The organism is Leptospira jelokensis, from assembly GCF_004769635.1.
Taxonomy (GTDB): domain Bacteria; phylum Spirochaetota; class Leptospiria; order Leptospirales; family Leptospiraceae; genus Leptospira_A; species Leptospira_A jelokensis.
The window spans coordinates 1-115,343 of sequence record NZ_RQGH01000023.1 but is presented as its reverse complement, the minus strand read 5'-3'; the positions used below and the strand labels follow the sequence as shown (position 1 = coordinate 115,343).

The window sequence follows — 115,343 nt, the reverse complement described above, 5'->3', positions numbered from 1 at the left end:
TTTATCGTCGCATTCGTGTTAGTTGTGATGATGGGGCTACGTATGGGAATTCTTTCCGCAATGATAGTGCCTGTGATTGCCATAATCAGCCTAGGTATTTACGGAATGTTTGGTGGGGTTTTACATCAAATTTCCATTGCAGCATTTGTTATGGCATTAGGTCTTTTAATTGATAATGTCATTGTCATTTTAGAAAGTATTCAGGAAAAGATTGACGAAGGCCAAGAAATTCTAAATTCAACCATTGAAACAATCCAACACTTGAGTTTCCCATTATTGAGTGCAACAGGAACAACATTGGCTTCCTTTATCCCTTTACTTGGGTCTAGTGGAAATTCTGCAGATTTTACAAGAGCAATTCCAATCATCAATATGATCACACTCACTGTTAGTTTTTTCTTTGCTTTACTCGTGACTCCAATATTGGGAATGCAGGTATTACGAAAGAATAAACCAGCTAAACTCAGTTTATACGAAAGGGTTTCTGAAAAGATTGGAATTTTTATCCCTTTCCATGCAAAAAAGATTCTTTTTTTTGTAAGTATTCTATTTTTAATTTCGATTATCGGTTTTTTATACCTTCCCAAAAAATTTTTTCCTGATGCAGATAGAGACCAACTCATCCTTGATGTACGAATGCCTGAAGGTACAGATATTTTAGAAACAAACCGATTGGCATATCAAATTGAATCTTGGTTAAGTGCTGACAAACGGTTAAAATCTGTAATTGTTTTTGTAGGTCGTTCTGTTCCATTATTTTATTATAACCTTAACCAATCACCAAACAGTCCGAATGTAGCTCAATTTATTTTAAATTTTAATGACATCCGTGAAAAAGATTCATTCAAAAAAGACTTTCAAAACATTTTGGACCAGAAACTGCACATGGGAAATGCAGTGTTATTGGAACTCAAACAAGGGCCACCAGTAAAGGCTCCAATCGAAATTCGATTTTTTAGTGAAGATCATACCGATTTGGAAATGGCCAATCAAAGAATTTTAAAAACTTTATATGAAATCCCTGGAATTAAAGATGTTCGGGCAGATTTGAGTATCGGAATACCGGTGTTACATTGGCAAAATGATGATGCCACCTTGACGAGATACAAAACTTCTAGGTCGGAAGTGACACTCTCCATCCTTGCGCAAACAAATGGAATCCCATTGGGATATTACCGAGCAGGTGAAAAACCAATTCCAATTAAGATACGAACTTCTGATACATCCAATCTTAGTTCTGACTCAATTGACAAAAATTATATTTTTTCCACTCGTACGGAGAATGTAAAGTTAGAATCGGTCTCTCATTTAGCAGTAGTATGGGAACCTGCTTATCTATATAAAAAAAATCGACAAACAGGCGCTAGCATTTACGCAGAATTGGAAAACGGATATTCTGCAATCGAAGTCACGAAGCTCATCAATCAAAAACTAAAATTTGTATCATTACCTCATTCGGTTCAGTGGGAATTTGGTGGGGAAGAAGCAGAATCTGGAAATGCGAATCAATCATTGGTTGCAGTAGCGCCACTTGGAATGATGATACTGATTTCATTTTTACTATTTGAGTTTGGGAGTTGGAAAAAAGTAGGGGTGATCCTTTTAACTGTCCCACTTACCATGATTGGAGTTGTTCCCGGACTATTACTCTCAGGGAAACCATTTGGATTTTTATCATTACTCGGGATCTTTGCACTGGTTGGTATCGTTGTGAATAACGGGATTTTACTCTTAGATTATATGAGTAATGCGATAAGAGAAGGGATGCCTCTGAGTGAAGCCATACAGTATTCGATTTCGAAACGGATCAGGCCAATTTTACTCACCACTCTAACTACTGTTGCCGGACTGTTTCCGTTAACCATCACGGATGCAACGTTATGGCCACCATTTGCTTGGACCATGATTTCTGGCCTACTCGGTTCCACATTTTTAACTTTATTTGTGATACCTTCGGCTACTTATCTTTTGTTTCAAACGAAGACCCAAACAAAAGAAAAAAGTAAAAAACCAAAGATGATAAAAAAACTTTTCCCATTTTTCTTATTTATCATCCTACTGTTCTCAAACTTACATCAACTATCCGCAGAGCCGTTGGTGCTTTCTTGGAAAGATACGGTAAAATTAGCAGAGGAATCACCGCGTGTGAAACTTGCTTGGGAAGAGTGGAAACGAAAAAATCTTGAAAAGGAAAAATTAAATAGAGCTGTATATTATCCGAAACTTGGTTTATCGATAGAACATGTAGATAGAAACAAAACTTTATTTCCAAATGCTGCTATTCCCATTGTCGCAGGTGTGAATCCAAGTTATTGGTATTCCGGGATAGAAGTGCAACAAACCTTATTTGATCCAGCAAACTGGTTTGCAGTTTCAAAGGCTCTAGATTATTCTGAAGAATCCCAGAAATTATTATCGTTTCGTGCCAAAGAAACATCTCAAGCGGAAGCTTTACTTTCTTTTTTGACAGTACATCGTGTCAAAGTCAAAAGACAAAATCTAACTGAATTAAAACAAAATTTTTCAGTAAGGTTAGGCGAATTACGTAGGTTATACGCATTAGGCCAAGTAACAGAAAGTGAAATTTTCCGAATTGAGCAGGCAATAACCCAAGCAAAACTCTCTTTAGATGAGCTAAGTGAAAAAGAAAAAATTTCTATTTTATCATTGCGTAGGAATTTGGGAATCGATGAGGAAATAACCATTGGACCTCTCCCGGCGTATGAAGAGATATCTATATCCGAGGATGAATCTGAAATACCAGAACGATTGGAGTTAACCGCAATAAGAAAAAAACTTTTGGCATTACAAGAAAAGAAAAAATCAATTGAGTACGAAGCGTTACCGAAAGTAATCGCAAAAGGAAATTATATTTATCTAAACAATAACCAGTTTAGTACAGATAATTGGGCACAAGTGTCATTGGGGATCACAATGAATCCATTTGATGGTGGATTACGAAAAGTAAAAGAAGAAGAAACAGAATCCGAAATACGTTCAACAAAAGAGGAGTTCTTGGATTTAATCAGGGCACTTCAAATTGAAAAAGAAGACTCATTGGCCATGATGAAACTGAAAAAACAAGAGGTTTTAACTCGGCAAACAAATGTTAATAAATCAAAATTTGCATCCAAGAAAGAATACGAACGTGTAAAATTTGGAAAAACAAACATCAATTCATGGATCGATGCAGAGATCCTTTATTCAGAAGAAAAAGATAGGTTTGAGATGAGTCAATTGGATTTATTGGAACGCATCATTCGATTCCGGAGTGTGATGGGAATCTCTTACTAAGAAAGAAATTAAAATAATAGTTTGACAATAGATTCATTTGTATGCAAAAGTAGTCAATGTCTATATTGTAGACAGTGACTATAAAAGGGAGTGTTGGAATGGAAGGTTTAAAAAAATATTTATGGTTCGTGCTTTTGCTGCCAGTTTTATCAGTGCATGCTTTGGATTTAGAAGTGGAAATTCTGAATCGTAAATCAAAACAATCTGTGATTCGTTGTGGAATCTTTATTTCACAGGATGGATTTCCGTCGGAAGAGAAAAAAGCTGTCATGAGAGTGTTAGGTGTCGAATCAAACGAGCAAAAAACCATCTGCAATTTTAAGGGTCTTCAATCAAAATTGTATGCTGTTTCTGTTTTGGAGGATTTAAATGCAAACGGGAAAATGGAAACTACCTTTGTTGGATTTCCAAAAGAACCTTGGGGTGTTTCAAAGGATGCACCAATGCATCCCTTCGGCCCACCTACCTTTGATGAATCTGCATTTTTTCTAAAATCAAATTTAAATATTCAAATCAAACTGAATCAATAGGCAATCATATGAAAGGAATTAGAAAATATAAATCATCTGCTCTTATAACAGGCGCTAGTAGTGGAATCGGAAAAGATTTTGCATATGAATTGGCAAAACATGGATATTCTTTAACCTTAATCGCACGTGATCTTCGACGTTTGAATGAGATCAAAAGTGATCTTGAATCAAAGTATAAAGTTCAAGTGGAGGTAAATTCAAAAGACTTAAGTAAAAATTCGGACATAAAAGATTTGGTTGAAGGTTTGAAAACGAAAGACTATGGTTTGGTAGTTTTAGCAGCAGGGTATGGTACTGGTGGCCAATTTCATACCTTGGATTTAGAATCAGAACTAAGGATGGTTGATGTCAATTGCAGGTCGGTTGTTCAAATTTGTCACCAATTCATTCAAAATCGAAAAGATAATACTCCAAGAGGATTAGTATTGTTTGGCTCCTTGGTTGGTTTTCAGGGAGTCCCTTGGACATCTACTTATGCCGCAACCAAAGCATTTATTCAAAGTTTTGCGGAGGCAATATCAGGAGAATATAAAAATAAAGGAATCGATGTAATCTCTGTAGCTCCAGGTCCTGTAAAAACGAATTTTGCAGATCGAGCTGGGATGACCATGGGAAATGCACAATCACCAGACGGAATTGCAAAGGAAGTGCTGAGCCAATTAGGAAAAACTGTGACAGTTCGGCCTGGTTTTTTATCAAAATTCCTTGGTTATTCTCTAATCACTTTACCAAGAAACCTTAGGACTTTTGTTTTAAAACAAATCATGGGACAGATGGTTTTTGGGGGCAAAGGATGAAAATTGGATATTTGATCATGATTACATTTTTGAATTGGTTTTCATATTGTACGATTGCAACACCTTTCCAAAAAAATATAAATCCGAAGAATGCAATGCTTTCAAATGATTCCTCAGTTGTCATTGCGATCACCGAAGTTGAAATTGAAGGTTCGTATTCGATACGGTCTATCTTCTGGGACCGGGTATCGTCTGTTAGATCAAAATTAGACCAGAATGAAGGGTATTTGGGTGGTGCCATCCGTCGGGAAATTTTTGGGAATCGAGCATGGACAATGACAGTTTGGAAAAACGAATCTGCCTTGGATCAGTTTGTGTATTCCTTGGAACATGAAAGGGCAATGAAAGAAGGTGGTCCCGCTGTTAAAAAAAGTAAATTTTATCGTGGGTTCAGAACGTGGAATGAGATCGCTCTTTCATGGAAGGTTGCAGAGACTTTGCTTGCTGAAGAAGGAAGGGTTGAGTGATGGATTTTTATCAATCAACCAGTGTTATGTGTTAGATGAAGTCATTTAAATCATGAGTTGGTTGAAACTGGTAAAATGATTGTAAAAATTGTATTTCCTGGTTTTGAAAAAACTTCAATTTTCCCATCATGTTTCTGTACGACTCGGCGAACGATATCCAAACCGAGTCCACTTCCTTCCCCTAACTCCTTTGTTGTAAAAAAAGGTTCAAAGATTCGATCTTTAATTGAATCTGGAATTCCAGATCCTGTATCAGCGATATTAATTTTTGCCCAGTTTCGTTTTGTAATAGGATCAGTTTCCGATAGAATGGAAATCGTTAATGTACCTTTGTAGGACATTGCTTGGATTGCATTAAAAATTAAATTTGTCCAAACTTGAATCAAATCATCTGGAAAACAATCGATGAACAGACGTGAGTCCGGATAGTCACGAATAATCTTGATTCCATTTTTCATTTGGCTATTATATAAAATTAAAACTGTTTCAATATTCGCGATCAAATCAGTATTGATTTTGTTTCCTTTTTTGTCGAAATGTGAAAAGTTTTTTAACGCATAAAGAATCTTGGATACTCTTTGGATCGATTCTAAAATAGAGTTTAAGTTTTGTGAAGTATGAATGTACTGGATTCCGTAATTGAAAAAATCTAAAAAATCCTCTTCATGGCAAAGATGTTCAATGATCGGAAGTCCAAGTTGCACACCAGCATCCACAACTTCTTCCGAAACGAATTCAGGATCTCTACAACCCAAGGATTCCAATTTTTCTTGGATCAGTTTTTTTTGTTTTCTTGCTTCTGAACCATGTAATTGGTTTCTTTTTTCAAATGACTCAGACATCCATTTAAAAAACAATTTCCTTTTTTCAAAAGGTTTATTTGCGAGCAGTTGGATGATTTTTTCTTGATTTAAGATTTGGTTTTTAATATTTTCTAAGATGAGTTGGCTTGATGCTTTGATAGCTCCCATTGGATTATTGATTTCATGAGCAATGCCTGCGATCAATTGTCCTAAGGAAGCCATTTTTTCGTTTAGAATTAATTGTGATTGAGTTAACTTTAATTCTTCGATTGTCTTCTCTAATTCCATTTTTTGGGTAATGATTAAATTGTTTTTTTCTTGAATTTCTTTTAGTGCTTGCTTAATTGATTCAGCTTCATTAATCAAAGTTAAGTCAATAAAAGAAATAATGAACTTACCTTCCTCTATTTCTTTTTTGTTCACTTGGATAGGAATTAAAGTTCCGTCTTTTTTGATTCCTTCTAGTGAAAAAATTTTGTCTTTGTTATCGATTCCATTCCACAATGGATCGGCAATAATTTCTTTTACGGATAAATGGTGTATAAAATCGTAACCGAATAATTTTTTGAATGCGAGGTTCGCATCTAAAATCATATCTCCATCTGTGATGATGATGGCTTCACTTGCAAAATTATAAAAATTACGGAATCGTTCTTCTTTACTTTGTAATTTTAATTCGAATTCATATTTTGCAGATACATTTTCTAAAACACCCACTTGTCGATTGGAACCTGTAATATCATTGCTAATAAAAGTTCCCCTGTCTTCGATCGGAATGTATGAATTGTCTTTTTTTCGAAGTCGATAGAAGGCATGGTAAGGACTTCTCGTTCCAATGGCATCTGCCAGTAATTCCTTTGTAAACATTCTATCGTCGGGGTGAATCAAATTTAGCCAACCTTCGATATCTAAGTGATTAAATTCTTCGATTTCATAACCGAGTACTGATTTGATGGCACCATCCCATTCTATTTGATTGAGATTGATATCATAATCGTAGATGATAAGCCCCGTTTGGTTTGCTACTTTGTGGAAACGAGCTTCATTTTCTAAAAGTGCTATTCTTTTTTTTCGTGAATCATCTATATCTTCAATACTTCCGATGATAACGATTCCGTTTGTTTCTGATTGGATTGCTTTGCCTTGCACTCTCACCCAAAAATTAGGTTCACTCAGAATTTCTAGTTCTAAGTCGAATGGTATCTTCTCTTTTTCTGCATTGACTAACGAATCCACCAACTTTTCCTTACAGCCATTTGCAAAAAAATTAATTAAGGATTGAATGTTTGGTTTAAATTGGTTTGGTTCAACTTTCAATAAGTAGTATAGGTCCGGTGTCCAATACATTTGGTTTGTTTCAACATTCCATTCCCATACACCTGATTTTGAAATCCTTCGAATTTCTTCACTCAGTTCATTTTGTTTTTTTAATTGTAACTCTATTGTTTTGGATGCTGTGATGTCCTGTGCTACACCTAACACTTCTGTTGGGATTCCATCAACATTAAATGAAAAATTGGTTTCCCAAACACGAAACCAATGGACATTCCCATTTTGATGGAAAACACGAAAGTCTAATACATAAATTTCTGTATTTTTTTCTTCTACCATTTTTTTTGCGTGAGCATCGATGAGGTGAAGGTCATCAGGGTGAAGTATGTTTTTGATTAAGTAGTCATAAGTAAGAATGGGTTCGACTTCAAAACCCAAAAAACTTTCAATGCTATTGTTTAAGTATAAAAACTCGTCAGTGGCTAGGTCTTGGATATAAATGATTGCGGGTAATGTTTTGGTTACCTTTTCTAATAATTTTTCTTTTTGGTTTAGTTTGTTTCTGAGTTCAACAAGTGTGTCTTTTTTTTGTAGCACACCTTTGGCAAAACGTTTTCCATCTTTTCCGACGTAATTATGAAGTTTGACCTCGCAAGGGATTTCTTCACCTTCTCGATTCAAATGGATCCAATCAAACTTTACGTTTCCAAATTTAAAACCATCTTCTATGTATTTTACGGCTAAGGTTTCGGAAGGTTGTCCATTTGGTTGGTATTTTGGACTGATATCAAAAACGGAAAGCTTTTGTAACTCGGTTTTTGTAAATCCTAAGAGGGAAGTGAGTTTGACATTACAATCAATGAAAAGTTGAGTTTCCAAATCAAGGATTACAACGGCATCTTCATCTTCTTCAAAAAAGGTTCTGTAGGTGTTCTCTTCTTTTTCCCTCAGAAGAGACTCTAGATACTTAATTTTTGCCTTTGCCTCCTCTAAAGTGATGCCACTGTCTGTTTCCATAGCCTACGGTTCATAAGTATTCCAAGAAAAGCCAAAGCTTCAACTTAAAAATTCTTATGAATGCATTTTTGGCTCTTGATTTTTGCCGATTCCGAAGCGGGTTTGCATTCATATCCATTTGAAATTGATCCGTTTAGCAATGCGTGGTAGGAATCTATTTCCTCTTCACTCATACTTGTTTCTTTTTTTAAGTTGAGGAGTAAAAATTCAGGAAAATTGTTTTGTTTCAAATTATAATAAAAATAATGAACAAGAAAATCTTTTCGCACACAAATCACTTGTTTTTCTATTAAATCGAGTGTAAACCCTCCAGATAAAACTTCACTAGTAGTGACAATCAAGTTGGATTGAAAGTTTGTTAATTCAGTTTTTAGTTTTTTCAATTCTTTACTGGAAAAATAAAATACAATGAGAATTAAAATCGAACATAGTGCGGTCCAAGCCATTACAGAATAGTATTTTAGTTTTTGGTTTTGGATGTCTTTGAATACCTCATTCAATAGGTAAGTGAGTGGGAATACCATACTCGCAAGATAACGTCCATTTAACGTTAATCCATCGTTAGGTGATGTGGTTCCAACAAAAAATAGAAAAATGATGGAGGAAAGCAAATGGAATCGAAGTGAAGGTTTGTTTTTAAAATCCATTTTCTTCATATGGAGAATTGCCATCAAATAAATTGGACTTTGAAGGAAAAAACCTAAAGTCCAAATTTCTTTTTTTGGGAATGTGAAAACGATTGATAAAAAAATTTGGAATTGATCCAGAATGGTTTTTTCAAACCGGCCAAAGTTCGTTAGGTGCCTTGTTCCAAGAGGATCCGAATAACGGTAGGCATTCCAAAGGAAAAAAGAAAAAAGTAATAAGCTGAAAATGGAGTATCGGATTGGGTGGAGGATTTTCCAAACCGATTTTTTATTGGTTACAACTTCGATGGAAAAAATTGCCAAATGAACAGCAATGAATAAAAGGATTCCTTCCAATCGTAACCAAAGTGACAATCCAAATAAAATGTTCCCAAATACCCAATATTTTGATCTTTCAGTCTCAAATGCTTTGAAGAGAAAGTAATACCCGTAAGCTGATAAAAGGATGAATAAACCGTTTTCGCTAAAATCAATCAAAAGTGGAAAAATCACGGTTCCCAATATGGCAAATAATATGACTGGAATTTGGAATTTATTTTTTGTCATCAAAAGGATGAGAAGTGCTAAATAAATAAAATTTAAGTAGGGGAGGTATTGGTGTTGGATAAGACCAAGGAGAGAATAGAGAAACGTAAAACCAATGGGGTATTGTCCGATGAGTTGTTCCTTGTGAAGGAAAACAAAATTTTCATTTAAGGGGCTCATCAAAAACAAAGGATCCATATCCTTTGCAGGGAAAAGTATACTTTCTGTTGTCCAGTTTTGATTCCAGAGTGAGACCACTTGGATCCATTTGATGAGAGGGTCGGAAATATAAAATAGATCTACACGTATCAAAAATTGTATCAGTAATAATAGGGCAGAAATCGAAATGATCAAAGAAAGGGACTGATTTTTTGAGGAAATCATAGACAAATTCTGCATAGGTTTTCCACCTATCAATCACAAATTGAAAACTAGTTTTGATAAAAATTTAGGATTGGAAAAACAAAACTTCCTTTGTGATTATCCCTTTTTTTGGTACAAACTTTTTTACCAAAAAAGACTTTTAGATTTCTTAACAGCTATTTTGTGGGCAGAATTCACAAGGCCTACATGGCTATAGGTTTGTGGAAAATTTCCCCATTGGTTCCCAGAACTTGATTCTATGTCTTCACTGAATAAGCCGAGATGATTTGCATGTCCACAAACATACTCAAATAAATGGATGGCTTCATCAAGGCGGTCCATGCAGGCTAAGGCTTCTATGTACCAAAATGTACATACTAAAAATGTAGTTTCTGGTTTTCCAAAGTCATCTTTATGAAGGTATCGATAGATAAATCCTTCTTTCGTTTTTAATTGACTTTCAATGGCTTTGATATGTGATTTTGCTTTCTCTGAATGAGGTTCTAAATAACCGAGAGTGATGAGTTGTAATAAACTAGCGTCTAAGTCTTTTTTGCCCTGTGCTTGTGTATAACATCCGAGTTCACTGTCATAACAAGATTCGATATTCAATTCAGCTTCTCGCATCAAACGTTCTGATTTTTCTAACAATTCTTGTTTTTCTAGTTTTAATGCAATTTCTTTTGCTGTTTTTGCCCCAATCCAGTGGAACAAATACGTATAACAATGTTTTTGTGAAAAATTACGAAACTCCCATAGTCCTGCATCTGGTTCGTCCATGGTGAGTTCAATTTGATCCAAAAGTTTCTGGATAAGGTTTAAGTTGTGAAAACGATTTTTCTCAGGAATCCTTTCGTCTGAATACAGGGGCAATAATGATAAAAGGATTTGTCCATACGCATCATTTTGTTTGTGTGTGTAGGCAGAATTCCCAATTCGGACTGGCTGATTGCCTTGATACCCATCTAAGGATAATATTTTTTCTTCAAGTAGATGTTCTCCAAATATACTGTATAAAGGTTGGTAACGACCATCATTTGTTGGAGTTAGATTGCTAATGTATTGCGAATAATTTTCTAACTCTTCAAACTGACCAAGATTGGTTAAGGCTAACAATGTATAAAATCCATCTCGTAACCAACAATAACGATAGTCCCAGTTCCTACCTGAGTTAGGTGATTCTGGCAAACTTGTGGTAGAGGCAGCAATGATGGCACCAGTTTCTTGGAATTGGTGGAGCTTCAAACAAAGAGCAGAACGAATTTGTTGTTTCTGTGCAAAGTTAGGAATGGTGCAATGTTTTACCCAGTTTTGCCAATATTGTTTTGTTTTACTTAGTTCGTCCTCTACAAATTCCGAAATTGGAATTTCGATTTTCTCGGATTCATGAAGCACTAAGTAAATTGATTGGTTCAGATGGAATTCGTTTTCTTTCAAAATTTGATTCACTGATACGTTTGATTGGACATGAAACTGAAACTGATTTGTTTCGTATTGGATCTGCTCGGCGAAAATTTTTGGAATTAGTTTCGTTTCTCCATAATCATAAGTAGGATTTAGCTCAACTTTGATTTTTATATCCCCAGAGAGCGGAACTATTTTGCGGTAAAGATTTCTTTTATAACGTAAGTTCCCATTTTGATAGTATCTGGGAGCAAAATCAATTACAGCAAATGAACCAGTTTCTGTAATGATCTCTGTCTTTAAGATATTAGTGTTTTCCAAATACGATTGGCTAACAGATTGAATCTTTGTTGTCGGAGAAATTCTGAAATTTCCACAGTTTTGATCCATTAGTTTTCCAAATATGGGGGAACTATCAAAATTTGGCCAACACAACCACACAATATCAGAAAAAGTATTTATATGAGCAATGAAACTACCGTTTCCGATAATTCCTGTATTGTATTTATGATGCATGATGAGTTACATTTGTTATGTGGTTGATTAAATGTTTGATCCAGATATGTACATCATCTGTGTTTTGAAATCGATACTTTGCGATTGTTTCGGATTTTCCAATTTTGACGGTAATCGCTTCTTCTGGTAGTTCGCGAAACATATCTTCATCTGTTGTATCATCCCCGAATACGAATGTTTGCAATGGAGCATCTGGAAGGATTTTGACTGTTGCTTTGCCTTTCCCTGTTCCATATTCTCTCACTTCGATGATTTTATTCCCTCTTTGGACAAAAAATCCGCTATTTGATGATATCTGTGATAATTCGTCTAACATCTCTCTTGCGGCATTGAGCCCAATATCGGGGTCTGCATTCCGAAAATGCCATACCAATGAAAATTCTTTTTCTTCTGCAAAGGAACCAGGAACACGTTTGGTAAATTCTTCTAAACGTGATTTGATTTCTTTTTTCCAATCTGCGTTTGAGTGGAATAGGGAATTCCATTCCTTTTTGTTAGGTGGTCTGTGCCAAGCTCCATGTTCGGCGACTAAATGTAATGGTAAACCAGTGAAAATTGTTTCTAAGAATTTTCGATCCCTACCACTAATGATCGCAATGGAAACATTCGGTAACTGTGATAGTTTTGAAATGGAATCCACAAGTTCTTGTGTAGGTACTGCTAAATGAGGGAGGGATTGGAATGGAACAAGTGTTCCATCATAATCAAATATAATAAAGATTGGTTCATTTGTTTTCGGAAGTAATGCTTCAGAGTTTGGTGGAATGGACTTTGTTTGGAAGTTTTGATTTCGATTTGCAGTGTCTTCTGTATCGGTGTATATTTTTTTTGCCCATTCCATTACCGAATTTTCTTTTAATCGAGTAACCATTACTTCGTTTCGATTTTTGATTTCTGTTTCTTCCATTTCAATGGCTTCTTTGATTGCAGATGCCATACCATTTAAGTCATTGGGATTTACAAGGATTGCTTCAGGCAATTCTGCGGATGCCCCAGCCATCTCACTTAATACTAACATCCCATTTTTTTGAGAAACCAAAAATTCTTTGGCAACTAAATTCATTCCATCTCGATAGGGAGTGACTAACATGACATGTGTATTTTTGTACAATGGGACTAGTTCTTCAAATGGAAATCCTTTGTATTGGTATAAGATAGGAGTCCAATCTAAAGTTCCGAAACTACCGTTAATCGCCCCCACTTTTTCATCAATCGCTCGTTTCATGGATTGGTAAGAGGGAACATCAGTTCGGGATGGAACTAAAACTAATACTAACTTACATCGTTTGATCCAATTAGGATTTTGTTTCAGAAATAATTCAAAAGCATTTAATCTCTGTAAAACTCCTTTTGTATAGTCAAGTCGATCTACTGATAAAATTTGTTTTAATTTTTTATGGTTGGTATTGATTTGATCTGCGATTGCATCACATTCTGCCGAACTTGCATATTTGGAGAACTGTTCCACGTTGATTCCCATGGGGAAGGCGGCGGTTTTTGTGAAATGATTTTGAAAATAAATGATCCCACGTTCATTTTCAATCCCTAAACAACGTAGTAGGGATCTTAAAAAGTATTGTGTATAACTTTGAGTATGGAATCCGATAAGATCCGCACCTAACATCCCTTTTAGAATTTTACTATGGATTCGTTCTGGTAATAAACGAAAGATTTCGAATGTAGGAAAGGGGATGTGCAAAAAAAATGAAAGTAGTATGTTTGGAAATTCACTTCGTAAAATCCCCGGAAGTAAAAACAAGTGGTAGTCATGAACCCATACCCAATCACCTGGTTGGTAAATGCCTCTGATTGTTTTCGCAAATTCTTCATTTGCTTCTTCATAGGAAGAGAAAGTACCATCAGAAAACTCACAGTTGGAGGTGAAATAGTGGAACAAGGGCCAAATTGTTTTATTGCAAAAGCCATTGTAAAACGAATCAGCTAATTTTTGTTTGAGAAACACAGGTATGGTTCCGTGTTCTTCCAACATTTTTTTTGCATATTGGTTTTGTTCTTTTTCGGGAATGGATTTTCCAGGCCAACCTACCCATAACACTTCATTTCCTAATGATTTCCAATGGGAAAGAAAACTAGAAAGGCCTGTTGCAAGTCCACCGACATTGGGTGTTCCATCCCACTGGACTGGTAACCTGTTGGATACGAGTATCAGTCTCATAAACTCTATCCAATCAGACAAAAAGTTTATGGCAAGGGCTTTCTATAAAAAAATCCCAAAAGTAAATTTAGATTTTGATGTATATAAACTTATTAGACTATATTTGGATTCAAATGTTCTAAAAAAATGTATGTGAAAGTTGTATCACTAAACATTCGATGGCAATCGAATTAGTTTCTTTCGTCACTCAATTCGTTTAACAATTCGAATGCCAAAAATTTTTTCGCATAATAGACCATTCGATTGAAGTTTTCTGGTTCTGTGTGAATTTTATCTTTTGATTCCTTGGAATTGATTAGTTTTGATAGTGACTCTTTGTACTTTTTAATGCAAATGGCGGGACCAGTATCATTTTGTTTGAGAGTGCAATCTGTTTTTTCCTTACAAATAGAATCCAATCCAAAATTGTCAATTGGGCATGACTTATAAATTGATGTATCTGACGTTAGTCGGCAGTAACATCCGAAATTTGTTGTTTTGATTTTTTGTTTTACATTTTTTTGGAAAGAAGTTTTGAAACTTTCGGAACTTTGGATTTCGGATTTGGAAATCCGGTTTTTGACTTCACTTACGTAGTTCGGGTCAGTGGCACATTCATAAGGAAACTCCAAACAATATTCGATCAAACGTGAATCGGGAATGGAACGTAATTCTGATTTTGGTTTTGATTCCCAGATTTGGTAATTGGAAAATGGATCTCGGTGATCCGGTGCAGTTGAATATTTTGTATGGAATGATACGTTTATGGGATCTGCTTTTTGTTTTTTCTTCAGTGTTTCGGAATCTGCGAGTTCGTATTCACGTACGAGCATTATAGGTAGTTCGATTGGATTATCCTTTCGTTTTTTATCTAAGTAAGTTGCCAATTTTTGTTTGGTGTTGGAATCAAAGTATAATAAATATCCTGTAATGTGGTATTCATTGCAATTGTAACGTGAGAAAAATGGAATGAAACTCAATTCCCAAAAATATTCATGTGATTGGTAGATGCGTAAGTCTTCGATGGCATCAAATGGTTCATTCCCTAAAATTTGTTTTCTAAATTGCCCATCTTCCCATATCGAAACTAATTCTAATGGTGAGAACTTTTCTTTATGTAAGGCATGGCTTGGATAACAAGTCGTGGCAAGAAACGGTAAACGTTTTGTGTATGGGAATTCGTTTTTCGGAGGGTCTATTGAGCGTAAAACCATTCCGTTTGAACAATGGAAGTTTGTGATAATACAAATGCTCGTGAGTAAGATTAGTAATATTCGATGCATATAAATCCTGAAGATTCGTAAACTGCAACTACTGTTCGTTCTTCGATCAAAGTAAAGGTTTTGGTTAAATCAGTTTCCGTTGTTTCACAAATTCTTTTTTTCTTTTGATTGGAATTGATCGAGTTAGGTGGTTCGATAACAACTGTGCCCAGTTTGGTAATATGACCCCTAAAATAAGGATTCGTTTCAAAATTACCCGATTTGGGATCGTAGTACACCCGATCATTTTCAATAGCGGATCTTAGATTGCGGAATCCATCCCAATTTGGACCAAAGATACAGGATTGAAAACAAAACAGGAATAAGGTGAAGTGGAGTGGCTTCATCGGCATACAATTCTAAGTGTCATTCTTTCTTTGGCAAGAATTTAATTTGGTGTTAGTTGCCAGAAAATGAGGACTAGTTTTATTGAGCGAATCGATATTATTTGTCTACGCATTGCGATCGAATGTCGAAAGGAAGTAAAATCAGAATAACAAATGCCTATATCCAAACCAATTGGTCCCATCGAAACGATAACGGAAAATTTCCTGGAATTTTACCGCCAAACAAACATCTTGTTGTGATGGATTCACTGAAAACAAAAAATCTAAGAAGGGATGAGAGAGTTGCCAAACGTTTTCTGGTTCTCAATGAAAAAAGGATATGGATCATATCGGGGAAGACGTCAGAAACTGCCACAATGAGACCCCCGCGGCAGGGATCGCAGTGGAAATCGAAGATTGGAACGGAGAGCCCGGTCCTTATGGGTCGGAACCGAAGAACCAAAAGGGATGGGAGCCGCCATGACCTGGAGGGGAAACATTCTGCCTCCCCTTTGGTCTGATGGGGACCGCGGAGTTCTAAATCCAAAGCCGTACAATCCCTTTCCCCTTGACAATCTGCCCAAATTCCAAATCCTGACAGGAAAGCTTGAGAAAGGTGCTTTTGGATGAACAAAACCCAGATGGGGAACCTGCTTTTGGTGCTTTTTTTGGGACTGATGGCGGGAGCTGTGGCTGGAGTGGTCTTAGATAGGCTCTTTGGCACAACAACGCTCTCTAAGTTTTTGTTCGAGTCACCAGTATCTTTCGAGCTTTATATAATTAAGGTCGAGTTCCAGCTAACCCCTGCAAGTATCATTGGTCTTGTAGCGTCTGGATATCTCGCACTAAAAAAGGGGTAACTATGTCAGTAATTTCCATGAAAAGTCTGCTAGAAGCAGGCGTACATTTCGGTCACCAAACGCGTCGTTGGAATCCAAAAATGAGCCCGTATGTTTATACAGCTCGTAACGGTATTCACATCATCGACCTCCAAAAGACAGTTCAAAAAACAAAAGAAGCATATGATGCTTTGAAAAAGTTAACTGGCCAAGGAAAAAAAGTTCTTTTCGTTGGAACGAAAAAACAAGCTCGCGGTGCGATTGAAAGAGCAGCACAAGCCTGCGGTATGTACTATGTTTCTAACCGTTGGTTAGGTGGACTTCTCACAAACTGGAACACAGTAAAGAAGTCAATTGCTCGTTTGAAACGACTTGAGCAAATGGAAGAGAACAACTCTTTCGAACAAGAAGCTAGAACTAAAAAAGAAGCACTATCCCTCAAACGTGAGTTAGAGAAACTCCGCCAAACACTTGGTGGGATTAAAGATATGGCTGTTGTGCCTGAGATCCTTTTTGTGATCGATCCTAAAAAAGAAGAAATTGCAGTAAACGAAGCAAAAAAACTTGGTTTGAAAGTATTTGCTGTGATTGATACAAACTGTGATCCAGAACCAATCGATTACCCAATTCCTGGTAACGATGATGCGATCCGCGCGATTTCTTTATTCCTTGATACAATGGCAAATGCAGTGCTTGAAGGAACAGGTGGCGAAGTCATCCAAACGAATTTTGCTGAAGATATGGACGCAGAACAACTTGCCCTTGAATACCAAGGTGAGTATGATGAGTCCGGAAAATTCATTATGGACGATGAACTCCCTCCAGTAGCAAAAGACATCCCAGTGGATGCAGAAGCGGCTAAAAAAGCTGCTGAAGTAGTCACAGAAGAAAAACCAGCAGAAGGTAAAGAGTAATGGCTGTTAGCTCCGAACAAATCAAAGACCTCCGCGAACGTACGGGCGCGGGCATGATGGACTGCAAAAAAGCCCTTGAAGAAAAGGGTGGCGATATTGAAAAAGCAGTTACTTATTTAAGAGAAAAAGGTTTAGCGAAAGCGGCAAAACGTGCTGGTCGCGAAACTGGTGAAGGGAAGGTGATCGCTTACGTTCACGGAACAGGGAAAACGGGAGTTCTTGTCGAACTCAACTGCGAAACTGATTTTGTGGCAAACAACGAAGCGTTTGAGGCACTTGGAAAAGAAATTGCACTACAAATCACTGCAATGAGCCCACTGTATGTGAGTGAAGAATCCATTCCTAAGTCTGAAATAGAGAACGAAATGAACGTACAAAAAGCCCTGCTCGAAAAAGAAGGCAAAAAAGCGGATCAAATCGAAAAAATCCTTCCTGGTAAAATGAAAAAATACTACGAAGAGATTTGTCTCATCCACCAAAAATCAATCCGTGACAACTCCAAAACCATCAATGACCTCCTCCAAGAAGCCATTGCGAAATTTGGAGAGAACATTACTGTTGGTAGGTTCTCGAGGTTCCAAGTAGGTGGGAACTAGTCCGCGTTTCAAACGCATCCTCATTAAAATCTCCGGCGAGGCTCTCGCCGGTGAGGGTGAACTTGGTATTGATACCAACAAAACATTCTCACTAGCCGGACAAATCAAAGAAGTTCATGACTTAGGTCTCGAAGTGGCTGTGGTAGTTGGCGGTGGGAATATGATCCGCGGCGAAACTTTAGCAAAATCGGGAATGGACCGTGCCACTGCCGATTATATGGGTATGCTTGGAACCATCATGAATGGACTCGCGTTACAAGATGCATGTGAAAAACAGGGGATGTTTACCCGTGTTCTATCCGCCATCGAAATGAAATCTGTTGCGGAACCTTACATTCGTAGGCGAGCCGTGCGACACTTAGAAAAAAATCGTGTGATTATATTTGCCGGTGGGACTGGAAACCCATACTTCACAACTGACACAACAGCATCGTTACGAGCCGTTGAAGTTGGATGCGAAGTGATCCTTAAGGCAACCAAAGTGGACGGAGTGTACACTGCCGATCCAAAAAAGGATCCAAACGCGCAAAGGTATTTACAAGTTTCTTTTATGGAGTCCATCAAACACCGTTTAAAGGTGATGGATTCAACAGCACTCAGTCTATGTATGGATAATAATATGCCCATCATAGTGTTTGATATTTTTAAAGCTGGTAATTTAAGAAAATTAATCGATGGAGAACCAATTGGTACATTGATCTCCAATACAGAGGAAGTGATTCTAGATGGTAGATGAAATTATAAAATCCATGCAGTCCAAAATGGACAAAACGGTTGAAGCTCTAAAAAAAGATTTTGGTACGATTCGTACGGGAAAAGCAAATCCGATGATGGTGGAGGATGTAAGAGTTGATTATTATGGAACGCTTACTCCGCTCAACCAACTTGGAAAAATTGCATGCCCCGAACCACGTGTGATTCTCATCACTCCTTTTGAAAAAGGAATGTTAAAAGACATCGAAAAAGCAATTTTTGCCGCAAGTCTTGGTCTTACTCCAAATAATGATGGTTCCAGCATTCGGATCAATATCCCTGAACTAACAGGGGAAAGACGAAAAGAATTGGCGAAAGTGGTAAAACAAAAAGCGGAAGAGAAAAAAGTTGCGATCCGTAACATCCGCCGTGATGCCAATGACGAATTAAAAAAACACCAATCCGAAATGTCCCAAGACGAAATGAAAGGCCACCAAGATAAAATCCAAAAAATTACGGATTCTTACATTGCCAAATTGGGAGATTTAGAAAAGGAAAAAGAAAAAGAGATCACTACTCTTTAATTTCCTATGAAATTGAATACCATCCCTGCCCACATTGCTGTCATTATGGACGGAAATGGTAGGTGGGCGGAAAACCAAGGGAAAAAAAGAACCGAAGGCCATAGAGAAGGGGCAAACGCCATTGACCGCCTCTTGGATGTGGCCTTAGAATATAAAATTCCCAACATTTCCCTTTATGCATTTTCCACGGAAAACTGGAAACGCCCGATCACTGAAATCCAAGCCATCTTTGGTCTGTTAGTTGAATTTATCGAAACTCGTTTGGATACCATCCATGAAAAAGGGATTCGGATCCACCACAGTGGGGCACGGAATAAACTTTCAAAAACCGTTCTCTCCAAAATTGACCATGCTATGGCAGTGACCAAAAAGAATAAAAAACTCACGGCTAACTTTTGTTTGAACTATGGTGGGCATGAAGAAATTTTAAGTAGTTTTTCGCGTTTGATGGCGGCACGTAAGGCCAAAAAAGAAACATTGGATAAAGCCATTTCGGCGAAAGAATTTGAAAAATATTTGTATACATCCCCTTTGCCACCCGTAGATTTATTGATCAGAACTGCGGGCGAACAAAGGATTTCTAACTTTCTATTATGGCAGAGTGCGTATGCAGAAATGTATTTTACGAGTACACTTTGGCCGGAATTTGGAAGGACTTCACTTGAGGAAGCTCTTCTTTTTTTTGATTCCCGAAAACGAAAATTTGGTGGTTTGTTATGAGTGAGACAACACTCCGTATCCTTTCTGCAATTGTATTGACTTTTGTTTATGTATTTATGATTTTCCACAGTTCCTGGTATTATTTGGAATTTTATACCTTTGGGGTAGTGATGATTTACCTTGGATTAAAAGAATTATACGCTTTCTGTAAAACAGAGGAATCCAAACCATTTTTTGGAACTGGATTACTGTTTTCACTTTTGATTTTTACGGTTTATTACATCCAATTTTTGGGATTACAATTTGAAGTGACCCCTCCTGGGTTTGTTTTAGAACTTTCCAAAATTTTAAGAGAAGGATTCCACCCGGTTCCATTTTTACTCGTGGCACTTTCGATCACAGTTTGGATTTTACAAATTCTAAAACGTCCGTTAGATGGAGCCTTGTTTTCAGTGGGTGGTACGATGCTTGGTCCCATTTACATCGCCATTCCAATTGGTCATTTTTTATTATTACTTGCCCTTCCATTCGGAACCTACTACATCTTTTTAGTATCCGTGATCACGTTTATGAGTGATGCAGGTGCTTATTTTGGCGGTCGTTGGTTTGGAAAACACCCAGCTGGCCTTAAAATCTCTCCGAAAAAAACTTGGGAAGGGTATGTTACCGGAAATCTAACGGCCGTTATCGGAGCTCAAATTCTCAATTTGGCTTGGGAACATTTTAGTGGAGTGAAATTGCCTGTTGGAATTTTGGAAACCATCATTTTATCCTTTGTTGTCTCTGTGATTTCCGTGATGGGTGATTTGGCTGAGTCAGCCATGAAACGTGATGCCAAAATTAAGGACTCAGGTAGCCTTATCCCTGGGCATGGTGGGATTCTCGATTTGGCAGATGCACTATTATTTACTGTGCCTGTAATTTATTATTACTTTGTTTTCAAAGGTTTCCTTGGGTTCCCAGTTTAACCACTTTGGTTCGGACAGTCTAAAGCATATATGGTAGGTGTTTCGGTATTAGGCATTTCCGGTTCTGTTGGGTCTTCCACGGTAAAAGTCTTACGCCAATTCCCTGACCATTTTTCTTTACGTAGTTTTTCCGTTCATTCCAACTGGGATGTTGCGAAATCTTTGGTTGAAGAGTTTTCCCCAGAATTGATTTGTATCACTGATCCAAAGTTAGTGGGGCAATTTGGTGATTCCTTTGGGTCGACTAAAATTGTATATGGTGATGAGAACCTTACCGAATTGGTAAAACTGCCAACCGTTTCCGTGGTTGTGACCGCCGTCGTAGGTGCTAGGGGAGTGTTACCCACCATTGCAGCGATCGAAGCTGGTAAAAAAATTGCGATCGCAAACAAGGAAACACTTGTTACCTTCGGACCACTGATCAATCGTTTGGTGGCAAAACACAATACATTGATGGTTCCTGTAGACTCTGAACACAATGCACTTTACCAACTGATTGAAAGAGAAAAAAGATCAAATATTCGAGCGATCACACTCACGGCTTCGGGTGGGAGTTTTCGTAATCTCCCTATTGAAGAATTGGAACATGTTTCCGTAAAACAGGCATTAAATCATCCGACATGGTCAATGGGTCCAAAAATCACTGTGGATTCAGCAGGCCTTATCAACAAAGGTTTAGAGGTGATCGAAGCTCATTATCTTTTTGGGTTTTCGTATGACGAAATAGAGGTGGTGATCCACCCACAGTCACTGACCCATGGGATCATTGAAACCTTGGATGGTGCCTGTTTGCAATACACAAGTCACCCCGATATGGTGTATCCCATTGCCCATTCACTATTTTACCCAAGTCCAACACCGCATATGCTTATCGAAAGAAAACCATCCACTTGGAAGACGTTAGAATTTTTTCCACCTGATACCAAACGGTATCCAGGATTGGATTTGGCTTACCAAGCAGGAAGGGCTGGTGGTGTGGCACCTTGTATTTTTAATGCAGCAAACGAAGAGGCAGTGGCACTTTTTTTAGAGGAAAAAATTTCTTTTACCTCGATACCAAGGCTCATTGAATCCGCATTAAATCAAATCACAAATGTATATCCAGAAACTTTGCAAGGTTATTTGGAAAAAGACAAAGAAACAAGAATTTATATCCAAAACGAATTCAAAAAAGGGGGAGTGACTACATGATCATCATGATTTTCGGCGCCGTATTCATGTTAGCTGTATCGATTTTTATCCATGAATTGGGGCACCTCTTGTGTGGAAAATTAGTTGGAGTTGAGGCTCGTATTTTTTCGTTAGGTTATGGTAAAGGAATTTGGAAAAAAAGAATAGGGAAAACCATCTACCAAATCACAGCCATCCCAATCGGAGGTTATGTATTATTTCGTGGGGATGATTATAGCAAAAACAAAAAGCCAAAACAAGGTGATTTGCTTGCCACACCTCCTCTCCGAAGGATGATCCCGGTTCTCGGAGGTCCATTCGCCAATTTAGTGTTAGGCTTTATACTACTTTTTATTTTAGAACTCTCAGGTGATAGCCCTTCATCCAACCGCATTTTCATAGAAGATGCAAACAAAGTTGCAAGTCCTGCCTATTTTGCGGGACTTAGGACAGGGGATTTGATCCTTTCTGTGAATGGAAAACCAACGGAAAGTTTCGAAGATATTTTTACCAATGTGAGTTTAACATCGGGTGACCCCATCCAAGTCACATACAAACGGAATGAAGAAATCAAAACCGTTGAAATCGTTCCAAATTTATACTCTGCTGGTGGGCACCCTACCATTGGTGTGATGCCTTATGGGGAAAGAAGGGTAGTCGCAACCTTTACTTATGGTGAACAAATCAGTCACTTTATGGCAAATGTTTTGGACAAAGAAGATAAATCTTCTCACTACTTCCAAGAGAAAATTGAGGAACGGAAAACCGAAATCCCGGAAGAACTCCTCAAACAACATGAAATTGCAGAAAGGGAAAAATCTTTAAGAAGGCGTGCTTTGTCTTTTCTGAAAGATGGAGACATGATCCTTACTGTTGCAGGTGTGGATGTTCACACGGTTCCTGAATTACAAACAGAACTTGGGAAACACCAAGGGAAAACCATCCCTGTAGAAGTGGAACGAAAAACTTATCCTCTCCTTACTCCCTGGGCTACAGAAAAAGTGACAATTCAAATTCCTGTGTTAGGTGCCAATGTGTTTGAATTTTGGAACATTGAACATCCCAAATTTCCAGAATTAGCTATTCCATACTTTCGATTGGATAGTTATGATGCAGAGATTGAAAACAGATTATCCAATTTGAAAATCCAAAACCAAGTGTTTGAAACTGCAGATTCTTTATCTGCATATTTAAAATCCAATTCGGGCAGAAAAGAAATTTGGATTGGGAATATGAAATACTTCGCAGATGTGAACTTAAAACCAATTGGTTTACTTGGGTTTCGCGCATCGATGAAATTTGAAGCTGAAAAATTGCAAAAAGATTCTACTGTTTATTCTTCGTTAGTTGGTGCCGGGAGTAAAGTATATGAAAACGTATCCACAACTTTAAAAGGGATTGGGATGCTATTTTCGGGGTTGTTATCACCAAAAGAAAATTTATCAGGCCCGATTGGAATCGTACAAATTGCAGGGATTAGTTTGGAATATGGTTGGGTGACCTACCTTGACTTTGTCGCCAAAATTTCCCTTGCCCTTATGGTGATGAATTTACTTCCCATACCTATGGCAGATGGTGGACACATTGTCCTTTATGCTTACGAAGCGATAACGGGAAGACCACTTCCAAGAAAGGCAATTGAAGCCATATTCCGATTGGGATTTTTCTTTCTCATTGGACTTGGACTTTATGTGTCCTTCAATGATGTGATGCGTATTTTTTAAAACAAACTTTGTATTATTAAATTGTTATTCAAAAAGAGAAAAGAGAAATGAAAGCTAGTTCCTATTTAATCCCTACTGCTAAAGAAGATCCACAAGATGCAGTGGTAGCCTCTCATAAATTGATGATGCGTGCAGGCCTCATTCGTAAATCGGCAGCGGGACTTTATTCATACTTACCTATGGGCCTAAGAGTCCTTCGTAAAATTGAAGGCATTGTCAGAAAGGAAATGGATAAAGCAGGTGCATTGGAATTCCAACTTCCTATCTTAACACCGAGCGAAATTTGGAAAGAGTCGGGTCGTTGGGACAAAATGGGAAAGGAAATGTTCCGATTGAAGGACCGCCATGACAATGAAAGTTGCCTTGGTCCAACACATGAAGAATCATTTTGTGTATTAGTGAAACCGATGGTTCGATCCTACAAAGACCTTCCGATCAATGTATACCAAATCCATACCAAGTTTCGAGATGAAATCCGTCCACGGTTTGGTGTGATTCGATCCCGTGAATTTACGATGAAAGATGCGTATTCCTTTCACTTGGATGACGAATCATTGGACAAAACGTACCAAACCATGCGAAAAACTTATCGCAGGATATTTGCAGGGATGGGACTCTCCACAATCCCTGTGCAAGCCGATTCCGGGAATATGGGTGGTTCCGCTTCAGAAGAATTTATGGTGGTTTCACCCATTGGGGAAGAAACCTTAACCATCTGCCCATCTTGCCATTACTCAGGCAATATTGAAAAAACCCCAGTCATAGCAAAAAAAAATACCACAAAACAAACGTTTAATGGGAATGGTAAACTGCACACCCCCGCAAAAAAATCCATTACGGAAGTGGCTGAATTTTTAAATACAAAAGAAGAGAATCTTTTGAAAGCAGTTGCTCTTGTTGCTGATGGAGAATACGTCCTTGTCTTTTTAGAAGGTGATCGTGAGCTCAATGAAAATAAATTAAAAAATCATTTGGGTTGTAATGAGCTTAGGCCAATGGGACCTGCAGAAATGGAAACGTTGGGTCTTGTTCCCGGTTTTATTGGACCAGGGTTTCCAAAATCAGATTCACTTAAAATTTACATTGATGCCTTACTCGATTGGAATTTTTCTTATATTACAGGGGCCAACGAAATCGATCACCACATAGCAGGCATTCAACTTTCTGCCTTTTTTCAGGGAGATGGAGTGACAAAGATTGATTTGTCTCAAGCAAAAGTAGGAGACCCATGTCCTTCATGCGGCACAGGACTCACCGCAGAGAAGGGAATCGAAGTCGGCCATATTTTCAAACTTGGGCAAAAATACTCGAAAGCTTTCGACATCACAGTTCTCAACGACAAAGGAAAGGCCACCACTACAACGATGGGGTGTTATGGGATCGGTGTGAATCGGTGTATGGCCACCGTTATCGAGCAATGTAATGATGATAAAGGGATTTTTTGGCCGATTTCCATCGCTCCGTTTACCGTTTGTTTGGTGAGCATTGCTAAAAATCCAGACGACATTGCAAAAATTGAATCGATTTATCACTCACTCGTGAAAGCCGGTATTGAGGTGCTTTGGGATGATCGTGACCTCGGGCCTGGATTTAAATTTAAAGATTCAGAACTCATCGGATTTCCGATTCGAATCACATTAGGAAAAGGATTTTTGGAAAAAAATGAAATCACGATCCTAAATCGAAAGTCCATGGTGGAGGAAACTCTTCCTTTTACGACAAACGAAGATTTGGTAACAAACATTCAAAAGAAAATCCTTACCCTTGAAGAGGAACTTGAAAAGCAGGTTTCTCTTGCAGAAACATGAACGTTTCAAGAGAATTTTTTTCAGGATCCTAATAACTTCTCGATAAAATTCGGCCTTTGTGGTAAATAGAGGTCATTGGGTGGCGGGTGGTTATCCCCACCCAGTTCGATGCGGGCGGGGAATTCTATCGAAAAAATCCCCCTTCTGCCCCAAAAGAAGCAGTTTTCATATTCGCCTATCCCCTTATCTTGGGACATATGGGCAAAAACCAACCTGGATATTTTGGAGAATTTGGTGGCAGATACGCACCAGAAATTCTAACTGAGGCTCTCGAAGAGCTTGAATCCACCTATCAGAAGTTAAAGAAGAGTAAGAAGTTCAAAAAAGAACTTGAGTTTTACTTACAAAATTATGTAGGTAGACCAAGCCCTTTATCTTATGCAGAACGTCTCACCAAACATTGGGGAGGTGCTCGTATATGGCTCAAACGTGAAGATTTAAATCATACAGGTGCACATAAAATCAATAACGCCATTGGACAGGCGTTAATCGCAAAATTCATGGGCAAAAAAAGAATCATTGCTGAAACTGGTGCAGGCCAACATGGTCTCGCAACTGCAACAGTGGGAGCAATGTTTGGAATGGAAACTGTTGTGTATATGGGCGCAGTGGATGTTCAAAGGCAAAATCTCAATGCCAAAAAAATCGAGATGTTAGGTGCTAAAATTTTACCAGTCACTGCAGGTGAAGCAACGCTCAAAGAAGCAACGAGTGAAGCCATGCGTGATTGGGCACTCAATGTATCCACAACTCATTACATTGTGGGTTCAGCGATTGGGCCTCATCCATTTCCCACTATTGTAAGAGACTTACAATCTGTGATTGGAAAAGAAGCTCGTTCTCAATTCAAAAAACAAAACCACAAACTCCCTCATGCCATCGTCGCTTGTGTGGGTGGTGGATCCAATGCCATTGGAATGTTTCATGCGTTTTTAAAGGACAAACATGTTGCCATTTATGGAGCGGAAGCAGGTGGACTTGGACCAAAACCAGGTGAACACTCCGCAACATTGACATACGGAAAAACAGGTTTTTTACATGGAACAAAGACTCTCATCATCCAAGATGAGGCAGGTCAAATTGTCCCTGCACACTCAGTATCTGCAGGACTAGATTACCCCGGAGTGGGACCTGAACATGCCTTCCTCGCAAAGTCCAAGAGGGTGGATTATCGTATGGTGACCGATGAACAAGCATTAGATTCTTTTTTAGAAGTCACACGCGTGGAGGGAATCATCCCCGCATTGGAAACTGCTCATGCATTCCATGTGGCACGTGACATTGCAAAAGAGTTAGGCAAAAAGAAAGATCTCATCATCTGTTTATCAGGGCGTGGTGATAAAGATGTAACCGAGGTATTGCGCTTGTTAGGTGAAAAAAACAAATGAGTAAAATAAAAGATCTATTCGATAGCGGGAAAATTAAATCCGCCTTTATCCCTTATTTTACAATGGGTGATCCAAACTACAATGATTCCATAACATTTGGTAAAACAATTTTGGATAATGGTGCAGATATTTTAGAATTAGGAATTCCTTTTTCAGACCCAGTGGCCGATGGGCCTGTGATCCAAAGGGCAGTGGCTCGTTCATTAAAAAATAAATTTTCGTTTGAAGAAATCTTCCGAGTGACAAAGGAAATTCATTCACATAAAAAAGAGACCCCACTTGTTTACCTTACTTATTTTAATCCCATTTACCATTGTGGGATCCAAAATTTTTTAAACCAAGCGAAGGACTCGGGTGTTGTCGGACTTGTCATCCCTGATTTACCGTTTGATACCGAAGAAAGTGAAATTCTTTTCCAAGAATTAAGAAAAAGGGATATGGATTTGATTCATTTGGTCACTCCAGCCTCAACGAAAAAGCGAATTGAAGCCTTAAAAAAAACTTCTTCTGGATTCATTTACTATGTAACCTCCTTTGGAGTGACAGGGGAAAGAAGGGAATTCTCTGTGGATCTCAAAGAGAGGATTCGATTCTTAAAAGATACAATCCAACTTCCCATTTGTGCAGGATTTGGGATTTCCACTCCAGAACAAGCAAGCCAAATTGCAGGGTATGCGGATGGAATCATCATTGGATCAGCCATCCAAAGGGTGATCGAAGAAAACGGGCAAAACTCCATGAGCGCAAAAAATGCATTGGCCGAGTACATTGCAAAGATCCGGGCAGCCATTCCCTAAATTTTTTTCCACAATCTCTCAAAAACATTTGAGTCTCTTTAAAAAATCCGAGAAAATGGTCGGAAATTCCTAAACGAATAAAGAGGCTCTATGTCCGACAAAGAAACAAAATCGCTTTCGATTTTGGATTACCTCAGTGTAGCAGTTGCCACGCTTGGGTCACTAGGTGTGATCGTTTCCGTTCTGATGACAGGTTGGGTATACGAGTATTCCTTCCTGATTGGTGGGATGCTCCTCCTACTTACGTCCTCATACTTTGTATACAAAATCATTGAAAAAGTTTCCAAAGACAAACAAAAGTCAGGTGCAATTTGGTTGTCCTATGTGATTGCCATTTTTATGTACACCATGGTAAACACATTCCAACCATTAAAAGAGTTGGAAGAAAATTCGATCTCATTTCGTTTCCAATTTTTAAGAGGTTCCAATACCAAAACGGAAAGTGAAGGTGATACAGGTCGGATTGAATACATCCAATACAATCCTCCTGCCAATGCTAGGAAAGATATCAATATCATTGGGATCACAACAGAGTCTCTCGAAAAATTACAAGGGACTTGGCCACTGCCTTGGAGTTATTACGCAGACATCATTGAGACATTTAAAGATTCGAACAACATTCTAATGTTCGATATTTTCTTCGTAGATTACAAACCCGGCCAAACCGAAGAGATGGTCTCTGCATTGCAAAAAAATCGCAATGTTCTCTTTGACTACCCTATGGAAGTCAGTGCGGAATCTAAGGAAGCGGTTCTCAATTTAGAAAAACGAATTGATATCTTAAGAAAATTCCAAATCAAAAATGTCATCGATGAAAACGATGCAGGGATTTCTTGGGTAAAATTCCCACAACCACCAATTGAACCCATTGGCGATTTATCAGCTGGTCTTGGTTTTGCGAACGTAAAAAAAGATGAATCTGGACTCAACCGCAAGATGCCTCTTGTGGTAAAGGTATACAACTCAGGACGTGATCGTGAAACAGAATATTTCCCTTCCATCGACTTACTCATCGTTTGCCAATACTATGGGATCGATGTGCAAAAAGATGTTGAAGTGAACATGGGCCATTATGTCAAACTGAAGAACATTCCAAACAAAATCATTCGTGAGTTCAATGTCAAAGCACGTAAATTTGAAGAACGTGACGTGATGCATATCCCAAATGAAAATAGAGAAGTGGTCATTCCTATCGATTGGGAAGGCCAAATGGAAATCAATTTTGTGGGTGGAAGGTACTCATTCAAACAAAATGAAATCTTCGAAGTGACCAATGACTGGAATCAGGAATTACTCGAAGCAAACCAAATCAATAACAAAATTTTCCTAGTGGCAATGTATTACGCTACGGGCCGTGGGGCTTCCAAAGACTCCCACTTATCTCCGTTTGGTGATATGTCAGGAATTGAACACCACGCTCATGCGGTGAATACCATCCTAAACCAAGACTTTTTGTCCACAGTTCCCAATTGGGGAATTTTCCTGATTTATGTGGGACTTGGTGTGATGATTGGATTTTTGCAACCAAGGGTGAAAACACATATAGGTTTTGCGATCATGTTAACGCAGTTATTGTTATATGTTGTCGTTGCACTTTATATTTTCCAAGCCTTCAACCTAATCACGGTTTTGCCATCAGTGACCATCGAACAAATTGTTGTCTTTGTGGCCATCATTGGTTTTAGGATTTTAACAGAAGAAGAAAACGTAAAATACATCCGCCAAACCTTCTCAAAATTCGTATCCAAAGACGTTGTGGATGAACTCCTAAAACACCCAGACAATTTAGCACTTGGTGGATCGAAACGAGAGATCACGATCTTTTTCTCTGACGTTCGTGGGTTCACTACAATCTCCGAACAGTTGGGTCCGGAAGACCTGGTTAAGTTACTAAACGAATACCTTTCTGCGATGACAGACATCATCATCGAATACAAAGGAACCATCGATAAATACATGGGTGATGCGATTATGGCTTTCTGGGGGGCGCCGGTTCCTTTGGAAGACCATGCATACTATGCATGTGTGGCGGCACTTGCCCAACTCGACCATTTGAAAGTCCTACAACAAAAATGGGCCGAGCGGAATGTCCCCGTGATCGATATTGGTTGTGGACTCAACTCAGGTCCGGCCGTTGTCGGAAACATGGGTTCGTCTCATAGGATGGAATACACTTGTATGGGTGATACAATCAACCTTGGCTCCCGATTGGAAGGATCCAACAAAATGTACACCACAAATATCATCATCTCAGAATACACTTACGAAAAAGTAAAAGACCGCGTGGTGACAAGGGAACTCGATTTGGTGCGCGTAAAAGGAAAAACCCAACCTGTTCGGATTTACGAATTGCTTGGAATCACAAACCCAGAAGATATGGAGAAAATGAAGCGGCCACTCCAAAAGGCGGCAACATGAAGTTTCAATGCCATCGTATCCATATCTCGACAAAATCAATTTTCCAGAAGACCTTAGAACCCTAAAGGAATCAGACCTCCCTGCCGTCTGCCATGACGTCAGGGAATACATCATCGACACCCTCTCTGATGTGGGAGGGCATTTTGCAAGTAACCTTGGCGTTGTCGAACTGACGGTTGCCCTCCACTACGTTTTCCAAACCCCCAAAGACAAAATCATTTGGGACGTTGGCCACCAAACCTACCCTCATAAAATCCTAACGGGTCGTAAAAAAGAACTCCCTACCGTTCGCAAATGGATGGGTCTCTCTGGATTTCCCAAACGAGAAGAATCCGAGTACGATTTATACAACACTGGCCATGCTGGAACTTCCATCTCCCAAGCCTTGGGTGAAGCCTGTGCCCGTGACCTGATGGGAGAAACGTATAAAGTAGCTGCCGTGATTGGAGATGCCTCCATCGCCACAGGTATGGCACTGGAAGCCATGAACCATGGTGGTCACATCAAACCCAATATGCTTGTCATCCTCAATGACAATTACATGTCCATTTCCAAAAACGTTGGTTCCATCTCGAACTACCTCAACCGAATCATCTCTTCCCAAGTATACAACAAGGGGAAAACTGCTTTTTATGGATTCTTAAAATGGATCCCACTCATCGGTCCCGCCTTACAGGCTTTAGCTCATAATATGGAGACTTCGTTCAAACATTTTATGATGCGGCCAGGTGGACTTTTTGAAGACCTTGGTTTTACCTATTTTGGACCCATTGATGGCCATGATGTAAATCGTGTGGTTCAGATGTTGCAAAACCTATCCAAAATCCAAGGGCCCATCCTACTCCATGTGCTCACACAAAAAGGCAAAGGATACAAACCTGCAGAAGCAGATCCAATCAAATACCATGGTGTCACACCATTTAACAAAGAATCGGGAAAGATGGCTTCCGCTGATGCCAATAAAATTGGCCTTTCGAAAATTGTTGGTAAAACTCTTATTGATCTAACAAGTAAAGACAAACGCATTGCAGTCATCACTCCTGCCATGATTGAAGGCTCTGGCCTTCGCGAGTACCACGAAACTTATCCAAACCATACCTTCGATGTGGGGATCGCCGAACAACACTCAGTTGCCTTTGCTGGCGCCATGACAAATGGTGGTGCCATCCCATTTATGTGCATTTATTCTACCTTTCTCACAAGGGCACTGGACCAATTGGTCGAAGATGTATCCCTTATGAACTTACCGGTTCGGTTTGTCATTGATCGAGCTGGGATTGTTGGGCCAGACGGGGAAACCCACCAAGGATTGTCTGACCTAGGGTATCTAGCAGGTCTTCCCAATATGGACATCATGGTCCCAAGTTCTGCCCAAGACATCATTGATAGCCTTCATTTTATGAAAGACTACACGGACCATCCCATTGCGATTCGTTTTCCTAAAGACAATGGCGACTTACGTGAGTTACAGTTTGATACTCCAAACAAAGTCACTAAAGCAAAAGCAAGAGTGGTTTCCGAAGGGAACGATTTATTGATTCTATCGGTTGGTTTTATGTTGCCCATTGCCAAACAAGTGGCAGAGATTTTGAAAAAGGAAGGTATCTCTGCTTCTGTGATTGATTTGTTTTGGTTACGACCTTACGATCAGGATCTTGTCCATTCCTACATCACAAAAACCAAACAATTTGTGATCTTAGATGAAAGTTACCTCCATGCGGGTGCTTCGGGTTACCTACTGAACGAAATTCCAAATACTCTCATTGGTAAGTTTTTAAAAACATTTGCCCTTCCTTTGGAACCCATCCACCACGGAGAAAGGAACCAAATCTTAGAGCATTACCGACTGACTTCCTCTCAAATTGCCGAGGATTTACTTTTACTTTTGCAAAAATAAAAAATAAGTTTTCAAGGAGAATTTTAAGGCTTCCGAAAATGAAAGAAAACAGGTGAGGATCTCTTTGTCTTCAAGTTCTTTCCAACATTCTTTAGATTTAGCAAAAGACCATTTTAAAATCGGTGATTTAGACCGTGCCGAATTCCACCTTCGTTCCAGTTTAGAATTGGAAGAATCAGAAGAAGCATATTTTTATTTGGGACTTGTCCAAAATGCACTTGGTTCTTGGAGTGATGCGTTGGCTTCGTATTACAAAGCTGTTAGTTTAGACCATGAATATGGCAATCCATGCAATGAAATTGGTGTATTACTCCTCAGAATGGGAAATGACAAAGAAGCAGTGTATTGGTTAAAAAAATCAGTACGATGTGAAAGAAATGATGCTCCTCATATCTCTTATTTTAATCTTGCAACCCTTTACAAACTTTGGAACCGCCCAGAAAGATCCTTACAATACCTTCACAAAGCTCTTTCTTTAAAAAAAGATTTTTTGGAAGCAAATGAACTTTGGTTGGAATTAAAAAAAGACGAGGAAGCTCCTTCCAATTAGCTATAGTCAGAGGGGAGGGGAACTTTCACTTCTCCCTCGTACATTGGGATTTGCATTTTGATTCCTTCCCAATCCAAATACGTAATCCCTTCTTCTTCCGTCAAAAGATCAGACAACTCTTTTGCCGCATTCCAAGTGAAACGGTATTTGATCCTTTCTTCATTGGAACGAAGCCCTAGGATCCCACCATCTTTTGTTTCATAAATTTCAAATTCACCAAATGGATAAGTGCGGCCGTCATCTGTGATAAAGGAAATTTCTCCTCCCGAAAATTCGACGTGCACAACATGACAAGGGAATCCATCTATTTTTACATAGCCATGTTCCGAAAGTTCTCCGAAGGTATTTTGAATATAAACACCTTTTTCATTCCCATGTAGGTTGTTACGAAAGTAGGTGAGGATCTCTTCTTTATCGATTGGATTTCCACGAAAGATCCATTCGTCATTGGATGCGATATAAATTTCAGAATCAAATTGTCTTGGCATAGGTTTTATTTATAACGAAAGGCATATCCTTTCCAGTAGGGCAGGTTTGATTGTTGTAGGTAGGAATTTGTTGTCCGACCTCGTTGGTCCATGGTTTGTACGGAGACATTGTCAATCATGGATTGATTTTTTTCCGTCATCCAAACCCCATCAATTTTCCTTTGGAACATGTCTTTTTTTAATCTCGGTTCATACTCTTCCCACGTGAGGTCTTCCGTATTGCGAATGATGATTTCTCCCACAATTTTAAAGAGTTTTTTGGGTCTTTCTCTTAAGATTTCGACTTCTTGCCAAGTTTGCACCTTATAACGGTGATCATTTGGCCTAAAATCGGGTTCGGGGATAAAATCGACAGAGGAACACCCCAAAACAAAACAAAGGTATAGAAAACCGTAAAATTTGAACTGCATTTTAACCCTTAGACAAAAATATGCTATACATTGGTAGAATTACCATAGGATAAGCAATACAAAGATTTAGGCACCAAGCTTTCATGGAAGAAACAGACATAGGGAAAAGAAAACGGGAGAACGTACTCAAAATTGGTTACTCTACTTTAGATGAAATCGAAGAAAAAGTAAAGGCCTTTCGAGTGATGAACCAAAATGCCGTGAAAAAGCGGTACCTCATCACCCGAGACCCCATTTTGGACCCACAAGGGAAAGTACTTCTGGCGAAAGCCCAGGAAATTGACGTTTCTGCTGCGAAACTCCTCCGCCGCCACTTCAAAGGTGCGGATATGTTTAAGGTGTTCCAACCTGACGAGGGGCTAGTCATCATTTCCGACATGTCTACGATGGAAGGGGTGTCCTTCTCCATGGACATTGTGACCCAGATCATGAACCTAGGTGGTGGTGCTTACGAAGGTTTTATCGACCGTGTGGATAGTTTTGAAGACTTCATTGGCCTCCTGAAGAAAAACCTTTTCCCTAGGATGATCATTGTGGGATACCTCCCCAAAGAAAAAATCCAAACCGAAATCATCAATTTTGTCAAAGTGAAACGATTGGATAATTATTTGCGGGCACTCGAGCTCACCCATTCCGTCTTCAAACCCACCGCTTACTTCCCAAAAATCAAACAAGTGAACATCTCACAAGAAGACCCAAAATCCTGGGGCCGATTTGTGGTAGAGATTGTCCGCGAATACACAAGACCTTACTTTGTAGAAGAAGTATAATTACGTCAAAATCATAGCTCGGTTGAGCATTGCCCCTGCCAAGTTCCCTGAGTGGATCGCATGTGCTACCGACCGAAACATGGATGCCATATCTCCTACTGCATAAACTCCTTGTAAATTGGTTTCATAAAAATTTGTTACTTCTACATGACCACTGGGTAAAAGTTTAATGCCAAGTTCTTCTGGTAATCTTGAATGTTGTATCATTGGTAACTTCGTATACAAAGCTTGGATGGGATGATCTTTTCCTAAACCGAATGAAATCGAGGAAATCTGTCCTTCCGAATGATAAAGCGCCTTTACGACATCGGTGACGATAGAAATCCCTTCTGATTCTAATTGGGTTTGTTCTTCTATTGGAAACTGGACGGGTCCATTTGTGTAAACAGTTAATTCCTTGGTCCAATGTTTTAAAAATTTAGAATGTTCGTATACACCTGGTTCATTCATCCATAAACCTGTATGGGAGCCCACAAATTCATAACCATGGCAATACGGGCAATGGATGACCGATTTTCCCCAGGCCTCTGCAAATCCAGGAATCTCCGGTAAAATGTCTTTTAAGCCAGTCGCAAAGATTAATTTATTGGTTTGGATTTCAGAAAAACCATCCCCATGGATTAAAAATCCAGATCCATTTGGTTTGATGTTTGTTACCTCTCCTAACAATAATTGAAAGTTTGGATACTGCATTAAGTCAGAAATTGCTTTTTTACGAATCATGGATGGGTGAACCCCATCATGGGTGATCAAGTTATGAGAAGCAGGCGTATTTTTGTTACAGGGTCTTTCTGCATCTATGACGATGGTATTGCGAAGGGATCTAACAAGAGAAAGGGCCGCAGAGAGTCCCGAAAAACTTCCACCTATGATGGCAACGTCAGCGTTTTGAGTGGATTTCATAAATGCAACGATGTTGCATTTATGAAATCTGGCAAGGATTAAACTTCGTAAAAGGTTAAATTCTCATACAATTCTTTTGGTAAGTTTCCACTTGCATCCATGTACTTTTTGTACTTGTTTTCAAATTCTTTGTGTTGGCGGGTACGAATGTTTTTGAATCGATTGTGGAGTTCAGAATACGCCGGTTGTGTGGAAACTTTCTCACGGATATTTTTGTGGAAAGGGATATGCCTGTAAAAGATCGAACGGACAACGCGGTTTACCCTTTGTACACCTTCTGCTTCGTATCGTATCCATAAAGAATAGTCGTATGCAAATTTATCTCGGTCAGTACGGAATCGTTTGAACTCAGATGAAATTTTTTCTTTGAGTTCTGGAGAAAGATCCTTACTTTTTTTATAAAACTGCACATAATCTGTGTAATCTGCTGTGATGGAAGGGATCCCTACGTTGTTCCAATCTGGTCCGAGGATATTTTTGCAAAGTTCCCAACGGAATGCCGCAATCGCTTCCAACATAAAGGTTTTGAGGTCTCCCGTTACAAAATGTGGGATACAAATTCGACCCCTTGACTCCTTAGAGCCAGCTCCACGGAAAATGGAAAGGTCTTGCCACATCATGATCTTTGGTCCAATGGATGGAACTAGGATAAAATCAGGTATAATGGACCTTTGGATGAATTCGTTTTTGATTCCAATTTCTTCATTTCGGTAAATGACCTCACGATTGAAAGCAGTGTAATCAATGCTTAAAATGTATTGTAAGGCTTTTTCGACATCATCTTTGGATACAAAACATTTTTCGAGAGGGATTGTGATATGGTATTTTGTTAAAATTGGGAAATGGCTCGCAATATTCCCTGACGTCAAACGTACGTTTGGTTCGTACATGGAAGAGATTTCAGATCCTAATCTCGCTTCTCCTGTATCATAATCAGGTGGTATGTCCTTTTCGGATTTGATCCCTGAATCTTTGAGGTCCATTTTTAATTTTTCAAAGAAGGTTTGGCCAAGTTCGTCAACGGAAGTAGGAACTTCTCGTGAATAAATCTTTTCTAACCAATCTGTGCCATGGTGGATGGGTGCACTTGGATTACCCCCTGGTTGGTACAAACGGCCTACTAGTTCTACAATATGCCCATCATCAAGTAAGGTTTCATCAAAGTATCCGTAACGTAACATAAGCTCGACTGCCTTGGGAGCTTGTTTCCCAGCTTGCAGCCATTTGGTGAATGACTTTTTGTATACATCCCAATACGTTTTGGCAATGGTCCTTCTGATTTTACGATTATCGGGCTCAGGATCGAGTGGATTTTTAAAGGACTTCAGTTTTACCATTAATGTGGAAAATTCTTTTACTGCCTCTGGATCTGCTTGGGAATAATTGAGGATCTGGCTTGCAGAATTTAATAATTCCACTTTTAAAGCCTTGGTATCAATCCCTGCACGGATAGGATCGCCACCTTGGGCAATGGCTTCTTCTTTGTTTTTTTGCGCACTGAGTTCGTGGCCGTATTTCGAAGTGAGCTCTGCTTGTTTGGATTCTAATTTGTCCAAACTATTGCCAAGAGATGCATAATTGGTTCCAAAAATTTGTTTGTATTCTTCCAAAAGCGATTTTGATTTTTTCAAAGCCCATTCTGTGATAGGAAGAAGGGTAGTGGAAGGAATTGTTGAGTAACCTGTGTTAAATAAATCCAAAGTCAGGTTAAATTTTTCTAAGAGTGCATTTTCTCCGGCAAACATAGAACCCATCATTTCTGATAAATCATAAGTTTCTTTGCTGAGCAGTTCAAATAACTCGCGGTAGGTTTTTACATAACTTTCCGCCGCACTTTGTAAAAGGCTTGGATCTGCTTCAAACAAAGCCTGTGAAATTTTGGGATTCACAGAAAGGATCTTCCGAATGAAATGGAATTCGGCATCATTCCACTCAATGGATTCACTATAATCCTTTTCAAAAAATTCTCCATGGTCTTCTTCTAAAAATGTGATAGAAGGTTTGTCTGGCAAAATTCCACCGTGTTCTTGGTAACCTGCCAAATTGTTTCGGATGAGTTTCATCACGGGATCAATGATGTTTTCATCCCGAGTGATGAGAGAGCCTGGAGTGACATCAGAAAAGATAGAAGGGTTTAGAATATAATACACAGCACCAAGGTTATCCATGGTCTGTTCAAATTTTGCAGATAGTCCCTTGATGGACAATACTCGTTTGTAAAGTTCTCCAATTTCCTTGAGTAAGGTACGAACTGCCATCACCCCAACCGATACCTTGGATGTGAGTGTTTTTTTGGCATTGGCTTGGTTCATCACGTATGTGGATACCACACAAGTCGTTTTCGCACGAATGGTATAAGGGTAAGGTGTCCCTTCCAGTAGAGCAAAGATACCAGGTGTTAGGTTGGCACCATCCAAACTATAGAGAACTATGCTTGTGTCACCGAGAGTGGTTTCCACTCGCACCGAACCTTCATGGAGGATGTTCATGGACGTTGAGGCCTTACCTCCAATGAAAAGGACTTCACCTGGATTGACTGGGATCTTTTGGTTATTTTTACTGGTATCTAGAGGCATTTGGTTGTTCGTAAAAGAAACTTAGGTTTCCGACAAACGCTAATAAAGAAGCGCCAAATTGCAAAATACTTTTTAGAAAAATACAACATGTTGCGACCACAAATCAAATTAAATGCCAAAAAAGAAATTTATGTCCCTGGGGATAAGTCGATCTCACATAGGTCAGTGCTTTTTTGTGCCCTTTCCCAAGGAAAATCCGAAATCCATGGCTTTTTAGAAGGGGAAGACCCTCTTCATACCTTACATTGTTTTGAATCAATGGGTCTTTCTGTCACATCCATCGGGAAGGGCAGTTACCAAGTGGTAAGCCCAGGAAAAAATCATCTCAAATCACCAAATCAGGTTTTGGACTTTGGCAATGCGGGGACAGGGATTCGGCTTTCTGCGGGCCTCATCTCAGGCCTTCCTGGTATCCATGCGACACTCACTGGGGATGCTTCACTTTGCAAACGCCCAATGGCTCGGATCATGAACCCATTAAAAGAGATGGGAGCTCAGATTGTCTCTGTTGAAGGGAATGACCGAGCTCCGCTGCAAATCCAGGGAAAACAACTCACAAGTTATTCGTACGTAAGTCCCATCGCCTCAGCACAAATCAAAAGTGCCCTTGTTCTAGCTGCTTTGGCTTCTGGTATCTCCATCGAATACAAAGAATCGGAAGTTTCGAGAGACCATACCGAGAATATGATCCGTTTCCTCGGTGGAGACATTGTCCACCACTCTCCAGTTCATTTCACTGTCAAACCTCCCTACAACTTTGAAGGGACCAAGTATGTGATCCCTGGAGACATTTCGAGCGCAGCATTTTATATCGTATTTGGCCTTTGTGTGGGAGGCAGTGAACCACTTCTCATTAAAAACATTGGCCTCAATCCTTCTCGGATTGGGATCCTCACTGTCTTAAAAAATATGGGAGGAAACATCGAAATCATCGCCAAACGAGTGGAATGTGGGGAAGAGATTGGTGATTTACTCGTGTATCCATCCAAACTCAAACGAACTGTTATTACAGAAGATTTAATCCCTTCTATCATAGATGAAATTCCGATCCTTACCATCGCAGGTCTTTTTTCTGAAGGTGGCTTTCAGATTTCCCATGCGGAGGAACTCCGAACCAAGGAATCTGACAGGATCCATTCCATGGTCACCAATTTAGAAAAATTAGGTGTGAAAGTGAAAGAAGTGAAAGATGGTTATGAATTTGGTGAAATTGAATCCATTCAAAAAACCAAAATCGAAACCTTTATGGACCATCGGATCGCGATGAGTTTTGCTATTTTATCAAAACTTTCAGGCGTTGAACTTTCGTTTGATGATACAAGTTGGGTGGATACAAGTTTCCCTGGATTCTTTGAAATTCTAAAATCGTTTTGATTCGTGTACCGAGAATTGGTGGCATAATTCCAGAACCCAAAACTTAGGCGAATCCAAACCAATGGGAACCACTCACTTTAAGGTTTTTCTCAAGTGAAGGTAAGAGGTTTAAACAGGGAACTTGAATTTGTATTCGGCTCCATTCTCACCTAAAAAGAAAAATTCACCTTTGATCTGTTTGGTGAGCATTGTCACCAAATTGATCCCAAAACCTTGGTTTTCGGAATTTGATGTTTCTAATTCAAATCCATCCCCATTGTCTCGAATCTCCAAATGAAAATGGTTCCCTTCCCTCCAAACACGGATGGAAATTGTTAGACCATTGCTGTTATTTTTAGCGTATTTAAGGCTATTGGTGAGGAGTTCATTTGTGATGATCCCAATCGCTTGCAATTGTTCGGGACTCAATTTAAAATCTTCTGCTTCAAACTGGAGTTTTACAGGAAAGGGGAATAAGGAGATGATTTCTTTTGATAGCGGTTCCAGGTATTCTTTTAAAGAAAATTCTTGGACAGGTTTTCCCGCATACAGTTTATCATAGAGGATTGACATGGTTTTGATGCGACTTGTGGCTTCTTTTAAGGAACTTTTGACAGCATCATTTTCATTTGATACCACCTGCAGTTGCAATAGGTTACTTAAAATTGTCATATTGTTTTTGATTCGGTGATGGACTTCTCGAAGGATCATTTCCTTTTCTGAGAGCAAGGCATTCACTTTTTCTTCTGCAATTTTTCTTTCCGTCACATCGTGGATGATGCAATAGAGAAGTTGGCGTTGGTTTGATTCAATTGGAGTTGAATACACTTCCACTTGTTTGGTCTCACCATTTGCCAAAATCTGTGTGAAAGGATAAAAACTTTTCCCTTCCTCATCCAATAGAATCTTTTTTTGTTCCCAACCGTTTCCATCCCTTTGATTGATTCGATCGATCTTCATTTGGGTGAGTTCGGTATGGGAATACCCATAAAATAAAACTGCGGATTCGTTTGCGTCCAGTATCTCTCCCGTTTCTGGATCTAGGATCAAAATCATAGAAGAGTTCTTTTCAAAAAAATCACGAAATCGTTTTTCACTTTCCACAAGTTGCAAAGATGTTTTTGATTTTTCGATGGCAATGCTCACAAGGTCTGCCGTTTCTGTGATGATAAAGATATCATATTCATCAGGACTTGCAATTTCACGGTGGTAAATCGCAAAGGTTCCAAGGACAGTATCGTCATGGGAGCGGATAGGCTCCGACCAACAAGCAAGTAGTCCTACTTTTAACGCGATCTCTTTGTAGTTTTTCCACAAAGGACTTTGATTGATGTCGGTGACGATCACACGTTTGCCTGTGTAGGCGGCCGTACCACAAGAACCAACTTCTGGGCCAATCTTCACTCCTTCGATCGCATCATTGTATTCTTTGGGAAGAGTGGGAGCAGCACCGATTTTAATTTTTGAATCTTGGATGAGGACAATCGTACATACCATTGTTTGGTTAAGAGTTTGGATGCCTAAAACGATTTCATTGAGGATGGAAGGGAGGGGCGCATTTTTGACGATGAGTTCCAAAATCCCACTTCGGAAACTTTCAAAGTCAGCGATACGTTCTGGATCCAGATTACGATTTCGAACTTTCACGAAAACCCCACCTTTTGCCCATGATCTTTGAGACGAAAAAAAACATGTCAATATGAATACATATACTTTAGGTTAGCTTATGTTTTGTCCCAAGAATTCCTCTCGACGAATTCAATTCCTCTCTGGTACTTTGGTCTTCTAATTATGAGTTTACAATTGATAGAAAACGTAATCGCCATCGATGGACCGGCAGGTTCCGGAAAAAGTACCCTTGCCCGAATGATCGCAAACAAACTCGGGTACCATTATTTGGATTCAGGAGCGTTTTACCGTGCGTTGACATTTGCAGTTTGGGAAAAATTTCTCGCCACAAAAGAAGATGAGTCGAGATTCCCCTTTTTTACAGAAAAACTTGCGGATGCCACCCTTCTCGAGAAGGACGAGGCCGAATTCGGATTTTCGGTCGCAAAGATCCCCGTTCATTGTGAACTTTCTTCCCAAGGGGAGAACCTTATGTTTCTCGGTGATCGAGACATAAGCCACGAAATCCGAGACCCCGAAATCACAAAAAAAATCCGTTACATTGCACCAAGGCGTGCCTTTCGTGAGATCCTAAACCGTCATATCCGCGAATTTGCCAAAACCCACAAACTGGTGATGGACGGGCGCGATATCGGGACCGAAGTGTTTCCCAAGTCCAAATTCAAATTTTTTCTCACCGCTTCTGTGGAAGTCCGGGCGAAACGCCGATATGATGAATTAGTTGCCAAAGGCTTCAAGGCCGACCTAAACCACATCAAAGAGGAAATTGTGGCTAGGGATGAAAGTGACACCACCCGTACTGTGGCTCCCCTCAAACAAGCTTCGGACGCAATCCTGATTGACACGAGCACCCTCGACACAGAAACTGTCCTAAATACTATCCTGTCCAAGGTTTCACCCTCTGGGCAAATCTAAGTTTTGTATCCCGGTAACCATTGAATTCAACCAACCCATCCTCCCCCAAAAATGAGACCACTTCCTTCGGCGAATTATTAGAGAAGTGGGAATCGCAGTCACAAGCACAAGAACAAGAGAACTCCGCAGGAAAAGGCACCCTGATTGAAGGGACTGTAGTCGATGTCATCGGTGACACTGTTTTCCTTGATATTGGAGAAAAATTAGAAGCTCGTGTTCCTCGTGAAGACTTCTCTGAAACGCCAAAACGTGGTGAGAAAGTCAGTGCGATCATCAAAAAGCGGGTCGACGGGTATTGTGTCCTCTCCAAAAAAGAAGCGGACCAAAGAGTTGGTTGGGAAACCATCAAAGATGCGAGCCAGAACGGTTACCCACTTTCGGGTAAAATTGTAGGAGAAGTGAAAAACAAGGGTTACCTCGTAGAAAGCGAAGGCATCCAACTGTTCCTTCCTGCTTCACACGTTGGCGTTCGTTTCAAAGAATCCACAGAAGGTGGAAAAGAGTTTTCTTTCAAAATCATTGAGCTGAATGAAAAAACAAGGACCGGTGTGGTCTCTCGTAAAACCCTTCTCGACGAAATCAACGGCGAGAAATGGGAAGAACTCCTCGGTAAAGTCAAAGTAGGAGACAAGGTAACAGGAAAGGTTGTGAAAATTGCCAATTTTGGTGTTTTCCTTTCTGTTTATGAAGTGGTGGGATTGCTCCGCCAAAATGATATCTCTTATAAAAAATTTGCTCCTTTCAAACAATACTTCAACATCGGTGCAGAAGTTGAAGTCATCGTACTCGAAGTTGATAAGGAAAATAACAAACTATCCCTCGGCATCAAACAGTTGTATGAAGATCCTTGGGCTTGGGCAAAAAAAGAACTCGAAAAAGGAATGGTTGTGCGAGGGATCGTAACTTCCCTTACCAACTTTGGAGCTTTCGTAGAACTCAAAGAAGGTTTGGAAGGTCTCATCCATACAACAGAACTTTCTTGGGCAAAAAAACCACCACATCCAAAAGATGTTTTGAAAAAAGGCCAAGAAGTTGACTCTGAAATTTTAGACATTGATTTCGAAGCAAGACGTTTGTCTCTCGGACTCAAACAACTCCTTCCTAACCCTTGGGAAGCTCTTTCGGCTAACGTTCGTGCAGGAAATGTTCTCGAAGGGAAAATCACTGGGATCACCAAATACGGTGCTTTCGTGGAAGTAGAAAGTGGAATCGAAGGACTCATTCACATTTCTGATATCACTTGGGATGAAAAAGAAAAGAACCCACTAAACCTCCTTAAAAAAGGACAGTCGGTTCAGTACAAAATCCTAGATGTGAACTTAGATGCACAACGAATCAGCTGTGGGCTCAAACAACTTTCTGAGCACCCATACGAAGCACTCCGCAAAAAATACCCACCGGGTACCCTTGTGGAAGGCCGTGTGAAGTCGATTGTGAGTTTCGGTGTATTCGTAGAAGTAGAACCAGGTTACGAAGGTCTTGTTCACATTTCTGAAATCCCAGATGGTCGTAACATTAAATTAGAAGATCTTTATAAAGTTGGTGATTCCGTTCGCACAGTGGTTGTGAAAATTGAACCAAACAACAAAAAGATTTCTCTTTCGATCAAAGACTTTGATAAAGCAGTAGAAAGAGAAGAGATGGCAAAATACATGAAGGAAGACAACCAACCTTCACGTGAGTCCATCGGATCTTTTATGAATTTAAACCAAAACCGATAGGTCTATGGATAAGTTTCACAAAAAGAACATCATCGAACAAAAAAAACAAGCCGAACTCATCCAAAAGGATGAGTTCGCTGACTTTGAGGGTTCTAAAGCAGAACTTTTGTTTTTAAAGTTCACTCATTTTTTAGCTAAAAATCGTAAGTCAGTTTTTATCTCCCTTGCTTCCGCAATTGTTGTGTTAGCTTGTGTCATTGGTTTTTTTGAGTACAGACAATACCTGTTTGAAAAAGAAACGGTTACCTTAGAAGATTTAAAACTCACCCACCAAAAAGCAAACGTTAGTTTGGATGCTCAAATCCAAAGTTTGGAAGTGTTTTTACAAAACCAAAGTACCGGTCGTATGGAACTTAGGGTTTGGAAGGACCTCTCCAAATTGTATGCAGAAAAAGGTGAATTTGGAAAGGCAGCAGCTTACTTAGAAGATGCGGCAAAAAAAATCGACACACCAAAAGAAATCAAAGCTCTTTATTTTTACATCGCGGGAAATTACCGTGAACGTGAAAAAAACAACGCGAAATCGTTGGAAGATTATAAAATCGCTGCGACTGTGGTGGAGCCTGCACGTGAACTCAATGGGTTTAAGGCGTGGTCATACTACCAAGCAGGAAGATTGTCTTACCTCACTGGTGACAAACCAGGTGCAAAACAATTCCTGGAAAAAGCTGTGAAACTTGACAGCGCAGAATCTGGCGAAGAAGTCAAATTGCTTTCTAGTTACTTACTGCTAAAACTCGGGAAAAACTAATCTATGTTAACTTTGGCTCTTCCGAAAGGTAGGCTTGCCGAAGAAACTGCTCTTCTTTTGCAATCCAAAGGGTGGCTAAAAAACTTGCCATCCGAGGGTTCCAAAGAGCTGACCTATGTCTCAGAAGACAAACGCCTCCGTTTACTTTTTGTTAGATCCCAAGATGTATGCACGTACGTGGAAGAAGCTGCGGCGGATGCGGGCATTGTGGGTTGGGACATCTTAAAAGAGGGTGGTTTTGATTTAGTTGCCCCTGTGGACCTAAAACTCGGTGCCTGCAGGCTTTCCCTCGCCTCGTTTCCTGACTTTGATCTGTTTGCCAAACGATCCAAAGTGCGAGTGGCCACCAAATACCCAAACCTAACCCGTGAGTATTTTTTTTCCAAAGGCATCTCTTGTGAGATCATCAAACTTTATGGTTCCATTGAACTGGCACCCATTGTAGGACTTTCGGATTGCATTGTGGACTTAGTTTCCACTGGCGGAACCTTAAAGGCCAATGGACTCAAAGAATTTGAGTCAATTTTGTATAGTACAGCCCGTTTGGTAGCCAATCGCTCCTCTTTTTATCACAAACACGCCGAATTACGGTCTCTTATCGAGAGCCTAGAAAATTAAAATATTGTTTTCACATCGGATTTCCAAAACATAGTAAAAACCAGTTATAATTCCATAGAGGATAGCCATGGCAGTCCCAAAGAGACGTAAATCAAAATCGAAAGTTAGAACAAAAAGAGCCCATCATGCGATTGGCAAACCTAACTTAAACCCGTGTTCCAATTGTGGATCATTTGTTCTGTCCCACCGTGTTTGCCCTTATTGCGGTTTTTATAAGGGAAAACTCGTAGTCGCTCAAAAAGTTAAAAAAACAACCGAAGATAACTAACCGTTATGTGGGTCGCCGTGGACGCGATGAGCGGAGATTACGGCCCTGAAGCGATCGTCGAGGGCGCGGTTCTGGCAGTACGAGAATTCGGACTGTCCGTTTCGCTCGTTGGCGATGAACAAGAGTTACTTGATATCCTGTTAAAATTCGATTATGACACAGAGAAAATCCGTGTCGTACATTCTACCGAGATCATCGGTATGAATGATTCTCCTTCCATAGCAGTCCGCGCTATGGAGGATTCTTCCGTAGTAAAAGCAGTTCGTTTGGTAGCAGACAAAGAATGTATCGGCGTGTTTTCACCTGGAAACACTGGTGCAACTATGGCCGCTGCATTATTGCATTTAGGCCGACTACCAGGTGTTTTGCGTCCTCCAATTGCAGCTCCCATTCCAAGAGAAGTTGGACCACCTGTTATCTTGTTAGATGCCGGTGCCAATGTAGACTGCAAACCAGAATATTTGGCACAGTTTGCTGTTATGGGTGAAATTTATTCACGTGAACTCTTTGGTGTCAAAAATCCAAAGGTTGGTATTCTTTCCAATGGGGAAGAAGACAAAAAAGGGAATACAGTTTCTGTTAAAACCTTTGACCTCTTAAAAAAAATTCCATTTAACTTTGTTGGGAATGTAGAAGGCCGTGATTTGTACGGGAGTGGTCGTGATGTGGACGTTGTTGTTTGTGACGGTTTTATAGGAAACATTGTTTTAAAAGCGACGGAAGGACTTGCAAAATCTATTTTTAATGTCTTACGAAATTCCATTCGGCAATCCAGCCTTGCACAGACTGGAGCCTTATTATTAAAATCCACCTTTAATGCTGTGAAAAAAAGATTAGATTATGCTGAATATGGTGGAGCACTACTCCTAGGTGTGGAAGGGATTTGTATGATTGGACATGGGTCTTCCAATGCACTTGCTGTTAAAAATGCAGTAAGAGTGATTTCCGAATGCGCCAAACACGGAATCAACGAAAGGATTCGCGAAAGGCTTGGTGAATACAAAACCATTTTGGGAGATTCCAATTGAAGGTAGTAAGTTAATTTCGCTTAGCACTTGTTATGGTGGGTGGGATTCGGTTAACGCTACGATAGAACGGTTTTATTTTGTTTGTTTAGGATTTTGTTAAGAAAATAGTTTAGGAATTAGAAAAAAGAGGAACCAAAAATGATCAGTTTATCAGGGAAAACAGCCATCGTAACCGGTGGTGCAAGAGGAATTGGAAAGGCAACTTGTTTGAAACTTGCATCTCTTGGTGCAAACATTGTCGTAGCGGACATGAACCCAGAAGCAACCAATGCAACTGCAGAAGAACTTAAATCTAAAGGTTACAAAGCCATTGCCGTTGTTGCGAACGTATCGGTGGAAGAAGATGCACAAAAACTCATTGATTCTGCTAAAAAAGAATTTGGATCTGTTGATATCCTCGTGAATAACGCTGGTATCACTCGTGACACTCTCCTTATGAGAATGAAAAAGGAGCAGTGGGATGCAGTCATTGCTGTCAACCTAACTGGAACTTACCTCTGTACACAAGCTGCAATCAAAGTAATGATGAAACAAGAAAATGGTGGATCCATCATCAACTTATCTTCTATCTCTGGTGAAAACGGAAACATTGGACAAACAAATTACTCTGCTTCGAAAGCAGGTGTGATTGGTTTTACTAAGGCTGTGGCACTTGAGATGGCATCAAGAAAGGTTCGTTGTAATGCAATTGCTCCTGGTTTTATCGCAACTGAAATGACAGAAGCCATCCCAGAGAACATCAGACAAGGTATGGTGCAAGCGATCCCGTTAAAACGTGCTGGTCTTCCTGAAGACATCGCAAACGGTATTGCCTTCCTCGCATCTGACGCCTCTTCTTTTATCACAGGTCATATCCTTGATATCAATGGTGGTGGATTTTTGCCAGGTGGCGGTCACTAAAACCAAAATCGTTTCCTTCCACTTGGGGTTTGCATTGATCTCAAGTGGATCGTATTCCAAAAAAAATAGGCCCTACACCCACTTGATTTCTCCTCTTTTATAGAGAAATCCATGCGAACCCAACAAAAACTCTACCAAATTCTAGAAAAAGCGCAGATTGATACGAAAATCGCGGTTGAAATACAAGACTGGATCGTTGATACTATTGAAGAGAAACGTGACCAGGGCATCACCAATATGCAAGACACTAAGATCCTTCCCATGCACCAAGAGGTGAGAACTGGTTTTGATTCCATTCGTTATGAAATGAACCAAAGGTCCGAATTTTTGCGTAACGAGATGAACCAAAGATTCGAATCCTTTCAATCAAACATGGATGCTCGTTTTGAATCCATGCAATCAACGATGGATGCTCGCTTTGAATCCATGCAGTCAACCATGGATGCTCGTTTTGAATCCATGCAGTTAACTATGGATGCTCGTTTTGAATCCATGCAGTCGACCATGGATGCTCGCTTTGAGTCCATGCAATCAACGATGGATGCTCGTTTTGAATCCATTGAAAAAAGATTGGATGCCATCAATTTTACCATTCGAATTCTGGGGATTCCCATTGTTGGGGCAACCATCGGTGGTTTAGGGGTTGTGTTTTTACAGATTTATGAGCGTCTGATTCGATAATCGATCGAACGGGAAATTGAATCCATTTGGTCTAATTTTTATAATCCTAGATTTCCGATTCACTTGGATTTCGATTTTTTCGATTGGTAAGAGAATGCTCTGGGAATCTCCATTGTATAGGCAATGCCTTCAAAACTTGATGAAAAATATTGGATCTCGTTTAAAACTTCGATCACTTCTGTGAGATTTTTTTTTGGGATGAGGACTGTTGCCACTTCTCTTGCAGGCGTGAAAACACTATCTGTATTTCCTGTATGGAAAAGTCGGTTGAGTGAAATGGTGGAACTTGTCACACCTACTTTACGTAAGGCACTTGTTACAAATTCCATCATCTCTTCTTTGCAGTTAAGGATTAAATTCACACCTTCAAAATAATTCCTTTGCCTTGTGGATATTCTAAATTGGTTTGATTTTTTCCTCCAATCCATATTCCCATATAACTGATCTAAGGCGGAAATGATTTGGTCCATACTGGCAGCTTGTTTGGGACCTTCCAAACTCACTTTGGTATTAAGGAGGCCTTTTCCAACGGGGAATTCAAAAATAAAACCTCTACCGGGTAAATCCAATCGACCCACTTCAATCATAAAATCGAGTACATGTTCACTGTCTGAGGAATGGACCACAAGTTTAAGGATTTCTTTTTCTTTGGGGATCGTAATCCTTAAAAGTCCCAACCGGTCTCGAAGGCCAGTCCCTGTTCCAAAGCTAATGGTAGGAACAGCAATTCCATTTTGTAAGAGCAAACGGGCGATTGGTTCTGCGGAACCTCTCGGTAACACACAAAAAATTCCAGTAAGACCCGTAAATCCAATTGGTTTTCTTTTCTCTTTGGATGTACATGTGTAGCCAATCGGTGTTTCTCCAATGAAATCAATGGATTCCGAATAGACACTTCCATGCCCTGGGACATTGAGTTCTGCTGCATCGCGGATGAGTGCGAGTAAAAAATATTCTGACTTCTCATCACATAGGATTTCAAAAATGGAAACTGGAGTATCAATGATGGATTGGTTATGATAAAAGTCCAAAAACCATATTCCTCTTTTGGCAAGAACTGGATACCTTCCTTGTTCTAAATGGTAATACAGAATTCCGTTTTCTTTGAAAGTGGATATCACTGATTCCGTTAGGTCTCGGTGGACAATGGCAGTGATCCTAGACATTTTCTGTTTCATAAGGTTACTTTTGTTTTTGTACCGAATCGTTTAACGAAAGTTTACGAGAATTTTCGACAAGGATCCCCATGACTAAAACCGTGAGGATAGGAAACGCCGAAGCACAAGCCAAAATTCCAAATCCATCAATGGTTCCCATTTGGCTTCCGATCCCAAGTCCCATGGCAATCACAAGGGGGACGGTGATGGGGCCCGTGGTCACTCCCGCACTATCCCACGCAATTTCGATGAACTCGGGTTTACTCAATCGATTTAATAGTAATAAAAATAAATATACCGGGATTAAAATCCAAACAATTGGTATCTCCAAAATGATTTTTAAAATTCCCATCAAAGTCCCAAACCCAACTCCAATGGCAACGGATTGGATGAGAAGTGATTTTCGAAAGGTTCCAACAGTGGTTTCCTCCACAGCATTGCCAAGAGCAGATAACGCTGGTTCGGCTAAAGTGGCAGTGTACCCTAAAACAAAAGCAAAAATCAATACAATACCGTAACCAAGTAAGTTGTCTTCTTTCCCAAAGATTGGTCCATGGATGGGAGTGAATTCATAAATTTTTTTGGATTGGTCCCAATTTTCTTCTCTGTAGGGAATCTCTGTGTAGGATTTTCGTTCCTTTAGGTAAAAGAACTTCTCTTCCTTTCCATCTTCGTTAAGGGCAGTAAATACTGCTTTGGGATTAAAGTTTTGAATGTACTTCGTAGAGTCAGTGAGTTCGATGGAACGAAACGTGGAAGGGAGTTTCCATCCTACTTGGTCTCCTAATTGGTTCAGTCCAAACATGATTCCAAAATTGAAGATGGTGAGTCCAATCACCGAAAATAAAATGCCTAGCCTTACCTCTTCAGGGTAAGGTATCTTTTCTTTTAATACCAAATACAATACAACGATCAAAAAAATGGACAGAGGTAAAATGGCGCGAAGGGCAATCATAAATGCATCGAAGATATGATTGCCTATCCCTTTTGGAATCTTTTTGAGGGAATTTGGAGTGGTGGAACTTGTTTTTTGATTCGTTTCGAATTCTTTGGTTTTTCCACCTAACAAAAATTTACCTTTTGTTGAATGGATTTCTTTTTGGAAAAATTCTCCTTCTAACATTGGCTTGGGAACCTGCATTGAAAAGTAAATCCCTACCAAAAAAACTGATAGGATGGGGAATAATGAGGCAAGGGTTACCACCCCATAGGCACTACTTTGTTCATTTTTTTCTGATACTTTAGAAATTCCAATTCCTAATGCTACAACGAGTGGGACGGTCACAGGTCCCGTTGTCACTGCACCTGAATCCCAAGCAAGTCCAGATATGTATTTAAGGTTTTCATCGAAATAGGCATACAGACTTACACCTAACAATAAAAATATGGATGGGATTAAAACTTTGGACAAAGAAAATCCATACAAAAAACGTAACATCCCTAAAAGCACTGAAATCCCAACGCCTGTTGCGATGGAGAGATAAAGGGTATCCGAACCTTCGTTTAATAGATAATAGAGTAAGGGTGCTTCCCACGGTGTGACTTTACTACCACAAGCTTTTAAGATGGCAATCGCAGGTTCTGCTAATGTTGCCCCCATTCCCAGTAAGATGGAAAATGCCATGATGCTTACGATGCCTAATTTTTGTGGAAGTCTAAGTCCTAACGCTTCCCCAAGTGGCATAAGACCGAGGAATAAACCTTCCAAAAAAAAACTAAGTCCAATGATCACGGAAACAATTCCTAAAGTGATAAGGCCTGCCTCTTTGATTGGCACACGTAACACAAGGAGTTGGAAGAGAGTGAGGTAAAGGACAATCCAAATCACAGAACGAAACTGGATCCAAATTTTCTTTCGAAAGTAAGGTAAAATTAATGCCAATGCCTCACGGAATCCAATCTGAATGGACTCTTCTTTTTCATTCCTTGCCATAGAGACAAAATAAGTTGGAAAACTAAAATTGAAAAGGGAAATTCGAAAAGGATGTCCCCTGGCGTTCACCAGGAGACGAGTGTGGGTAAACTGGGAAAAGATTCAGAACTATTTGTAAGCTTTGTCTTCTTGGATGAATTTTTTTGTTGTCGTTGCCGTGAGATTAACCTCCGCAGATTTCACTCTATCAATTACACCACCGGCCGCACCAGCAGGTTTAGGATCCTGTGGATTATAATCAAATACACTAACCGAAGCCAAATCGGTTCTCCATTTGAAGTCAGTCGGAACCTTATTTAAAGCTGAGGAAGGGTGGCTTGCAACTAAGGAAGTCCATTCTACTAACGATCCATCATAATAGGTGGATGGATATCCCAAGATATTCAATGCTGCAAAACCATTGACTTGGGCTTCAAAATTGGTCCTGCATTGGCTAACAACTGTGGCACCGGAAGTATAACCTTTATTTGCGAAAATTGTTTTTAATGCAGATTTTGATTTATACCTGTAACCAATATTGAATGCTGCTTCTGCTGCCGCATCATCTGCAACTCCACCTGCATCAGTGAATCCTTCGAAGAGAGCAAGCCAAGGAAATGAAACAGCACCTTTGATATTGCCTTCAAAAGGCACGTACGTTTTTCCTGCAGTTTCTGCAATGTTTAAATCACCACTAGCTCCCCAAGCTGCAGGGGCACCTTGTGAGTCCCAACTAGTTGTGATGTATGTAGTAGTGCTACCATTGCCTGGAATCCCAGCGCTTCTCCCAGCACCAAACTGACTTGTTGGTCTCGCATCAATTAAGAACTGTTTCGTAGTGAGTCCTGGAATTTGCGCTTCTAAATTGTTTTTTGCAATTTCATAAATGTCTTCGAGTCCAGAAGTGATAATCGTATTGTCTACACGAATGCTTTTGACTGAGAAGTTACCCTTTGCCGGAAGAGTGCTTCTGGAATCACTGGTTTGAGTCGGATAAGTTAAAACAAAATTGCTCCTTAAATTTCCATTTAGGATTGCTAAGTGTTTGATATCAACGCCCCAATAGCGTAACCAGTAAACTCCTCTTGTAATGTCTTGGATTGCTCCAGCAAGACCCGCACTAGAACTAGTCACTGCTGAAGCAGGAATGATTCCGTTTCCTGTTCCAGCTGCAAAAACAATCAAATCTTTTGTGGGATTAATGCCATATGTATTCAACCAATCATCTACAAATTCTCCATTTGCTTGGTATCGAACAGAATTTTTGAAAAGACCTGAATCTCTTGTTTGGTTAAAACGAAACCCCCCTGAAGGTAAGCCTGAAGGAGTATAATCATTCAATAAATACACATATACACCTTTTTCAGGATCTGCTTTCACATACGGTTTTCTTCCCGGACTATCACCAGTTCTTCGGTTCGCCACATCCGTTTGTAAGATGATCAGGTTGCCTGTGATATGGCTTGGTTTGTTTGCCTGCCAATCGGAAACAAAACGATTGAGAGTAGACGCTGTGATGAGCCCCCAATTGTTTTGGTTGTAATCATCATTGGATTCGTTTACCAAATCACTTGCTGTATTCACCTTAATTTGGTTGGCAGCAAGGAAAAGGAGCCCTGCAAGTAATGCGTTATTGTCCTCTTTTTTATCAGCACAAGATGCGAAAAAAGAAACGAGGAGGAATGTGGAAAGAGTTTTTGACCATTTCTGAATCATGGAATTCTCCTAAAATTGAAATTCTTAAGAACGGTATCGATGATTGAGGCAAAAAGGGGAAGGTGTATTCGTTATAACGGAATATAAATCTGTTAAAATGGATCAATCGATTGGAAATCGGCGTAAGATATTGTCATTCGCTGAAAAGGAGAACAGGTTGGTTCTTTTTTACCCTTAGGTTTTGGTCTATCTAAATAGTAATGTTTGTTAGGTGATGTTAGAACGATGTCAAAGGTTTCAAGAGGAAAATAATCTATTTAGACTTGCCAAAAATTCCGACAATTTCATTTTAAAAAAACGCTAGGCGTACATATATACCTGGCGGAAAACGATTTAACACTTGCCCCACTGTTCACAGTGGCCTGGAGGATATAAAATGGCAGATTTCGAAAAAATTAAGTCAATCATCGTAGAACAACTTGGTGTTGATGAATCAGAAGTTACACCTGAAGCTCACTTCATCAATGATCTTGGTGCTGACTCTCTTGACACAGTTGAACTCGTGATGGCTCTTGAAGAAGAGTTTGGTGTGGAAATTTCTGATGAAGACGCAGAAAAAATCCAAACCGTAGGCGATGTAATTAAATTCATCGATAAACTTAAGGGGTAATTCCCAATCCAAAAACCGGGTTCCCCGAATAGAGGAACCCGGATCTTTTTCCCTTGTCTAACACCATTCGCATCAAACTTTCTCCCGAAAGAATCGCAAACCTCAAAGAACTACAATCCATTACCAATACCAATTTTAAGGATGTTTCCCTCCTCCACCTAGCTTTTGTTCATAGGTCCTTTGCCAATGAAGATTCGGATCGTTACCTTTCTGATAACGAACGATTGGAATTTTTAGGCGATTCTGTGCTTGGCATCCTAGCTGCCGAATACCTTTACAAATCACTTCCTAAAGGTAAGGAAGGGATATTAGCCAAACTGAAGAGCAAAATGGTCTCAGCGCCTGCCATTGCAAAACTTTCGCGTCTCTACAGGTTCCCTGAATTTTTACTTCTGGGAAAAGGGGAAAAAGAAAAGGGAGAAGTGAATCTCAATTTACAGGCCGATTGTTTTGAAGCCTTTCTTGGCGCCTTGTATCTTGACCAAGGTTTAAATAGCTGTCGGATCTTTTTAACACCTCATTTCCAGAAGATGGAGAAGGTGGTGGAAAATGCAGAAGAAACAAAAGATTATAAAACCATTTTACAAGAATTTTGCCAAAAGAAATGGAAAAAATTACCAGAGTATGTTCTCGTGAAAGAAGAAGGCCCTGACCACGACAAAGAATTTTTGGTTTCTGTGTCGTGTGGACAATACTTCCAAACTAGTGGTGATGGAAAAAATAAACGCAGGGCTGAACAAATGGCTGCAAAGTCGGCCCTACGTATTTTAAAATTATTATGATCGATTTTTTGTTAAAATCCAAATCCATGCGAGTCCGTGTCGCGGCTCTCATCCAAGACTCAAAAGGGAAAATTTTACTTGTCCAACAACAAAAAAAACAATCAGGATACTGGTTACTTCCAGGAGGTGGGATTGAATTTGGAGAATCAGGAGAAGAGGCGCTCAAACGTGAATTAAAAGAAGAATTGTCTCTTGAAGTCAGCCACACTGAATTTTTACTTCTCAACGAATCCATTGATCCCAATAAAAAAAGACACCTCATCCAAATTGTTTTTTTAACCAAGGTGAAAGAATTGTTACCGGTTCTAAATGCCAAAGAAAAAGCAATTTCAGGATTTGGGTATTTCACTCCCAAAGAGATCTTAGGTATGGACTTAAGACCTGATATAAAACATTACTTCCGCGCAAAAAGTACAAATAAACCTCGATATATTTCCAGCCCATGGGTGAATGAACCATGAAGTTATCAGAAAGGGAAATTGTTGGATCGGGATTTCGTTATCCCATCGAATTACATGAAGACTTTGTGGGACTTTCTGAAAAACTTAGTTCACTCAAAAAAGTATCCCATGTCTTTGTATTAACCAACCGAGAAATTGCTGGAATCTACGAAAAATACATCACAAAAGAATTAAAAAACACATCCATTCCCTTTAGTTTTATTTATCTAAAGGCAGGTGAAAAAAATAAACACATTGATCGGGTAAAAAAAGTTTACCAACAACTAATCGAAAAAGATGCAGATCGGAATGCCGTTATTGTTGCGTTTGGTGGTGGTGTTGTAGGAGATTTTGCAGGATTCATCGCGGCCACATACCAACGCGGGATTCGTTTTGTTCAAGTTCCAACAACTTTACTTGCTTCGGTTGATTCGTCTGTTGGTGGTAAGGTGGCAGTCAATGTTGATTCAGGAAAAAATATGGTTGGGGCGTTTTACCAACCAGAGTTTGTATTTGCACCCCTTTTTACTTTATCTACTTTACCAAAAAAAGAATGGAGTTGTGGGATCGCTGAAGTTGTAAAACATACGTTTTTAGATGGCGGTGCCTTTTTAGAAACTTTGTCGACACGCAAACGATCAGATTTTTTTGAAAAATCGGATACTGTGCGTTATGCGATCGAAGAATCCGTTCGGGTGAAGGCAAGGATAGTTGCGGAAGATGAAAGAGAATCGGGACTCCGGGCTGTTCTTAATTTAGGCCATACAACTGGCCATGCCATCGAGTCCCTCACTGCTTATAAAAAATATTCCCATGGAGAGGCAGTGTCAGTGGGACTCGTCACCGCATTGTTATTATCAAAATCAATTTTAGGCTTTTCAGAATCAAATTTTCAAAAAGCAATATCTTTGATGAACCAATTGGAGTTGCCGACGGTTTTGGAAGAGAAACCAGAACTTGTTTTGCAACATATGGAACATGATAAAAAGAAAGATGGAAATACCTTAAAATTTGTTTTGCTCGAAGATTTTGGAAAACCGAAATTCGGTGTTCCGGTAGATAGGAAAATGATTTTAGAAACATTGAAACTCCATAAAGGAATGAAACTCAATGGGTAGTGGAAGTATTAAAGAATTTTATCTTGATCTCAATCCGTTAACACTCCTCCGAAGTTCCAACAGGGAGTTTGCTGAGACACTTATCCTTTTTGCGTACATGGTGATCTTTGCTGTGGTATGCTACAAAATCACAATGGTGCTTGTTGAAAGGATCAAACCAGCACCAGATCCAGTCCACGAATACAATCGTCGGAAAGTGGCAAGGATGGGATTTTTACTTGTTTTTGGAATCGCCTACCTCCCTGTTATTTTTTCAAGTTTATCATTACTGCCAACAGTTCTTGGTCTTGCGGGTGCAGGTATTGTCATTTCACTCAAAGAAGTTTGGCTGAATATGGTAGGTTGGTTTATGATTATGGGTGCCAACGGATTTAAAGTAGGCGACCGGATCGAAATTGATAACATCAAAGGTGATGTTGTCAATATTGGTTTTTTTAAATTTACATTACTGGAAATTGCACCAGACCCAAGATTTGAACAATCGACAAACAGGTTAATCCATTTTCCAAATTATAATATCGTATTACATCGGTTTTTCATCGTATCTGAAACCATGGATTTTGTTTGGGATGAGTTTCGTATCTTTTTGGATCTCAAATCGAACTGGGAAAAAGCAGAAAAAATTTGTTCCCAAATATTACATGAAGAATTGGTACTTGCGCCTGAACTTGTGGAATCAAAAATCCGAGAGATGTCAAAAAACTATCTTGTCCGACTTGGAAAAACCACACCTATCGTTTATACTTCCTTAGAGCCTGAAGGAACCATATTGTTATGTTTGCGTTACCTCACACCCATTCGGTCCAAACGCCTCAACCGTATCCTCATCTCAAAAGAAATTCTAACAAAATTCAAAGAAGAAAATGACATCTACATCCACACCCACTAAAGACAATTCCATTTGGATTATATTCGGTTTATTACTCTTTGTTTTATTATCAGGGATAATTTTTGGACCTTGTAAGGGATCTGTAGAAAGACCTGAATCAGTTCCGAAACAAGCCAAGTATGATAAAAAAACAAACCACTACCAAATGACGAGTGAAGGTTTTTTTCGTGAGTGGTATGAAAATGGCAACTTAGTCACCCTGTATCCCGTTAACCAAATGGGCCAACCAGACGGCATTGGTAAAAAATTAAATTACCTAGACGGAATTACCATTATGGAAGGTAAGTTGGTAGGTGGAGAACGTGATGGGTTATGGAAATTTTATTTCTCCGATGGCAAACTTTACATCGAACAAAATTACAAAGCTGGTTACCGAAAAAAACAACTTTGGATCCTCACAGCAGAATTAGGAAATGAAAATGGTGCTTATATGCGTTACTTTCGCAATGGGCGTTTGAATGAAAAAGGTTTTTTTGATGGAGGGCTTCGCACAGGAGATTGGGTACGGTATTATCCAGATACAAAGGTTGAAGAAAAAGGAAGTTATGCGGAAGACAAAAAAATTGGTGAGTGGTTTTATTATTATCCTAACGGTGTAAAGGAAGCTTCAGAAGTTTATTCAGAATCGGGTGAATTGCTATCGCGGAATACGTATTATCCGAATGGATCTACTTGGTGTAGTGTAAAAAAGAACCAACCTCCAGTCTGCCAATAAAACTTTTCTTTTAAAATCCAAAGGGAGAAGATTCTCCCTCTTTATCTTTATCTCTTTTGTTTACGAATCAATCCAGTTAAAACTCTGATGCTTTTCCAAATAAACCTAAGTTGTTTTGGATGAGATCAATGTTGAAGAGTAACAAACTGAATAAAAATGTTACAAATAGAATGATAAGGATTGTACTAAAAATTGATAAAAATCCATTTCGTAAAAATCGATATTGCAGGTAAGCAAAACTCACTGCCAAGTTTTGCCAATTTTTGTTTTTGGATTCCCCACCCACTTTGTTGTAATTGAAGATATAAAAAACAGACAATAATGCGATCAAAAAGAAGATAAAATAACTAAATTCACTTACATAGTGTTTTTGCAGTAAAAATAATGGGATGTAAATTAAGTTTCCAATGAGAATTCCAATAAAGATGATCACAATCACATGAAAAATTGGAGCAAAGTAGGAACCTGTTTTGGTATTACTTGGAGAACGACCTTCTTCCTCTAAGGACGAAGAAAATTGTAAGGCTTGGAATCCTTCATAGAGTTCTTTGTCTTTGATAATGGTTCTGTACGCCAAAATGGTGATCACATAAGTAAACAATAAAAACGCTGAGTGGAAGTAGGACAAAATATCCTTTTGGGCCATTAAATTGAGTTGGATGAAAAGTTTTGGTAACAGAACCACAAGGGAAACAGGATACAAAACGTGGGCAATGGACTTATGAAACCATGCGCGGAATGCGAAGGTCACTGCAGCAGAGAAGGTAAGAAAAAGATAAAACAACACTAATCCTAAAAAAAGTTTTTGTCCGATGAGCACTCGTTTTACGCTATCTTTCGTATCCTCTAAGTCTGTATCAATTGGTAGTTCCTTTGATTCTAACTCTAGTAAAAATGATTCAAGGTATGCGATTTTGCCAATCAATCCAGATTCTTGGATGACCTTTGGTTTCATCATCTCGGCGTTTTGTTCTGGTGAATCAGTTGAGATGAAATCGGGAAACTGAACTGTGTATTCCACAAACAGGGAATGGAATATCACAAGTGCGATGAAGAGAGGAGAAAGGATTGGTAATTTTTGTTTGAAATTGGTCATTTTGTTTAGAGAATCACAAAGATCGTCATCATCCCAATGGCAAGTACCACAAGCATAATGATATAAGGCATCAAATGGAAACTTTCATCGGCCGCTAAATTCGGATTTTGTTTGGATTTTGAAATTTTAGCTGTTGGAGATGCAACTGAGTTCATGATGTTCGCTGCACCTTGGCTACTATCGGTTGTTTTGATTTTCACTGAATTTTCTTCTTCAATGATTTTTCCATAAATTTGTTCGTTGATTTTGATCACGACTTCCGAAAAATTTTTGTTATTCGAAATGTTCACGATCTTGGCAGGGATTTGTTTGATGGCACCTGATTCTTCTTTGAGTTCCAAGGTATTGATGATGGAATCAGTGACTGCATCTCCTGGCACCAAACGAACATACACATTATCACCTGCCTTTAGTTCTACGAGTGGCACACCATTGACAGGAGAGAGTTGGAACTTAAACTGCACAATTTGTTTGTCAGCAGGGATGAGAAACCCAGAGGCCTGCGGAACAGGAGTGACAGGAGGTGCTTCTTTTTTGGCAATTTCCTCTTCATCCACAGTCGTTTTTGTCATCTCATTTGGATCAATCAGTTCGAAGTGGATTTCCACTTTGGGCTCAGAATTTCCGGCCGTTCGTTTGTGAATTTCACTGAAAACAAAGTCCAAACGATCCGTAAGATTGTGGTCCATATAATGTAAGATCTCTTCTAAAAAACTCTCCGAACCAAATTTGGTTTTGATGAGTTCTTGGAGGGACTTTGTGATGTTTTTTTGTTGTTCGCCTTTGTAAATGACACGTTGCATTCGGTTGTAAAAGTCTTGGAATGTGGACCGAACTGGCAAAAGGGCGAGGGGGCTTGTACAAGAAACACCCTCATATTTCACCGATTTGATTTCAACCGGGTCAATGATGGCAGAAACCATGGTGTACACCATATTGGCTTCGTCTCGTAGATTGACTTTGACAGAATAATAGTTTGGTGTTTCAGGCATAAGGTTCTTTTTTGACAGTATCCATCTTTCAAAGAAAGCTGTCAAAAAGATTAGGTCATCATGGGAATCGTCTCTTTAATCACAATCCGTTACATCCGAGGGTCCCGCGTTTTGGGTTTCCTCTCCATCAAATCCAGGCTTTCGTTCATCGTGATGGCAGTGGGAGTAGGCCTTCTTGTTGTGGTCCTTTCGATTTTCAATGGGTTCCAAAAACAAGTGAAGGAATCCCTTTGGCAAGGTGGCCCTCATATCACCATTGAAAATTCCTATGGATCCGGTGCCATTTATGATTACGAAACGGTGATTGCACACTTACAATCGGACCCGAAACTTGCTGAATCCTTTGTTTCTGTGGAAGGGAATATCACAAGCCACGGCCTCATCCAAAGCAATAATAACTTCAATCCTATCATGATCCGTGCCGTGCCCATTGATTCGATTGAAAAATTAGTCGAAAATGGCCTTCCCAATTTTCCAAGAATTTTGCAATACAACCGGGATGAAATTTCCTCAATCAATTCCAAAAAGATGGTCGTTGTGGGAAAGGAAATGAGCGCCATTTACGGGTATGGAATTGGACGTGAGATCACCATGGCAGTCCCTGGAGGCAGGTTCACTGTGGAACGAGGGGTCCAAGTGAACGTACAGTCCTTTCGTTTGGTAGGACTTTTCAAAACAGGGTATTACAATTACGATTCGAAATTTGTTTTTTTATCCCTTCCGCAGGCCCAGGAATTTTTTAAGATGAAAGGTGCGGTCAACCAAATAGCGATTAAGGTTCGTTCCCTGGATGATTTAAAACTCACCAAACATAGAATCTTATCTAGGTTAAACGAAGAGAACTGGAACCAAAAGATCCAGGATGATACTTCTTGGTCTGTTCGAACGATTGCGGAAGAACAAGAGAACTTCCTTGCGGCACTCCGTTTGGAAAAAACCATCATCTCCATCATTGTCTTTTTGTTCATCGTGCTTGCCGCCCTTGGGATGGTTGCCACTGTCCACTCTCTCATTCGTGCCAAACGAAGGTCCATTGGAACTTTGAAAGCACTTGGACTTGCTTCCAATGATATCCTTCTCATCTTCACACTCAATGCAATGATCGTTGGTATTTTATCCTCTCTTGTGGGTGGGATGACGGGGATTTTTATCGCCACAAAATTGGAAGTCATCATCAATGCCATTTCTGAAATCATCAATGGTGTGGGAAGTCTTCTCAATCCTGGGGATTGGGACCCAGTGGAACTTGTTCCGAAAGACATCTATTACTTTGATCATATCCCAGTTGATATTGATATTTCCTTTATTTTTATGGTGACGACTGCTGCTACCATTCTCTCTGGCCTTGCTGGGTACTTCCCTGCACGCATGGCCGCCAATCTAAACCCAGTGGATACGATTCGCAATGACTAATTCTGAACTCAAACCAACAGTCTCCGTACGAAAACTTGAAAAGCATTACCAAGTTGTCGACAAACGGTACCATATCATCTCAGGCCTCGACTTTGAAGTGTTACCTGGTGAAATCGTATCAGTAGAAGGAGCGTCTGGTGTTGGGAAGTCAACACTCCTCAATATCCTCGGCGCCATGGACTCGTTTGACGATGGTGAGGTGGAAGTTTGTGGTGTGTCACTAAAAAACCTAAACGAAAAACAAAGAGAAAGTTTTCGTGCCGAAAAAATTTCTTTTATCTTCCAACAACATTTATTACTCCCTGATTTTACAGCTTTGGAAAATGTGATGATGCCCCTTCTCATTGCCAGGATGAATCCTAACCAAGCAAAAGCACAAGCAATCGACATTCTAAAAAAAGTAGGCCTTGGCGAACGTACAGAAAGTTTTCCGTCCCAACTCTCTGGTGGTGAAAGTGCACGAGTGGGAGTGGCACGTGCTCTTGTGGGGAGGCGCCAACTCATCCTCGCAGATGAACCAACGGGAAACCTTGACCGGGACAACTCAAGGCATCTTATGGATCTCATCAAAGAACTCCAAAATGAATTTAAGTTTTCCCTTATCCTTGTGACACATGATTTGGAACTTGCGTCCATGGCACACAAACGGAATCGGATCGTCTCTGGTAAGTTAACGCCCGTAAGCCTGTGATGTTTTGCCGATTCTGTGGGACCACAGAGTCTCAGTTTCGGATTTCAGGAAAGTTTGGCTGTGAACATTGTGTCTCACAGTTTTCCTTTCCTAAAAAAAAGAAAACTACCTCCATTCCAAAATCCCTACTCGAGGAGATCGAAGGCATCCTTACGAAATCGGAGCCATACACCAGGATCCTATCATTTCGGACACGTTTGACTCGTAACCTAAAACAGAACCTTTTCCCTTTTTACGATCCTAAGGTAGATGGAGTAAAACGTCTGTTAGCCGAGAATGGTTTTTTAGACCTCTTGGTAGAAAATGAGAATTCGTTTTTGATGGGGGATGATGCTTTGTTCCGGTTGTATTTGGGTGGAGAGGACCATTTGCGTTTTGAGGTTTTGCGAAGCGGCAGGAGACAGGAAGGAATTGAGAGGGAAACGGACCTAAGCCAGGAAAATGCAAAAAGAAAAAAGTTTAGATCCTTACTTCGGTTCCTGTACCAAAAACAATTTTGGGCGTTTGCAAAAGGCATGGGTTACATCGCCTCTTGTCCAACCAATTTAGGAATGGGCAGGAGGGATTCCCTCCTCCTCGGCATCGAAGCTGGTGTCGATCCACGCTTCTTTTCCCTTTTTGAGAAACTTTCTGAATTTGGTATAGAAATTGCTCCATCCACCGATCATAGAAGAGAGTCCCTGGGAAAGTTCCGAGGGCTTGTCGTAAAAATCTCGTGGAAGAACGCATACGCGGTCCAAAAACGTCAGTTTTACAAAATTCTTGGTTTACGAGGCTCCCTTTGACCCAGTACGGTCAAGATGGGAACAAGGACGTTCGTCTAATTACTAAAGGCAGGGTGCGGCATGTTGGAATTCACCAAAAGAGCAAAAAGAGTCATCAACGAAATCGCCCAAGATGAGGCTAAACGTTTAGGTTCCGATTTTATCGGTCCTGAACACATTCTACTTGGGCTTCTCCGGGAGGAGGACTCTGTCGCGATTAAGATTCTCACGAATCTAAACATCAATTTAAACGAACTCCGAAAGGAAGTAGAGAAACGTACCCGAGAGGGTTCGGGGGCTTTGTTACTCGATGTCAGCCAAGGGCAAGACAAGTACCAAAAAATGATCGAAGTTTCCAAAGAAGAGGCAAAACGCCTCAAACATAACTATGTGGGAACGGAACACATCTTACTCGCATTACTTCGTGATAATAATAATATCGCTGGTGGGTCATTATCTTCCTTTAGCGTGAACTACAATGTGATCAAATCGGAAATTTTACGCCTTCTCGGTGCACCTCCTTCGGGTGCAGTCGGCGGTGGGACAACTGGTACACAGTCCACAGGGCAAAGCCAAACACAAACGGCAACACCGAGACAGGAAAAAAGTAAAACTCCGATCCTGGATGAATTTGCACGTGACCTGACTCAACTTGCACGCGAAAAAAAATTGGACCCAGTCATTGGGCGTTCGAAAGAAATCGAACGTGTGATCCAAATTTTATCCCGTAAAACGAAAAACAACCCAGTCCTTGTCGGAGAATCGGGTGTGGGAAAAACAGCGATTGTGGAAGGCCTTGCGCAAGCAGTGGTTGAAAAATTAGTACCAGATCTACTTTTCGACAAACGAGTGTTATCTCTTGATTTGGCAAGCCTGATCGCAGGTACCAAATACCGTGGTGAGTTTGAAGAACGATTGAAAAAAATCATGAAAGAAATCGTCACTTCCCAAAACATCATCATCTTTATCGATGAGTTGCACACACTGATTGGAGCTGGCGCTGCGGAAGGGGCAGTGGATGCCGCTAACATTTTAAAACCTGCACTGGCACGTGGGGAATTACAATGTATTGGTGCGACAACGAATAACGAGTATCGTAAATACATCGAAAAAGATTCTGCACTAGAACGTAGGTTCCAAATGGTGAAGGTTCTTGAACCATCGGTTGGCGATGCGGTTCTCATTTTGGATGGTTTGAAAAAAGCATACGAAGCACACCATAAGGTGCGTTATTCGGAAAAGGCCATCGAACAAGCTGTGAAGTTATCACACCGTTACATCAACGACAGGTTTTTACCAGACAAAGCGATTGATATCATCGATGAAGCTGGGGCAAAAGCACGCCTTGCCAATTGCCAAAGACCCAATGAAATCAAAGAGATTGAAGAAGAGATCAAAGCTCTTTCAGTCAAAAAAGAAGATTTGGTACGTAGCCAAGAATACGAAAAAGCGGCAGCCGTTCGCGATGAAGTGAATCGTAAGAAAGGTGAATTGGAAGAAAAAACCAAACAATGGCAAGAACGTATGGAAGGGTATGCCGTTTCGATTGAAGAAGAAGACATACTCTCTGTTGTGAGTTTATGGACTGGAATTCCATTGAAAAAAATGGAACAATCCGAAAACACAAAACTTCTCAATTTGGAAGAAGACATCAAGGCTCGTATCGTGGGTCAAACCGAGGCCATTGAAAAAGTGGCCCGTGCGGTGAGACGTTCCCGAACTGGTCTAAAAAGTGAGAAACGCCCAACAGGATCGTTTATCTTCCTTGGGCCAACCGGTGTAGGGAAAACAGAGCTTGCAAAAGCTCTCGCTGAACAGCTGTTTGGTTCAGAAGACAATATGCTTCGCATCGATATGTCGGAATACATGGAACCACATGCAGTTTCCAGACTGATCGGAGCACCTCCTGGTTATGTTGGCTATGATGATGGTGGCCAACTTACAGAATTTGTAAGAAGGAAACCATATAGTTTGGTACTTTTGGATGAAATTGAAAAAGCGCACCATGATTTGTTTAATATCCTGCTCCAGATTATGGAAGAAGGGAATTTAACAGATACAAAAGGTCGTAAAGTAAATTTCCGAGACACCATTATCATCATGACCTCAAACATTGCCGCCAAAGAAATTTCCAAAGGTGGAAGATTGGGATTTGAAGATTTTGCGGAAGAAAGAGAGTCCTACAAAGCGGAACAAGCGAGAGAACAACTTAAAAAACATTTTAACCCTGAGTTTTTAAACCGTGTGGATGAAGTCGTTTATTTTGCTCCTCTTAAAAAAGAAGAAATCGTTAGCATTGTGGATATCATGTTAAAGGATTTTAACAAACGTTTGACGGAGAAAAAAGTTCTCGTAGAGCTCACTTTGGGTGCCAAGGAACATTTTGCAACCATTGGATACGACCAAAACTATGGAGCGCGTCCACTCAGACGAGTGTTCCAAAGAGAATTGGAAGATTATATGGCAGTGCAGTCGCTGAAAGGGGTATATGACAACCCTACTAAAATTTTAGTAGATTTGGCGGAAGGAAAACTTGTGTATTCCGAAACCCCTTGGTCTGACTACAAAGAAGTTCCAAAAAAAGATGATGGTTCTTCGCCAAACACAGAGGAAAAAGACTTAGCTCTCGTTTAGAGAGTGATGGGGAAGGCGAAAGGAAATGGCAATTCTCATTCCCCTCGTCTTCCTATTTTCCTACTTTTTCATTCGTAAAATTTGGTTCCAACTGCGGAAAATTCGCACGGTTGGAACCATCGAACGAATTGAACTCGGTTACATCCGACCCAATTTAATCCTACCTGAAGTCAAAGTTCATTATAAATACTATTTCCAATCTGGTTTGTATTTTGGGTCTGGGTATCTCAGTTTATCCGATTTTTTGCCCACAGAAGATTTCCACCTGCACTTGGGGCCCGGTGAAAATCCAATCCTCTATGTGGGGGATATGGAAATCATTACCGAAGAACATATCGAACATTACTTGCTTTCCAAAGGGGGAAGCGTTTTCCTATACCTGGACCCTATTGAACCTTACCATTCTAGGATTGATACGGTCAATTTGAACTCCATTACGGTTCCCTCGGATCTATTATGAAACATTTACTTCACATCATGGCTGTTATTTGCCTTCTCGTATCCTCAGTTTACGCTCAAGATAAGGAACAGGTTGGTTCTGCCTACTTCCAGGCAGTTGATGAATACAAAACAAAAAATTATGCAAAATCAATCGAACTTGTGAAGAGCCTGCTCGTAGATGGGAAATCATCCTACGAATTTTATGCCTTACTTGCTTTCAACTACGATAAGTTAAACGATTTTGACAATGCCTACAAAAACATGTTGGAAGCAAGAAAACGAAAACCCGATGATGAAGACCTCTTACAAGGTAGCCTTGCGATTTTAACTCGCCATAAAAAATGGAAACCTGCGATTGAACTTGCGGAAAAAGCCATTCCAATGTATCCACAAAATCCAGAGATACGATATTTTTACGCGTTAGCCCTCTCTGAAAAAGGAGCTTCTAAAACGGCCCTCTCCCAAATTGAAAAGGCAAAAGCAGGAAGCCCAAGTGATGCCCGTATGCTTGAGTTAGAAGGTAAAATTTATTACCAATTAAAAAACTACGACAAGGCCGATATGAGTTTACGTTGGGCATCTAGCATCAACCAGAACTCCAGTGAAATTTGGAATAACCTAGCTCTTGTCCAAGAATCGCTTTATCGAGTAAATAAAAAATTGGGAAAAAAGAATCTTGCAAATCCCTATTTGGAGGAAGCAAAAACCTGTATTGAAAAGGCTTCATCCTTAAATGGAGAAAGTAATACCATCAAAGAAAATTCAAAAAGGATTTTGGCACTCACAGCCCTGTGAAAATCAAGTTTCATACACTCGGTTGTCGTTTGAATTTTTTTGAGACAGATGGAATGTACTCTGTACTCAAAGATAAGGGTTTCACACTTGCCCAGGCAGATGAAAATGCACAGTATATCGTCGTCAATACATGTACTGTAACAAACAAAGCCGATGTTAAAAACCGAAACATCATCCGTAATGCCATTAGGTCAAACCCTGGAGCAAAAGTATTTGTGACTGGTTGTTATGCGGAGACTGATAAAGAAGTATTACAAAATATCCCAGGTGTCTATGGAGTGTTTGGGAATACCGAAAAAAGTTCTTTGCCTTACCAAATCTTAGCGGACTGGGAAGGTAAATCCTATTCACAAACTCAAAATTTAGATCGATTTTCCTACTCGGATGTTCTGCCAGAGGGGCACACTCGTGCTTACTTAAAAATCCAAGATGGTTGCAACAGAAAATGTTCTTATTGTAAAATCCCAGCGGCAAGGGGACTCGGAGTGAGTCGCAACTACGGGGACATTTTAGACCAAGTCAAATACTTACAAGACAATGGTGTTGGTGAAATCCAGTTAACTGGTGTTAATTTAGGTTGGTATCGTTTAGAAAATGGAGAAAAGGGTTTTTTAAATTTATTGGAAGACATATTAAAAATTTTAGAATACTCTCGCATTCGTTTGTCTTCCATTGAACCTCCAGATGTGGGATCCGGATTACTCGATCTCATGTCACACCCCAGGTTTTGTAAATTTTTACATGTTCCAATCCAAAGTGGAAGTCGAAAAATCTTAAAAGAAATGAGACGAACCTACCACCCTGATGCGTTTCGCACTCGGATCGAACTTGCCAAGTCAAAACTTCCCAATTTGTTTTTGGGAACAGACGTGATCGTGGGATTCCCTTCTGAATCTGAAGTTGAGTTTCAGGAAACAAAACAATTGCTAGTTGAGCTTGGTTTTGCAAAATTACATGTTTTTCCATATTCTGTGAGAAAAGGAACCACTGCTGAAAGTTTGGGAGATCCTATCCCAGGAGATGAAAAAAAACGCCGAGTTTTGGATCTTATGGCACTGAGTTCCACATTACACCAAACCTATGCAAAAACGGCAATCGGGAAAACCTTTGAGGCGATTTTGGAGAATGATGGAAGGCTTGTGACTGATAATTATTTAAAAGGACAACTTCCGCAATCGTTTCCAATTGATACCTTACAAAATGGTCAGTTTGTCGATGTTAGGTGTGAAGAATATTTCCCCGCCAAAGACAAAGAAGGTGAATTTCTCTTCACCTTTGCTAGATAATCCTTTCGAAAAAGTATATCCAAATACAACGAAACTTTTATGATAAGGTCATCATGAGTCGTAAAAAAATCTACGGTTCAATCGCATCGATTGTAATCATTCTAATTTTAATTTTCGTGTTTTTATTTCGTGGTTCGAAATCCGATCGGCTTACCGTAAAGAAAGGATCCCTTGTGGAGGCAGTGTATGCTTTGGGTACAGTAAAACCGATTGATAGTTTCGTATTAAAATTTGGAATTGCTGCCTCAGTCCGTGATATCTTTGTTGAAGAAGGACAGTCCGTAAAAAAAGGAGAACCTCTCCTTGTGAATGATTCAGGAATTACCTTTCGTTCTCCTATCACTGGCACCATTACCAAATTGAGTATCGCAAAAAATGAAACAGCAATGCCTGGGTTACCCGTACTCGAAATCCAAAATCTAAAAGAAGTGTATGTATCAGTATCCCTCGACCAAGAATCAGCCTTACGTGTAAAACCAGGACAACATGCCCAACTCAGTTTTGAATCCATTCGAGGTAATATTTACAAAGGAGAGGTGGAACGAATTTATCCATCGAATGGACAATTTTTGGTCCGAATCTCGCCTAATGAATTGCCTCAAGGGATTTTACCTGATATGACAACCGACGTCGCCATCGAAGTTTCTTCCAAGGATAATGTAATCCTTGTCCCACTGGTTGCAGTAGAAAGAGGGAAGGTCACACGTTATCGCAGTGGGAAACGAGAAAAAATTGAAATCCGAATTGGTGCCATCAATTCAGAGTTTGGTGAACTCATACAAGGTGATTTACTCGAAGGTGATGAGGTTCTCGTAAAACATTAGATGTTATTCCTTGCCATACGCCAAATTTTTTCTAGACCACAACAATCACTGCTAACTCTGATTGGGATTATCCTTGGGACAGCGGGGTACATTGTTTTTTCAGGGATTATGCTTGGTTTCCAGGCGGTGATTACAGACCAATTGGTAAATTCAGATGGCCAAATCAAAATATCTCCTAAGGATGAACTTATCACCGAACGTACATTTGATGATGTGTTTTTCCAAGGGAAAGAAGTGCGTTGGGTTTCGCCACCTTCTGGTAGAACCGATAACTCTCGCTTAACTAACGTTCTTGGATGGATGGACAAATTATCAAATGACCACCGGGTCGTGTCTTTTGCCCCACAACTCTCAAAAGAAGTGATCTTTGTGAATGGAAAAGCAACTGCTCCTGCAAGATTTGTAGGTGTGGATCCAAATATCCAACCAAAAGTGACCAATTTAAGTGATTACATTGTAGAAGGGAAATTGTCAGATCTTTCGCGTGGGACTTCCCTTGCCATTGCCGGTGAAGGGGTTCTCAACAAATTGGGAGCAAAAGTTGATGACACAATCTTTGTTTATATCCCAGGGACTGACCTCATCCCCATCAAAATTGTTGGGATTTTGAGTACAGGAAATCGATTAGTGGACGAAGTGACAGTTTACTCCTCAGTATCATCAGTACAAAGTATCACCAAGTCCAGTGGCGAGATTTCGCAAATCATCGTCAAAATTAAAGACATTCGTATGGCAAAGGAAATTGCAGAAGACTGGCGGTACTTTAGCAAGGATAAAGTGGAAAGTTGGGATGAAGTGAATGCAAGCATTTTACAAGTTTTTCGAACACAAGACATCGTTCGAAATTCCACCACCTTTACCATCATACTTGTAGTTGCATTCGGAATTTATAATATACTCAATATGGTAGTGAACCAGAAAAAAAAGGAAGTTGCGATCCTTCGTTCGATTGGATTTGATGAGAAGGATACGATCCAATTGTTTATCTTCCAAGGTTTGTTTTTAGGGACTCTTGGTGCCATCATTGGAATCTTTGTTGGTATCATTGGTTGTTACTACATTGATGGAATTCCGATTGGTGACCCAAAACAAAATTCAAAGGCACTCATGAAAACAATGATGATTTCCTGGGATGTGATGATTTATGTAAAAGGTTTCACCATAGCAGTCCTCAGTGCCTCCATTGCTAGTTATATCCCAGCTCGTATGGCAAGCAGGCTTTCACCGGTTGACATCATCCGAGGTGCCACATGAGCTTAGGGATTGTAGCCGAAAAAATTTGTAAATCCTTTGGGGAACCAGCCCAAGTTGTGTTACAAGATGTTTCTCTTGCCATCAAAGAAGGAGACTTTGTGGCACTCACTGGAAAGTCAGGTTCTGGAAAATCGACACTTTTGTACATTGTGAGTGGACTTGATTTCCCAACCAGTGGTGACGTGAAACTCAGTGGGAAATCTTTACAACAAATGGATAGTAAAGAACTCCATGCCTTACGAAACCAATCGATTGGATTTGTTTTCCAATTCCATTATTTATTACCGGAGTTAACGGGATTAGAAAATATCACGATGCCTGCTCGAAAAACGGGGCACCATAAACAAGTCGAAGAGTATGCATTACACCTGATGGAAAGTTTTTCTGTTTCCCATTGCAAGGACAAGTTTCCAAACCAAATGTCTGGTGGGGAAGGGCAAAGGGTTGCCATTGCTCGTGCCCTTGTCCAAAAACCAAAGTTTTTGTTTGCCGATGAACCTACCGGAAACTTAGATTCGGTTAACGGTGATAAGGTGATGGAGATCTTTAAGAAGATCAATTCGGATGATGGCACTACAATTCTTTTTGTAACGCATGACCCTGATTATGCGGCAACTGCCAGGCAAAGGATCCATATGGTCGATGGAAAAATTGCTGAAATTTCATAAAAAATCTGCTATAGTAGCCTAAATCCGATTCTATAGCAGATATATTCCAAAAAAAATGATGAATTCGTATGCTCCTCACCAAATTTGGTAAGAGACATGTTTGAACATTTTGAAACCGAAGCCATCCGCATCCAAACCAAACGTACAGGGGAAAAGGAACACTCCACCCCCTTATTTTTAACTTCTAGTTTTGTTTTTGATGATGCGGAACATGCAAGGGCACTCTTTGCAGAAGAGGTTACGGGGAACCAATACACTCGTTTTTCTAATCCCAATACGACTGAGCTTATCGAAAAATTATGTGCACTAGAAAATACGGAAGATGGGATCGCAACTGCCTCCGGAATGTCTGCCGTATTCACTTCGATCTTTGGGCTTGTGAAATCTGGAGATCATATTGTATCCGCAAGAGCTATCTTTGGATCCACCCATCAAATTTTTGCAAACATCTTACCACGGTTTGGTGTGACCACAACTTATGTGGACATTGATAAACCACAGGATTGGGAAACAGCGATCAAAGAAAATACAAAAATCGTTTATATCGAAACTCCATCGAACCCAGGTCTTGATATCGTAGATCTGGAATGGGTATCTGCTTTGTGTAAAAAAAAGAAAGCGATCCTCATTGTGGATAATTGTTTTTGTTCTCCGTACATCCAACGTCCTGCAGATTTTGGTGCAGACATTGTAATCCACTCCGCAACCAAATACCTAGATGGCCAAGGGAGAGTCATTGCAGGTGTGATTTTAGGAAAAAAAGAATACATCCAACCCATTCGGTATATGGCAAGGAATACTGGCCCATCGCTTTCTCCTATGAATGCTTGGATCATATCCAAAAGTTTAGAAACTTTGGCAGTTCGTATGGACCGTCATGCTGAGAATGCGATGAAGTTAGCAACCTTTTTGCAGGAATCAAACGATGTCGAGTTTGTTCGGTATCCATTTCTACCAAATGATCCCGGTTATGCGATTGCAAAAAAACAAATGCGATCTGGTGGTGGGATTGTTTCGTTTGTGATCAAGGGTGGAGTGGAGCGAGCAAAGAAATTTTTAGATGCTCTGAAATGGTTCTCATTGACTGCGAATTTGGGGGATACGAGGACAACGGTCACTCATCCAACTACCACCACTCATTCCAAACTCACAGAACAGGAACGTTTGGCTGTTGGAATTTTGCCAGGTCTCATTCGGATTTCTGTTGGATTGGAGCATATTGACGACATCATTTCGGAAGTGAAACAGGCACTGGCAAACTCAAAGTAAACAATACGTAACGGCTATCTTTTTTTTCAGATAGGGAAAGTTGTAACTGCTTTTTGGTTTCGGCTGAAAGCAGGTTCCCTTTCTCACGAAGGCTTTCTTCAAAACTTCGGATATAATGTTCGTCAGGATCCACTTCAATCTCCCAGTCTAAGGTTTTGATTGCTTTTTCATCCAGTGTGAAACGAAATGATACATTGTGTGAATTCCCTGGTGTAATCCGTGTATCATAGTATTCTTCCGTTAGGTTAGTGTTCACAAGCCTTCCCAAAATGGATTCCTCAATCAATTTCCGATTTCCAAATTGGTTTTTACCAAAAAATCTTAAGTAAACTTTTGGGATAAGATAGGTAGGGAATTTATGTCCAATTCCAATTGACTTAAGTTTCGCATCGATTTGGATTTCACCATTCGCTGTTCTCGTCAAACTCCATGAAGGTTGTAACCCAGCACGAACAAAATCGGGATCATGGATGCCTTTCCAAGTATGATCCCTGTTTGGCATATGGCAATTTTGGCATTGGATTCCTTTTTTGGCAAACGAGGTATTTTCCCATTCTTGATAAACTTCCATCAGGTGTTTGCCATTTAGTTTTTGCCCAGATTCTGGGCTTTCGTGACAAGATTGACAAAATGCGGAGGATTCAAACTCCTCTTGCACCTTAAATCCGTTATGTGGTAAATTTGCCTGGAGGGTTGTCAACTGATTTGCAGTTAGATTCCGTGATGGTGGGCCATACCAAATTTGATTTCGAATATGACAACTTGCACATTGGATGGAAGGATTTGAAATTCCACTTGGGAAGTGTTTACGTTTTGAGTCTAAAATTTCATGTGTTTGAAACGTTTCGGAAATTTCCGCCTTTGTTTCCGGAAGAGGGGAATGGCAGTGCAAACATCGGTTCCATTCCTCAAAGGAAAGGATTTCCTTTTGCCATAAAATTCCATTCCCAATTGACTTCGCATGGAAACTCGATTGCCATGCTTTGAATTGGTTTTCATGGCAATTGGCACATTGTTTAGGATCCAAATTGGACTCAATCTGAGTGAGTTGGACTTCCGGATTCCTTTGGGTGGAAAGAGGGTGATTCCAATGTTCTGATAAAAAAGAATCTTTTTTACAACTAACAATGGATAGTCCAATACTCATCCAGATTGTTAGCTGTAAAATTTGAGATCTCATTTCATACAAATCATTTCAATTTCATCATCCACCACAAGCATTTCCTCCGCCTCCAGTCGGACCACCTCCACCACCACCAGAGCCAGCGTTTGTAGAACTTCCTCTTAAAAAGGATTTATCTTCCTCTCGAATTTTGTTAGAAGATTTGATGAATTGCCTGGACAAATCGAGTTGGTAATTGGGAACGTTTGCGTCTGCATTGGAAGTAATCCCATCAGCCAATTGGGCGGTATCAGTCCTCCAATACGAAGCTGGTTGTGTGATGGCACTCGGGCTTGAACCTGAAGTTGGTGACCTGAGTCCTAAAGCGCCAAATTGTTTCCAACCAGCTTCATAGAACCTAGTCGGTTTTCCAAGGATTTGGTGCAGGACAAACCAAACAACTGAAGTTCGGATCCCTTCTTCACCATATAAATAAATCAATTTTTGATCCGGATAACCAGTGTTATTTAGGCTTGTTGTTAATTGCGAAAAGGTTCTAAATTGAAAACTAGTTCCATCATAAAGATCAGTTGGTATTAAGTTCGAAGCAGATTTGACTCTACCTTCATATGTAGAGACACAGGTATTGGATACAAAACTGGAATTTGTTTTTGTTGTACAATTCGAATACTTTGAACCAGAAGCGGTAGAGTTTGTGGTTCCTGTAAAAGCAGCATTTTGCCTTCCATCAATGAGATAATAACCTTCAATCGGTAGAGGGTCTACATTTTCTAAATTACTATTCCCATTTTTAAGTGAATGGATCAGGTCACCAATGGTAAGGTGCAAAGAAGTATGATCACGAAACAATGTTTTGGTGGTTCCAGCTCGATTGCTATTTGCATAATTATACGAAGAGGTTGTGAATAATGTAGATGCCGCCGTCAAATCTGCAATCGAACCATTTAAAACGGCGAGTCTTTCCTTAGGGAATCCCCAGTAGAGTAAGGAATAGTAAGCAAACGTAGCTGATGATAAATTTGATAAGTTGGATGTGTCGGAAGCAAAGACAACATAATCGATGGCTGGATCAATTCCGTAAATTGCAAAAAAATCTGAGATTTCTTTCCCTTTCCCAACGATACCATCCGTTGCTAAAACTCCATCGTCTCTGGTTTCTGATAACAAATCATTTAGATTGGTGATCGGGTATGCAAAAGATTGTTTGCCATCAAAAAATACATACCTTCCACTGGAGCCGGAAGTTTGGATTTGGAATACAATTAAATTTCCAAAAACATAACTAGGTTTATTTGTGTTCCAATTCGATAAAAACCGCGAAAGTTTTGTTCCTGTGATGAGACCACTTTCATTCAAATTGTAATCTGAATTGGATAACTTTGCAAGCTCCGCTGGAGAGTAGTTTCTAAATAAAAATGGAGTTAAGTCGAACTTAAGACTTTGAGGTAAAAAAACATACTCAGGGAGTCCTTTGCAACCAATGAATGTGACTAGAATTTGAAAATATATAAAATACTGTTTAACTTTCATAGAATCCTCTTATAAATTATAAGGTAAAGTGACAGCAAATCCGACTGTCTTTAGTTTGGCGGTATTGTAACCAGCGATGGTTTCCGAATAAAATAATGTGTAGAAGTTGCCAAAACTATCCACATAACTAAATCCGATTTCCGCATTATGAAAGATTTCCTTTCTTCCCCAAGCAGGCCTTTCATTTTGAACATAGACATCATAGGGATTGATACCATAATAGGTAGGTTGCGGGTAACGAACTAAGTTCCATGGGGGTTCTTGCCTTGGGTCCGCATACGCATATCCGCCTTGTCCGATTTGCCCACGCATACCAACAGTTAAAAACAAAGATTCAAAGAATCGTTTGTAGAGTGCACCGTAATAAAGGATATCATCTGGCACCGGGTTTTCTCGTTTGCGATAGGAAAATTCTCCAAGTCCACCAAGTCCCCACAGCCCAAAATCTTTAGCTAAGTACAAATTGACTTCGCCTCCACTTGCGCCATCACCTAAGGATTGGGGATTACGGTCATAATCTCCACGTTTGATTCCTCCGATTCGAAGTGAGATTGTGGGCATCCATCTGAATTTCGAATCAAACTCATCAAGAAGTTTATATCGGAGTCCAAAACGAGTGTCCATAAAGCCGTATTTGTCAGGAACTTCTGGAGTTTGTTGTAGTCCGAAATAACGATTAAAGACTCTGTGTTTTCCTAATCTACCAAAGCCTATCGTTAAATCTGCTGTTAGTCGGTCGGTAAAACCATATTCTAAAGCGAGGTTTGCAACTGTAATCCGAACATTATCATCATACTTTGCCTTTTGGCCAGCAAGGAAGGCACTATCATATTCAGAATGAACAAATACAGGGCGTACCCAAAGTTGTCTCTCATACGGTGCCCATGCTTGTTGCGAATATAGATTCGAAGCAAGGATTGTTAAAAAAAGAAAAAGATATCTGAGTAATTTGAAATTTGTTCTCATCATTTATCCTTCTTCTTTTCAGGAAGTTTGATATTGAATCGAACTTGAATGAAATATTCTAGGGCTTGTAATTGTTCTTCCGTGAGTTTGCCAGAGAAATCAGGTAAATTTACCCTACGTTTTTCTGTATTCGGTAAACTCCCTTGGAGGTTTTCCAATCTCTCTTCTTGGTCAGTTGTGTTAACGTTTGCATTGGTTTGTTTTTCTAAACTAACTTCTTGGTTAAAAATTGCCTTTCCTAAATGGTATTTTTCACGGTCTTGGCCTTGTGGAATGTTTGCGATGCCACCACCGCTGATCCCACCAGATGCTAAAACGATATTTGTAATAAACAAATTTATCACGATTAATAATTGAATCAAATTTTTCATAATCATTTCCCAGTTTTATATACTTATATTGAACCAAACAAAGAGTAAGTTACATATCTTACTCTTTGTTCTTTTTGCTAAATCAACGTTTGTATGCTTTGTCTTCTTCGATGATTTTTCGAGACGTAGTTGCAAACGAATTTAAGTTAGTAGGCAAATTTGGATCCACATCGCCCGCCACATTGTAATTGATCACTTCTGATAACTCAGGAATGTCAGTGCGGAAGGGTGAGTCTGAAGGAAGTTTTGGTGCAGGTCCGCCGCCAGTCAAACTACCCCATTCGATCCAACTTCCATCATAATAAGTGGAAGGGTATCCTAGGATGGCAATGTAGGAAAAGCCAGTCACTTGGGAACGGTTATTGGTTCGGCAAAGTTGGATTGCAGTTTGACCTGGTGTGTACCCACGTAACTCATAATATGCTTTGAGATCCGCTTTTGATTTAAAGCGATGTTCAGTGTCTAAAAGTCCTGTCCAAGGAACATCTTTTGCTCCTTTGATACGACCTTCAAAACCAACATACTTACCTGATACCTCGGAAGTTGTACTCTTAACAACGCCATTGTACTCATTGCTACTTCCTGATGATGACCTAGCATCAGAGATAAAGACACTCGATGTAAGCCCTGCAACATTCACATTGTTTGGATCTTTTACAGCTTTGATCACATCTTCAACTGGTAACATCAGGATTGTATTATCTACGCGAAGGCTTTTTACCGAATAACGATTGTTTAAATTTGGAGGAGTGTCTGTTGTCGAGCGAAAGGGAACAAAATTTCCATCCGTATTCACAAGTCTTGGGAGAGTTCCATTGAGGAATGCTAAGTTTTTATGGTCGAATCCCCAATAACGAAACGAATAAAATCCACGTAAGGTTCCTTGGACATGGCTTGCTTGATTGGCAGCTGAGACAAATACAACAAGGTCATTGACAGGATCAATTCCAAATCGATTGAGAATGGTATCTACTTTTGAACCGTTGGCGATAATGGAAACAGTATCACTGAGTCCACTATTTCGCTTTTGGCTAAAGCCATCACCACCGTCTAACGCATTGGCTCCATCAGAAAAAGTAAAAGAATAGACAACAACATCATTGCCATTCCCTGCGATGTATTCTTTTCCAACAGTAGTACTCGCACCATTTTGTAAGATTACCAATTTTCCATTGATGCCACTTGGTTTTGTACCTGCCCAATTGTTGACCCATTTCCCTAACGTTTGTGGTGTGATGAGTCCATATTCATTTAGGTTATAATCATCATTCGATTCTTTTGCTAATTCTACTGCTGAGTTCACTTTAATCCCATTGGAGAGGGCTAAGGCAGCCAGAAGTAAATTGTTGTTATCATTTTGTTTGTTCCCACCGCAGGCTCCGAGAAACCCCGCGGTAAAAATGGCGATCAACTGGTGTTGAAGACTTGTTTTCATATTCTATCCTTTTGTTTCATTCCAATCCTTTCTCTGTAGGGGTTGCACCAGAGACTAAAGGGGTTGGTTAAGGATAGGTTAAAATTATGAGTTTTGAGACAAAGTTTGAATTTAATTTAACAGAGGAAAACTCTGTAATAGCGTATATAATATTGGAGGATTTTCCAATCGCTTTTACAGAGTTTTAGAATGTGATTCGAAATTTGATTTCAAACGATTGGGTTATCGAAATTTTTTCGATGAGATCCATAAAAACTTAGATAATCCGTCGGATTCATTTTCGATTGAATCAAGTTCGGAAATAGGGAAAAATACACTTTCGCCCACTTCCAAATGGTAGGTTTTATTTTTTAATTTGATCTTAGAAGCTCCTAATACTTGGTAAATTTTAATATCATGAGCTTGCGGCAAATGTTGGAATTGGTTTAATTTTCCTTGTTCCAAACTCCATTCGACAAGATTCAATCGTTCTCTGTCCTCTTGGTATAAAACCCTTGATTTACTTAAGTTTTTTGAAGATATCCAAACCTTTCCCTCGTTGGCCGGGATAAACCGGGGAGATTGTGAAAATAAATCAGGGATCATTTCGGCAATGGGGATTCGTAAGGTTTTGGATAGTTTCCATAAAATCCCTATACTTGGTGTGGTTTTACCTGATTCAATAAGACCAAGCATCCCACGGCTGACTGTGGATAACTGAGACAGTTTTTCCATAGACAAACCTAATTCCAAACGCCTACGTTTTAAAGTTTCACCGAGTACAACGGTTAAGACTTCGTCTACGTTTTGATCTAAATCATTTCGTCCAATTGGTTCGTCTTTTTGTTCATCCATACCGTCATCCCTTCAGGGCTATGTTCGATATATTGGATATTTTGTAAAGTAAAATGAATATTCTGCGAAAATATAGGAAAATGCAGGAGATGGATAAAATGGCTTCCAAAACAAGAATTGGTGTTGGAATTTCATAAAGAAACTGAAAATGGAAGCCTAACCTAATATTTGTTAGATATGATAATTGGAGACTGCTAATGAGGATCCATGGTAAAATAGACTGAGAACGAGATATGATGATGAGAGGTACTAACGTTAAAAAGTACCAAGGGTTCACCACCGGGATGTTTGTGAAAATAAAATAGCCAAAGTAAAAATAAAAATCATGTTTTTGGCAGAGGACAAAAAACCTTTTGGTTTTGTTTTTTTCTTTTAACGTAAGGTAAAGGTAGATAAAAAGCAATAGGAATTGGAAAAAAAAGGGAATACTCCGTAAATTGATCGTAAAAAAGAATTTCCAGACTGGTTCAAAAAATTGGTTAAATGTAAATGTTTCACCAAAGTGATGTAAGTTGGAAAGACCAAAATCATTTGAATTGGGAAAAAGAATCAAATAAAATCCAAAAAATAGTAAGAATCCGATCGATAACGAAAGGACAACTTGAATCCAAAATGCAGGCGTTTGTTTGGAGTTTTTTAATCTCAGGTAGGGAATGAAAAGAAGACCATAGATGGAGGTTAAGAACTTCATATGGACAAGAAATCCAAAGATACCGGCACCCAATTTGAGATTTTCTTTTTTTAGGAATGTATAAAAAATCCAAAAAAATGAAACAAGTAATACTTCAAAATGTAAGTTAATGTAAACTTCTTTAATGAAAATTGGATACACCCAATACAATAACATCATAAAATTCATTTTATGTTTGGGAACAATCGCAAAACAAATTGATTCGAAGAACAAATAACTAACTTTTAAGAAAAAGGTGGAAAAACCATAGGTAAATAACGAAAAATATAGGAGGATAAAGGGACTGTAAATCGTTGTCCAATCAGGGTGATTGATTTTAGAAAGGATTTCCGAGGGTAATGGTTCTAAAAATTCCGAGAAATAGAAATTAGGTGCCACTTCGTAAGGTGAAATCCAGTTTCGGATTAAATTTCCTTCCCATAAGTATCTTGCCCAATCATCTTCCCAAACAGGAGGGAAAAAAAAGCAAAGGACCCTGAGTCCAAAACCAATGAAAAAAAATAGTTTGAAATTAAGTTGGATTACTTTTTTGGGAAAGGTTACTACTTTCAGAAAGAAAATAGTAACCAGTAGAGTGGAGGAAAATAAAATCCATTCGTACAAAAGAATTCTTATTTGTTAAAATTCAAATGATTGCAACGTTCGCAGACTTCCTCAGGGATCACTCCAATTTTCATAAGGATACCAAACATAAAACATCCTGCACACCATCCAAGAAACGATTCAAGTGATGCAAAAAACACAAGTGTTGCCAAGGTGATTTGGTAGGCTAATGTCAATCCATTGGCGAATAATACAATCGCTGTTAAACTGAAGCTAAATCCAATCAATTGTGCAAATCGTTTTGGTGGACCTGCCGAAGGAACAAACGAAATACCAAGCCAAGGTACTAAATACTTCGAAGTGATGAGCGCGAATGGCTCATACTTTGGGCCGTAACTTAAGCGAAGGGCAAAACCGAGTAATAGCAAACCTAACACTATATAGTTGGGGAATAAAATCGAAAGAACCCCTAAAAGCACAACCTTGGATGCCACAATGCGAGTGACATTTTCATTGACTACGTCCGGGTAAAATCCTAGTTTCATTTGTTTCCTCCGTTTCCTTCCAAAATGGGTGAGAGGCTATCATTTGCAAGAAAAATTCGCTTTCTTGGAGGAAATGTTTATCTTATTGACGGAAAATTCGTCTTAGAAGAGTATTAACCTTTATTTAGGAGGGGAAGATCATGAAAATTCAAAAAACCTACGGAATTTACCTCTTCTCAATTGCTTTGTTTTGGGCTTTTTGGCTCCAAATCACAGCCAATCCCGTAAAGCAAAGTCCAATCCCATGGGAAGGGCGCTGGTTTTTATCCCCCGAAGAAACGGGCCAACTCCCTGCAATTAAGCTCATTGACACGCGTTCGATCATTGCAAGGACCACTTCCCAAGTCCCGGGTGCAAAGGTATTGGGGTGGGAAGAACTTTCCCAATCAGAGGCTCCCTTTCGTGGCAAATTACGACCTGAAGCTCAAATCCAAAAAATAATTTCCAATCTCGGAATTTCTCGGAATGATTTCATCCTCGTTTTAGGTGATGGAAAAAACGGCTGGGGAGAGGAAGGTCGTATTGTCTGGAGTTTGAGGGAAGTTGGTTATCCTCATTCGTATTGGTATGACGGTAGTGTTCCTTCTTTACGAGAAGCCATCGAAAAAAGTAAACGAAACCAAAAGACTCCAAATCCAATTCAGAAATCGTCTAACATATCGAATGCGGTAGTTTTCAAAAAAACTGATATCAACTTAGAAGAGATCAAACAACAACTCAAATTTGGTAGATACCAAATCTTAGACACACGGGAACCACGTGAATTTTCGGGTGCCACTCCGTATGGCGAGTCCCGAGGTGGGCATATTCCAAGTGCCAAATTGTTTTATTACCAAACCCTATTTGATGAAGAGGGTAGGATCAAATCAAAAGAAGAGGTGGACAAAATTTTAATTCAAATTGGTGTCACACCTAAAAAACCTATCATTGCTTATTGTACGGGTGGGGTCAGGTCTGCTTTCGTAGTAGGAATTTTACGATCCTACGGTTATAATGCTTATAATTATTCTGGATCAATGTGGGAGTGGTCTTCTTACACTGATCTCCCTTTGGAAAAATAAATTTGAAACGATATCTGATTATCAGTTTTTCTTCCGTATTCACTTTGTTAACGGGTTATTTTGTTTTTCAAAGCCAACGTGAAGTTTCTTTGGAGGAAGTTTTTCCAGGGAAAATTTGGGTGAGGCCCATCGAAAACTTACCTGATCTAAAAGGAGTTGGTGCGCCAACTGCCAGAAATTGTGGGAATTGCCACACGGAAATTTATGAAGAGTGGAAATTGTCGACTCATGCAAATGCACTCAGTGACCTTCAGTTCCAATCGGAATTGGCCAAACCTAGTTCTCCGAAATGGATTTGTCTCAACTGCCACATCCCAATTCAAAACCAAAGAGAAACCATTGTCACCTCTTTACGTGGTGGAAACTATTTTGAACCAATTGAAATTCCCAATCCCAAATTTAATGCCGATATGAAAGAAGAAGCCATTACTTGTGCGACTTGCCATGTTCGCGTTGATCCCAATACAAAAGAAAGTTATGTGATTGGTGGAAGTGGTGGTACATCCCCCCCACATCCCATTCAGATCAATGGAGAGTTTTTACAAAATCGTTGTAACGATTGTCATAATGAAACATATACGCTAAATGAGTCGCTGATCTGTGCTTTCCAAACTGGTACGGAATTAAAATTAGCAGACTCCCAAAAAACATGTGCCAATTGTCATATGCCTGAGGTTAAAAGGTCTTTTGTGAAACCTTCCTTAAATCGCCCGAATCGTAATTCCCATCGTCATGGGTTTGTAGGAGGAGGTGTTCCAAAATCCTTTGCCTTTTACAAAGATCAAGTAAGATTGGGTTACAAACCAGGGATTGTACTTTCAAAAATCAGTATTAATGAGGAAAGTATTCTCCTTACCATAGAAAATCAATTTGCAAGCCACCATGTGACATCGGGTGATCCGGAACGATTCTATCGACTCATACTGGAAGGATTGAATCAAAAAGGTGAAATTCTGTATCAGGAAGAAACAAAAATTGGCCAAGAATGGGAATGGTCACCTAACGCAAAAAAAATAAGTGACAATCGAATCCATGGAATTGGAAGTTTTGAATGGAAGATAGATTTAAAAGAAAGAAATCCTTCCATAGTAAGATTCCGATTCCAGGCAATCCATGTTCGTTTAAAAAATATTACCTCTGATTATATGCAACAAACTGCAGAAATTGTGCCTTTGTCATTTCGAGAAAAAGTCAGACAGATCAAAGATTTATACCCTCACAGTTCAATTGTATTGGAAAGTATATTTGATCGCAAAGGGAAAGAGAGGAGTGATACAAAATTGGAAGAATTATTCAAACGAAATGCAAAAAGAAAAGGTGAATGATCTCATTTGCATCATTCCGGCAAGGGATGAAGAACTAAGCATTAAACAAGCATTAACTGGTCTTTTGGAAGGTTCTGGGATAGTAAAATCAAATTTCCTCGTTGTCAATAATGCTTCCAAAGACAAAACAGCTTTCATTGTCAAAGAGTTGGGAATCAAAACATTGGATTGTCCAAAAATTGGATATGGAAGTGCCTGCCTGGTTGCTTTGGAATGGATTCGATCCATGGATTTAAATCCTGAATTTATTTTATTTTGTGATGCCGATGGTTCGGACGATCCAAAGGATATCAATCGTTTGTACCAAACAATCCGTGATACCAATTCGGATTTGGTAATCGGATCAAGGACACTTGGTGTCTCAGAAATTGGATCCCTTTCACCGATCCAGATATTCGGAAACAGATTAACTTGTTTTCTCATCCGAATCTTTTTTCAAAAAAAATACACGGATATGGGGCCTCTTAGAATCATTCGTTACAAATCATTACTGCAATTGGAAATGATTGATCCTACTTGGGGTTGGAACATAGAGATGCATGTCAAAGCCCTACAAAATCAAATGAAAGTGATTGAAATTCCAGTTCATTACCGAAAACGGATTGCTGGTATCTCAAAAATTTCGGGCACAATTTCCATGTCGGTTCGCGTGGGTATAAAAATCCTCTATACTTTTTTTAAATTACTGTTTTTTCGCAAATGAAAATCTTGGGTGGAAGATGTTCCTCCTAGTTTTATATCCATTCCTGCTTTTTTTTGTCGTTCATGGTATGGACCGTAATGATTTACCTTCGATCATTGTTTCCACTTTTTCGCTCTCGAGTTATTTCTTTTTTTTGCATAAGAAAGTATCCATATTTCAAAACAATTTTCCTTTCTTTTTTATGTATGGCGTGGCTTTGCGTTGCGTTGTACTCGGTGTGACTCCCCATCTTAGTGATGATATTTACCGATATCTTTTTGATGCAAAGTTACTTGTTTCTGGATTTGACCCTTATGAATTCACTCCTAGTGATTGGATAAAACAAAATCCTACACTCCTCGGGCGATTTGAATTTTTTTTATCCCGAATGAATAGCCCGGATTATGTTTCCGTTTATCCATTGTTATTACTTTTCTTTTATATTTGTGGTTCCTTTATCAATGAGTTTATCTCTGTTACTTTTTTAGCAAATCAGATTTTGTTTTTATTCATCGATGTTTTGAATTTACTTCTCATCCGTAGATTTTATCCCAAAGAACCACTTACCTTTTATTGGATCTATTTTGCAAATCCACTTGTGATCATCGAAGGAATTTCGCAAATGCACCCTGAGATTTTATTCATCCCATGGTTACTTTTACTGATACGACTCAAAGAGAATCGAATGATTGGCATGGTATTTTTGATTCTTACCCAATTGAAACTAAATACAATCCTCTTCCTTTTTTCTTTTTTTCGGAAATCAAAACAGATTTTGGTTTTAACTGGATTTGTTTTTTTGTCTCTTTTCCTATGGAAGGCCACTGTATTTGGGAATTGGTTGGCGCAAGGGAATCGTGGAATAGGCCTTTTTTTACATTCCTTTCGATTCGCAGGCATTTTAGAGCCATTTTTTTATTTCACCTTACGTGGGTTTGGTCTTGCATACCTATCGGGGATATTTTCCCTTATCAGTTTTCTTTTGTTGGCATTGGTTTTTAGTTTCCATTCCAAATTCCAAAACCAAACCAAAGAGATTCGATTGTTCCTGATTTACACGATGTTTTTACTTTTTTCGCCTGTGGTCCATCCTTGGTATTGGATCCCTTTTGTATTCCTTGGAATGATTTGTCGGATACCCATTTTATGGCAGTCCTTTGTTTGTAGCCTTGGATTTTTCTCATATGCAATCTATGTTTCAGAATCATATTTTTATTTGTATTGGATGTACTCATTATTAGGATTATTTTTTTATGCAAAAAAAGACACTTATCATCTTCGCAAAGCAACCTAAGTTAGGTCAGGTGAAAACAAGATTAGCCCAAACGATTGGGGATTCCAAGGCTTTGGAGGTGTATGAAGAATTATTAGATATCACCGAGTCCGTTACAGCCGACTTGGAAGCAGAAAAAATTGTGTATTGGGATCAAATCCCAGATTCTGGGCATTCTTATTTTCAAATTGGATACAAACATTCCAAACAGTCATCTGGTGACCTTGGTACAAAGATGGCAAATGCCTTCCAACATGAGTTTCAAAAATCAAAAGGGAAAGTTCTCATCATTGGAACTGATTGCCCTTATCTCAAGGCATCGATTTTTTTAGATGCGTATAAAGCACTTGAACATTCGGATTTTGTGATCGGTCCTGCTCTGGATGGGGGTTATTATTTGCTTGGAATGAATGAGTATTTACCTTTTGTCTTTGATGGAATTCCTTGGAGCACTGACTCTGTTTTAACTCTGACACTTGAAAATATCAAAAGGAATCACTTTAAATGTACTCTTTTAGAAGAACTAGATGATATCGATACAATTCACGAATGGGAAAAATGGAAAAAAATACGTTAAATTTTTTGTTGTAACCGGATTTCAACTCTCCGATTTAAGGCTTCATGTTCCTTCGTTCGGTTATGTGATTTGGAATTGCCATAAAATAACCTTCGGATTTGACCTTCTTCCACAAAATGAATCAATAAAAAACGTTCCACTTCCAAAGATCTTTTTTCACTGATCAAAATGTCTTCTTTAAAATTTTTACCTTCTACTGCATGTGCTTCAATGTAGATTTCATAATTCCGATTCTGGTTCAGAAAATCTGCTACTGATTGCAATCGATTTTGGTCAGCCTTTGGAATTTGAATTGATTTTTTTGTGAAATAAATTGTAAACGCGGTAACGTCTGTTTGTTTTTCAGTTTTTTGATAAGGATTTTCAAAGATAGTACCTTCTTGTGCAGCCAATTCATTATATCTAACCCCAATGTATTGAACGCTGTAAGTTAACAAAAAACAAACTAGTACTTTATAGGAAAAAGATGATGGCATACTATAATGATCGGTATCAATCGAATGATTCCAAAGAATGCTTTTTAAAATTATGATTGAAATATGTCCCTTCTCATTAATTTTCACACCATAGGTGTTGAAATGAAATTGAAAGAATTGGCTGAACAATTAGGTGCAAGTTTCACTGGAAATGGCGAGTTGGAAATCAAGGGCATCAAAGATTTGGAACATCATACTCCTGTTGATCCGAATAGCATCTATTATGTGGCATCCAAAAAGTATCTATACAAACATAAAAAGGCGCTAGAAGTTCAAATCGCTCTTACAATCGATTCTTTGGCCAACACTTTTCCCAATGCCATCATTGTTCCTGAGGAAGGATCCAAAGTCAAATTCATACAAGTGATCTCTTTGTTTGAAAAAAAGCCATCTCTCTCTCAATCCATTTCACCAAAGGCAAGTATCCATCCCAGCGCCAAAATTGGAAAAAATGTCACCATCATGGATTTTGTAGTCATTCAAGAAAATGTTGTGATCGGTGACAATGTAGTTTTGTTCCCAAATGTTGTGCTTGAATCAGACGTGGAAGTAGGGGACGGAACTGTCATTAAATCTGGAGTTGTAGTCTATCATGATTGTAAGATTGGCAAACGCAATTTGATCCATGCAAATACTGTCATTGGTGCCGATGGATTTGGTTTTTATGATTTTAATGGAGTTCGTTACAAGGTTCCACAAATTGGTAATGTCATTGTTGGTGATGACGTAGAAATGGGTGCACATTGTACGGTTGACCGTGCTGCTTTGGAATCAACTACAATCGGAAATTTCACTAAATTTGATGATCATGTTCACGTAGGCCACAATTGCCGTGTAGGGAATTATGTATATATCGCTGGAGCAACCGTTCTTGCCGGTTCTGTTACCATTGAGGACGGTTGTTTTCTTGCGGGACAGTCTGCTGTTGCCGAACACTTAACCATGAAAAAAGGATCCATTTTACTTGGATTATCGGGGCTTACAGAAGATTCGAAGGAAAAAACAGCTTACTTTGGAATTCCGGCAAGGCCTGCTCTCGAAATGCACCGAATCCATAGCGCCTTACCAATGTTACCCGAATTGATTAAAGATTTTGCAAAACGCAAAAATAGTAAAGATGTTTAACGTTTAAGACTTAGATTCTAAAATTGTTTTCAATCGATTGAGGTTTTCGGTCATTTGTGATTTGAGATTCATTTTTACCAAACCTTCGCTCAACTGAAATAGGCCTTTTAGTTCCATTTTGTCTGAAATGGTAAGGCGGCAGTGATTGCCTTCCTTTACGAATTCATATCGATCGGTAAATTTCATACCGTTTGCCGTACAGCTTGCGACAATCGCTTGGTTTTCGATGATGTCTTCTATTTTATAAACTTCGTTTAATTTAAAGATACCCAAATCAATTTGAATTTTGTATTCAGTAGCCTCTGCATTTTTGACTTCAACAGCATGAATGCTTTGGTTGTAGGCAGTTTGGTTCGTCATGTCGCGAACGTATGCAAACACTACCTCTACGGGCTTGTGGATTAAAGTATCAACTTTTGTTTCGATCATTTATTTTTTGGATTCATTAATCCATTGTTTCCATATCTCTGGTACAAATCCAATGGTTGCTTTTTTGCCATCTCTGACGATAGGGGTTTTGAAAAGTAGAGGGTTTGTTAAAAGTGCCTCTTCTTTATCGTATAACATATACTTCAAATTTTTATCTTCATAAACTTTTGATTCTGTATCAATCAAATCATCTAAACTGACACTACCAAGAATGGATCTAAGTTCCCCTTTACTCATTTCTTTTTCTTGTAGGTTGATGAATTGGAAAGGAATACGTCTCTCTTGAAAGAAGAGTTGTGCCTTTTTAGAATCTTTGCATTTTTTTGTGCCGAAGATTTGTAAGTTCATCCAAAGATTGACTTTTTAAATTCTTCGAGAAGTGATTCTGTGCCAGACAACATCAATTCGATTTGATCTTTGTCCAAGTCATACATCACATGTGCTTGTAGGTATAAGGTAAACTCTTCCGCAGAAACTTTTTTTGCGTCGAAGTTTTCTTTAAGAAAGTTATACCAAGCAGCGAGGATGACCTTCTGGTGGGCCAGTTCTTTGATACCGATGGTAATGATTTTAGGGGATTTCATGGAATTTTCTTAAAGAATTTCATTCAATTGAAAGGATCGTCAATCCAAAAACCTTTGGAAGACTGAAAAATACAAAATCCAAGCACCTGAGTTCATATCCAACCTACGAAATGATTGTGCAGTGCTCACAGTGGCATCAATGATCCTTGTGTCATCAACGACTCCCACTCGCCCATTTGTTGCAATATAAAAACTTGATGATTCACCGTTATAATTCCCGCTAAACCGATCGATGGCAATATGGTGGTAACCAAGTCCAAATTGAAAAAAGGTACGATCGTATAACCTGTGATTGATGGCAGTTTCGGCTCTGTAACTAAGCCCACTGCCTCGGAGTCTCCCTCTTTGGTTAAAATATTGAGTATCAGGAGGAAGTTCTCCAACTGAGTATCCTCTGATGTTCCAATCTGCGGAAGTAAATCCCATACCGAGTCCATTTTCCCATTCCCAGTTTTTGAAAACCGGGGTAACAAAATGATACATTGCTAAAACATGATAAGAATAAATTTCGGAATTTAACTTAGTGTAATAAAAATCATTAGTAACTTCTGTTAGTTTCAAGATTTGCCAATCATTCCTCCCAACGACAAACCCAAACCTAGATCGTGAATCGAGTAAAAATCGCAAAAAACCTTCGTAGAGATAGGTGTTTCTACCTCCACTCAAACTTACGTCTGAATAAATGAGAGGATTGAAGGTGGAACTGAATTGTTTTAAGTCACCATCGAACCTACCTGGAACTCTTTCTCCCGCTCCATACCTGAGACCAAATTCAATTCCTGTACCCTCGGCAAGTAAGTCTGGTCCTTTAAGAAACCAAATGGGGAAAACGAGAATCGAAAGGATTACAATACATCTTGACATAACAATTTCATCCAATTTCGTGAGGAAGAACCTATATGGAAACACTCTTTCAAAACGGATCTCAGTTTAATCTCATTTTAGGATCAGACATCCTAAGCCCATATTTTTACCTTATCCTACTCGCTTCCGTTTACTTAAGCGTAAGGTTGGGTTTCCCACAGATTCGATTCCTCTTCCTTTCATTGAAAATCCTAACAGGGAATATGGACTTTAAAGGTTCGAAGGGGCAACTTGTCCACTCTCAGGCTTTTTTTGCTGGGATTGGGTCTTCGCTTTTAGCAGGTTCCGTGATTGGAACGGCTCTCGCCATCGCCTACGGCGGAATTGGTGTTCTTTTTTGGATTTGGGTGATGAGCCTTTTTGTCATGCCCATCCGGTTTGTTTCTTCCACTTTGGCAGTCAAATTTCGGAACCAACTCCCAAGTGGGCGTTACCTATCTGGCCCCATGTACTTTATCGAAAAGGCACTCCGGGCGAAGTGGCTTGCGGTTGCCTTTTCACTTGCCAGTCTTGTGACGGTTCTTGTTTTCGGTGGGATTTTCCCATTTGTTGGCCTCACCTACCTTACAAAAGAAGGGCTAAGTTTGTCGGGTTTGTCTGGCCCCATTTCCTTATCAGTGGTATTACTTTTCATTGTGATCGGTGGTGTTAGGCGAGTGGGTAAGGCTGCGAGTATCCTTGCTCCCATTGGCATCATCCTATTTATCTTTGGTTACGTTTCACTTTTCTCAAACGGAATGATTTCTTTTGTTGGATTCATTACGGATGTCACAAAAGAAGCTTTTTCCATCAAGGCGTTGCAAGGTGGAGGTGCTTTTGGCATTTTACGTGCACTTTCGGTTTCACTGAGTACATTCTTTTTGTCAACAGAGACGGCTGTAGGAAAGTCTTCTGGAATTGCTGGTGTTGTGAGAACTGATTACGCCGCAAAACAAGGATTAGTGAGTATGCTTGCTTCCTTTTTTGAAGGTTTCATTATGGCAACTATGGTAGGGTACGTATTGTACTCTTATGGTGCTGTCAATTTAGAGACAATTTTGTCGTTTCCTGATCGCATTTTGGTCCAAAACAATTCCATCCCAGCCATGTTGTTTGTGATTTCCTTTTTGTGTTTTGGGATCTTAAGCCTGGCAGGTTGGTTTTACAGTGGGGAACAAAACGCTTTTTATGTGTTTGGTGAAAAATTTTCCAATTTTTTTCGAATGTTATTCATTGGATCTACTTTAGGGTTTGCGTATTTGTATGTAAATTACGGAATCAGTGTCCTAAGTTTTGTGATGCATTGGGGTTATGTGGCTGCTGTCATCACGAGTGTCCCCCTCCTTGTTTCCTTAATGTTACTTGGCAAATCTGCGAATTTAGAACTTAAAAAATACCTTTCTGAATCTGGAGCAAGGTACGAAATTTTTAAGGACATCTATTTATTGTTTTTAACCTTACTTCCTAAAAACCTAATCTCAAAAATCTTTGGTTATTTTTCGACATTGAAACTACCAAGATTTATGATGATCCCGATCCTAAAGGCATTTGCAAAAGCATATAAAATCAACTTAAGTGAAGCGGAACTGGAAATCAAAGAGTATGCCTCTCTCAATCAGTTTTTCACAAGAGCGCTCCGGGCAGAGGCTCGGATCATTGATTCGGCTACCAATGCAGTTGTTTCTCCCACAGATTCCAAAATCACAAGTTTTGGAAATATCAACCAGTCCACCATCATCCAAGCGAAAGGAATTGATTATTCCGTAAAAGAGCTGTTAGGTTCTGAAAAGTTTTACCCACATTTCACAAATGGAAAGTACATTACCTTTTATTTATCCCCACAAGACTACCACCGCATCCACAGTCCGTTTGCAGGCCAAATTTTAGGATACTATTACGAACCAGGGAAATTGTTTCCAGTGAATGACTTAGCGGTGCTCAATATCCGAGGGCTTTTCCCGAAAAACGAAAGGCTCATCACATTCTTACAAACCGAGTATGGAAAAATCGCCGTAATCAAAGTGGGTGCCTCCAATGTGGGAAAAATCCGAGTCACCTATGACAATAAAATTGTCACAAACAATTGGATCCGTTTTGCAAAGGAACACCATTACAAGGATGTATCCATCATGATTGACAAAGGTTCCGAAATGGGCCGATTTGAAATGGGATCCACTGTCATCCTCGTGTTTGAAAATGATACAATCGATTTGACAAACATCCAACTGGGGGATAAAATCCAATACGGAACGACTGTAGGCCATTTTAAATCCAAAAAAACAAGTTTACCGGTCAAATTTTAAGATGATGAATTCCCAACTTGCCACCTTCCCGAAAGAAATTTCCTTCGATGATGACTTTCTTTACATCGATTGGAAGGATGGGCATGGCAGCAAATACTCGTTGTTAGACCTTCGCAAAAAATGCCCCTGCGCCACTTGCAGGGGTGGGCATGGTGGCAAAGTAGGCCAAGCCACTGGTCATATCGAGTCCATCAAACTCATATCTTGGACCAAGGTTGGCCGGTATGCCATCTCCATCGTATGGAGTGACTACCACAATACGGGAATTTATTCTTATGACCATTTGCGGGCCTATGCTGAGGGAAATTCCGGCGCCTTTGACTAGGGTTTGGTCACTTTTTGTCAATTCGGAAAAAAACTGAGTGACAAAAACATTCATATTATGTCTCATTATCCTAAGTTTTTCCGGAGATAAAAGGGCATGGGTGAAGGTTCACTCTCACAAGACGAGATAGACGCATTACTACAAGGCGCGGATGATACATTCGACCTCTCTTCCTTAAGTGGCGCATCCAGTTCGTCATCGGACAACCTATCTCCAATTGACCGCGACATTATATCAGATGTGATCGGCTCTGCATTCCAGGTGGCGGGGAACACACTTGGCACGATCTTGGCAAAAAACACTCGTTTTATGAACCCTGCCACGGAATCGAGCTCTTCGGCGGACATCCAAAAAGAATTAGGCACAAAATCAGTTAGTTTGTTTTCAACCATTAGCGGCAGTTTGGCGGGGCGAGTTTGCCTTGTGATGGCACAAGAAAATGCTGCCAAAATTGCTGGTGTGATGATGGGTGGTATGGCTCCTCCAGGCCAACTCGACAATGCCCAACTCCAAACCTTAAAAGATTCACTGGCCCCCATCCTGGGGACTGTAACAGCGCAAATTGGAATGAAACTTGGTGGTACCATGTCTGGTAGCCCACCAGAAATTTCTCTTGTGAATTCTGGTCGTGATTTGCAACTCCCAGATGACAGTAGTTTGGTGAAGACATCACTCAGCTTGAATATTGATGGAGTTGGTTCTTTTAAGGTATACTACGTAATCGCTTTATCAATGGCAAATTCCATCCTAGACATCCAAAAGGGTGGAGGCCAAAAACAACAACAACAGTCCGGCGGAATGAACGTCAATATGCAACCTAACATGGGTATGGGTGGTGGACAAGGTTCTGTTGGGATCAAAGGTGTGAATTTCCCTTCCTTGGCAACAGCTGGTGGTGGACCAGGCCAAACGAACCTCAATCTACTCATGGACGTGCAGATGGCACTCACAGTGGAGCTTGGTCGTACCAAAATGTACATCAAAGACATTTTAGGTTTAGGGGAAGGATCCATCATCGAGCTTGATAAGTTGGCTGGTGAGCCGGTGGACTTACTTGTGAATGGCAAACTCATTGCAAAGGGTGAGGTTGTGGTCATCGATGAAAACTTTGGTGTTCGTGTCACTGATATCGTAAGTCCTACAGACAGACTCAAAGGCGAAAAATGATCCAAAACACTCGGACAGGAAAAGAATTGAATAGGAAAGTTATGTACTTTTCCATCCTCTTCTTTTTTTTGGTTTCGCCAATCTTTTCCCAAAACAGTGACACTAAGGAATTGGATCAAATTTTACGCCAAGAATTGGGAGAGTCAAAATCCAAACCAAATGGGTCTGAAACTGGATCCACTGGGAATACAGGTTCAAATGGAAGTTCTGATTCCAATGGGAAATCTCAAAATGGAAATTCCTCCAATGGAGCGACTAATAATGGTCAGTCGGCGAGTGCGGGAGGAAACCCAGGTGAACCCAATTTAATCCAAGAGCGTTATGCCGAAAACCAAGATGATTCTCCCTCAGCCACTTGGATTCTATTAAAGATATTATTTGTTTTGGCAATCCTTGTCGGAGCTGGGTATTATTTGATTCTGCAGATGCAAAAATCGAAATCAGCAAAGTATCCTGTGAAAGGGTTTATGAAGGTTTTGTCGAGTTTGCCTTTGTCTGCGACCCAATCGGTTCAAATTATAGAAGTGGGTGGTCGCACACTTGTGTTAGGTGTCGCTGACGGATCGGTTAGTTTACTCACAGAAGTGACAGCACCAGAGGAAAAAAACCAAATCCAAAAAATGAAAGAAGAGGCAGATCCGTACGTGCCTAACTTTTTGGAAACCGTTCTCGAAAGTTTACAATCCAAAGCGCAACGAAAGATCCACATCAACCCAAACCAAATGGACAGTTTGGAAATGGATGGGGCAGCCGAGATCCAACGAAAGGCAAAAGAAGGATTGGAACGACTGCGCAAGCACCGAAAACTCTTAGAGGGGGGAGAAACATGAAAGATCGTTTTTTTTCCTTTTTAAAGAGACATAAATCAGTTATTTTTCTCATTAGCATTTTGTTTTTGGTTTCGGCAAGTGGGTTTGCGGGACTTTTGGCACAGGACAAAGGATCTCGGATCCCCATCCCGAATCTATCATTTAACGTGAATGAGGCGAGAGGACCAAAAGAAACCAGTTTGTCTCTGATGATCCTGTTTCTTGTCACCATCCTTTCACTAGCGCCAGCGATTGTGATGAGTGTGACTTCCTTTACCAAAGTAGTCATTGTATTTGATTTTGTGAGAAGGGCACTTTCCCTCCAAAACCTCCCGCCAAACCAAGTGATGATGGGCCTTGCTCTCTTTGTGACATTTTTCATTATGGCACCTACTATTGGTAAGGTGAACGACGAAGCCCTCCAACCTTATCTAAACGGAAAAATTGACCAATCAGCGTTTATGGAAGGTTCCATGAAACACTTACGTCAATTTATGATCAGGCAACTTGGAAAAGATGGAACAAAGGACGTTGCTCTCTTTTTAAAAATTGGGAAAGTACAAAATGTAAAGTCATTTGAAGATGTGCCTTCTTATGTGCTTGTGCCTGCGTTTATGCTGAGTGAAATTAAAAAGGCATTTATCATTGGGATTTATATTTTTATCCCGTTCATCGTGATTGATCTCATTGTGGCTTCTGCCCTTCTTGCCATGGGTTTTATGATGTTACCACCTGTCATGATTTCCCTTCCTTTGAAACTGATCCTTTTTATCCTCATTGATGGTTGGAACTTACTCGTACTAGAACTTGTAAGGAGTTACAAATGACAGAAGTCGATGTTGTCAATATGATGAGGGAAGCCTTCATTGTGACTTTAAAAATCTCCAGTCCGATTTTGATTACAGCACTTGTGGTAGGTCTGATTGTTGGGATTTTACAAACAACCACTTCCATCCAAGAACCTACCATTGCCTTTGTACCAAAACTTGTTTCTATTTTTGCTGTGATTGTGTTTTTTTCCGCATGGATGGTGCGAGTGATGACGGACTATACAAGGGAAATTTTTTTTATGATCGAAAAGATATGATATGGAAGCATTCATTTTACACTTTCAATCTTTTCTTTTTGTTTTAGTTCGACTTCTCGGACTATTCCTTGTTGCACCTTTTTTCTCTTCTGAATCCATCAACTTCTCCTTACGAATGATTTTTTCCTTTATGGTATCACTCATTGTGTACCCGGTTGTCGCGAACTATATGCCACCTGTGCCTGGTCATATGATCAATTTTGGGATTATGATTGTATCGGAGATGCTCATAGGAGTATTTATTGGGTTTCTTGTCTCGCTTGTGTTTAGTGCCTTTCAGATGGCTGGTGAATTCTTTAATAACCAAATTGGTTTTGGATACACGGAAATTCTGGATCCCGTCACTCAAAACTCACTCCCTGCTATAGGAACCATGAAAAACCTAATGGCAACGGCTCTATTTCTTGTGATTGGGGCCCACCGTTTCCTCATTGAAACACTTGCCTATTCCTTTGAAAAGATACGCATCATTACTTTTACAGGCAAAGTCAATAGTGGGCTCTACCGATTGGTAGAAGATGCCATTGGCGCAATGTTTGTGGTTTCGTTTAAAATTGCTCTACCAGTCATGGGCATTCTCTTTTTGGTATCACTTGCAGAGGGACTTATGGGAAAGGCAGCACAACAAATGAATGTGATGTCTATGTCGTTTCCTTTGAAAGTATTCATTGGAACACTTACGTTAATTGCAACATTAACATTTATTGCCACCCAAATGGTACAAGGCATTCAAATCTCTATGGACAAGGCAAGTTTACTTGTACGGGAGTGGCCTAGTTTATGAAAGCGAAGGGTTCTTTGTTTCAGGAATACATTCGATATTGGAAGCCCGTATCAGTTCTATTAGGTGAGATCAAGGATTCGATTCAATGTAAGTTTTTTGATCTCACATTCGTTCCAAGTTTTGGATTCCCTCTTCTCGGTTCACAAAATACATGGGAGGAGGGGGATAAAAATTCCCAAACGCGAGTAAACGATCAGGGATTGGAATGGAATCTTCCTTTAACCTATGTTACTGGTGAGTATGCAATCCAATTGCAGCTCTTTGCCGCTGCCGATGAAGGGAGAACCGAACCTCCGAGTGAAAGGCGAAGGAGGGAAGAAAAGGAAAAGGGGAATGTTCCCAAATCCAATGAAGTTGCCTCCACGTTAGTCCTACTTGGTGGAACCGGTGTTTTGTTTTTACTCGGTGATACCTTTATCAAAAATACAGCCCTCTTCATTAAAAAGTACTTACCGATGGGGATGCACCACGATCGTTTTGGAGCAGAAGAATTCCGAGTCATCCTTTCTGGTGTTTCGAAGGATTTTTTTAACCTGCTTTGGCCTGTCCTTGCGATTACCCTTGTGTTTGCGATTGTTGGGAATGTGGTGCAAGTAGGGTTTATGTTCTCTCCAAGGGCGTTGTCCTTTCGGTTTGATCGCATTTCGCCCAACTTTAAACGGGTATTGCCAAACCGCCAAACTTTGTTTAATCTTGTGAAGTCACTCGCAAAAGTTGTGTTAATTGGGGTCATCAGTTATATTTTAATTTCTGGTGACTTTTTAAAAGTTTTACTGACTGGGAATATGGGGATGATGCAAGCCATCTCCCTTGTTACGTATTCTGGATTTAAGATCATGATGGCGGCTGGACTTTTGTTACTTGGGATTGCGGTAGCCGATTTCTTTTTCCAAAAATCAGAATTTGAAGAATCCTTAAAACAAACTCCTTCCGAAGCCAAACGAGAAATGAAGGAAGACTCTGGGGACCCTGTGATGAAAAACCGCAGGATGCAACTGGCTCGTGACATGATGCAAGGGAATATGTTACGCGAAGTTCCGAAGGCCGATGTTGTCATCACGAATCCTACACATTATTCAGTGGCACTTTCGTATGAGATGGGAAGGGATTCAGCACCTCGAGTGATTGCAAAAGGGGAAAACCGCCTAGCACTGGAAATACGAAGGATCGCACGTGAAAATGATGTACCAATCGTGGAAAGTCCCAAACAAGCAAGGCTATTGTATGCGCAAGTAGAAGTGGGAGAAGAGATCCCACAAGAGTTTTTCCAAGCCGTGGTGCAAATCCTCATCACCCTTGAGAAGTTCAAAAAAAAAGTAGGAATGGCATAACCATATGAACTTTAGAGATATTTTAAAACAATCCGATGTTGTCTTAGGTGTGGGAACCTTATTGATCCTAGGGATGTTGATTGTCCCTCTCCCTGGATTTGTTTTGGATATTCTCATTGTGGTGAGCATTGGTCTTGGACTCCTCATCCTAATGACGGCCCTTTCTGTGACGGAACCGAGTGAGTTTTCGATTTTTCCAAGTTTACTCCTCATCACCACACTCTTTCGTTTGGCGTTAAACGTTTCGACCACAAGACAGATCCTTTCCAAAGGGCCTGCTATGAATTCAAGTGTGATTGAAGCATTTGGAACCTTTGTGGTGGGTGGGGAATCGGGACTCGGCAAGTATGTGGTGGGACTCATTATCTTTATCATCCTTACCATTGTACAGGTGTTAGTGATCACTAAAGGTGCGACAAGGATCTCGGAAGTGGCAGCAAGGTTTACTCTCGATGGTTTGCCACAAAAACAAATGTCCATTGATATGGAACTGAACAGTGGTGCCATTACAGAAGCTGAAGCCAAGGTAAAACGTAAAAAAGTCCAACGGGAAGTTGATTTTTATGGGGCCATGGATGGAGCTTCTAAATTTGTGCAAGGGGATGTAAGGGCAGGTCTTATCATCACCGCCATCAATTTACTTGGCGGTATCCTCATTGGTTCTACAATCCGAGGGGAATCGTTTCTTGCATCGATTGAAACTTATGGTAAGTTTACGATTGGAGATGGACTGGTTTCGCAAATCCCAGGTCTACTTTCCACAACAGCAACAGGTATCATTGTCACTCGTTCAAGTTCCGAAAAAAAACTTACCGTAGAGATCAAAGACCAACTCTTTGGAAACGCCAAAACATTGTACGTTGTGGCAGGGGCACTCGGAATGGCAAGCCTCATCCCTGGCCTTCCGTTTTTCTCCCTTCTCTTTTTATCTGGTGCAATTGGGTACTTAGGGTATTCGATCGAACAAGTGGCCAAAGAAGAGATCAAAAAAATCGAAACGGTTTCACAAGAAAAAGTCCAAGAGAAAAAACCAGAAAACTACATCAAAGAAATATCCGTCGAAGCCATCCAGGTGGAACTGGGGCGCGATTTACTACCGTTAGTGGACGCTTCTTCCGGTGGGCATCTGCTTGAACAAATTGCCAACACTCGTAAAAAATTTGCGATTGATTTTGGACTTGTGATCCCTGCGATACGGATCATTGACAATTTAGAGATCCCACATGACAATTATAGCATTCGGATCAATGGAGTGGTGGTAGGGCAAGCTGCTGTAAAAGCGGACCGGCTTATGGCAATGAACAATACCAGCCGTAACCTCGAATCAATTGTCGGAGAGCCATTCACAGAACCAGCGTTTGGTTTGAAGGCCACTTGGATTGATCCAAATGATAAAATCGAAGTGGAAAACAAAGGGTATTCCGTTGTGGATCCATCGACTGTCATCATCACTCATTTAAAAGAACTGATTTCTAATTATGCATCACAACTTCTAGGACGAGAAGAAGTAAAAGCATTGTTAGAACACTTACGCCAAACTCACCCAACCCTCGTGGGAGAATTGGATTACGACAAACAAGGCCGTCTTGGGATCATCCAACAGACCTTACAAAATCTTTTAGCAGAAGGATTGTCGATTAAGAACCTTCCGAAAATTATGGATGCGATTGCAAACCACCTGCCACGTACGAACAATCCCTTTGATTTGGCAGAACATGTGAGGCAAGCACTCTCCAGACAAATCATCAATGATTTCCTTTCACCTGATGGAAAGTTACATGTGGTGACCATTGATCCAAGGATTATCGATCGTATGAACAAAAGCATCACACTCGATGAAACTGATGGAAGTAAACTCATCATCCTTCCGCATGACATTCGAGTGCGAATTTTGGAATCGGTTTACAATGAACTACAAAAGGCTTTGGATGAAAACAGATTCCTAATCTTTGTGGTTTCTAGGTACTTGAGACAAGCCTTTGCATTCTTTTTGACAAAGGAACTACCCCCAAGGAACTTTGCAGTAATTGCTTCTGAAGAAATCCATAGAGGGGTTCCAACAGAAATTGCCTCGGTTTTAAGCCTTCCATCTAGAGAGGAACACCCACAAGAAGCATAGGAGATCCGTTTGCCAAGTCCTGTCCCATCGTACCGCATTTCTGTTGCTCCGATGATGGACTGGACAGACAGGCATTTCCGTTTTTTTATGCGCCTCATCTCCAAACGAGCGTTACTTTATACGGAGATGGTGACAACTGGCGCAATCCTACGGGGAAAAGACAATCACAGGTATCTCGATTTTTCCAATGAAGAACATCCTGTTGCACTCCAATTAGGCGGTGATTCACCAAAAGCACTGGCAGATTGTGCTAAAATTGGGGAAGACTACGGGTATGACGAAATCAATTTGAATGTAGGTTGTCCTTCCGACAAAGTCCAAAGTGGAAGTTTTGGCGCTCGTCTTATGAAAGAACCAAATCTTGTGGCCGAGATGGTTTCGTTTTGTAAGGCAAAGGTTAAGATCCCTGTGACCGTCAAACATCGGATTGGTGTGGATGGGAAAGAATCGTATGAAGATTTACACCATTTTGTATCCAAAATCAAAGGTGCGGGTGTGGACCATATCATTGTCCATGCAAGGATTGCGATCTTAGAAGGACTATCTCCCAAAGAAAATCGCACTGTTCCACCGCTTCGTTACGCAGATGTTTACCGATTGAAAAAAGATTTCCCGGATCTACCAATCACCATCAATGGGGGGATCAAAACCCACGCAGAAATTGCTGACCACCTAACAAAAGTGGATGGAGTGATGGTGGGAAGGGCAGCCTATGACAATCCGTTTTTATTTGCAGGTGTAGATTCCCTTTACTTTGGCTCAAAAGAAACCCCTCCAACACGTGAGTCCGTTTTACAAGAAATGATCCCTTATCTTCGGTCGTTTCGAATGGGTGGGGGAAAGACCCACCATGTCCTTCGCCATATCTTAGGTTTGTACCACGGTGAAAAAGGGGCAAAAGAGTTTCGAAAATTTCTCACCGATCGTATGCATTTGTCTGGAGCAAATGAATCCATATTAGAAGATTATGTAATGCGTTAAGGATCCGTAGGGCGTTAGGTCAGCGACTCGGCTAACGGCGAGTTGCTGACGGAAGCGTAAGCGCACCCCGGAGGAGCCTGACCTGTCTTCGGCCAAACATTCAAATCGAAATCGATTGGGAACGCCTCACTGCTGATGGAAGGATAAAGGTAAATATTTTGGTTGTTTTATTTTCCATTCGCAAATGGATTTCGGAAAAGGCAAAAGATAACGTGGATTAGACGGTTTGTGCCTTTGTTTCGTTCAAAATTTTTTGGTTTTGCCCTAAAAATGGCAGGAAAACACACCCAAAATCTCTTAAAATCAAATGGGTTGACAGGGCGCTTTCTCTACACAGCCTGGTTAAATTGAGAGGGAATACCATGACCAAGCCACTCACCGTACAAAGTGACAAAACAATGCTTCTAGAGGTGGATAACCCAGAATTTGAAGCGTGTCGGGACCTCGTTTCCAAATTTGCCGAGCTCGAAAAAAGCCCGGAATACATGCATACCTATCGCATTTCTCCACTTTCTTTGTGGAATGCTGCCTCCATTAAGATGACAGCAGAAGAAATCATTGAAGGACTTACGAAATTTGCTCGTTATTCCGTTCCCAAAAACGTGATGAATGAAATCCGTGAACAAATTTCACGTTACGGAAAAGTAAAACTCGTTAAGGAAGAGTCGGGAGAATTGTACATCATCTCCAATGAAAAAGGATTTATCACTGAGATTGCAAACAACCGCGCTGTCCAACCATTCGTGGATGGAATGGAAGGTGATAAAATTCGCATCAAAAAAGAATACCGTGGTCACATCAAACAAGCGTTAATTAAAATTGGATTCCCTGTAGAAGACCTTGCCGGATACGATGAAGGGAATAAATATCCGTTTAACTTACGTCCTACGACAAAAGGTGGGATCAAATTTGGAATGCGAGATTACCAAAGAGCATCTGTGGAAGCCTTCCATGCAGGTGGGCGTAACGAAGGTGGATCTGGAGTTGTGGTCCTTCCTTGTGGTGCGGGAAAAACCATCGTGGGTATGGGAGTCATGCAAATCGTGGGAGCAGAAACTCTCATCCTTGTAACGAACACTTTGTCCATCCGCCAGTGGCGAAATGAAATTTTAGACAAAACGGACATCCCAGAATCGGATATTGGTGAATATTCAGGTGAGATGAAAGAAATCAAACCGATTACCATTGCGACTTATAACATCTTAACTCATAGAAAGAAAAAAGGTGGGGACTTCACACACTTTCATATCTTCAGTGCGAACAATTGGGGACTCATTGTGTATGATGAGGTGCACTTATTACCAGCTCCTGTGTTCCGTATGACTTCGGAACTCCAAGCCAAACGTAGGTTAGGTCTTACTGCGACACTCGTCAGAGAAGATGGATTGGAAGAAGATGTGTTCTCACTCATTGGCCCTAAAAAATACGATGTGCCATGGAAAGAACTCGAAGCAAAGTCTTGGATTGCCGAAGCCAATTGTGTGGAGATTCGTGTTCCTATGGAAGATGACCTTCGCATGAAATATTCTGTAGCAGATGACCGCGAAAAATTTCGTTTGGCATCTGAAAATCCAGAGAAACTCCGTGCCATTAGTTATATATTGAAGAAACACTCCACTAACAACATTTTGGTGATTGGGCAATACATCAATCAGTTAGAAGAGATTTCCAATACCTTCAAAATCCCTTTGATTACTGGAAAAACTCCTCTTCCGGAAAGACAAGAGCTCTACCAAGCGTTCCGAACAGGCCAAATCAAACAACTTGTGGTTTCCAAGGTAGCAAACTTTTCCATCGACTTACCGGATGCAAACATTGCCATTCAAGTTTCGGGAACGTTTGGTTCCAGACAAGAAGAAGCACAGCGTTTAGGTCGTATCCTTCGTCCAAAATCCCAAGACAACACAGCGATTTTTTACTCACTCATTTCGCGTGATACAAACGAAGAGAGGTTTGGCCAAAACAGACAGCTCTTCCTCACCGAACAAGGGTATGAATACGAAATTTATACTTTGGACCAGTTTAAAGAAACAGTTCCAGAAGAATCACTCACTAACTAGAGGACAAAATGAAACTTGTAGCAAAACGACTCGATGTCGTAGAACCTTCTCCCACTCTCGCGATCACAGCGAAAGCAAACCAATTGAAAGCGAGTGGACTTGATGTGGTTGGATTCGGAGCAGGGGAACCTGACTTTGATACACCAACGCATATCAAAGAAGCAGCTAAAAAAGCTATGGACCAAGGGAAAACAAAGTACACTCCTGTGAGTGGAACTGTTTCCCTAAAAGAAGCCATCATCAAAAAGTTTGAAACTGAAAATGGATTAAAGTACGAAAAAAATCAAATCATTGTAGGAACTGGAGGAAAACAAGTTCTCTACAATTTTTTTATGGCAACTCTCAACCCAGGTGATGAAGTGATCATTCCTGCTCCGTATTGGGTGAGTTATGCGGACATCGTACGTTTGGCAGAAGGCACACCTGTGATTGTGGCAACGGACATTTCGAGTGGATTTAAAATCACGGCAGAACAATTAGAAAAAGCCATCACTCCCAAAACAAAAGTTTTTATTTTTAATTCTCCTTCAAACCCAACAGGAGCAGCTTACACTCGTTCGGATGTGGAAGCACTGGTGAAGGTATTGGAACCCAAAGACATCATCACTGTTTCGGATGATATCTACGAAAAAATCATCTATGATGGATTGGAATTTGTAAACCCTGCGATGATCTCCGAAAAAATGAAGGAAAAAACCTTTGTGATCAACGGGGTATCAAAGGCTTATTCGATGACAGGATGGAGGATTGGATACGGGGCCGGGAATGCTGAGATTGTGAAAAACATGGATACCATGCAAGGGCAGTCTACGAGTAACCCATCCTCCATTTCCCAAGCGGCAGCTGAGGCAGCGCTTATCGGTGACCAAACTCCAGTGGCAGAAATGCTAAAGGCATTTGACAAACGTCGTAAACTCATTGTAGGGCTCCTGCGTGAGATCCCTGGTGTGGAATGCCGGATGCCAGAAGGTGCTTTTTATGCATTCCCTTACATGACCGGTGTCTATGAAATGCCTGGTTTCAAAAAACTTCTCGCAGAGAAAAAAGAAACTTCGTATTCAAAACTTTTTTGTGATGTCCTGCTCGACAAATACAATGTGGCAGCAGTGCCGGGAATTGCATTTGGTGATGATAAAGCCATTCGTTTGTCTTATGCGTTAGGTGAAAAAGATATCGAAAAAGGTGTCGCTCGTATCAAACAGATGGTAGAGGATTTACAAAAATAAATGAAATTTGTCCCTTTCCTAAAATATTTTGGTAAAGGGGCGAATTTGGATCAAATGATGCCAAAATTGAATCTCAAATTTTTGGAATCATTTGGTTTCCTACTTCATTTTGCATCGAAAGGAAACTTAAGGTTTTCTGATTCCTTTCGGTTCCATTTGGTTTCATTTCTCATCCTAATCGCTTTCAAATTCGTTGTTTCTCCTCTTTCTTCGGAACCGAAGTTCCAAACAAAACCAAAACAATCCAAACCTTCAGAAATTTTAAAACGTGACTTAAATTCGGAAATTGTGATCCCAGTTTTTGGCATCAACTTGCATTTGTTTGCTGATGAAAAAAGTGATGTGTTACGGAAACTCAAATTTGGCGAACCTGTTCGTTTTGATAAGGATTCCCTTGAAAGTCCAAAAGAAGATTGGATTCCAGTGAAATTAGAAGATGGACTTTCTGGATTTATCAAACGATCTGTCGTTCGATCAGTCCCTGCCAAACAGTACTTATCAACTCTAGTTTTTGAAGCAGAGAAAATGATTTTGTCGAAACAAATTGATTTTTTGGCCAAACAAGAAATTGCCGATACGATTTTTGCCATTTCTTCGACAGGGAAATTTACAGGTGATGAATTCATTTTCCTTCGTGCGAAAGCTGGTTTTTTCTTAAAAAAAACAGTGGATCTGATGAATGAAAAAGGAATCAAACCAGACAATGATCCAAACACATTGGAATTTCTAAAACGCCACCAAACCAAGTTGTTATATGATTATTCTTCCGGTAAATACTATGTGGATGCCAATTATTTTTGGAAATTGTTAGAATCGTATCCAAAAACTAAACATTCGGATTACGCTGGTTATTTGGCGACAGAAAGTATACCTGTAATTGATTGTGGAGTGGATTTACGTTGCCGATTAGAGGAAATCCGGAAAGGAAAACTTCGCTATTTGTATCTTTTCCCTACAGGAAATTATGTGGCACTCTATACAAAAGATGTAGTAAAGGTTTTGGATTCGATGACGAAGGATCCTGATTCCATTCCTTGTTTTCCTCCTGTCAAAGAAGCAATCAAATCAGAAATCAGCCAAATGATTCGGTACGCATCTGAAATTGGGCCCAGGGAAAAAAAACAAATCCTTCCACATTTACAAATCCTCAAAAAAGAATGTTTTCGTTAGTATTTTTACATTTCTAATTTTCGAATCGAGGTTTTGTGAAATTAAACTACAAACTGTATCCCTTCCAAAACCAAGAAAAAAAATCAATTGGTGATTTTATCATCTTACACGGATTATTTGGTTCTTCGAAAAATTGGGTGACCGTTGGGAAATTTTTGTCTGAATTCGGAAATGTTTACGTGGTCGACCAAAGAAACCATGGTGATTCCCCACACAATAATGAACATTCCATCCAATTGATGGCAGACGATTTAGACGAATTCATCAAATCTCATCCAATTGAAACTCCAATTTTACTTGGTCATTCGATGGGTGGTCTTGTGGCGATGTACTTTGATTTAACACACCCTGGTGTCTTAAAAAAACTGATCATCCAAGACATTGCACCAAGAGCCTATCCCTTTGCTTATGATAATGAAATCAAATCGATGTCCTTCCCATTGAATGGATTTTCCTCAAGGACAGAAATTGATTTGGAAATGGCAAAATTTGTTCCAGATACTTTTATTAGGCAATTTTTGCAAATGAGTTTGGAACGAAGAGAGGATGGTGTTTACCAATGGAAATTGAATGTGGATGGGTTAAACCATGCACGTAGGGTTTTTGATGATGCTTTTGGTTTTGATAAAAAATCAGAAACAAAAACCCTGTTTTTGTTAGGTGGAAAATCGGAATTCATAAAACCGTCAGATCTTTCTCTTATGGATCATTTTTTCCAACAAAATGAAAAAAGAACCATCGCAGGTGGCGGCCATTACATACATTTTACGCACCAAAAAGAATATTTAGAAATGTTAAAAGATTGGTTGGAACGAAATTAAGCTGAATTAGATTTTGGAAATTGAAAGTTGATCAGTGGGAATTTTAATTGCTTGCTAACCCCTGTATTACGAACAGTAGTCTAGTATTGACTACTGTTCCATTGGATTTACTCTTCGAGTAACGAACGTAACATCCATGCAGTCTTTTCGTGGATGTCTAATCTTTGCGTTAGAAGGTCGAGTGTTGCCTGGTCATTTCCTTTTTCTGCAGGTCCATATGCCGCACGTGCTGTGCGGATGACAGCCTCATTGCCTTCTACTAAGTTTTTGATCATGTCTTTTGCTTTGGGAACTTCTTTGTCTTCAGAGATACTAGAATACTTTGCAAATTCCCATCCACCCATCGGTGCATAATAACCAAGGGAACGGATCCTTTCCGCAATCGGATCAATGGCATTCCAAAGTTCTGTATATTGTGTCATAAACAGCAAATGGAGGGTTTGGAACATTGGGCCTGTTACATTCCAATGGTAACTATGTGTTTTTTGGTACAGAGTGTATGTATCTGCCAAAAGTTTTTTTAAAGATTCTGATATGGCACTTCTTTCTTCTTCTGGAATTCCGATGTTAATCTTCATGTAGATCTCCCTTTCTTTCAGTCTTGTAATGTTATATGATTGAGCCTAGACCGTTTTGCTTAACCCAATAATTAGTGCGAAAAAATTATTTTTTAAGTTCGCTAACGATGGTATCAACTAAACTTTCGGCTACGAAATCGTACTCACTAGTTGCAATCAAGATATCCTCTCGGTTCCATACCAAACCTAAACCTAAGCTGTATTGGATTAGACGACCCACTGTCCAATCGGCCCCTGGTTTTTTTCTCGCATTCACGATCACATGTCCTGATTCAATATGAACGATTTTTAAGGACACTGTATCCACTAAGTTTGGGATGAGTTTTCCTTTTTCATCATATTTCTTTAGAGAGGAACCCCTACCGAAAACCAATGCATCAACACCCAAAACTTTTCCAAGTCTAACTGCTGTTTGAGTGTCAATGATGCCTGTTTTGGAGAAACTTTGTTCGTTTACTACTTTTGAAAGTTGTTCCCTCTCGATCACCTTAAAGGGAAGTGATTTGGCAATTTGAAGGGAGACTGCATCGGTAAATTCATCACCCCATTTGGCTTCTTCGATATCGAAGACAAGAACCGCAACTTTGGTAATCCCTAAATTGGATTTCCCACCATCAGGGTATTGGATGGCGGCATTCATCGTGCGACAGTTCCCAAGGGAAAAACTAAGGAGTAAAGAGAAAAACGCTAAATATGGTTTCATAGATTTCCTTAAAGATGTGGGGATAGAATTCAAGAGAGCAATTCTTTTTCGGGTTAAATCAGGAGATTTTCCAAAATTCGCTTTCCACTTTACCTTTCTCCTAGATTTTCCTCTTAGGCACTTGTATATGAAAAAATTGATTGGTTCCCTTGTTTTGATCTTCGCATTGTTTTTGCTAGTCGCTGCGCATTTTCTTTCCAGTTTGATTCTCTCTCCCACATCCTTAATTCCTATAGACGAAAGAGAAATATTTTCCAAAACAAGATTTTCTGAATTTTCTTTGCCTGAACCTGAGGCAATTCGTTTCCAAAATGGAACCTTACGACTCCGAGGATGGTATTTTAAACATTCTAATAAACAAAACTGTGGCATGATCCTCTTACATGGCCAAGGAAGGTCCAAATCCCAAATGTTGTCTTATGCACCAATCTTTTGGAAACTTGGTTGTAGTTTGTTTTTGTATGATGCACGAGCCCACGGTGAAAGTGATGGTACAAACACAACGTACGGTTTTTACGAGAAGATGGATTTAGAGAGGGCAGTAGAATATTTTTCAGAAATTGATAATACACCCGAAGACCGAATTGGCATTTTCGGATTGGATTTTGGTGGAGCAACAGCATTACAGTTTGCGGACGGCCAATTTGAATACGGATTTGTCATCGCTGATTCTTCTTACCGCGATATGCGCTCATGGGTCGAAGAAACCTTTGTGGACCGATTCACAGAAGCAAGTAGAATTGTCACACCCCTTAGTCTTTCCATCTCTGAATTGCGTGGTGATTTTCTTGTGAACGATGTATCTCCTGCAAATACAGCGAAACTCATCACACAACCTGTATTGATTTTGGCACCTAGCGAGAATGAGACGAAAAAAACTGATTCCGAAATGATTTTTACAAATATCAAAACAAAATCGAAACAAATTGTTTTGTATGCAATGCCAAAGGAAGATTGCAAACCATTACAAAGCCCTTCCAACGAGTATGAAACGACCATCACAAATTTCTTTAAAGAATTTCGATTAAACAAATAAATAAATCATTTGATTTTGATGAGTCTAGGCAAATCTTCCCAGGTTCCATCGGAATTTGTGAATCGGGTAAAGTATACAGGTAAATTTACTGATCCGTTAGAAAAAGACTTAGCATAACTATAATTTAATAATCCATTTGTTGATTGGATTTGTTCTGGGCTTATGATCGCAACACTGTATTCTGAAAGAGAAAATGGAGTTGCAGGTATGGAAGTTACACTGTTTACGCCATCATTACTTCGGAAGATTTGAACATTCGTAGGCAGTGCAGTAAAGGTAGGTGAATTTGATAACACAAAGTAATGATTTGAATTAGAACTTTTGATTGTTCTTAAACGAGAGGTGGTCCCTCCTATTGAAGAAGTGTTGAAATTTGTAATCGTTGCGTTTTGCGTTATGGTTGGATTTACGTTTGTATAGGAACCTGTGGGGAAAGTAACTCCACTAAAAGGCGAGGATCCAGTGAGTGCCATCAATTTGTCTTCGACTTGAAAAACAGGGGAGTCAAAATTTGCAGCAGCAGTAAAGTTGATTTGGTTAAAAATCAAATCCGATGCACGAATGCTTCGAAATCCGTAAGAAGCACCTGCATAATTTTGTGGGCACTGTAAATAGTTGATTCCAGAATAGGTTACCAATTGGAACCCAAGCAAATCACGGTCATTAGCTAAAATACTACAGCTAAAATCGCTGATTAAATCAGAACTTGTATCTGTATCTAAATAAAATAAAATAGGGCGGGGATCTCCTGATAATGTTGGCGTTGCCATATACCGGCCATCCCCTAGATACAATGCCGGGTAATACCAATTACCATTTGCACCATTAAAAAAACGATAGTTCGTTGGTAAGTTTTTAAGTTGCACAGTCGCCGAACTGGGAGGTGAGAAAGCAGAGAATTTTAAGTATAGGTTCCGATTATCTAAAAATGTAGTGGTCGCCGGGAATGCTCGTTTCTCTTCTGAGATAAAGAAAATATAATCGGATCCATTAAATAATGGGTTTGAGATTTTTAAAATAGTGTCTGTTGTTACGTTCCTTTCAAAAGTAACACCATCAATTTTTGTTATTTGGTCATAGTTTTCTCCATCTGCACTAGACGCAATGTAGCCCAAAGATTTGAAATTGTCACTGGCGATGTATTCCGTTTGTACTTCTAAATAAATAAACTGCCTTCCATTGGCAGACCCAAGAGGAGTGAAGGTGAAATTGGTGGCCAAACGGTTACGGTAATTGGCTAGATCTTCCACTAAGAATTGGGCATTGCCTGTGTGGTTTAAGAGGGAGAAGGATTGTTTTGTGATGCCATTATAGATTCGGAAATCAGCAGTTCCTACAAATGTATTGGCTGCATTTTTTAAACTGAGTTTTGCGATCCCCCTTTCACTAAAAAACAAAAATCCCCTACCGAAATTATCTAACGTGGCAGTGTAGGTTCGAACATTCCCCGTTTCCCCGAAGTCAGAGGTTGCAACACCATTTTCGTCCGCCTCGTTGTATACGGAATATTCAACAGCTCCTCCTCCGTAAGGTGTGCCGCTGCTATCTGTGAATTTCATAAATAAAACAGATTGGCTTTGGGTATTGAATGCATCGATAAGTGCTAGCAGACGTAGGAGCGATTGCAGAGTGCCTAGGTCTTCACCTGGGTCGAGTTGCGAAGGTTTGAAGATACTGCACTTGGCGTAAAAAAGGATGAAAAATAAAAGGGATAATACTCGTTTCATAATTTCCTCGATTAGAATAGATAAGAGTAACGAACTTCGGTGTACACTGCGTTCATCTGTGGTTGGTAAATGGTGAATCCATTTGGTTTATCCCAACGTGATTCGAAGTCCCATCCTTCTTTGAATGTTTTCCCTTCTAGATGGACCATTGGCCTTTCAGGGTATTGGTCACGGCCAATCATGTACGAGTGGATTACATTCGTTATGTAGATGATACTTGTGATTCCGATCCCTGCCAAATAACGAGTATTAGACCCTTTTGCATTGTTTTGGGATTTTTTGATTAAATCTTCTGCGATAGAGGTTTCAATGAAATTACCAATAAATTCAGAAGGCAAACTGATGTTTTGCGCATTGAAACGTGTCCCTGGCCCAACGATTTGGTTGAATAACACCATGGTATCATAATGTGATTTTGCATTTTTTTCTTCTGTGCGAAGGGGGCCTAATGTATAAAGGAGGGATCCAAAAAATAAGGTTGAAAATACTCCAGCGGAAACATTTTGGCCACCACAAAATTGACCCCAACCAGGAAGAACTGCTGAGCGCCAAATAAGCGCAAGGCGACCACCACATTCCTTTGCTGCAGGAGACGGACCCAGTTGCCTTGTTGCCAACCATTCGGCTTCGGCTTTTGCATCTTTTTCCGCTTGGGTTTCTTTATTTTTCTCGTCCTCTAACCTTTGTTTTTCGGCTAGTTTGGCCTCTTCTTCCAAACGTTTTTGCTCTTTGGCCTCTGCAATTAACCTTTCCTTTTCCAATTTGGCTTTTTCTTTTTCTTCTTTTTCCCGTAATTTTTTTTCTTCTGCGAGTCGGATTTTTTCTGCTTCTTTTTCGCTCACATCTTTATAAACTACTTTCAGGATTTGTGATTTGGAAATGGTTTGGGGACCTTCGCTTGTTTGGACAGTGAGTCCTTTTTCATTTTGGTCTGTGACTTTTCCTTTGAGAGTTTTCCCATTTTTTAAGATCACTGTATTCACAGCGAGTAGGGGAAGTGATAAGAAAATAAGGAACAAGAAAAGAAAGATTTTTTTCATATAGTGGAATCCATCAAGGGATGAGAAAAAACTTACATTCATTCAATAAATTGCAAGTGAAAATTGATAAGCATGGATTGCTTGGGCTTTGGAATTGATCTATTTTTTGCGGGATGAACTTTTTTATTTTCAGTCCATAAATCCTGAATTTCTTGTTCAATAATAAACGGTGTTATCGAAATAAGAAATCAAAATATCAATTTCCATAATAATAAATAAACAAATTCAAAGCAAGCCATCAAAAGAATGCAAGTATATTAATGCTATTTTCCTAGGTTGCCAATAAGAGGAAATATTTTTTAAAATTGTAAAGCCCTTAGTCATAGAATTTTTTTCATAAAAGGATAGCAGAATTCCATTCTAAAACAAAATAGTTTCATTTTTAATTTTTTCAGGAACTAATGTATAGTAGCTGTCAGTGTAGATTATGAAAAAGTTCTTATGGATATTCGGAAATAGAATAGCAGATTCAACCAATAAGTGCAACAAAATGAGAAGTTGACTGGCACACCAAAAACAGATTTCTTGAAGTTGCGAAACAAATGGAAATTGAATGAAGTATTGCCAGTTAACCCCAAATAAACGATTTGCTATTTATTTATTTCTGCAACAAAATTATAGTCTTACAGAAATTGCAAAATCACTAAATCGACATAAATCCACGATCAGCAGAGAAATGAAACGCAATACAGGTGGCAGAGGATACCGTTATAAACAAGCAGATCAATGGGCTGAAAGTCGCAGAATTAACGCAAAAAAACATATAAAGTTTAATCCCGAATTGAAATCGATAGTAATAAAATGTTTAAAAGACGATTGGAGTCCTGAACAAATTTCTGCATATCTATCTGAACGTATGAGTTTGAGCCATGAAACAATTTATAAATTTGTAAAGCATGATCGCATATATGGTGGAACACTATACAAACACCTTCGTCAATCGAATCGGCGCCGAAGGAAAAAGTATGGTAGCGGATCGAATGCAAAAGGTACAATAAAAAATAGGGTTTTTATCAAAGACAGACCAAAGTCTGTTGAAAAAAGAAATAGAATTGGTCATTGGGAAGGAGAAACGATAGTAGGAAAGAATCATAAAGGTTCTATCGTGACATTAGTAGAAAGAAAAAGTTTGTATGTAAAATTAGTTTTGTGTAAGGACAGAACTTCGAAAATTGTAACGAAAGGAATCAATAAAATCCTCAAAAATGTATCTGACAAAGTAACAACTATTACAGTATACAACGGCAAGGAATTTTCCTCACACCAAGAGATATCAAAATCGTTGGATGCGAAAGTATATTTTGCAGATCCTTATTCTTTTTGGCAACGAGGCATTAATGAATCCATTAACGGATTGGTAAGACAATATTTTCCTAAAGGATCCGACTTCTCTAAAATTACCAAGAAAGATGTTGAAAAGGTTGAACGAAAGTTAAACAATAGACCTAGAAAAACTCTAGGATTCAAGACTCTGAATGAAGTCTTTTGGTGTTCCTCCTAAAATGTTGCACTTATAGGTTGAATCTGCTAATAAAATTACTAGACAGATTTCATAATCTAATTCGAATTAGAATCTCTACATGGAAGACAGAAGAATCCATTCTAGTCGACCGATACTCACGACACGCGAAAGCTGTGATTGATGGAACATCGATCTACTCATGGATTTTGCGGTTTGAACAGGACGGATTGTGTTTTGCCTATTTAATTGTAAGTTCAAAACAGAGAGAATGATTTAAGAATATTCATTCAAAAAAAAGTAAATTTGAAAAAATAATAAGTTAATTAGGACCTTCCTATATGAAAAAGACGATTTGGATACTACTCACTACATTATGTTTTGGCAATTGCATTGCCTTTTTAGATTTCAATCGAAATCAAAATGAATTTTCTAAAGATTCTTTATTATTACTACTAGGGTCAAAAGATGTAGGAGTAGCTGCAGGTGGTGGAACGGGAACACCTTCCGGAACACGTATCCAATCCAGTGATGCACTTTTTACGATTTTGATTCCAGAAGGTGCAATGGATGAAACTGTCGACTTTAAGATCACAAAGTATGACGCGACTCAAGCACCACTTCCATCGGGTTATGTGCCAACAAGTTCCATCTACCAAATCACACCATCCTACCAATTCAAAAAAGATGTGATCGTTACAATCACTCTCGATCGAGCAAAAGCACAATCCATGAATCTAAACTTTGGGAAAAGTAGAGGCTTTCATGTTTCCACGACGAGCACGGAACCAGATGCATTGCGAATGCCTGGATGGGCTGGTGTGAATACAAGTCTTGATTCGGAAAGGATTGTATTTCAAACCAGAAGTTTTTCGATGTTTGGTGGGGGAACACCACCTCCTGGTAATTTACCTCCTGTCATCAATGGTGCTTATTATTATTTAAAACCAAGCACTCGGCATGTCTCTTACCAAGTGCGGGCGGATGTTTTTGAACCAGATGGCGACCAAATGAATGTATATTTAGTGGTAGGGCCAGTGGGTGGACCAACTAACTTTTATTCAATGGCAAGGGAAGGGTCGACCAATTGGTATGCGTCCAATATCCCATACGAAGCAATGAGTCCTGGTGGGATTTTAATCCAAATTGTTGCAGTCGATATCCATGGCCAGAAAACAGCAAGGCCTTCCACTGGAACTTTTCTATACCCAACAGACTCGGGGAATCCTGCTTACATCAGCCAATACAATCCTGATCGGGATGGAGATGGGTTCAATGATGTATGGGAACTTGACAATGGATTCAATCCCAACAATGGTAGTAGTCCGCCAGTCGGAACACCTTACCCACCAGGACTTCCTGTTGCCATTGACAGCTTAGAAATTTTACCAACACAAGCTTGGGTACAGGTGAATGAACCGATCACATTTTCTGCTAGAGGTTTCCTCGCTGGCGTACAAAAATTTGTCACAGTTAATTTCCATACAACTGGTATAGGGCTTGGTGGTTCGCCTATCGGAAGTTTGAATTCATCAACTTTCACGGCCACAACTCCAGGAGTTGCAGGAGTGTTTGCAACCTACCAATCTTTAGAAGCGTCTGCGTCTGTTCATGTTGCCGATACGATTGCACCGTCGAATATCACTGATTTGGTGGCAACACCGATGTCCACATCGAGAATCCAGTTGCGATGGACAGCTCCTGGAAGTGTTGGAGTATTGGGGCAAGCGTCTGCGTATGAAATCAGAAGGTCTAGTTCCCCCATCACAAACAACTTGCAATGTGATGCGGCTACAGGGATTGCACACACGATGATTCCGAAAAACGCAGGTTTGGTGGAAACCAAAGAAATTGATGGCCATCTACCGCAGTCTACTTACTATTTTTGTGTTCGGGCCATTGATTCGGCGGGCAATCGTAATTCTTGGTCGGGAGTTGTCTCTGCCACAACCTACGCGCCAACCGACTTTGTGCCACCAGCAGATATTACGACAGCCATTGTAACCGTTGAATCCTATCACCAAGTCAAACTCAATTGGACTGCCGTGGGTGATAATGGAAACTCTGGATCCGCTTCCGCTTATGAAATCAGACGTCGTTCCATTCCAATTGTATCAGATGACGACTGTTCGGCGGGAGTTTTTGTTCCGAATACTGTGGTTTCCTCAGTGGCAGGCACTCCATTAGAATTTACAGTGAGTGGACTTTCATCAGGAACTGTGCATTATTTTTGCATCCGAGCCTTTGACCATGGAGGGAACCGAAGCCTTTGGAGTGGGATATTACAAGCAACCACTCCGTTTGCCAACCAAGCTCCGGTAATCCAGATGGTGTCTTCACTTCAATCGATTCTAGGCGAGGAAGTATTTTTGGATGCCTCACAATCATCCGACCCTGACGCTTCTTTTTGTGGGGCACAATCGAATTTATATGAATACAATTGGAGAGTGGTTTCTAAACCTCCGTTATCTAATTTAGTGAATGGGGACATTCAAAACAGAACGACGAAGCTGGCCAAAATTTTACCAGATAAGAATGGCGAGTATGTCTTTGAATTTTCCTTTAAAGACAATGCGGGTAGTTGTGCGGGTGGAAACAGGACGTCAGTTTCATTAAAAACCGTGCAAGTGAATTTAATTACGTTGGATTCACCAGCATTTGTAGAAGCACAAGCAGGTGGAACATCTGCCTTTGTTCAATGGTGGCCAGTGACGGGAGCCACCTCGTACACAGTGTACTATAGCACAATTTCTGGTGTGAGTACAGCTTCAACAAGTTTTGGACCAGTGACCAATCCGTATGCTACTATTACAGGACTGACAGGTGGGACTTTGTATTACTTTAGAGTTCGAGCTAATAGTTCTGCAGGTGCGAGTGCATTGTCTTTGCTTGAAGCGAGTGCATTGACTTCGTCGATTCCACCGGGAACAAGCGTTACAGGAACACATGTTGATATATCTGCGGGTCAAGGAGGAAATTCTGGACTTAATCCAAATATTTTGGTCGATAGCACCAATCGAAAAATTTTAGTAGTTACCGCAAATGGTTCAATAAATTTAGGTTCTCCAAAATTAAGTCTATATAGATGCGCTTTTGATGGAACCACTTGCTCTCATACTGATATTTCAGCTGGTCAAATGCCAGGTTCTGTATTAGAACCCTGTGCTACTTTAGATCAAATGAACGAAAAAATTCTAGTTGTAGCTAGAAATCCTAATAATTCTAGCAAGCCGAGCCTTTTCAGATGTAATCTCGATGGAACTAATTGTACCCATACCGATATTTCGGCTGGTCAAGCCTACAATTCAGGAATTAATCCAAGTATTGCATTAGATTACATAAATCGAAAGATCTTAGTTGCTACTTCCAATTCTGACGCCATGGTAATGCGACTAGGATTATTTCGATGTGATTTGGACGGAGCTAATTGCGTCTATAAGGATATATCGGCCGGACAAGGTACTCGTACAGGAGATAATCCAAGTATTGTCGTTGATCAGACCAATAGAAAAATATTGGTAGTAACCAAAAATCATCAAAACAATTCCAAGCCGTCACTTTTTCGCTGCGATTTAGATGGTGATAATTGTACTCATACTGATATTTCCACCGGACAAGGAACTAATTCAGGACACTATCCAAGTATCGCGTTGGATCAGAGAAACGGTAAGATTTTAGTTGTCACACAAAATGCTGCTAACAGCGGAAAACCAAGTTTGTTTCGTTGTAATCTTGATGGAACAAATTGTAATCATACGGATATTTCAGGAGGTCAAGGAACAGCATCAGGCATTTTACCAAACATTGTACTTAATATGGTGAACGAAAAAATTTTAGTCGTAACGCGGAATATTTCTAATGGAGGTAGATTGCATCTTTTCAGCTGCAATTTAGACGGTAATTCTTGCCAGAATTCAAATATCTCAGCTGGACAAGGTGTAGATTCGGGAAACTATCCAAAAATTGTAATTAATCATATAACTGGAAAGATCATCGTTGCTACTCAAAATGATGCAAATTTTAGCCGGCCTTCACTCTTTTTTTGGTAAAAATATGAACAAAGATCATTTCTTAAATACTTTAAAATAATGGTCGTAGGTCAAATTCCATAAGTGTAAAAATATTTAAGGACAAAACGTGGGTGAAAATAAAGCTTTATATTTTACAAAACTCTGATTCTTGAGATTATAGTGAGATTGCCTTTTTCTCAATAAAAGTTTTTTATTTTCAGGTTGAATTTAATTTATTAAATTGAAAGCTCATATTGACAAATTTAGAGTCAATTGAAATGAATGTTAAGAAACTTTTATCGGTTGCTTACTTTCATGGTTTCTTTTTCTTTCCTTGCAAAGTTGAGTGATAAACTCCCCTAATCGTTGGCTCTGATGATGGAATGATTTTTTTCGATTTCATTAAGTTTGATCCTCTTACTTTGATTTAGTTAAGTATCGTATCAGTTAAGATATCACTCGATTAATTTTATTTTGCTGTTTATGAATGGTGATGTGTATTGTGAATCGATGATAATTGCGATTAATAAGGAATTAAGTAGAAATAAATAAAATCTGTGATTAATCAAAAGGAATTAGAAATTCAGTTTTCCAATAATCAATAGGTAATTATACGATACTTCACCTTACAATATATTTAAATAGTAAATGAAGATAAAAAAAGATTTTAATCATAATGTGAATTTTACTGTGAGTGGAAATTTATTTTAAGGGAAAAATGTGGATGGTGGTGTTGGTAGGGCACTTAGTTGGTACTAAGAAGGTATAGATCCCCGCCCTAATGGAACTGGGTGGGGAAAACCACCCGCCGCCCAATGGCTTCCATATACCAGAGAACTAGAGAACTTACCACCACAAACCGACTCCCTTAAAAAAATTCTCCCCAATTGTTCACCTTTCTACCAAAGAGAAACCAATCAAACGTTAGCTGGTATCAGTTTTAGTTTCGATTTTACGACAATCGATCCATGCCTTTTGATGAAGGATAAGGATCGAATCTATGATAAGGGTAATGCTCTGACCCTCGACTCTTACCATGCACCTCCATAATTCGTTTGGTCACAGACTCCACATAACATTGATCAAACGTCTTCTCGCATACCATATAACTTTGATTAATTCCATGCACAACACTCCAGCATAACCCGATACCCGGTGACCGAATTATGTCTCATTACGTATTCCAACGAACCCAAGTGAACCCAAGCCAATCGAAAAAAAATTTGATCTTCTTCTTATGAACTGCGAACTTTTTTACAAAACTGTGTTGACTGCTTAGCTTTTGAAATTACTTTGGTTTTTACCGCACGATTCTTTAACGAATTGTGAAACC

General features: G+C 39.7%; 102 protein-coding genes (1 of these 102 running past the window's edge). 69 read left to right on the top strand and 33 right to left on the bottom strand.

Going from position 1 to position 115,343, the window contains the following annotated elements:
- The 4 genes from EHQ62_RS08980 to EHQ62_RS08965 form a co-directional block, all read left to right on the top strand.
- Nucleotides 1–3,294: the 3' portion of an efflux RND transporter permease subunit gene (locus EHQ62_RS08980; RefSeq protein WP_135642034.1), read on the top strand. 1,026 nt of this gene lie to the left of the window's left edge; 3,294 of the gene's 4,320 nt are visible here — the last part of the coding sequence; its start codon lies beyond the left edge, outside the window; its stop codon occupies nucleotides 3,292–3,294.
- 98 nt (nucleotides 3,295–3,392) lie between these two features.
- Complete coding sequence (locus EHQ62_RS08975; RefSeq protein ID WP_135642032.1) at nucleotides 3,393–3,824, top strand: DUF2141 domain-containing protein; 432 nt, start codon at nucleotides 3,393–3,395, stop codon at nucleotides 3,822–3,824.
- Nucleotides 3,825–3,832: 8 nt separating this feature from the next.
- Nucleotides 3,833–4,621 (top strand): SDR family NAD(P)-dependent oxidoreductase, encoded by a 789-nt coding sequence (locus EHQ62_RS08970; protein ID WP_135642030.1) that lies wholly within the window; start codon nucleotides 3,833–3,835, stop codon nucleotides 4,619–4,621.
- A 17-nt stretch (nucleotides 4,622–4,638) separates the two neighbouring features.
- Nucleotides 4,639–5,088, top strand: coding sequence for a hypothetical protein (locus EHQ62_RS08965; protein ID WP_167482862.1), 450 nt, complete (start codon nucleotides 4,639–4,641; stop codon nucleotides 5,086–5,088).
- Nucleotides 5,089–5,138: 50 nt separating this feature from the next.
- Here EHQ62_RS08965 and EHQ62_RS08960 read toward each other — a convergent pair whose 3' ends face one another.
- From EHQ62_RS08960 to EHQ62_RS08935, 6 genes are all read right to left on the bottom strand, one after another.
- Nucleotides 5,139–8,180, bottom strand: coding sequence for a PAS domain S-box protein (locus EHQ62_RS08960; protein WP_135642026.1), 3,042 nt, complete (start codon nucleotides 8,178–8,180; stop codon nucleotides 5,139–5,141).
- Between the two features lie 44 nt (nucleotides 8,181–8,224).
- The gene (locus EHQ62_RS08955) at nucleotides 8,225–9,751 is read right to left on the bottom strand and encodes an LA_3751/LA_3752 family putative glycosyltransferase (RefSeq protein WP_244241709.1); all 1,527 of its coding nucleotides are present in this window, start codon (nucleotides 9,749–9,751) and stop codon (nucleotides 8,225–8,227) included.
- Nucleotides 9,752–9,859: 108 nt separating this feature from the next.
- Nucleotides 9,860–11,635 (bottom strand): glycoside hydrolase family 15 protein, encoded by a 1,776-nt coding sequence (locus EHQ62_RS08950; protein ID WP_244241708.1) that lies wholly within the window; start codon nucleotides 11,633–11,635, stop codon nucleotides 9,860–9,862.
- On the bottom strand, nucleotides 11,625–13,811 hold the full coding sequence (locus EHQ62_RS08945) for a bifunctional alpha,alpha-trehalose-phosphate synthase (UDP-forming)/trehalose-phosphatase (RefSeq protein ID WP_135642023.1): 2,187 nt from the start codon (nucleotides 13,809–13,811) through the stop codon (nucleotides 11,625–11,627). The genes EHQ62_RS08950 and EHQ62_RS08945 overlap by 11 nt, the downstream gene beginning before the upstream one ends.
- A gap of 170 nt (nucleotides 13,812–13,981) precedes the next feature.
- Complete coding sequence (locus EHQ62_RS08940) at nucleotides 13,982–15,073, bottom strand: hypothetical protein (RefSeq protein ID WP_135642021.1); 1,092 nt, start codon at nucleotides 15,071–15,073, stop codon at nucleotides 13,982–13,984.
- Nucleotides 15,055–15,399 carry a hypothetical protein gene (locus tag EHQ62_RS08935; protein ID WP_135642020.1) on the bottom strand — a complete coding sequence of 115 codons (345 nt, stop codon included), beginning with the start codon at nucleotides 15,397–15,399 and terminating at the stop codon, nucleotides 15,055–15,057. Before EHQ62_RS08935 ends, EHQ62_RS08940 begins: the two co-directional genes overlap by 19 nt.
- A 605-nt stretch (nucleotides 15,400–16,004) precedes the next feature.
- On the opposite strand from EHQ62_RS08935, the gene EHQ62_RS08925 reads away from it, so the two are divergent.
- The 15 genes from EHQ62_RS08925 (at nucleotide 16,005) to EHQ62_RS08855 (ending at nucleotide 32,384) form a co-directional block, all read left to right on the top strand.
- Entirely contained in the window at nucleotides 16,005–16,238 is a 234-nt protein-coding gene (locus tag EHQ62_RS08925; RefSeq protein ID WP_135642016.1) for a hypothetical protein, read from the top strand.
- A gap of 2 nt (nucleotides 16,239–16,240) precedes the next feature.
- Entirely contained in the window at nucleotides 16,241–17,131 is an 891-nt protein-coding gene (rpsB, locus tag EHQ62_RS08920) for a 30S ribosomal protein S2 (protein WP_135642014.1), read from the top strand.
- On the top strand, nucleotides 17,131–17,727 hold the full coding sequence (gene tsf, locus EHQ62_RS08915) for a translation elongation factor Ts (protein ID WP_015678950.1): 597 nt from the start codon (nucleotides 17,131–17,133) through the stop codon (nucleotides 17,725–17,727). The genes rpsB and tsf overlap by 1 nt, the downstream gene beginning before the upstream one ends.
- The gene (pyrH, locus tag EHQ62_RS08910) at nucleotides 17,717–18,463 is read left to right on the top strand and encodes a UMP kinase (protein WP_100717691.1); all 747 of its coding nucleotides are present in this window, start codon (nucleotides 17,717–17,719) and stop codon (nucleotides 18,461–18,463) included. Before tsf ends, pyrH begins: the two co-directional genes overlap by 11 nt.
- Nucleotides 18,453–19,004, top strand: coding sequence for a ribosome recycling factor (gene frr, locus EHQ62_RS08905; RefSeq protein WP_135642012.1), 552 nt, complete (start codon nucleotides 18,453–18,455; stop codon nucleotides 19,002–19,004). Before pyrH ends, frr begins: the two co-directional genes overlap by 11 nt.
- A 6-nt stretch (nucleotides 19,005–19,010) precedes the next feature.
- Nucleotides 19,011–19,724: an isoprenyl transferase gene (locus tag EHQ62_RS08900; protein WP_135642010.1), complete on the top strand. Its 714-nt coding sequence runs from the start codon at nucleotides 19,011–19,013 to the stop codon at nucleotides 19,722–19,724.
- Complete coding sequence (locus EHQ62_RS08895) at nucleotides 19,721–20,632, top strand: phosphatidate cytidylyltransferase (protein WP_135642008.1); 912 nt, start codon at nucleotides 19,721–19,723, stop codon at nucleotides 20,630–20,632. The genes EHQ62_RS08900 and EHQ62_RS08895 overlap by 4 nt, the downstream gene beginning before the upstream one ends.
- 30 nt (nucleotides 20,633–20,662) lie before the next feature.
- Nucleotides 20,663–21,823: a 1-deoxy-D-xylulose-5-phosphate reductoisomerase gene (gene dxr, locus EHQ62_RS08890; RefSeq protein WP_135642006.1), complete on the top strand. Its 1,161-nt coding sequence runs from the start codon at nucleotides 20,663–20,665 to the stop codon at nucleotides 21,821–21,823.
- Nucleotides 21,820–23,526: a site-2 protease family protein gene (locus EHQ62_RS08885; RefSeq protein WP_135642004.1), complete on the top strand. Its 1,707-nt coding sequence runs from the start codon at nucleotides 21,820–21,822 to the stop codon at nucleotides 23,524–23,526. Before dxr ends, EHQ62_RS08885 begins: the two co-directional genes overlap by 4 nt.
- Before the next feature lie 47 nt (nucleotides 23,527–23,573).
- Nucleotides 23,574–25,334, top strand: coding sequence for a proline--tRNA ligase (locus EHQ62_RS08880; RefSeq protein WP_135642002.1), 1,761 nt, complete (start codon nucleotides 23,574–23,576; stop codon nucleotides 25,332–25,334).
- 197 nt (nucleotides 25,335–25,531) lie between these two features.
- Nucleotides 25,532–26,722 (top strand): tryptophan synthase subunit beta, encoded by a 1,191-nt coding sequence (gene trpB / locus EHQ62_RS08875; RefSeq protein WP_135642000.1) that lies wholly within the window; start codon nucleotides 25,532–25,534, stop codon nucleotides 26,720–26,722.
- Entirely contained in the window at nucleotides 26,719–27,519 is an 801-nt protein-coding gene (gene trpA / locus EHQ62_RS08870; protein WP_135641998.1) for a tryptophan synthase subunit alpha, read from the top strand. Before trpB ends, trpA begins: the two co-directional genes overlap by 4 nt.
- Nucleotides 27,520–27,609: 90 nt before the next feature.
- Nucleotides 27,610–29,937, top strand: a complete 2,328-nt coding sequence (locus EHQ62_RS08865; RefSeq protein WP_135641996.1) for an adenylate/guanylate cyclase domain-containing protein — start codon at nucleotides 27,610–27,612, stop codon at nucleotides 29,935–29,937.
- Nucleotides 29,938–29,944: 7 nt separating this feature from the next.
- Complete coding sequence (gene dxs, locus EHQ62_RS08860) at nucleotides 29,945–31,834, top strand: 1-deoxy-D-xylulose-5-phosphate synthase (protein WP_135641994.1); 1,890 nt, start codon at nucleotides 29,945–29,947, stop codon at nucleotides 31,832–31,834.
- 64 nt (nucleotides 31,835–31,898) lie between these two features.
- Nucleotides 31,899–32,384, top strand: a complete 486-nt coding sequence (locus EHQ62_RS08855) for a tetratricopeptide repeat protein (protein WP_135641992.1) — start codon at nucleotides 31,899–31,901, stop codon at nucleotides 32,382–32,384.
- Here EHQ62_RS08855 and EHQ62_RS08850 read toward each other — a convergent pair.
- Both EHQ62_RS08850 and EHQ62_RS08845 read right to left on the bottom strand, forming a co-directional pair.
- Complete coding sequence (locus tag EHQ62_RS08850; RefSeq protein WP_135641990.1) at nucleotides 32,381–32,872, bottom strand: hypothetical protein; 492 nt, start codon at nucleotides 32,870–32,872, stop codon at nucleotides 32,381–32,383. The genes EHQ62_RS08855 and EHQ62_RS08850 overlap by 4 nt on opposite strands.
- Nucleotides 32,873–32,877: 5 nt before the next feature.
- Nucleotides 32,878–33,282: a hypothetical protein gene (locus EHQ62_RS08845; RefSeq protein ID WP_135641988.1), complete on the bottom strand. Its 405-nt coding sequence runs from the start codon at nucleotides 33,280–33,282 to the stop codon at nucleotides 32,878–32,880.
- 83 nt (nucleotides 33,283–33,365) lie between these two features.
- On the opposite strand from EHQ62_RS08845, the gene EHQ62_RS08840 reads away from it, so the two are divergent.
- A complete protein-coding gene (locus tag EHQ62_RS08840) occupies nucleotides 33,366–34,052 on the top strand; it encodes a hypothetical protein (protein ID WP_100717704.1) in 687 nt (228 codons plus the stop codon).
- Here the strand turns inward: EHQ62_RS08840 and EHQ62_RS08835 are convergent, their stop codons facing one another.
- Together EHQ62_RS08835 and EHQ62_RS08830 are read right to left on the bottom strand one after the other, a co-directional pair.
- Nucleotides 34,053–34,955, bottom strand: coding sequence for an NAD(P)/FAD-dependent oxidoreductase (locus EHQ62_RS08835; RefSeq protein ID WP_135641986.1), 903 nt, complete (start codon nucleotides 34,953–34,955; stop codon nucleotides 34,053–34,055).
- 38 nt (nucleotides 34,956–34,993) lie between these two features.
- Nucleotides 34,994–37,531, bottom strand: coding sequence for a cyclic nucleotide-binding domain-containing protein (locus EHQ62_RS08830; RefSeq protein ID WP_135641984.1), 2,538 nt, complete (start codon nucleotides 37,529–37,531; stop codon nucleotides 34,994–34,996).
- 87 nt (nucleotides 37,532–37,618) lie between these two features.
- Between EHQ62_RS08830 and aroA the strand changes: the two genes are divergently transcribed.
- On the top strand, nucleotides 37,619–38,905 hold the full coding sequence (gene aroA, locus EHQ62_RS08825) for a 3-phosphoshikimate 1-carboxyvinyltransferase (RefSeq protein ID WP_135641982.1): 1,287 nt from the start codon (nucleotides 37,619–37,621) through the stop codon (nucleotides 38,903–38,905).
- 108 nt (nucleotides 38,906–39,013) lie between these two features.
- Here the strand turns inward: aroA and EHQ62_RS08820 are convergent, their stop codons facing one another.
- Nucleotides 39,014–40,531 carry a histidine kinase dimerization/phosphoacceptor domain -containing protein gene (locus EHQ62_RS08820; protein ID WP_135641980.1) on the bottom strand — a complete coding sequence of 506 codons (1,518 nt, stop codon included), beginning with the start codon at nucleotides 40,529–40,531 and terminating at the stop codon, nucleotides 39,014–39,016.
- Nucleotides 40,532–40,675: 144 nt separating this feature from the next.
- Between EHQ62_RS08820 and cmk the strand changes: the two genes are divergently transcribed.
- The 8 genes from cmk to EHQ62_RS08780 all read left to right on the top strand — a co-directional run bounded on the left by cmk (nucleotide 40,676) and on the right by EHQ62_RS08780 (nucleotide 47,395).
- Nucleotides 40,676–41,428, top strand: a complete 753-nt coding sequence (cmk, locus tag EHQ62_RS08815) for a (d)CMP kinase (RefSeq protein WP_135641978.1) — start codon at nucleotides 40,676–40,678, stop codon at nucleotides 41,426–41,428.
- Nucleotides 41,429–41,448: 20 nt separating this feature from the next.
- Nucleotides 41,449–43,149: a 30S ribosomal protein S1 gene (locus EHQ62_RS08810; protein WP_135641976.1), complete on the top strand. Its 1,701-nt coding sequence runs from the start codon at nucleotides 41,449–41,451 to the stop codon at nucleotides 43,147–43,149.
- 4 nt (nucleotides 43,150–43,153) lie between these two features.
- Nucleotides 43,154–43,900, top strand: coding sequence for a tetratricopeptide repeat protein (locus EHQ62_RS08805; RefSeq protein ID WP_135641974.1), 747 nt, complete (start codon nucleotides 43,154–43,156; stop codon nucleotides 43,898–43,900).
- Between the two features lie 3 nt (nucleotides 43,901–43,903).
- Nucleotides 43,904–44,518: an ATP phosphoribosyltransferase gene (gene hisG / locus EHQ62_RS08800; RefSeq protein ID WP_135641972.1), complete on the top strand. Its 615-nt coding sequence runs from the start codon at nucleotides 43,904–43,906 to the stop codon at nucleotides 44,516–44,518.
- Between the two features lie 67 nt (nucleotides 44,519–44,585).
- On the top strand, nucleotides 44,586–44,786 hold the full coding sequence (rpmF, locus tag EHQ62_RS08795) for a 50S ribosomal protein L32 (RefSeq protein WP_015679024.1): 201 nt from the start codon (nucleotides 44,586–44,588) through the stop codon (nucleotides 44,784–44,786).
- Nucleotides 44,787–44,791: 5 nt separating this feature from the next.
- A complete protein-coding gene (plsX, locus tag EHQ62_RS08790) occupies nucleotides 44,792–45,814 on the top strand; it encodes a phosphate acyltransferase PlsX (RefSeq protein ID WP_135641970.1) in 1,023 nt (340 codons plus the stop codon).
- 138 nt (nucleotides 45,815–45,952) lie between these two features.
- On the top strand, nucleotides 45,953–46,714 hold the full coding sequence (gene fabG / locus EHQ62_RS08785) for a 3-oxoacyl-ACP reductase FabG (RefSeq protein ID WP_015678965.1): 762 nt from the start codon (nucleotides 45,953–45,955) through the stop codon (nucleotides 46,712–46,714).
- A 111-nt stretch (nucleotides 46,715–46,825) separates the two neighbouring features.
- Complete coding sequence (locus EHQ62_RS08780; RefSeq protein ID WP_135641968.1) at nucleotides 46,826–47,395, top strand: hypothetical protein; 570 nt, start codon at nucleotides 46,826–46,828, stop codon at nucleotides 47,393–47,395.
- Between the two features lie 59 nt (nucleotides 47,396–47,454).
- Here the strand turns inward: EHQ62_RS08780 and EHQ62_RS08775 are convergent, their stop codons facing one another.
- The 3 genes from EHQ62_RS08775 to EHQ62_RS08765 all read right to left on the bottom strand — a co-directional run bounded on the left by EHQ62_RS08775 (nucleotide 47,455) and on the right by EHQ62_RS08765 (nucleotide 52,180).
- The gene (locus EHQ62_RS08775) at nucleotides 47,455–48,573 is read right to left on the bottom strand and encodes a hypothetical protein (RefSeq protein WP_135641967.1); all 1,119 of its coding nucleotides are present in this window, start codon (nucleotides 48,571–48,573) and stop codon (nucleotides 47,455–47,457) included.
- A 4-nt stretch (nucleotides 48,574–48,577) separates the two neighbouring features.
- Nucleotides 48,578–50,485 (bottom strand): DUF1538 domain-containing protein, encoded by a 1,908-nt coding sequence (locus EHQ62_RS08770; RefSeq protein ID WP_135641965.1) that lies wholly within the window; start codon nucleotides 50,483–50,485, stop codon nucleotides 48,578–48,580.
- 108 nt (nucleotides 50,486–50,593) lie between these two features.
- A complete protein-coding gene (locus tag EHQ62_RS08765; RefSeq protein WP_135641963.1) occupies nucleotides 50,594–52,180 on the bottom strand; it encodes a sulfurtransferase in 1,587 nt (528 codons plus the stop codon).
- 376 nt (nucleotides 52,181–52,556) lie between these two features.
- Here EHQ62_RS08765 and acpP point away from each other — a divergent pair, with 376 nt between their 5' ends.
- Genes acpP through EHQ62_RS08735 form a run of 6 tightly spaced genes read left to right on the top strand, consistent with a single transcriptional unit; the run spans nucleotide 52,557 to nucleotide 56,734 of the window.
- On the top strand, nucleotides 52,557–52,790 hold the full coding sequence (gene acpP / locus EHQ62_RS08760; RefSeq protein WP_002974954.1) for an acyl carrier protein: 234 nt from the start codon (nucleotides 52,557–52,559) through the stop codon (nucleotides 52,788–52,790).
- Nucleotides 52,791–52,843: 53 nt separating this feature from the next.
- Entirely contained in the window at nucleotides 52,844–53,572 is a 729-nt protein-coding gene (rnc, locus tag EHQ62_RS08755; RefSeq protein ID WP_135641961.1) for a ribonuclease III, read from the top strand.
- Nucleotides 53,569–54,033, top strand: a complete 465-nt coding sequence (locus EHQ62_RS08750; RefSeq protein ID WP_135641959.1) for an NUDIX domain-containing protein — start codon at nucleotides 53,569–53,571, stop codon at nucleotides 54,031–54,033. The genes rnc and EHQ62_RS08750 overlap by 4 nt, the downstream gene beginning before the upstream one ends.
- The gene (gene aroB, locus EHQ62_RS08745; RefSeq protein ID WP_135641957.1) at nucleotides 54,030–55,130 is read left to right on the top strand and encodes a 3-dehydroquinate synthase; all 1,101 of its coding nucleotides are present in this window, start codon (nucleotides 54,030–54,032) and stop codon (nucleotides 55,128–55,130) included. The genes EHQ62_RS08750 and aroB overlap by 4 nt, the downstream gene beginning before the upstream one ends.
- Nucleotides 55,123–56,019: a mechanosensitive ion channel family protein gene (locus tag EHQ62_RS08740; RefSeq protein ID WP_135641955.1), complete on the top strand. Its 897-nt coding sequence runs from the start codon at nucleotides 55,123–55,125 to the stop codon at nucleotides 56,017–56,019. Before aroB ends, EHQ62_RS08740 begins: the two co-directional genes overlap by 8 nt.
- Nucleotides 55,994–56,734: a toxin-antitoxin system YwqK family antitoxin gene (locus EHQ62_RS08735; protein ID WP_135641953.1), complete on the top strand. Its 741-nt coding sequence runs from the start codon at nucleotides 55,994–55,996 to the stop codon at nucleotides 56,732–56,734. Before EHQ62_RS08740 ends, EHQ62_RS08735 begins: the two co-directional genes overlap by 26 nt.
- Nucleotides 56,735–56,810: 76 nt before the next feature.
- Here EHQ62_RS08735 and EHQ62_RS08730 read toward each other — a convergent pair whose 3' ends face one another.
- Together EHQ62_RS08730 and EHQ62_RS08725 are read right to left on the bottom strand one after the other, a co-directional pair.
- Nucleotides 56,811–57,830: an LIC_10230 family protein gene (locus EHQ62_RS08730; RefSeq protein WP_135641951.1), complete on the bottom strand. Its 1,020-nt coding sequence runs from the start codon at nucleotides 57,828–57,830 to the stop codon at nucleotides 56,811–56,813.
- A gap of 5 nt (nucleotides 57,831–57,835) precedes the next feature.
- Nucleotides 57,836–58,822, bottom strand: a complete 987-nt coding sequence (locus EHQ62_RS08725; protein WP_135641949.1) for a hypothetical protein — start codon at nucleotides 58,820–58,822, stop codon at nucleotides 57,836–57,838.
- Nucleotides 58,823–58,882: 60 nt separating this feature from the next.
- On the opposite strand from EHQ62_RS08725, the gene EHQ62_RS08720 reads away from it, so the two are divergent.
- The 11 genes from EHQ62_RS08720 (at nucleotide 58,883) to EHQ62_RS08670 (ending at nucleotide 70,861) form a co-directional block, all read left to right on the top strand.
- The gene (locus EHQ62_RS08720) at nucleotides 58,883–60,235 is read left to right on the top strand and encodes an ABC transporter permease (protein ID WP_208720652.1); all 1,353 of its coding nucleotides are present in this window, start codon (nucleotides 58,883–58,885) and stop codon (nucleotides 60,233–60,235) included.
- Entirely contained in the window at nucleotides 60,228–60,926 is a 699-nt protein-coding gene (locus EHQ62_RS08715; protein WP_135641947.1) for an ABC transporter ATP-binding protein, read from the top strand. Before EHQ62_RS08720 ends, EHQ62_RS08715 begins: the two co-directional genes overlap by 8 nt.
- Nucleotides 60,923–61,711 (top strand): ATP--guanido phosphotransferase, encoded by a 789-nt coding sequence (locus tag EHQ62_RS08710; RefSeq protein ID WP_135641945.1) that lies wholly within the window; start codon nucleotides 60,923–60,925, stop codon nucleotides 61,709–61,711. The genes EHQ62_RS08715 and EHQ62_RS08710 overlap by 4 nt, the downstream gene beginning before the upstream one ends.
- Nucleotides 61,712–61,771: 60 nt before the next feature.
- Nucleotides 61,772–64,324 carry an ATP-dependent Clp protease ATP-binding subunit gene (locus EHQ62_RS08705; RefSeq protein WP_135641943.1) on the top strand — a complete coding sequence of 851 codons (2,553 nt, stop codon included), beginning with the start codon at nucleotides 61,772–61,774 and terminating at the stop codon, nucleotides 64,322–64,324.
- A 25-nt stretch (nucleotides 64,325–64,349) separates the two neighbouring features.
- A complete protein-coding gene (locus tag EHQ62_RS08700; protein ID WP_135641941.1) occupies nucleotides 64,350–64,784 on the top strand; it encodes a hypothetical protein in 435 nt (144 codons plus the stop codon).
- On the top strand, nucleotides 64,781–65,560 hold the full coding sequence (locus tag EHQ62_RS08695) for a tetratricopeptide repeat protein (RefSeq protein WP_135641939.1): 780 nt from the start codon (nucleotides 64,781–64,783) through the stop codon (nucleotides 65,558–65,560). The genes EHQ62_RS08700 and EHQ62_RS08695 overlap by 4 nt, the downstream gene beginning before the upstream one ends.
- Nucleotides 65,557–66,846 (top strand): tRNA (N(6)-L-threonylcarbamoyladenosine(37)-C(2))-methylthiotransferase MtaB, encoded by a 1,290-nt coding sequence (gene mtaB / locus EHQ62_RS08690; protein ID WP_135641937.1) that lies wholly within the window; start codon nucleotides 65,557–65,559, stop codon nucleotides 66,844–66,846. Before EHQ62_RS08695 ends, mtaB begins: the two co-directional genes overlap by 4 nt.
- A 53-nt stretch (nucleotides 66,847–66,899) precedes the next feature.
- Nucleotides 66,900–67,670 (top strand): efflux RND transporter periplasmic adaptor subunit, encoded by a 771-nt coding sequence (locus EHQ62_RS08685; protein WP_135641935.1) that lies wholly within the window; start codon nucleotides 66,900–66,902, stop codon nucleotides 67,668–67,670.
- Nucleotides 67,671–68,924, top strand: a complete 1,254-nt coding sequence (locus EHQ62_RS08680) for an ABC transporter permease (protein ID WP_135641933.1) — start codon at nucleotides 67,671–67,673, stop codon at nucleotides 68,922–68,924.
- Nucleotides 68,921–69,592, top strand: coding sequence for an ABC transporter ATP-binding protein (locus EHQ62_RS08675; protein WP_135641931.1), 672 nt, complete (start codon nucleotides 68,921–68,923; stop codon nucleotides 69,590–69,592). The genes EHQ62_RS08680 and EHQ62_RS08675 overlap by 4 nt, the downstream gene beginning before the upstream one ends.
- Before the next feature lie 96 nt (nucleotides 69,593–69,688).
- The gene (locus EHQ62_RS08670; protein ID WP_135641929.1) at nucleotides 69,689–70,861 is read left to right on the top strand and encodes a trans-sulfuration enzyme family protein; all 1,173 of its coding nucleotides are present in this window, start codon (nucleotides 69,689–69,691) and stop codon (nucleotides 70,859–70,861) included.
- Here EHQ62_RS08670 and EHQ62_RS08665 read toward each other — a convergent pair.
- From EHQ62_RS08665 to EHQ62_RS08630, 8 genes are all read right to left on the bottom strand, one after another.
- Complete coding sequence (locus tag EHQ62_RS08665; RefSeq protein WP_244241707.1) at nucleotides 70,821–72,041, bottom strand: multiheme c-type cytochrome; 1,221 nt, start codon at nucleotides 72,039–72,041, stop codon at nucleotides 70,821–70,823. The two genes, EHQ62_RS08670 and EHQ62_RS08665, sit on opposite strands and share 41 nt — an antisense overlap.
- 24 nt (nucleotides 72,042–72,065) lie before the next feature.
- Nucleotides 72,066–73,514, bottom strand: coding sequence for a rhodanese (locus tag EHQ62_RS08660; RefSeq protein ID WP_135641927.1), 1,449 nt, complete (start codon nucleotides 73,512–73,514; stop codon nucleotides 72,066–72,068).
- Between the two features lie 9 nt (nucleotides 73,515–73,523).
- The gene (locus EHQ62_RS08655; protein ID WP_135641925.1) at nucleotides 73,524–74,480 is read right to left on the bottom strand and encodes a hypothetical protein; all 957 of its coding nucleotides are present in this window, start codon (nucleotides 74,478–74,480) and stop codon (nucleotides 73,524–73,526) included.
- Entirely contained in the window at nucleotides 74,480–74,851 is a 372-nt protein-coding gene (locus EHQ62_RS08650) for a hypothetical protein (RefSeq protein ID WP_135641923.1), read from the bottom strand. The genes EHQ62_RS08655 and EHQ62_RS08650 overlap by 1 nt, the downstream gene beginning before the upstream one ends.
- A gap of 82 nt (nucleotides 74,852–74,933) precedes the next feature.
- On the bottom strand, nucleotides 74,934–76,286 hold the full coding sequence (locus EHQ62_RS08645; protein ID WP_135641921.1) for a rhodanese: 1,353 nt from the start codon (nucleotides 76,284–76,286) through the stop codon (nucleotides 74,934–74,936).
- Nucleotides 76,287–76,508: 222 nt separating this feature from the next.
- The gene (locus EHQ62_RS08640; protein ID WP_135641919.1) at nucleotides 76,509–77,120 is read right to left on the bottom strand and encodes a helix-turn-helix domain-containing protein; all 612 of its coding nucleotides are present in this window, start codon (nucleotides 77,118–77,120) and stop codon (nucleotides 76,509–76,511) included.
- Between the two features lie 4 nt (nucleotides 77,121–77,124).
- Nucleotides 77,125–78,414, bottom strand: a complete 1,290-nt coding sequence (locus tag EHQ62_RS08635; RefSeq protein WP_244241706.1) for a hypothetical protein — start codon at nucleotides 78,412–78,414, stop codon at nucleotides 77,125–77,127.
- A gap of 8 nt (nucleotides 78,415–78,422) precedes the next feature.
- On the bottom strand, nucleotides 78,423–78,899 hold the full coding sequence (locus EHQ62_RS08630; protein ID WP_135641917.1) for a DUF4395 domain-containing protein: 477 nt from the start codon (nucleotides 78,897–78,899) through the stop codon (nucleotides 78,423–78,425).
- A gap of 140 nt (nucleotides 78,900–79,039) precedes the next feature.
- Between EHQ62_RS08630 and EHQ62_RS08625 the strand changes: the two genes are divergently transcribed.
- Genes EHQ62_RS08625 through EHQ62_RS08605 form a run of 5 tightly spaced genes read left to right on the top strand, consistent with a single transcriptional unit; the run spans nucleotide 79,040 to nucleotide 83,817 of the window.
- The gene (locus EHQ62_RS08625; protein WP_135641915.1) at nucleotides 79,040–79,960 is read left to right on the top strand and encodes a sulfurtransferase; all 921 of its coding nucleotides are present in this window, start codon (nucleotides 79,040–79,042) and stop codon (nucleotides 79,958–79,960) included.
- Nucleotides 79,961–79,962: 2 nt separating this feature from the next.
- Nucleotides 79,963–81,285, top strand: coding sequence for a multiheme c-type cytochrome (locus EHQ62_RS08620; RefSeq protein WP_135641913.1), 1,323 nt, complete (start codon nucleotides 79,963–79,965; stop codon nucleotides 81,283–81,285).
- Nucleotides 81,263–81,988, top strand: a complete 726-nt coding sequence (locus EHQ62_RS08615) for a glycosyltransferase family 2 protein (RefSeq protein WP_135641911.1) — start codon at nucleotides 81,263–81,265, stop codon at nucleotides 81,986–81,988. Before EHQ62_RS08620 ends, EHQ62_RS08615 begins: the two co-directional genes overlap by 23 nt.
- Nucleotides 81,989–82,004: 16 nt before the next feature.
- A complete protein-coding gene (locus tag EHQ62_RS08610; RefSeq protein ID WP_135641909.1) occupies nucleotides 82,005–83,261 on the top strand; it encodes an MptA/MptB family glycosyltransferase in 1,257 nt (418 codons plus the stop codon).
- On the top strand, nucleotides 83,221–83,817 hold the full coding sequence (locus EHQ62_RS08605; RefSeq protein ID WP_135641907.1) for a TIGR04282 family arsenosugar biosynthesis glycosyltransferase: 597 nt from the start codon (nucleotides 83,221–83,223) through the stop codon (nucleotides 83,815–83,817). Before EHQ62_RS08610 ends, EHQ62_RS08605 begins: the two co-directional genes overlap by 41 nt.
- On the opposite strand, the gene EHQ62_RS08600 is transcribed toward EHQ62_RS08605, so the two are convergent.
- Entirely contained in the window at nucleotides 83,814–84,293 is a 480-nt protein-coding gene (locus tag EHQ62_RS08600; RefSeq protein WP_135641905.1) for an OmpA family protein, read from the bottom strand. The genes EHQ62_RS08605 and EHQ62_RS08600 overlap by 4 nt on opposite strands.
- 102 nt (nucleotides 84,294–84,395) lie before the next feature.
- On the opposite strand from EHQ62_RS08600, the gene lpxD reads away from it, so the two are divergent.
- Nucleotides 84,396–85,418, top strand: a complete 1,023-nt coding sequence (gene lpxD / locus EHQ62_RS08595) for a UDP-3-O-(3-hydroxymyristoyl)glucosamine N-acyltransferase (protein ID WP_135641903.1) — start codon at nucleotides 84,396–84,398, stop codon at nucleotides 85,416–85,418.
- Nucleotides 85,419–85,421: 3 nt separating this feature from the next.
- Here lpxD and EHQ62_RS08590 read toward each other — a convergent pair whose 3' ends face one another.
- The 4 genes from EHQ62_RS08590 to EHQ62_RS08575 are packed head-to-tail and all read right to left on the bottom strand — an operon-like array spanning nucleotide 85,422 to nucleotide 87,295.
- Entirely contained in the window at nucleotides 85,422–85,847 is a 426-nt protein-coding gene (locus tag EHQ62_RS08590) for an SRPBCC family protein (RefSeq protein WP_135641901.1), read from the bottom strand.
- Nucleotides 85,848–86,195, bottom strand: a complete 348-nt coding sequence (locus EHQ62_RS08585) for an arsenate reductase family protein (RefSeq protein ID WP_135641899.1) — start codon at nucleotides 86,193–86,195, stop codon at nucleotides 85,848–85,850.
- Entirely contained in the window at nucleotides 86,192–86,431 is a 240-nt protein-coding gene (locus tag EHQ62_RS08580) for a hypothetical protein (RefSeq protein WP_015678955.1), read from the bottom strand. Before EHQ62_RS08580 ends, EHQ62_RS08585 begins: the two co-directional genes overlap by 4 nt.
- Nucleotides 86,432–86,470: 39 nt before the next feature.
- A complete protein-coding gene (locus EHQ62_RS08575) occupies nucleotides 86,471–87,295 on the bottom strand; it encodes an LIC_11366 family protein (protein WP_135641897.1) in 825 nt (274 codons plus the stop codon).
- Nucleotides 87,296–87,330: 35 nt separating this feature from the next.
- Between EHQ62_RS08575 and asd the strand changes: the two genes are divergently transcribed.
- The 14 genes from asd (at nucleotide 87,331) to EHQ62_RS08505 (ending at nucleotide 103,457) form a co-directional block, all read left to right on the top strand.
- Complete coding sequence (gene asd / locus EHQ62_RS08570) at nucleotides 87,331–89,577, top strand: archaetidylserine decarboxylase (protein ID WP_135641895.1); 2,247 nt, start codon at nucleotides 87,331–87,333, stop codon at nucleotides 89,575–89,577.
- Nucleotide 89,578: 1 nt separating this feature from the next.
- Nucleotides 89,579–89,902: a DUF971 domain-containing protein gene (locus EHQ62_RS08565; protein WP_135641893.1), complete on the top strand. Its 324-nt coding sequence runs from the start codon at nucleotides 89,579–89,581 to the stop codon at nucleotides 89,900–89,902.
- Between the two features lie 96 nt (nucleotides 89,903–89,998).
- Nucleotides 89,999–91,069: a flagellar motor switch protein FliN gene (gene fliN, locus EHQ62_RS08560; protein ID WP_135641891.1), complete on the top strand. Its 1,071-nt coding sequence runs from the start codon at nucleotides 89,999–90,001 to the stop codon at nucleotides 91,067–91,069.
- A gap of 41 nt (nucleotides 91,070–91,110) precedes the next feature.
- Nucleotides 91,111–91,899: a FliO/MopB family protein gene (locus EHQ62_RS08555; protein WP_135641889.1), complete on the top strand. Its 789-nt coding sequence runs from the start codon at nucleotides 91,111–91,113 to the stop codon at nucleotides 91,897–91,899.
- Nucleotides 91,896–92,705, top strand: a complete 810-nt coding sequence (gene fliP, locus EHQ62_RS08550; protein WP_135641887.1) for a flagellar type III secretion system pore protein FliP — start codon at nucleotides 91,896–91,898, stop codon at nucleotides 92,703–92,705. Before EHQ62_RS08555 ends, fliP begins: the two co-directional genes overlap by 4 nt.
- Nucleotides 92,702–92,965 (top strand): flagellar biosynthesis protein FliQ, encoded by a 264-nt coding sequence (gene fliQ, locus EHQ62_RS08545; protein WP_012389491.1) that lies wholly within the window; start codon nucleotides 92,702–92,704, stop codon nucleotides 92,963–92,965. The genes fliP and fliQ overlap by 4 nt, the downstream gene beginning before the upstream one ends.
- A gap of 1 nt (nucleotide 92,966) precedes the next feature.
- Entirely contained in the window at nucleotides 92,967–93,749 is a 783-nt protein-coding gene (gene fliR, locus EHQ62_RS08540) for a flagellar biosynthetic protein FliR (RefSeq protein ID WP_135641885.1), read from the top strand.
- Entirely contained in the window at nucleotides 93,746–95,080 is a 1,335-nt protein-coding gene (locus tag EHQ62_RS08535; RefSeq protein ID WP_244241705.1) for an EscU/YscU/HrcU family type III secretion system export apparatus switch protein, read from the top strand. Before fliR ends, EHQ62_RS08535 begins: the two co-directional genes overlap by 4 nt.
- A 4-nt stretch (nucleotides 95,081–95,084) precedes the next feature.
- Nucleotides 95,085–97,199: a flagellar biosynthesis protein FlhA gene (locus tag EHQ62_RS08530; protein ID WP_135641881.1), complete on the top strand. Its 2,115-nt coding sequence runs from the start codon at nucleotides 95,085–95,087 to the stop codon at nucleotides 97,197–97,199.
- A gap of 9 nt (nucleotides 97,200–97,208) precedes the next feature.
- Entirely contained in the window at nucleotides 97,209–98,180 is a 972-nt protein-coding gene (dusA, locus tag EHQ62_RS08525) for a tRNA dihydrouridine(20/20a) synthase DusA (protein WP_135641878.1), read from the top strand.
- Between the two features lie 362 nt (nucleotides 98,181–98,542).
- Entirely contained in the window at nucleotides 98,543–100,240 is a 1,698-nt protein-coding gene (locus EHQ62_RS08520; RefSeq protein WP_135641876.1) for a DNA repair helicase XPB, read from the top strand.
- A gap of 8 nt (nucleotides 100,241–100,248) precedes the next feature.
- Nucleotides 100,249–101,466, top strand: coding sequence for a pyridoxal phosphate-dependent aminotransferase (locus tag EHQ62_RS08515; RefSeq protein WP_135641873.1), 1,218 nt, complete (start codon nucleotides 100,249–100,251; stop codon nucleotides 101,464–101,466).
- Between the two features lie 54 nt (nucleotides 101,467–101,520).
- Nucleotides 101,521–102,636 carry an SH3 domain-containing protein gene (locus tag EHQ62_RS08510; protein WP_244241704.1) on the top strand — a complete coding sequence of 372 codons (1,116 nt, stop codon included), beginning with the start codon at nucleotides 101,521–101,523 and terminating at the stop codon, nucleotides 102,634–102,636.
- A gap of 35 nt (nucleotides 102,637–102,671) precedes the next feature.
- Nucleotides 102,672–103,457, top strand: a complete 786-nt coding sequence (locus EHQ62_RS08505; protein WP_135641869.1) for an alpha/beta fold hydrolase — start codon at nucleotides 102,672–102,674, stop codon at nucleotides 103,455–103,457.
- Between the two features lie 107 nt (nucleotides 103,458–103,564).
- On the opposite strand, the gene EHQ62_RS08500 is transcribed toward EHQ62_RS08505, so the two are convergent.
- Together EHQ62_RS08500 and EHQ62_RS08495 are read right to left on the bottom strand one after the other, a co-directional pair.
- Nucleotides 103,565–104,035, bottom strand: a complete 471-nt coding sequence (locus EHQ62_RS08500; RefSeq protein WP_135641866.1) for a Dps family protein — start codon at nucleotides 104,033–104,035, stop codon at nucleotides 103,565–103,567.
- An 85-nt stretch (nucleotides 104,036–104,120) separates the two neighbouring features.
- On the bottom strand, nucleotides 104,121–104,738 hold the full coding sequence (locus tag EHQ62_RS08495; protein WP_244241703.1) for a CsgG/HfaB family protein: 618 nt from the start codon (nucleotides 104,736–104,738) through the stop codon (nucleotides 104,121–104,123).
- 127 nt (nucleotides 104,739–104,865) lie between these two features.
- Between EHQ62_RS08495 and EHQ62_RS08490 the strand changes: the two genes are divergently transcribed.
- Complete coding sequence (locus tag EHQ62_RS08490) at nucleotides 104,866–105,774, top strand: alpha/beta hydrolase (RefSeq protein WP_135641863.1); 909 nt, start codon at nucleotides 104,866–104,868, stop codon at nucleotides 105,772–105,774.
- Between the two features lie 5 nt (nucleotides 105,775–105,779).
- Here the strand turns inward: EHQ62_RS08490 and EHQ62_RS08485 are convergent, their stop codons facing one another.
- Both EHQ62_RS08485 and EHQ62_RS08480 read right to left on the bottom strand, forming a co-directional pair.
- A complete protein-coding gene (locus tag EHQ62_RS08485) occupies nucleotides 105,780–107,501 on the bottom strand; it encodes a hypothetical protein (RefSeq protein WP_135641860.1) in 1,722 nt (573 codons plus the stop codon).
- An 11-nt stretch (nucleotides 107,502–107,512) separates the two neighbouring features.
- Nucleotides 107,513–108,541: a cell envelope integrity TolA family protein gene (locus tag EHQ62_RS08480; RefSeq protein ID WP_135641857.1), complete on the bottom strand. Its 1,029-nt coding sequence runs from the start codon at nucleotides 108,539–108,541 to the stop codon at nucleotides 107,513–107,515.
- A 553-nt stretch (nucleotides 108,542–109,094) separates the two neighbouring features.
- Between EHQ62_RS08480 and EHQ62_RS08475 the strand changes: the two genes are divergently transcribed.
- Nucleotides 109,095–110,042, top strand: coding sequence for an IS30 family transposase (locus EHQ62_RS08475; protein WP_135641855.1), 948 nt, complete (start codon nucleotides 109,095–109,097; stop codon nucleotides 110,040–110,042).
- Nucleotides 110,043–110,341: 299 nt separating this feature from the next.
- Nucleotides 110,342–114,049, top strand: coding sequence for a fibronectin type III domain-containing protein (locus EHQ62_RS08470; protein WP_135641853.1), 3,708 nt, complete (start codon nucleotides 110,342–110,344; stop codon nucleotides 114,047–114,049).
- Nucleotides 114,050–115,343: the final 1,294 nt, after the last annotated feature.

Coding starts and splice junctions, on each gene's coding strand:
- EHQ62_RS08975 (WP_135642032.1), top strand. CDS start 3,393: ATGGAAGGTTTAAAAAAATATTTATGGTTCGTGCTTTTGCTGCCAGTT.
- EHQ62_RS08970 (WP_135642030.1), top strand. CDS start 3,833: ATGAAAGGAATTAGAAAATATAAATCATCTGCTCTTATAACAGGCGCT.
- EHQ62_RS08965 (WP_167482862.1), top strand. CDS start 4,639: ATGATTACATTTTTGAATTGGTTTTCATATTGTACGATTGCAACACCT.
- EHQ62_RS08960 (WP_135642026.1), bottom strand. CDS start 8,180: ATGGAAACAGACAGTGGCATCACTTTAGAGGAGGCAAAGGCAAAAATT.
- EHQ62_RS08955 (WP_244241709.1), bottom strand. CDS start 9,751: ATGCAGAATTTGTCTATGATTTCCTCAAAAAATCAGTCCCTTTCTTTG.
- EHQ62_RS08950 (WP_244241708.1), bottom strand. CDS start 11,635: ATGCATCATAAATACAATACAGGAATTATCGGAAACGGTAGTTTCATT.
- EHQ62_RS08945 (WP_135642023.1), bottom strand. CDS start 13,811: ATGAGACTGATACTCGTATCCAACAGGTTACCAGTCCAGTGGGATGGA.
- EHQ62_RS08940 (WP_135642021.1), bottom strand. CDS start 15,073: ATGCATCGAATATTACTAATCTTACTCACGAGCATTTGTATTATCACA.
- EHQ62_RS08935 (WP_135642020.1), bottom strand. CDS start 15,399: ATGAAGCCACTCCACTTCACCTTATTCCTGTTTTGTTTTCAATCCTGT.
- EHQ62_RS08925 (WP_135642016.1), top strand. CDS start 16,005: ATGAACAAAACCCAGATGGGGAACCTGCTTTTGGTGCTTTTTTTGGGA.
- rpsB (WP_135642014.1), top strand. CDS start 16,241: ATGTCAGTAATTTCCATGAAAAGTCTGCTAGAAGCAGGCGTACATTTC.
- tsf (WP_015678950.1), top strand. CDS start 17,131: ATGGCTGTTAGCTCCGAACAAATCAAAGACCTCCGCGAACGTACGGGC.
- frr (WP_135642012.1), top strand. CDS start 18,453: ATGGTAGATGAAATTATAAAATCCATGCAGTCCAAAATGGACAAAACG.
- EHQ62_RS08900 (WP_135642010.1), top strand. CDS start 19,011: ATGAAATTGAATACCATCCCTGCCCACATTGCTGTCATTATGGACGGA.
- EHQ62_RS08895 (WP_135642008.1), top strand. CDS start 19,721: ATGAGTGAGACAACACTCCGTATCCTTTCTGCAATTGTATTGACTTTT.
- dxr (WP_135642006.1), top strand. CDS start 20,663: ATGGTAGGTGTTTCGGTATTAGGCATTTCCGGTTCTGTTGGGTCTTCC.
- EHQ62_RS08885 (WP_135642004.1), top strand. CDS start 21,820: ATGATCATCATGATTTTCGGCGCCGTATTCATGTTAGCTGTATCGATT.
- EHQ62_RS08880 (WP_135642002.1), top strand. CDS start 23,574: ATGAAAGCTAGTTCCTATTTAATCCCTACTGCTAAAGAAGATCCACAA.
- trpB (WP_135642000.1), top strand. CDS start 25,532: ATGGGCAAAAACCAACCTGGATATTTTGGAGAATTTGGTGGCAGATAC.
- trpA (WP_135641998.1), top strand. CDS start 26,719: ATGAGTAAAATAAAAGATCTATTCGATAGCGGGAAAATTAAATCCGCC.
- EHQ62_RS08865 (WP_135641996.1), top strand. CDS start 27,610: ATGTCCGACAAAGAAACAAAATCGCTTTCGATTTTGGATTACCTCAGT.
- dxs (WP_135641994.1), top strand. CDS start 29,945: ATGCCATCGTATCCATATCTCGACAAAATCAATTTTCCAGAAGACCTT.
- EHQ62_RS08850 (WP_135641990.1), bottom strand. CDS start 32,872: ATGCCAAGACAATTTGATTCTGAAATTTATATCGCATCCAATGACGAA.
- EHQ62_RS08845 (WP_135641988.1), bottom strand. CDS start 33,282: ATGCAGTTCAAATTTTACGGTTTTCTATACCTTTGTTTTGTTTTGGGG.
- EHQ62_RS08840 (WP_100717704.1), top strand. CDS start 33,366: ATGGAAGAAACAGACATAGGGAAAAGAAAACGGGAGAACGTACTCAAA.
- EHQ62_RS08835 (WP_135641986.1), bottom strand. CDS start 34,955: ATGAAATCCACTCAAAACGCTGACGTTGCCATCATAGGTGGAAGTTTT.
- EHQ62_RS08830 (WP_135641984.1), bottom strand. CDS start 37,531: ATGCCTCTAGATACCAGTAAAAATAACCAAAAGATCCCAGTCAATCCA.
- aroA (WP_135641982.1), top strand. CDS start 37,619: ATGTTGCGACCACAAATCAAATTAAATGCCAAAAAAGAAATTTATGTC.
- cmk (WP_135641978.1), top strand. CDS start 40,676: ATGAGTTTACAATTGATAGAAAACGTAATCGCCATCGATGGACCGGCA.
- EHQ62_RS08805 (WP_135641974.1), top strand. CDS start 43,154: ATGGATAAGTTTCACAAAAAGAACATCATCGAACAAAAAAAACAAGCC.
- hisG (WP_135641972.1), top strand. CDS start 43,904: ATGTTAACTTTGGCTCTTCCGAAAGGTAGGCTTGCCGAAGAAACTGCT.
- rpmF (WP_015679024.1), top strand. CDS start 44,586: ATGGCAGTCCCAAAGAGACGTAAATCAAAATCGAAAGTTAGAACAAAA.
- plsX (WP_135641970.1), top strand. CDS start 44,792: ATGTGGGTCGCCGTGGACGCGATGAGCGGAGATTACGGCCCTGAAGCG.
- fabG (WP_015678965.1), top strand. CDS start 45,953: ATGATCAGTTTATCAGGGAAAACAGCCATCGTAACCGGTGGTGCAAGA.
- EHQ62_RS08780 (WP_135641968.1), top strand. CDS start 46,826: ATGCGAACCCAACAAAAACTCTACCAAATTCTAGAAAAAGCGCAGATT.
- EHQ62_RS08775 (WP_135641967.1), bottom strand. CDS start 48,573: ATGAAACAGAAAATGTCTAGGATCACTGCCATTGTCCACCGAGACCTA.
- EHQ62_RS08770 (WP_135641965.1), bottom strand. CDS start 50,485: ATGGCAAGGAATGAAAAAGAAGAGTCCATTCAGATTGGATTCCGTGAG.
- EHQ62_RS08765 (WP_135641963.1), bottom strand. CDS start 52,180: ATGATTCAGAAATGGTCAAAAACTCTTTCCACATTCCTCCTCGTTTCT.
- acpP (WP_002974954.1), top strand. CDS start 52,557: ATGGCAGATTTCGAAAAAATTAAGTCAATCATCGTAGAACAACTTGGT.
- EHQ62_RS08750 (WP_135641959.1), top strand. CDS start 53,569: ATGATCGATTTTTTGTTAAAATCCAAATCCATGCGAGTCCGTGTCGCG.
- aroB (WP_135641957.1), top strand. CDS start 54,030: ATGAAGTTATCAGAAAGGGAAATTGTTGGATCGGGATTTCGTTATCCC.
- EHQ62_RS08740 (WP_135641955.1), top strand. CDS start 55,123: ATGGGTAGTGGAAGTATTAAAGAATTTTATCTTGATCTCAATCCGTTA.
- EHQ62_RS08735 (WP_135641953.1), top strand. CDS start 55,994: ATGACATCTACATCCACACCCACTAAAGACAATTCCATTTGGATTATA.
- EHQ62_RS08730 (WP_135641951.1), bottom strand. CDS start 57,830: ATGACCAATTTCAAACAAAAATTACCAATCCTTTCTCCTCTCTTCATC.
- EHQ62_RS08725 (WP_135641949.1), bottom strand. CDS start 58,822: ATGCCTGAAACACCAAACTATTATTCTGTCAAAGTCAATCTACGAGAC.
- EHQ62_RS08720 (WP_208720652.1), top strand. CDS start 58,883: ATGGGAATCGTCTCTTTAATCACAATCCGTTACATCCGAGGGTCCCGC.
- EHQ62_RS08715 (WP_135641947.1), top strand. CDS start 60,228: ATGACTAATTCTGAACTCAAACCAACAGTCTCCGTACGAAAACTTGAA.
- EHQ62_RS08705 (WP_135641943.1), top strand. CDS start 61,772: ATGTTGGAATTCACCAAAAGAGCAAAAAGAGTCATCAACGAAATCGCC.
- EHQ62_RS08700 (WP_135641941.1), top strand. CDS start 64,350: ATGGCAATTCTCATTCCCCTCGTCTTCCTATTTTCCTACTTTTTCATT.
- EHQ62_RS08695 (WP_135641939.1), top strand. CDS start 64,781: ATGAAACATTTACTTCACATCATGGCTGTTATTTGCCTTCTCGTATCC.
- EHQ62_RS08685 (WP_135641935.1), top strand. CDS start 66,900: ATGAGTCGTAAAAAAATCTACGGTTCAATCGCATCGATTGTAATCATT.
- EHQ62_RS08680 (WP_135641933.1), top strand. CDS start 67,671: ATGTTATTCCTTGCCATACGCCAAATTTTTTCTAGACCACAACAATCA.
- EHQ62_RS08675 (WP_135641931.1), top strand. CDS start 68,921: ATGAGCTTAGGGATTGTAGCCGAAAAAATTTGTAAATCCTTTGGGGAA.
- EHQ62_RS08670 (WP_135641929.1), top strand. CDS start 69,689: ATGTTTGAACATTTTGAAACCGAAGCCATCCGCATCCAAACCAAACGT.
- EHQ62_RS08665 (WP_244241707.1), bottom strand. CDS start 72,041: ATGAGATCTCAAATTTTACAGCTAACAATCTGGATGAGTATTGGACTA.
- EHQ62_RS08660 (WP_135641927.1), bottom strand. CDS start 73,514: ATGAAAGTTAAACAGTATTTTATATATTTTCAAATTCTAGTCACATTC.
- EHQ62_RS08655 (WP_135641925.1), bottom strand. CDS start 74,480: ATGAGAACAAATTTCAAATTACTCAGATATCTTTTTCTTTTTTTAACA.
- EHQ62_RS08650 (WP_135641923.1), bottom strand. CDS start 74,851: ATGAAAAATTTGATTCAATTATTAATCGTGATAAATTTGTTTATTACA.
- EHQ62_RS08645 (WP_135641921.1), bottom strand. CDS start 76,286: ATGAAAACAAGTCTTCAACACCAGTTGATCGCCATTTTTACCGCGGGG.
- EHQ62_RS08640 (WP_135641919.1), bottom strand. CDS start 77,120: ATGGATGAACAAAAAGACGAACCAATTGGACGAAATGATTTAGATCAA.
- EHQ62_RS08630 (WP_135641917.1), bottom strand. CDS start 78,899: ATGAAACTAGGATTTTACCCGGACGTAGTCAATGAAAATGTCACTCGC.
- EHQ62_RS08625 (WP_135641915.1), top strand. CDS start 79,040: ATGAAAATTCAAAAAACCTACGGAATTTACCTCTTCTCAATTGCTTTG.
- EHQ62_RS08615 (WP_135641911.1), top strand. CDS start 81,263: ATGCAAAAAGAAAAGGTGAATGATCTCATTTGCATCATTCCGGCAAGG.
- EHQ62_RS08610 (WP_135641909.1), top strand. CDS start 82,005: ATGTTCCTCCTAGTTTTATATCCATTCCTGCTTTTTTTTGTCGTTCAT.
- EHQ62_RS08605 (WP_135641907.1), top strand. CDS start 83,221: ATGCAAAAAAAGACACTTATCATCTTCGCAAAGCAACCTAAGTTAGGT.
- EHQ62_RS08600 (WP_135641905.1), bottom strand. CDS start 84,293: ATGCCATCATCTTTTTCCTATAAAGTACTAGTTTGTTTTTTGTTAACT.
- lpxD (WP_135641903.1), top strand. CDS start 84,396: ATGAAATTGAAAGAATTGGCTGAACAATTAGGTGCAAGTTTCACTGGA.
- EHQ62_RS08590 (WP_135641901.1), bottom strand. CDS start 85,847: ATGATCGAAACAAAAGTTGATACTTTAATCCACAAGCCCGTAGAGGTA.
- EHQ62_RS08585 (WP_135641899.1), bottom strand. CDS start 86,195: ATGAACTTACAAATCTTCGGCACAAAAAAATGCAAAGATTCTAAAAAG.
- EHQ62_RS08580 (WP_015678955.1), bottom strand. CDS start 86,431: ATGAAATCCCCTAAAATCATTACCATCGGTATCAAAGAACTGGCCCAC.
- EHQ62_RS08575 (WP_135641897.1), bottom strand. CDS start 87,295: ATGTCAAGATGTATTGTAATCCTTTCGATTCTCGTTTTCCCCATTTGG.
- asd (WP_135641895.1), top strand. CDS start 87,331: ATGGAAACACTCTTTCAAAACGGATCTCAGTTTAATCTCATTTTAGGA.
- EHQ62_RS08565 (WP_135641893.1), top strand. CDS start 89,579: ATGATGAATTCCCAACTTGCCACCTTCCCGAAAGAAATTTCCTTCGAT.
- fliN (WP_135641891.1), top strand. CDS start 89,999: ATGGGTGAAGGTTCACTCTCACAAGACGAGATAGACGCATTACTACAA.
- EHQ62_RS08555 (WP_135641889.1), top strand. CDS start 91,111: ATGTACTTTTCCATCCTCTTCTTTTTTTTGGTTTCGCCAATCTTTTCC.
- fliP (WP_135641887.1), top strand. CDS start 91,896: ATGAAAGATCGTTTTTTTTCCTTTTTAAAGAGACATAAATCAGTTATT.
- fliQ (WP_012389491.1), top strand. CDS start 92,702: ATGACAGAAGTCGATGTTGTCAATATGATGAGGGAAGCCTTCATTGTG.
- fliR (WP_135641885.1), top strand. CDS start 92,967: ATGGAAGCATTCATTTTACACTTTCAATCTTTTCTTTTTGTTTTAGTT.
- EHQ62_RS08535 (WP_244241705.1), top strand. CDS start 93,746: ATGAAAGCGAAGGGTTCTTTGTTTCAGGAATACATTCGATATTGGAAG.
- EHQ62_RS08530 (WP_135641881.1), top strand. CDS start 95,085: ATGAACTTTAGAGATATTTTAAAACAATCCGATGTTGTCTTAGGTGTG.
- EHQ62_RS08520 (WP_135641876.1), top strand. CDS start 98,543: ATGACCAAGCCACTCACCGTACAAAGTGACAAAACAATGCTTCTAGAG.
- EHQ62_RS08515 (WP_135641873.1), top strand. CDS start 100,249: ATGAAACTTGTAGCAAAACGACTCGATGTCGTAGAACCTTCTCCCACT.
- EHQ62_RS08510 (WP_244241704.1), top strand. CDS start 101,521: ATGATGCCAAAATTGAATCTCAAATTTTTGGAATCATTTGGTTTCCTA.
- EHQ62_RS08500 (WP_135641866.1), bottom strand. CDS start 104,035: ATGAAGATTAACATCGGAATTCCAGAAGAAGAAAGAAGTGCCATATCA.
- EHQ62_RS08495 (WP_244241703.1), bottom strand. CDS start 104,738: ATGAAACCATATTTAGCGTTTTTCTCTTTACTCCTTAGTTTTTCCCTT.
- EHQ62_RS08490 (WP_135641863.1), top strand. CDS start 104,866: ATGAAAAAATTGATTGGTTCCCTTGTTTTGATCTTCGCATTGTTTTTG.
- EHQ62_RS08485 (WP_135641860.1), bottom strand. CDS start 107,501: ATGAAACGAGTATTATCCCTTTTATTTTTCATCCTTTTTTACGCCAAG.
- EHQ62_RS08480 (WP_135641857.1), bottom strand. CDS start 108,541: ATGAAAAAAATCTTTCTTTTCTTGTTCCTTATTTTCTTATCACTTCCC.
- EHQ62_RS08475 (WP_135641855.1), top strand. CDS start 109,095: ATGAAGTATTGCCAGTTAACCCCAAATAAACGATTTGCTATTTATTTA.
- EHQ62_RS08470 (WP_135641853.1), top strand. CDS start 110,342: ATGAAAAAGACGATTTGGATACTACTCACTACATTATGTTTTGGCAAT.